This window comes from Nocardiopsis sp. iso_186, from assembly GCF_056173365.1.
Map to the genome: position 1 here is coordinate 4,821,519 of NZ_CM149670.1, position 115,343 is coordinate 4,936,861.

At 69.2% G+C, this 115,343-nt stretch carries 63 protein-coding genes and 1 pseudogene (2 of these 64 cut by a window edge); 38 read left to right on the forward strand and 26 right to left on the reverse strand.

The features are described 5' to 3' along the window. The 3 genes from AC0VYP_RS21065 to AC0VYP_RS21075 all read left to right on the forward strand — a co-directional run. Positions 1–45,055, forward strand: the 3' portion of a protein-coding gene (locus tag AC0VYP_RS21065; protein WP_475471420.1) for an ADP-ribosyltransferase. It extends 7,832 nt beyond the left edge of the window; the window shows 45,055 of its 52,887 coding nt (coding positions 7,833–52,887); its start codon lies off the left edge, out of view; it ends in the stop codon at positions 45,053–45,055. 442 nt (positions 45,056–45,497) lie between these two features. Continuing rightward, a complete protein-coding gene (locus tag AC0VYP_RS21070) occupies positions 45,498–47,075 on the forward strand; it encodes a hypothetical protein (protein WP_475471421.1) in 1,578 nt (525 codons plus the stop codon). A gap of 91 nt (positions 47,076–47,166) precedes the next feature. After that, positions 47,167–50,478 (forward strand): right-handed parallel beta-helix repeat-containing protein, encoded by a 3,312-nt coding sequence (locus tag AC0VYP_RS21075; protein ID WP_475471422.1) that lies wholly within the window; start codon positions 47,167–47,169, stop codon positions 50,476–50,478. 6 nt (positions 50,479–50,484) lie between these two features. Here the strand turns inward: AC0VYP_RS21075 and AC0VYP_RS21080 are convergent, their stop codons facing one another. From AC0VYP_RS21080 to AC0VYP_RS21120, 9 genes are all read right to left on the reverse strand, one after another. After that, complete coding sequence (locus AC0VYP_RS21080) at positions 50,485–51,111, reverse strand: hypothetical protein (RefSeq protein WP_475471424.1); 627 nt, start codon at positions 51,109–51,111, stop codon at positions 50,485–50,487. Positions 51,112–51,288: 177 nt separating this feature from the next. Further along, positions 51,289–51,993 (reverse strand): hypothetical protein, encoded by a 705-nt coding sequence (locus AC0VYP_RS21085; RefSeq protein WP_475471426.1) that lies wholly within the window; start codon positions 51,991–51,993, stop codon positions 51,289–51,291. 33 nt (positions 51,994–52,026) lie between these two features. Continuing rightward, a complete protein-coding gene (locus tag AC0VYP_RS21090) occupies positions 52,027–53,436 on the reverse strand; it encodes a hypothetical protein (RefSeq protein ID WP_475471428.1) in 1,410 nt (469 codons plus the stop codon). Between the two features lie 588 nt (positions 53,437–54,024). After that, positions 54,025–54,687: a hypothetical protein gene (locus AC0VYP_RS21095; RefSeq protein WP_475471429.1), complete on the reverse strand. Its 663-nt coding sequence runs from the start codon at positions 54,685–54,687 to the stop codon at positions 54,025–54,027. A 75-nt stretch (positions 54,688–54,762) separates the two neighbouring features. Further along, complete coding sequence (locus AC0VYP_RS21100; protein ID WP_285758729.1) at positions 54,763–55,368, reverse strand: response regulator transcription factor; 606 nt, start codon at positions 55,366–55,368, stop codon at positions 54,763–54,765. Continuing rightward, complete coding sequence (locus AC0VYP_RS21105; RefSeq protein ID WP_285758727.1) at positions 55,365–56,564, reverse strand: sensor histidine kinase; 1,200 nt, start codon at positions 56,562–56,564, stop codon at positions 55,365–55,367. Before AC0VYP_RS21105 ends, AC0VYP_RS21100 begins: the two co-directional genes overlap by 4 nt. A 16-nt stretch (positions 56,565–56,580) precedes the next feature. Continuing rightward, positions 56,581–57,474, reverse strand: coding sequence for a lysostaphin resistance A-like protein (locus tag AC0VYP_RS21110; protein ID WP_475471431.1), 894 nt, complete (start codon positions 57,472–57,474; stop codon positions 56,581–56,583). A gap of 288 nt (positions 57,475–57,762) precedes the next feature. Continuing rightward, positions 57,763–58,563 carry an SDR family oxidoreductase gene (locus tag AC0VYP_RS21115; RefSeq protein WP_475471433.1) on the reverse strand — a complete coding sequence of 267 codons (801 nt, stop codon included), beginning with the start codon at positions 58,561–58,563 and terminating at the stop codon, positions 57,763–57,765. Between the two features lie 210 nt (positions 58,564–58,773). Continuing rightward, complete coding sequence (locus AC0VYP_RS21120) at positions 58,774–59,766, reverse strand: NADPH:quinone oxidoreductase family protein (protein WP_475471434.1); 993 nt, start codon at positions 59,764–59,766, stop codon at positions 58,774–58,776. A gap of 140 nt (positions 59,767–59,906) precedes the next feature. Between AC0VYP_RS21120 and AC0VYP_RS21125 the strand changes: the two genes are divergently transcribed. Next, positions 59,907–61,532 (forward strand): peptide chain release factor 3, encoded by a 1,626-nt coding sequence (locus tag AC0VYP_RS21125; protein ID WP_285758720.1) that lies wholly within the window; start codon positions 59,907–59,909, stop codon positions 61,530–61,532. Positions 61,533–61,584: 52 nt separating this feature from the next. On the opposite strand, the gene AC0VYP_RS21130 is transcribed toward AC0VYP_RS21125, so the two are convergent. Then, the gene (locus tag AC0VYP_RS21130; protein WP_475471437.1) at positions 61,585–62,391 is read right to left on the reverse strand and encodes a dioxygenase family protein; all 807 of its coding nucleotides are present in this window, start codon (positions 62,389–62,391) and stop codon (positions 61,585–61,587) included. Positions 62,392–62,995: 604 nt separating this feature from the next. Here AC0VYP_RS21130 and AC0VYP_RS21135 point away from each other — a divergent pair. Then, positions 62,996–63,973 carry an AAA family ATPase gene (locus AC0VYP_RS21135; RefSeq protein WP_475471439.1) on the forward strand — a complete coding sequence of 326 codons (978 nt, stop codon included), beginning with the start codon at positions 62,996–62,998 and terminating at the stop codon, positions 63,971–63,973. Positions 63,974–64,292: 319 nt separating this feature from the next. Here AC0VYP_RS21135 and AC0VYP_RS21140 read toward each other — a convergent pair whose 3' ends face one another. Beyond that, positions 64,293–64,460 carry a hypothetical protein gene (locus AC0VYP_RS21140; RefSeq protein ID WP_475471441.1) on the reverse strand — a complete coding sequence of 56 codons (168 nt, stop codon included), beginning with the start codon at positions 64,458–64,460 and terminating at the stop codon, positions 64,293–64,295. On the opposite strand from AC0VYP_RS21140, the pseudogene AC0VYP_RS21145 reads away from it, so the two are divergent. Both AC0VYP_RS21145 and AC0VYP_RS21150 read left to right on the forward strand, forming a co-directional pair. After that, positions 64,450–65,619, forward strand: a pseudogene (locus AC0VYP_RS21145) (S8 family peptidase); the annotation flags it as partial. The gene AC0VYP_RS21140 and the pseudogene AC0VYP_RS21145 overlap by 11 nt on opposite strands. Positions 65,620–65,674: 55 nt before the next feature. After that, positions 65,675–66,529, forward strand: coding sequence for a S8 family serine peptidase (locus AC0VYP_RS21150; protein WP_475471443.1), 855 nt, complete (start codon positions 65,675–65,677; stop codon positions 66,527–66,529). A 55-nt stretch (positions 66,530–66,584) separates the two neighbouring features. On the opposite strand, the gene AC0VYP_RS21155 is transcribed toward AC0VYP_RS21150, so the two are convergent. Continuing rightward, complete coding sequence (locus AC0VYP_RS21155) at positions 66,585–67,493, reverse strand: universal stress protein (RefSeq protein ID WP_475471445.1); 909 nt, start codon at positions 67,491–67,493, stop codon at positions 66,585–66,587. Positions 67,494–67,803: 310 nt separating this feature from the next. On the opposite strand from AC0VYP_RS21155, the gene lysX reads away from it, so the two are divergent. Next, the gene (gene lysX, locus AC0VYP_RS21160) at positions 67,804–71,127 is read left to right on the forward strand and encodes a bifunctional lysylphosphatidylglycerol synthetase/lysine--tRNA ligase LysX (protein WP_475474323.1); all 3,324 of its coding nucleotides are present in this window, start codon (positions 67,804–67,806) and stop codon (positions 71,125–71,127) included. A 5-nt stretch (positions 71,128–71,132) separates the two neighbouring features. Beyond that, positions 71,133–71,849, forward strand: coding sequence for a DUF998 domain-containing protein (locus AC0VYP_RS21165; protein ID WP_475471447.1), 717 nt, complete (start codon positions 71,133–71,135; stop codon positions 71,847–71,849). A gap of 111 nt (positions 71,850–71,960) precedes the next feature. Here AC0VYP_RS21165 and AC0VYP_RS21170 read toward each other — a convergent pair whose 3' ends face one another. After that, positions 71,961–72,338 (reverse strand): hypothetical protein, encoded by a 378-nt coding sequence (locus tag AC0VYP_RS21170; protein WP_475471449.1) that lies wholly within the window; start codon positions 72,336–72,338, stop codon positions 71,961–71,963. Between the two features lie 1,088 nt (positions 72,339–73,426). On the opposite strand from AC0VYP_RS21170, the gene AC0VYP_RS21175 reads away from it, so the two are divergent. Both AC0VYP_RS21175 and AC0VYP_RS21180 read left to right on the forward strand, forming a co-directional pair. Continuing rightward, entirely contained in the window at positions 73,427–73,579 is a 153-nt protein-coding gene (locus AC0VYP_RS21175) for a hypothetical protein (RefSeq protein WP_475471451.1), read from the forward strand. A gap of 157 nt (positions 73,580–73,736) precedes the next feature. Further along, a complete protein-coding gene (locus AC0VYP_RS21180) occupies positions 73,737–74,225 on the forward strand; it encodes an acyl-CoA thioesterase (RefSeq protein ID WP_475471452.1) in 489 nt (162 codons plus the stop codon). A gap of 98 nt (positions 74,226–74,323) precedes the next feature. Here the strand turns inward: AC0VYP_RS21180 and AC0VYP_RS21185 are convergent, their stop codons facing one another. Then, positions 74,324–76,420 (reverse strand): HelD family protein, encoded by a 2,097-nt coding sequence (locus AC0VYP_RS21185; protein WP_475471454.1) that lies wholly within the window; start codon positions 76,418–76,420, stop codon positions 74,324–74,326. Between the two features lie 401 nt (positions 76,421–76,821). On the opposite strand from AC0VYP_RS21185, the gene AC0VYP_RS21190 reads away from it, so the two are divergent. From AC0VYP_RS21190 to AC0VYP_RS21205, 4 genes are all read left to right on the forward strand, one after another. Continuing rightward, the gene (locus AC0VYP_RS21190) at positions 76,822–77,544 is read left to right on the forward strand and encodes an MIP/aquaporin family protein (protein WP_475471456.1); all 723 of its coding nucleotides are present in this window, start codon (positions 76,822–76,824) and stop codon (positions 77,542–77,544) included. A 117-nt stretch (positions 77,545–77,661) separates the two neighbouring features. Then, positions 77,662–78,027 carry a hypothetical protein gene (locus AC0VYP_RS21195; protein WP_475471458.1) on the forward strand — a complete coding sequence of 122 codons (366 nt, stop codon included), beginning with the start codon at positions 77,662–77,664 and terminating at the stop codon, positions 78,025–78,027. Continuing rightward, positions 78,020–78,427 carry a hypothetical protein gene (locus tag AC0VYP_RS21200; protein WP_475471460.1) on the forward strand — a complete coding sequence of 136 codons (408 nt, stop codon included), beginning with the start codon at positions 78,020–78,022 and terminating at the stop codon, positions 78,425–78,427. Before AC0VYP_RS21195 ends, AC0VYP_RS21200 begins: the two co-directional genes overlap by 8 nt. A gap of 74 nt (positions 78,428–78,501) precedes the next feature. Further along, positions 78,502–79,350: a sulfurtransferase gene (locus tag AC0VYP_RS21205; protein ID WP_475471461.1), complete on the forward strand. Its 849-nt coding sequence runs from the start codon at positions 78,502–78,504 to the stop codon at positions 79,348–79,350. A 376-nt stretch (positions 79,351–79,726) separates the two neighbouring features. Here the strand turns inward: AC0VYP_RS21205 and AC0VYP_RS21210 are convergent, their stop codons facing one another. The 5 genes from AC0VYP_RS21210 to AC0VYP_RS21230 all read right to left on the reverse strand — a co-directional run bounded on the left by AC0VYP_RS21210 (position 79,727) and on the right by AC0VYP_RS21230 (position 83,584). Beyond that, the gene (locus tag AC0VYP_RS21210) at positions 79,727–80,887 is read right to left on the reverse strand and encodes a methyltransferase domain-containing protein (protein WP_475471463.1); all 1,161 of its coding nucleotides are present in this window, start codon (positions 80,885–80,887) and stop codon (positions 79,727–79,729) included. Further along, positions 80,884–81,024, reverse strand: a complete 141-nt coding sequence (locus AC0VYP_RS21215; RefSeq protein ID WP_285758700.1) for a hypothetical protein — start codon at positions 81,022–81,024, stop codon at positions 80,884–80,886. Before AC0VYP_RS21215 ends, AC0VYP_RS21210 begins: the two co-directional genes overlap by 4 nt. Before the next feature lie 485 nt (positions 81,025–81,509). Then, positions 81,510–82,238, reverse strand: coding sequence for a GntR family transcriptional regulator (locus AC0VYP_RS21220; RefSeq protein ID WP_475471465.1), 729 nt, complete (start codon positions 82,236–82,238; stop codon positions 81,510–81,512). A 279-nt stretch (positions 82,239–82,517) separates the two neighbouring features. Beyond that, positions 82,518–82,739, reverse strand: coding sequence for a DUF397 domain-containing protein (locus AC0VYP_RS21225; RefSeq protein WP_475471467.1), 222 nt, complete (start codon positions 82,737–82,739; stop codon positions 82,518–82,520). A gap of 2 nt (positions 82,740–82,741) precedes the next feature. Next, a complete protein-coding gene (locus AC0VYP_RS21230) occupies positions 82,742–83,584 on the reverse strand; it encodes a helix-turn-helix domain-containing protein (RefSeq protein WP_475471469.1) in 843 nt (280 codons plus the stop codon). Between the two features lie 484 nt (positions 83,585–84,068). Here AC0VYP_RS21230 and AC0VYP_RS21235 point away from each other — a divergent pair, with 484 nt between their 5' ends. The 4 genes from AC0VYP_RS21235 (at position 84,069) to AC0VYP_RS21250 (ending at position 86,199) form a co-directional block, all read left to right on the forward strand. Then, positions 84,069–85,007: an ATP-binding protein gene (locus AC0VYP_RS21235; RefSeq protein WP_475471471.1), complete on the forward strand. Its 939-nt coding sequence runs from the start codon at positions 84,069–84,071 to the stop codon at positions 85,005–85,007. Positions 85,008–85,012: 5 nt separating this feature from the next. Then, on the forward strand, positions 85,013–85,276 hold the full coding sequence (locus tag AC0VYP_RS21240) for a hypothetical protein (protein WP_475471473.1): 264 nt from the start codon (positions 85,013–85,015) through the stop codon (positions 85,274–85,276). Positions 85,277–85,409: 133 nt separating this feature from the next. Continuing rightward, a complete protein-coding gene (locus AC0VYP_RS21245; protein WP_475471475.1) occupies positions 85,410–85,682 on the forward strand; it encodes a BldC family transcriptional regulator in 273 nt (90 codons plus the stop codon). Next, positions 85,672–86,199 carry a Scr1 family TA system antitoxin-like transcriptional regulator gene (locus tag AC0VYP_RS21250; protein WP_475471477.1) on the forward strand — a complete coding sequence of 176 codons (528 nt, stop codon included), beginning with the start codon at positions 85,672–85,674 and terminating at the stop codon, positions 86,197–86,199. Before AC0VYP_RS21245 ends, AC0VYP_RS21250 begins: the two co-directional genes overlap by 11 nt. Before the next feature lie 180 nt (positions 86,200–86,379). Here the strand turns inward: AC0VYP_RS21250 and AC0VYP_RS21255 are convergent, their stop codons facing one another. Next, a complete protein-coding gene (locus AC0VYP_RS21255; protein WP_475471479.1) occupies positions 86,380–87,012 on the reverse strand; it encodes a hypothetical protein in 633 nt (210 codons plus the stop codon). 235 nt (positions 87,013–87,247) lie between these two features. Here AC0VYP_RS21255 and AC0VYP_RS21260 point away from each other — a divergent pair, with 235 nt between their 5' ends. The 4 genes from AC0VYP_RS21260 to AC0VYP_RS21275 all read left to right on the forward strand — a co-directional run bounded on the left by AC0VYP_RS21260 (position 87,248) and on the right by AC0VYP_RS21275 (position 92,939). Beyond that, positions 87,248–87,913 (forward strand): response regulator transcription factor, encoded by a 666-nt coding sequence (locus AC0VYP_RS21260; RefSeq protein ID WP_475471481.1) that lies wholly within the window; start codon positions 87,248–87,250, stop codon positions 87,911–87,913. After that, positions 87,910–89,148 carry a sensor histidine kinase gene (locus AC0VYP_RS21265; RefSeq protein WP_475471483.1) on the forward strand — a complete coding sequence of 413 codons (1,239 nt, stop codon included), beginning with the start codon at positions 87,910–87,912 and terminating at the stop codon, positions 89,146–89,148. Before AC0VYP_RS21260 ends, AC0VYP_RS21265 begins: the two co-directional genes overlap by 4 nt. 399 nt (positions 89,149–89,547) lie before the next feature. Further along, positions 89,548–91,278 (forward strand): S1C family serine protease, encoded by a 1,731-nt coding sequence (locus AC0VYP_RS21270; protein WP_475471485.1) that lies wholly within the window; start codon positions 89,548–89,550, stop codon positions 91,276–91,278. Between the two features lie 446 nt (positions 91,279–91,724). Further along, the gene (locus AC0VYP_RS21275; RefSeq protein WP_475471487.1) at positions 91,725–92,939 is read left to right on the forward strand and encodes a glycosyltransferase; all 1,215 of its coding nucleotides are present in this window, start codon (positions 91,725–91,727) and stop codon (positions 92,937–92,939) included. 92 nt (positions 92,940–93,031) lie between these two features. Here the strand turns inward: AC0VYP_RS21275 and AC0VYP_RS21280 are convergent, their stop codons facing one another. Beyond that, complete coding sequence (locus tag AC0VYP_RS21280) at positions 93,032–93,748, reverse strand: lysostaphin resistance A-like protein (RefSeq protein WP_475471488.1); 717 nt, start codon at positions 93,746–93,748, stop codon at positions 93,032–93,034. Positions 93,749–94,305: 557 nt separating this feature from the next. Here AC0VYP_RS21280 and AC0VYP_RS21285 point away from each other — a divergent pair. Continuing rightward, positions 94,306–94,782, forward strand: a complete 477-nt coding sequence (locus AC0VYP_RS21285) for a hypothetical protein (RefSeq protein ID WP_475471490.1) — start codon at positions 94,306–94,308, stop codon at positions 94,780–94,782. 4 nt (positions 94,783–94,786) lie between these two features. Next, complete coding sequence (locus AC0VYP_RS21290; protein ID WP_475471492.1) at positions 94,787–95,119, forward strand: winged helix-turn-helix domain-containing protein; 333 nt, start codon at positions 94,787–94,789, stop codon at positions 95,117–95,119. Positions 95,120–95,354: 235 nt separating this feature from the next. On the opposite strand, the gene AC0VYP_RS21295 is transcribed toward AC0VYP_RS21290, so the two are convergent. Together AC0VYP_RS21295 and AC0VYP_RS21300 are read right to left on the reverse strand one after the other, a co-directional pair. After that, positions 95,355–96,305 (reverse strand): DMT family transporter, encoded by a 951-nt coding sequence (locus AC0VYP_RS21295; RefSeq protein WP_285758682.1) that lies wholly within the window; start codon positions 96,303–96,305, stop codon positions 95,355–95,357. Between the two features lie 353 nt (positions 96,306–96,658). Continuing rightward, positions 96,659–97,102: a MarR family winged helix-turn-helix transcriptional regulator gene (locus AC0VYP_RS21300; protein ID WP_475471494.1), complete on the reverse strand. Its 444-nt coding sequence runs from the start codon at positions 97,100–97,102 to the stop codon at positions 96,659–96,661. A 221-nt stretch (positions 97,103–97,323) separates the two neighbouring features. Between AC0VYP_RS21300 and AC0VYP_RS21305 the strand changes: the two genes are divergently transcribed. The 6 genes from AC0VYP_RS21305 to mnhG are packed head-to-tail and all read left to right on the forward strand — an operon-like array spanning position 97,324 to position 103,994. Further along, a complete protein-coding gene (locus AC0VYP_RS21305) occupies positions 97,324–100,272 on the forward strand; it encodes a Na+/H+ antiporter subunit A (protein WP_475474325.1) in 2,949 nt (982 codons plus the stop codon). Next, positions 100,269–101,084 carry a Na(+)/H(+) antiporter subunit C gene (locus AC0VYP_RS21310; protein WP_475471496.1) on the forward strand — a complete coding sequence of 272 codons (816 nt, stop codon included), beginning with the start codon at positions 100,269–100,271 and terminating at the stop codon, positions 101,082–101,084. Before AC0VYP_RS21305 ends, AC0VYP_RS21310 begins: the two co-directional genes overlap by 4 nt. Further along, positions 101,085–102,749 carry a Na+/H+ antiporter subunit D gene (locus tag AC0VYP_RS21315; RefSeq protein ID WP_285758678.1) on the forward strand — a complete coding sequence of 555 codons (1,665 nt, stop codon included), beginning with the start codon at positions 101,085–101,087 and terminating at the stop codon, positions 102,747–102,749. A gap of 29 nt (positions 102,750–102,778) precedes the next feature. Next, on the forward strand, positions 102,779–103,324 hold the full coding sequence (locus AC0VYP_RS21320; RefSeq protein WP_475471498.1) for a Na+/H+ antiporter subunit E: 546 nt from the start codon (positions 102,779–102,781) through the stop codon (positions 103,322–103,324). Further along, positions 103,321–103,581 (forward strand): monovalent cation/H+ antiporter complex subunit F, encoded by a 261-nt coding sequence (locus AC0VYP_RS21325; protein ID WP_475471500.1) that lies wholly within the window; start codon positions 103,321–103,323, stop codon positions 103,579–103,581. Before AC0VYP_RS21320 ends, AC0VYP_RS21325 begins: the two co-directional genes overlap by 4 nt. Positions 103,582–103,616: 35 nt before the next feature. Further along, positions 103,617–103,994 (forward strand): monovalent cation/H(+) antiporter subunit G, encoded by a 378-nt coding sequence (mnhG, locus tag AC0VYP_RS21330; RefSeq protein WP_285758674.1) that lies wholly within the window; start codon positions 103,617–103,619, stop codon positions 103,992–103,994. Here mnhG and AC0VYP_RS21335 read toward each other — a convergent pair. Both AC0VYP_RS21335 and AC0VYP_RS21340 read right to left on the reverse strand, forming a co-directional pair. Next, positions 103,981–105,399 carry a HAMP domain-containing sensor histidine kinase gene (locus tag AC0VYP_RS21335; protein ID WP_475471502.1) on the reverse strand — a complete coding sequence of 473 codons (1,419 nt, stop codon included), beginning with the start codon at positions 105,397–105,399 and terminating at the stop codon, positions 103,981–103,983. The genes mnhG and AC0VYP_RS21335 overlap by 14 nt on opposite strands. Further along, a complete protein-coding gene (locus AC0VYP_RS21340) occupies positions 105,396–106,094 on the reverse strand; it encodes a response regulator transcription factor (protein WP_475471503.1) in 699 nt (232 codons plus the stop codon). Before AC0VYP_RS21340 ends, AC0VYP_RS21335 begins: the two co-directional genes overlap by 4 nt. A gap of 262 nt (positions 106,095–106,356) precedes the next feature. Between AC0VYP_RS21340 and AC0VYP_RS21345 the strand changes: the two genes are divergently transcribed. Further along, complete coding sequence (locus tag AC0VYP_RS21345; RefSeq protein WP_475471505.1) at positions 106,357–106,776, forward strand: hypothetical protein; 420 nt, start codon at positions 106,357–106,359, stop codon at positions 106,774–106,776. A 25-nt stretch (positions 106,777–106,801) separates the two neighbouring features. On the opposite strand, the gene AC0VYP_RS21350 is transcribed toward AC0VYP_RS21345, so the two are convergent. Then, a complete protein-coding gene (locus tag AC0VYP_RS21350; RefSeq protein WP_285758669.1) occupies positions 106,802–107,758 on the reverse strand; it encodes an HpcH/HpaI aldolase/citrate lyase family protein in 957 nt (318 codons plus the stop codon). Between the two features lie 119 nt (positions 107,759–107,877). On the opposite strand from AC0VYP_RS21350, the gene AC0VYP_RS21355 reads away from it, so the two are divergent. The 6 genes from AC0VYP_RS21355 to AC0VYP_RS21380 all read left to right on the forward strand — a co-directional run. Beyond that, complete coding sequence (locus AC0VYP_RS21355; protein ID WP_475471507.1) at positions 107,878–110,226, forward strand: molybdopterin-dependent oxidoreductase; 2,349 nt, start codon at positions 107,878–107,880, stop codon at positions 110,224–110,226. Positions 110,227–110,508: 282 nt separating this feature from the next. Beyond that, positions 110,509–110,778: a hypothetical protein gene (locus AC0VYP_RS21360; RefSeq protein WP_285758666.1), complete on the forward strand. Its 270-nt coding sequence runs from the start codon at positions 110,509–110,511 to the stop codon at positions 110,776–110,778. 148 nt (positions 110,779–110,926) lie between these two features. Next, entirely contained in the window at positions 110,927–112,027 is a 1,101-nt protein-coding gene (locus tag AC0VYP_RS21365) for a FecCD family ABC transporter permease (RefSeq protein ID WP_285758664.1), read from the forward strand. Continuing rightward, positions 112,024–113,103: a FecCD family ABC transporter permease gene (locus AC0VYP_RS21370; protein ID WP_475471509.1), complete on the forward strand. Its 1,080-nt coding sequence runs from the start codon at positions 112,024–112,026 to the stop codon at positions 113,101–113,103. Before AC0VYP_RS21365 ends, AC0VYP_RS21370 begins: the two co-directional genes overlap by 4 nt. Positions 113,104–113,137: 34 nt before the next feature. Beyond that, positions 113,138–113,998, forward strand: coding sequence for an ABC transporter ATP-binding protein (locus AC0VYP_RS21375; RefSeq protein WP_285758663.1), 861 nt, complete (start codon positions 113,138–113,140; stop codon positions 113,996–113,998). A gap of 238 nt (positions 113,999–114,236) precedes the next feature. Beyond that, positions 114,237–115,343 carry the 5' portion of an aminotransferase class I/II-fold pyridoxal phosphate-dependent enzyme gene (locus AC0VYP_RS21380; RefSeq protein ID WP_285758662.1) on the forward strand. The gene runs 207 nt beyond the window's last position, so only the first 1,107 of its 1,314 coding nucleotides appear in the window; the start codon lies at positions 114,237–114,239; its stop codon lies beyond the right edge, outside the window.

Below are 115,343 nucleotides of genomic sequence, written 5' to 3' on the forward strand. Positions count from 1 at the left end.
GCGTCTCCTGGCCCGCTCCCGCCACACCATCGACGCCCTGCACCGGCAGGTCGAACGCGCCGGAGAAGAAATCACGGAACTGGTGTTCGTCAACGGCGGATTCGACTCCCCCGCCTACCAGGACCTGCTCACCCGGCAAGCCGACCTGAACCAGCAGATCCAACGCGACACCGACGCCTACGAACGCGCGGCACGCGAGCTGGCCCAGGACATGAGGACCGAACGCTCCCCCGCCCTGCCGGTGCAGCCCATGTCCTCCCTGGGGTGGATGCACCCCGAGCTGCGCCCTCTGGCGATGAACGACTTCAACGCCGCGGTCCGGCTCAACGACCGCGCCGCCGAATACCGCACCTGGGCCGCCAACGCCACCGCCACCGGCTTCCCCCGAGAAGCCGCCTGGCTCACCGACCGCGCCCGACAACTTCAGGAACGAGCCCAGGACCTGCGCGACCGGGTCGGCCAGAGCAACCCCTACCAGTTGCACCCCGACCAAGAGGAAGCTCTGGGAATCGCCCGAAACCTGCGGATTCCCGGTCGCGCCTTCCCCGGCCTCGGGGAACCTCCGGTCCTGGCCCCCAACGCGGTCCACGACGCCTACCAGCAAGCCATGCAAGCCGGCCGCAACGCCTCGGTGATCCAGGCCCTGGCAGACGCCGCGCAAACCCCCGGGTTCGCCCTCCCACGAAACACCGACCTCGACGCCCAAGACCTCCCCGACATCGCCCAGGACGCACGGGAAACAGCCCGCGACATGGCCCAGACCTACCTGGTCGAAGCCATGGCCCACACCCGCCGCCAAAACGACACCCTCCACGTCCCCGGCTCCACCGGCCCCTCACGCACCCCCCGCAACACCCGCGACCGCACCCTGCAAGCCATCGACCAGCTCACCGAGCAGAACCGCTCCCACGCGCTGCGTCTGGCCCAAGTCCTCAACATCAACACCGACTCCACCACCTCGCTGCCCACACCGCCCCCCGGTCACGACTCCCCCCAGATCCGCGCGGCCCACGAACGCGCCCTGCAAGCCGACCGCGAGGCCTCCACCATCGAGCGCCTGGCCCAGCACGCCCGCGGACACGGAGACCCCGGCCTCCAAGCCGAGGCACAACCACTGGACAACCTCGCCACCACCCTGCGCAACAACGCCGCGATCGCCTACATCACCGGCGTCATGACCAGTGCGAACCAACGCGCCACGGACCTCGAGGCGCAAAGCCGCCTCGCCGAAGCCCGCCAGCATCGCCACACCCAGACCCAGGCCGCACTCGCCTTGGCCCGGGTAATGGGCATCGACTACCGCCGGCCCGATCATCTCGCCCACCCCCCCACGCGCGACGCCCCGCAGGAACTGCGCTGGGCCTTCGACGAAGCGGTGGAAAACGACCAGCGGGCCTCCACTATCCGTGCGCTCTCCAACAAGGTGGAAACAGAGAACGTCCTGCCCGGCCTGAACAACCACACAGCCGGAATCGACCACATTCTGGACACTCTGGACCAAAACGCCACACAGGACTACAACCGTTACCTGCGACAAATAGCCTCGAACGCCCTCGGCCTCGGCGACGCCATGAACCTGGACTCCACATCGCCCCGGCGAGAGGACTCCGACGAAGACATGGACGACTCGGGCTCCGACGAGGACATGTCCGATGCCCCCGCACCGGCACCGGACGGCGTTACCCGGGTCCACCTCACCCAACTCCCCGACCTCGGCCCCACCCCCACACCGGGTATCGACCCCACCGCCCCCGCCACCACCGGCCGTTCCCCCATCGAGGCAGCGCAGCGCGAGGTGGCCGCAGCCAACCTCGCCGTGGTCCGCTACGAAACCACCCTGGAAAACACCCGCATCGACCGCGGCCTCTTCTACACCGACCTGGGCTACCTCGGCTCCATGGTCGTAGCCGCACAACTACGCCTGGACGCCGCCCACGCACAAACCCGCCTCGCCCACGCAGAAACCCTCGACGCCCGCGACGACACCCCCCTCGCACAAAACCGCGCCACAACCATCACCGAACGCGCGGCCGCAGAAACCCGCACCGCACAAAACGACCTCGACACCGCACATACCGCCTACCGACAAGAAGGCGGCACCTACACCCCCGACAACACCCCCACCACCACACTCATCCCCACACCCAGCCGAACCACCGACACCACACCCGCCCAAACCACCAGCGGGGAAACCACCAATAGCCAGACCACCGGGGACACCACCACCCCCCAACCGGCCACCCACACCGGCGCCAACGACCTCCACGTCAACATGGCCGGAACCCCCGACCCCAACGACACCTACTGGACCAACCCCGCCTACTACGACACCAACTACTACGACACCGACACCCTCAACCTCGCCTCACCTAGCAGCGAGAACTACAACCTCCCCTCCTTCCTCACCCGCGCTGAGGAAACAACCACCCCCTACAGCCCCACCCCCCAATACAGCACCACCCAATACAGCACCACCCAATACAGCACCACCCAATACACCGGTCTGAACCAGGCCATGGACTGGACGACCCCCGCCACCAGCTCCACCCCCACGTACACGACCTGGCCTCCGTCCAGCACCGACTTCGGCAGCAACCCCACCGGCACCTACCTCACCCAACCTGGCCCCAGCGCCCTCCGCTCCACCTACATCAGCCCCGATCCCAGTGCCACCATCCAACAACTCAAAAACACCACCCCCATCCTCAGCAGCACCAAAAGCCAAACAGTCCAAAAAATCCTCGACGCCTATAAAAACGGAACCCTCACCCAGCTCGCCCAAGACACCACTTTCCAGCCACGAGTCAACCTCTATGGAATCGGAGCAACAAGACAACTTCTCAACTTCGACGACAAAAACGCGTTCCTCAATCAAGTTAGGGATTCGTGGGACGCCCAACGCGTGAATAACCCCGAACTCAACGCCCCCCCGCCCACCCCCGCTGCCAGCATCACCAGCCAGGAACTCAAAAACGCCGCACCAATCCTCAAAAGCACCAGCGACCACACCGCCCAGATCATTTTCGACGCCTACAAGAACAGGACCCTCACTCAACTCGCCCAAAACAAAACCTTCAAACCACGAGTCGATCTCGACGGAACTGGAGCAAAAAAACAACTTCAAAGCTCCACCGATAAAGCACGATTCCTCAATCAGATCGCAACCGCCTGGTACGGGCAACGCGCGAACAACCCCGGATTCGACGTCCCCCCGCCTGCCCCCGCTGCCACGCTCTCCAGCACTACCAAGACTTCCAGAACCTCCGGCGCCTCCAGCACCACCAGAACTTCCAGAACCTCCGGTGCTTCCAGCACGACCAGCACCACCATTCAACAACTCAAAAGCGCCACCCCCATCCTCAGAAACACCCAAAGCCAAACAGTCCAAAAAATCCTCGACGCCTACCGGAACCGCACCCTCACTCAGCTCGCCAAAGACAGGAGTTTCGAACCAAGCGCCGAACTCGATAGAAGAAACAGCAAAAAAACACTCAGAAACTTTACTGAGAAAAAAGCTTTCCTCGACCGAGTCGAGGCCTTTTGGAATGCCCAACGTTCCAGGGACGCCGCGCTCGACGCCCTCCTCTCGCCGGACACCGGGGAAAGCTCCGCCACCTACGCCGGGCCGTCCATCTACACCGCGCTCACCCACACCGGCCCCACCCCGACCCCGGGTATCGACCCCACCGCCCCCGCCACCGCCGGCCGTTCCCCCATCGAGGCAGCGCAGCGCGAGGTGGCCGCAGCCAACCTCGCCGTGGTCCGCTACGAAACCACCCTGGAAAACACCCGCATCGACCGCGGCCTCTTCTACACCGACCTGGGCTACCTCGGCTCCATGGTCGTAGCCGCACAACTACGCCTGGACGCCGCCCACGCACAAACCCGCCTCGCCCACGCAGAAACCCTCGACGCCCGCGACGACACCCCCCTCGCACAAAACCGCGCCACAACCATCACCGAACGCGCGGCCGCAGAAACCCGCACCGCACAAAACGACCTCGACACCGCACATACCGCCTACCGACAAGAAGGCGGCACCTACACCCCCGACAACACCCCCACCACCACACTCATCCCCACACCCACACCCACACCCGGCCAGACCACCACCAGGGACGCCCTCTCTCCCGAAGCGGCCACCCACCCAGGCGCCAACGACCTCCACGTCAACATGGCCGGAACCCCCGACCCCAACGACATGGACATCGACTGGTCCGACCCCGCCCAAAGCACCTACGGCTACCCCGACTACTACGACCTCGACACCCTCGACCTCGCCTCACCCACCAACGACAACCTCGCCGGCCCCTCCTTCCTCACCGACGACCCCGGCCCCACCACCGACTTCACGCCCATCAACCCCGAGCCCTCCACCGATCCCGCCCCCACGGCCCTCTCCACGGACTCACCCCAGGCCATGGACACCGACGACATGTCCTGGCTCACCACCCACGCCATGGACACCGACCAATCCATGGACTGGGACACCTTCGCCACCGACTTCGGCATCGACCCCACCCTCACCACCACCGACACCGCCTGGGCCACCCACGCCACCGGCACCGGCTTCACCACCCTCAACCCCCGCGACACCGACCCCACCGAAAACGAAGCCACCCCCGACAACCTCTACGCCCTCTCCGACTCCTCCGACGACGAGGCCGCCGCCCCCACCCCGCGCCCCGACAAGGGCAAAACCCGCGCCACCCAACCCCCCTTCACCGCACCACCCCACCCCTTCACCCCCACCGAAACCACCGCCCTCACCCAAAACAGCTTCACCCTGACCCCCAACCGCCCCACCGACCTCGACACCGCCTGGGCCCTCTACCAACACCACCACCAAGGCCACACCCCCCACACCCTCGCCACCACCCACCGCCTCACCCTGCCAAAACAAAACCTCGACACCTTCCACTGGACGACCACCCCCAACCCCACCTACGGCGACAAACGCGCCTGGCTCGAAGAAACCTTCACCACCTGGGAAAACAACCCCACCACCCGAGCCATCCTCACCACCCACGGCGCCAACCCCGACCACCGCACCACCACCCCCAACGCACCCCCCCACCTCACCACCACCCAAGCCCACCAACTCCTCCACGCAGCCACCGACCACAACCCCACCCTCACCCAGGTCTACGACGCCTGGCACACCCGCACCCACACCACCAAACCAGGCACCCGACTCACCCGCGCACTCCTCACCACCTGGACCAACAACCCCACCACCAACCACATCCTCACCACCACCAACCCCAACCCCGAAAACACCCTCCGAACCCACCGCCCCCGAACCCAGGCCCCAACCAACCCCTCACCCGACAAAGCCCTCAACTTTAAAATAAAGCAAATAAAAAACTTCACCCCAATTCTCAAAGAATTTGGCAACCAAAGCGTCAATAGGATTCTTAGCGCCTACCAAAATAATACTCTCAATCAACTCGCCAACGATAGTACATTCCACTCAGGCAACGTTCCTGGCGACAAAAAACAATACTTTGAGAGCTACGAGAGCAAGGTAAAATTTCTCCACGAGATTGCCACTGACTGGAATAAACAACGCACCACTAATTCTATCCTCAGAACAATACTCCCCAACTCCGCGACACCCCCCGTACTGAACAACACTTCCGAACTCTCGACATCTTCAAATCACAAAATAAAACAACTTAAAAATTCCGCACCAATCCTCGAAAAAATCAGCAACCGGTCTATCGAAAATATTCTTGACTCCTACCAGAGAAACACTCTGAAAGAACTGGTCAAAAACAAAAAATTCCACCCAAAGATTGACCTTTACAACACTGGACACAGAAAGGAAATCCTTAACACCAAGGACAGGACCACACTCCTCCACCAGGTCGCCGTCAACTGGAACGCCCAACGCGCCAGCGATCCCGCACTCCAAGCCATCCTCCCCTCCCCCGCCACGCCTCCTAAGCCCGATCCTGAAACCGAACGCCTCAAAAGCGCCACTTCAATCCTCAGGGGTTCTGGCGAACAAGTTGTTAAAATAATTCTTGACGCCTACCGCAACAACACCCTCGCTCAACTCGCCGAAGACTCGAATTTTCAGCCGAGAACCGGAATCGACGAAACAGGAAACAAAAAACGCCTCGCCGAGCGCACCGAAAAAGCAGCATTCCTCCACCAGGTCGCCACCGCCTGGAACACCCAACGCCAAACCAACACCGCACTCAAAATCATTCTCCCCACCCCTGCGAAACCCCCTGCGCTCGACGCCCTCCTCTCGCCGGACACCGGGGAAAGCTCCGCCACCTATGCCGGGCCGTCCATCTACACCGCGCTCACCCACACCGGCCCCACCCTGACCCCGGGTATCGACCCCGCCACCACCGGCCGCTCCCCCATCGAGGCAGCGCAGCGCGAGGTGGCCGCAGCCAACCTCGCCGTGGTCCGCTACGAAACCACCCTGGAAAACACCCGCATCGACCGCGGCCTCTTCTACACCGACCTGGGCTACCTCGGCTCCAAAGTCGTAGCCGCACAACTACGCCTGGACGCCGCCCACGCACAAACCCGCCTCGCCCACGCAGAAACCCTCGACGCCCACAACGACACCCCCCTCGCACAAAACCGCGCCACAACAATCACCAAACGCGCGGCCGCAGAAACCCGCACCGCCCAAAACGACCTCGACACCGCACACACCGCCTACCGACAAGAAGGCGGCACCTACACCCCCGACAACACCCCCACCACCACACTCATCCCCACACCCACACCCACACCCGCACCCGCACCCGCACCCGCACCCGGCCAGACCACCACCAACGGGGAAACCACCAACCAGACCGCTACGAGGGACGCCCTCTCTCCCCAACCGGCCACCCACCCAGACGCCAACGACCTCCACGTCAACATGGCCGGAACCCCCGACCCCAACGACATGGACATCGACTGGTCCGACCCCGCCCAAAGCACCTACGGCTACCCCGACTACTACGACACCGACACCCTCGACCTCGCCTCACCCACCAACGACAACCTCGCCGGCCCCTCCTTCCTCACCGACGACCCCGGCCCCACCACCGACTACACCCCTATCGACCCCGCACTCACCACCGACTACACCCACGCCATGGACACCGACGACATGTCCTGGCTCACCCCCGACGACTCCATGGACTGGGCCACCCTCGCCCACGACATCACCACCGACCTCAACACCGGCTTCGACCCCGGCTTCGGCATCGACCCCACCCTCACCACCACCGACACCTCCTGGGCCACCCACGCCACCGGCACCGGCTTCAACCCCACCGACACCTACCTCGCCCCCACCACACTCACCACCCACGACACCACCGACGGCTCACCCCGCGACGAAGCCACCCCCGACAACCTCTACGCCCTCTCCGACTCCTCCGACGACGAGGCCGCCGCCCCCACCCCGCGCCCCGACAAGGGCAAAACCCGCGCCACCCAACCCCCCTTCACCGCACCACCCCACCCCTTCACCCCCACCGAAACCACCGCCCTCACCCAAAACAGCTTCACCCTGACCCCCAACCGCCCCACCGACCTCGACACCGCCTGGGCCCTCTACCAACACCACCACCAAGGCCACACCCCCCACACCCTCGCCACCACCCACCGCCTCACCCTGCCAAAACAAAACCTCGACACCTTCCACTGGACGACCACCCCCAACCCCACCTACGGCGACAAACGCGCCTGGCTCGAAGAAACCTTCACCACCTGGGAAAACAACCCCACCACCCGAGCCATCCTCACCACCCACGGCGCCAACCCCGACCACCGCACCACCACCCCCAACGCACCCCCCCACCTCACCACCACCCAAGCCCACCAACTCCTCCACGCAGCCACCGACCACAACCCCACCCTCACCCAGGTCTACGACGCCTGGCACACCCGCACCCACACCACCAAACCAGGCACCCGACTCACCCGCGCACTCCTCACCACCTGGACCAACAACCCCACCACCAACCACATCCTCACCACCACTTACATCGGCCCCAACCTCGGAAACACCCCCCTCACCCAAGCCCAAACCGGCCCCGCCACAATCCCCGAAAACATTTCCAAATTCCAACAACTCAAAAACGCCGCACCCATCCTCAAATACTCCACCGACCAAACCATCCAGACCATCCTCGACGCCTACCACGACAACACACTCCCCCAACTCGCAAAAAACAGAAAATTCCAACCGAGAGCCGACCTCCACGGCAAAAGAAAAAAACGACTCAACAGCTCCGACGACAAAACCGCGTTCCTCAAACAGGTCGCCGCCGCCTGGAACACCCAACGCGATACCGACCCCCAAATCAACACCCTCCTCCCCATCTCCACCGAACTCCCCGAAACCACTTCCGGACTCCAACAACTCAAAAACGCCGCACCCATCCTCAAGGGAGTTACCGACCAAACCATCCAGACCATCCTCGACGCCTACCGCGACAACACACTCCCCCAACTCGCAAAAAACACGAAATTCCAACCGAGAGCCGACCTCCACGGCACCGGAAAAAACAAAAGACTCCAAAACTCCGACGACAAAACCGCGTTCTTCGCAAAGGTCGCCGCCGCCTGGAACACCCAACGCGATACCGACCCCCAAATCAACACCCTCCTCCCCATCTCCACCGAACTCCCCGAAACCACTTCCGGACTCCAACAACTCAAAAACGCCGCACCCATCCTCAAGAGAGTTACCGACCAAACCATCCAGACCATCCTCGACGCCTACCGCGACAACACACTCCCCCAACTCGCAAAAAACAGAAAATTCCAACCGAGAGCCGACCTCCACGGCACCGGCAAAAAACTACTCAACAGCTCCGACGACAAAACCGCGTTCCTCAACCAGGTCAAGGCTTCGTGGAACACCCAACGTTCCAGGGACGCCGCGTTCAACGCCCTCTTCTCGCAGGGCACCGGGGAAAACCCCACCCACAACCAAGCCGGCGGCCCCTCCATCTACACCGTGTTCACGCAGACCGGCGGAACCCTCCAAACACCCCCCGCGCCGGACCCGGCCCCGCTGGAACAAGCCCGCCAGGACGCCGCACAGGCACACGCCGACCTTTTCCGCCACGAAACCGCACTCCACGAACAGCGCGTCCGCAACAACTGGCCCGAAACCCACCCCCAGGTACAGGCCGGCCTCCTGGAAACCGCACGACTGCAACGCATCGCCAACCAGGCCGACGCCGCCCTGCACACCGCATCCCAGACACACACCACCAACGCCGAACCCGACTCGGCGATCCAGGCAGCGCAGAACACCCCCACCCTCCACGTCAACATGGTGCGGACCGACCAGGACGACACCGAAGGCTCCCTGCCCCCCGAGCAGGAAGCAGCGTTCACGTCCCGTTTCACCGAGGCCCGGACAGCGGCTGACTCCCTCAACCAGCGGATCGCCCGGGCGGACAGCGCCCGCGCCACCGCTGAAACCACCGTGGGACAGCGAGAGGTCGCCGCGAGGAGCGCCCAGGACGCGACGGCTGGGACAACGAACCGGCTCACGGCGGCCGAGGAAGCGGTCACCGCCGCCCGCCACCACCGGGACGCCACCGCCAAGCGCCGTGACGAGGCGGTGGAGAAGGAGAACGAGGCCCGCGACGACCAGGAGACGTTCGCGGACCGCGCACGGCGGGCCGAGGAGTCCGCGCGGCTGCGGGTCACCGAGCGGCAGGACACGCTGGCCACCGCGCGCGCCCAGGTCTCCACCCGGGAAAGCGAACTCGCCGCCACCGAGGACCGGCTCGCCGCCGCCGAGGACCGGCTCATCGCCCGGCGGACCGAACGCACCGAGGCGGTCCAGCGCGCGAACGAACGCGCGAACCGCACCGCTGACTCGGGCAACCGCAGGAACCGGAGCGGCAGGAGCGAGCGCGGTAGCCGGGAACCCGGCCTGGCCGACGCCTACGACAGGCTGTGGGACGCCAGCACCCGGTTGACAGAGGCCCGGGGAGAGGTCCGAGCCGCCACCGACCGGCTCGCCGAGGCCAACCGCGAAGCGGCCACCGCGCAGACGCGGCTCCAGCGGGAGGAGCGCCGGGTCGCCGACATCTCCGCGCGCGAGCAGCGCGGCCGCGATCGGGTGCAGGAGGAGCTCGACCGGGCGCGGAACACGGCCGAACGCGCCGCACGCGACCACGCGCGCGCCCAGGCCCACCTGGTGGCCCGGGAGCTGGAGCAGCAGGACGCCGCACGCGAGGACCAGCAGGCGTACTCCAGGGCCTACCAGGAGACGGTGCTCCACCAGCAGGCCGTCGTGAAGGCCGCCGAACTCCGCGCGCAGACCGCCGAACTCCTGCGCGACCGCACCGCGGCGCGGGAGGAAGCCCTCCGCATCCGCGCCGAACACGAGGCCGCCAAGGCGACGGCCCTGGAGAACGCCCGCGACGTCGCCGGAATCCGGGCGGAAGCGGCCCGCCGGCAGGCCGAGGCCGCCGAACGGGCACCGGTGCCCGAGGGGGAGGAGGCCGCCCGCGCCCAACGGGTCGAGGACCTGCGCAACGCGGCCGAGACCGCCAGACAGAAAGCCGTAGACCTGCGCGAACGCGCGGAAGAAGCGCGCGGGGAAGCCGCGTCCGCCCAGGAACTGGTGACCCGGCTCCAGCAAGAACTGATCGACCGCCGCGAGGCGGCCGCCCGGGCCACCGCCGAGCACCTCACCGCGAGGCAGGAGTACGACGGTCGGTCCGAGGAGCGGAACCGGGCGCAGAATGGACTGGCCGCGCGCCAGGCGGCCATCATCGCGGAGCACCAGCAGACCCAGCGCGACGAGGAGGCCGCGGACCAGCTGTTGGAGTCGCTGGGCATCGACCCCTCGGACGCGGACGCCGCCGCCGTCAACTCCGGGGCCTACCCGCGCCGCCTCGACCACATCCTGGGCAGTGAACTGCTGGAACACCAGCGTGTCCTGCTGCGCCCGGAGGGTGACGGCACCCGGGGCTTCGACCACGTGCTCGACCACGTCGCGGCCGGCCTGCCCGACGGTGCCCGCGAGACGTTCCGCACCGAGTTCAGGAAGAACCCGTACCCGTTCTTCGGCAAGCGCGGCAAGGCCATCCGCATCGGAGACCAGACCGCGACCCTCCGGTTGTCCTCCGACGAGAACCACTGGGTGCGGACCGGCAGCCTGCCCTCCTCCGGCCGCTCCACACCGGACCTGTTCAACAGCGACACCGTCGGACAAAAAACGTCGCACTCCGAGACGATGGGGGAGAAGACCAGCCGGAGCCTCGGCGGATCGGTCTACATCAACCCGCTGCTGGTCGAGGGGGACGGCGGCGTCCGGATCGGCCCGGCCATCGTCCCGATGGCGCAGATCTCGACCAACCAGCCCTCGGCCGGCGAGACCGTCAAACAGGACACCGCCGGCAAGAGCGACGCCGTCGTCGGCGGGCGGGCAGTGGGCTACGGCACCGACCTGCGCATCACCCTGACCGTGCACGACGACCAGCCGGACAACGTCCAGGCCGGTGACGACCAGGCCGCCGCGCTGGACGACGTGACGACCGCGGTCGTCCCCGACGGCCTGGCCATGACCGTGGAACTGGGCGACCGCGACTCCGCGGCCCCCGACCGGATCCTGCTGCGCGATCCCTTCGACCCCGAGGCCAGGCCGGAGGCCGGAACCGAGTTCGCCACCGGCAACCCGGGAATGCGCCTGGGCGGCGGGCACCCGGCCAGTGTCGGCGACATCCGGCACGGCCGACGGGGCACGCGGGGCGCACGGCTCGCCGACTGGGTGGTGGACCACCTGAACCAGCCGCGCCCCCGGACGCGGTTCGAACGGTTCAAGGACGCGGTGATCCCCGGTTTCCTGCGCGGCCCCCGGACCGACCCCCGCCACTCCGAGGCGACCCGCGAACTGCTGTCCGAGGAATCGGTGCGCGACCACCTCCCCACCATGACCAGGGGCCCCGTCCACCTGGAACTCCGGGACGACACCGGGCATCCGCGCGTGGCCAAGATGTGGTCGGTGCCCACCGAACTGAACCGGCTGCCCGACGCCCCCGCGAAACTCGACCTGCAGAACACCGCCACCTCCACCAAGGAGGTCAACTCCAGCTACCTGCGCAGCAGGTCGTGGGCCCTCGGGCTGGGCAGCGGACTGATCGTCCAGCTGGTGAACAACATCTTCCGGCTGGACATCCCCACCTTCGACTACCGCTACGACAACAGGCTGACGACCGGGGACGGGCGTACCAGCGGCGGCACGGCCGGCAAGATCACCCAAACGGGCGACACCGCGATGTACCACGTCAACCGAACCTTCTACCTCCAGTTCGACGGCGAGGACACCCCGCACCGCTTCACCGGCGACGCCGTGGAGATCCTGGGGGTCAACGACGCGCGCCTGCTCGCCTCCCCCGACGCCGACCGGGGCGACGCCCTGGCCCGACCCGACCACACCCCCGCCTACCCCCACCTGGGCCCCGACCGCCCCGACCACTTCGGCGGGACCCCGATCCGCGGCATCACCTGGGCGGACGGAAGCCAGTACGACACACCCGCCGCCGACGGCGACGGGCAGGCCCCCGCGCCCCGCACCCTCTTCGAGGCCTACGCCCAGCAGGTGCTCGACGGGATCGCCCGCAAGTACCCGGGCATGGTGGTGCCCGACCTCTCCCGCGCGTACGCCGACTACGCGCTGCGCCCCGACGGCTCCTCCCGCGAGGACGCGCTCTTCACCCGGGAGAAGCGCTTCCAGCGCGACCACTCGGTGGCGCTGTACAACACGGCCAAGGTCTTGGAGCAGATCTCCGAGGCGAACCTGATGAGACGCCCCACCGACTGGATCAACGACGGCATCGACATCGACCTGATCGACACCGCCCTGGTCAACCCCGACGTGAGCAACCTGAACCGGCGCGACCCCGGCAAGGAGGGGTGGATCACCCCGGAGACGGTCACCGTCCGGTTGACGGCGACCCCCCGTGACCGGGAGTTCGGCGGGACGGTCACCAAGAACCACGTCTCCACCACGGGAGCCGACGCCACTGGGCGGCGGCGTATCGAGGAACGCGAGAGCGCCCACTCCTGGACCGCCCGGGTGCGTGCCGTCTTCCGCGACCTGGAACACCAGGACCCGCGCACCATGGCCCGTTTCCAGGCGGGCGGCGGCGTGCAGGCCCAGTACAAGACCGTGTCCACCACCGGCCTGGAGACCGGGGTCAAGGACATCACCGAGGCCGCGTTCGCCGACAAGGGCGACACCGACGTCTGGCGTTACGGCCTGGACCTGCACGCCGAGATGGGCAAGTTCCGCAAGACCGACGACCTCGGCCCCGACGCGCGGGCCGAGGCAGCCGGAAAGCGCACCGGGTACGACGGCCACCGGGTGGACCTGCTCACCGACGCAGCCGGCAACCCCGTGCGGTTCCAGGGGCGCATGGAGATCGAGAGCCCCGCCAACGACCACCCCGAACCCGGGACCCCGCCGCGCGCGCAGAGCCCCGACCAGGAGCAGGGGACGTCACTGGACCTCACCCCCGCCCAGGTCAGGAACATCATCGCCGGCGAGCACCCCCCGGTCGCCGACGCCCGCCAGCCGGAGGCCGCGGCGCTGGACACCATCCCCACCTTCACCGAGGGGATCAGCACCCGGGCCGGCGACTCCACGCTGCGCCAGCGCCTCCACACCATCCTGGACAGCGCACCCGGCCTCCAGCGCTTCCTCAAGAGCCGGGCCGGGCACGGGTTCTACCCGACCCACTACTCCAACGAGGGCCTGAGCGCCAACTCGGCGAAGCTGTTCTCCGCACCAGGGCACCGGTCGCGCAACTGGATGCGCGACTTCATGCACAGCGGCCGGCACACCACCGCCCTGCACGCCGAACGCACCGGGGTCGTCTTCCACGACCCGCGCACCGACTCCACCCTCAAGACCACCTCGGGGCACAGCACCACCGTCTCCATCAGCCAGGGGACGAGCAGGACGCGGGGCATCGAGGGCGAACTGCGCGGGGTCGGCAACCCCAACCCCTCCATCCAGGAGCTCAAGGACGCCCAGAGCGACAGCGACCCCAACAAGGGCAAGCTCCGGACCACCCAGGCGAACCGCCCGGCACCCCAACTGGTCTGGAACTTCCTGAGCAAGGCGTGGACCACGGGGACCTCGGCCCCGCGGAACGCGGCCTTCACCAGCAAGACCAGTTTCACCCCGCAGGGCGGGGTCCGGCCCTACACCGCCGACCTGCTCCTGACGCAGTCCGCGGAGATCCGCCGCGACCTGGACCTGGCGGTGAACGTCCCCCGCGCACCCAGGAGCGGGGACTACCGGGGCCTGCAGACCACCATCGAGAACGCCGAGTTCGGCTACGCCCCGCTGCACTCCCTCTACCACCAGGGCCTGGTCAACGACCGTTACCACAACGACAGGGTCGGCCCCCAGGACAACCCCCGGCTCGACGCCCGGAACTACCGGGTGCGCCCCGGGTTCGAGGGCCAGGGCCAGCACCTGGGGACCTCTCCCCGGGTCCCCGACGCCCTCGGCGGGAGCGCACCCGGCACCCCGCCGTCGGCCGGCGGCCGACTGGCCGACCGGCTCCGCCGGGACAACTACGTGCTGACCGGCCGCAGCCGCGAAGCGCTCCTGCGCGAGATCAGCGCCCACCTGACCACGCGCGGCACCCCGACCTCGGTTCCCATCCGACTGGAGGCCCAGACGAGCCGCCTGTCCTCACGGGCCGAACTGCGCAACCAGACGCGCGAGGGCTCGGTGACGGTGGAGACCGTCCGCGGCCCCGCCCGGGTGGTCCAGCTGGGCGGCAAGGCGCTCACCGAGCACGAGAACTCCCTCAGCGCGTCCTCGGGCACCACGAACAGCTCCACCACGACCACCGGCACCCGCGCCGAGATCATGCCGATGATCCCCACCCCCACCCCCGGGAGAGGGCGGCCCAAGGACCTCCCCGACGAACTCGACCCGAACCGCTTCACCAGCGTCGGGCCGGCTCCCGGCGTCAACGCGTCCTCGTCCGAGACGACCGCCCTGACGGAGAGCGAGACGTCCTCCCCGTCGTGGACCACGGAGCTGACCGGGCCCTACGGCATCGTCGAGACCCCGGCGCACATCCGGCTGACCGTGGAGTACGGCAGGCACCGCTTCACCGTCGAGGGCGACCACTCCACCGTCAAGGAAGCCTTCTTCTCCGGCTACCTCGTCCCCGACTCCGACACCGCGGCCATCCCCGACGCCCCCGCGCCCCAACGGCACGACGCCCCCGCGCGACTCGACGGAGCCGTCCGCGCGTGGCGGGAGGGCGTGCTGGGGGAGGCGGAGCCGCCTCCCGCCGCGCACATCGCCCCCCTCACCGTCCAGGACGGCGGCCGCCGAGTCCTGGACGCCTCCTACGCCGCCCTGGCCACCGCGAACGGTTGGCGCCACACCGGACCGCTCACACCCGCTGCCGTCGCCTCCGCCAAAGCCTTCCTGGTGGACAAGGCCAAGCTCGACCCCGCCAACGACCCCGTCGCCTCCGGTGTCAACGAGGACTCGCTGAAGGTCCTCCTCGTGGACGCGGCCTCCGGCGACGGCAGCTCCATGGTCAACGCCGGGCGCACCAAGTGGACCCTCGGCGCGTTCCCCGACACCCGCCGCGCCACCGTCATCGACGTCGCGGTGGACTCCGCCCTGCGCGACTCGACCAGCCCCAGCACCAGCCGGTCCGAGAACACCACCCGGTCCTCCGCCGTAGGGGCCTCCTTGCCGGTACGCCCGGCCGGGTGGATCGGCGACCCGCCGAGCAGCACCCCCGAGCACGGTGTCGCCCTGGGCGGCCACGTCGGGCCGACCACCGAGGCCTCCACCTCGGCCGGACGCACCGACGAGCGCACCGACAGCGCGCCCACCGACTCCCGGGCGTCCGGCTCCAAGCGCTCCTACCTGGTATCGGTGCCCACCACATGGGCGGTCGCCGCCGAGCGCCCGCACCGCGAGGTCGCCGGGATGGGCCGGGCCACCGGGCACGGGATGGCCACGGCGGAGTCGTTCGTGACCTCGTGGATCAGCGAGGACGACGCGCGCTCCCTCGGCCTCCTCGACGGCGAGCGGACCGACGCCGAGGCGTGGGACAGGGTCGCCACGGCCCAGGAGGAACTGGCCGAGGCGGAGAAGGCCTACTACGAGGAGCGCGCCCGGTTGGTGCCGCTCGTCGCCGAACTCGCCGCCGCCCCCGACAGCCGGCGGGCGCGTGAGGACTACGACCTCCAGGAGGCCGTCTTCACCGACGCGCGAACGGACTTCGAGGAGAAGTTCGCCGCGTGGCACGACGCCCACGAACGGGCCCGCAACGGTTTCCCCGGCACCGGGACCGACCAGGGGCCGGGCACCGGGACCGACCAGGGGCCGGGCACCGGGACCGACCAGGGGCCGGGCACCGGGACCGACCAGGGGCCGGGCACCGGCCGGGGGCGAACCGGCAGGCCCCCCCTGCCCTCCATCCCGGAGTCCTCGACGGCCCCCGTCGCCTCCCGTGCCGAGGCGGACGCCCCGTCCCCGGACGCCCCCGCATCTCCGGCCTCCCCCGAGAGCACGGACAGGGCCTCCGAAGCCGAAAACAGTCTGTGGTCCGCACTGTCCGCACTGGAAAACGAAAGCGGGTTCACGCCCCCTCGGTACGTCTCCCTCGTCAGGGAGAACATCCCTGGAACCATTTCAATGGACGAGGTACTCGGATATCTCGAGAACTACTACCAGCTCCACCAAAGGAACCGTTCATTCGATTCCGTTTTCGACTCGCCCGCTGAGGAACAATCCACGCTCGCGCTGACCGACCACCTGCGCGAAAACGGCGCACTGCGCCCTGTCCTGGAATCGTTTATCTCTCAATTCGGGCACCGGAGACCACTCACGGAACAGGCATGGGACTCCCTGGTCAACCCCGCCCGCAATTCCGCACCGATTCCCGATCGGCTTCTCACCGCATTCGGCAGTGAACCCGGTCAGGTAAAGAGATTCACAGTGGGGGACGACTCCACCTCCTTCGGGGCCTCCATACGACAGCTTGAGGCGAACCCGGGTTCCCCAGAGAAGACGCGGCATCCGCGTCTGGAGTGGAACCGCACCACCACCACGGACAACGGCCGTACCGTTGACGCGGTCGAGGTGGTGCTGCGTCTTCGACGCCGGCTCCCCTGGTCCTCCGAGGCCGAGTCCGTGGCGAAAGCCGAGCAGGCCCTCGTGCGTTCCTTCGAAGACACCATCAACAAGGGCCGCACCGTCACCGACTCCCACGGCACGACCCATAACCTGCCGTACACGTTGCGCGACGCGGCTCCCAACGACCAACGACAGCCGCTGGGGCCCTCCCCGGTCCTGCGTCTGCGGGTGGAGATCACCGACCCGGGCCCCGACGGCCCGCCGGCACACGCCGACCTGGAATGGAGCCGTGTTCCGCACCGGTTCGGCGCACAAACCCACGAGGACGCCGCACCCGAGATCCTCGCCTGGTTCGGGCTGACCGAATCCGGGGAGTCCCAACTCGCCCGAGAACTCGACCAGGAGCGCAAGGAACAGGACCGGAAAGCCCGGGACAACGGGAGGCAGGGCACGGAAGGCGACCGGACGGAGCGGACCGGCAGCCGACGGACCCCGCCACCGGCACGGGTCACCCCGGTCTCGCTGGCCCGGCTGTCCGAGCTGACCGCGGGCCTTTCGAGTCCTCCTGCCCCTGTGCACTCCGATCTCGTCACGGTCGGGCAGTGGGAGGGCAACCGCAGCACCGTGCCGGTGACCACGATCGGGGTGGACAGGACATCAGGGACGTCCGGCGTCAACGTCTCCTTCCGCGACCCCAAGCGGACCACCGTGGTGGCGCGGCCCCTCGACACGGAACTGAAGAAGGACGACGAGGTTCCCGTCACGATTCCCGGGCAACCTGGTGAAGGTTCGGAGGGTTTCTACCCCGCGAGGCTCGAGACGTACGCGAACTCCACCAGCATCGACGTACAGCTCGTCCCTGTCTCCCCGGCCCGGACCGCTACGGGTGGGGGGGGCACGCAAAACCCGGCGACGGCGCCTCCCACGCACGTGGCGGAGGTGACGATGCGTCTGCGCTTCGACACCGACAAGCTCGCCAAGGCCGCCACCGCCTTGTCCACGAAGGCGAACAAGAAGGCGCCGAATCCCGCGGACGTCCAGCAATACGTCGCCGAGCAAAGCCGCCAAGCCCTGGCGAAGACTCAGCAGGCCCTCGACACGGTCGTCAACTTCCGGCACCGCCTGTCGAACGCGGACGGCACGCCCGGCCCGCAGCTGCACTTCCGCGTCCTGGACGCCGACACCGACACCGGGGCCACGCGCGGAGGAGTCACCTGGCTCCCGTCCGACGCGAAGGGGGGAGTCCCTCGGAGCAACTCCGGCAACTGGGCGGTGGACGCGACAGCCGGGGTGCTGGCCCACGAAGCCCTGCACCGGGCATTCGGGTTCGTCAACAACTACCGGGAGAGCGCCAAGGACCTGGCCGGCGGCAGCGTGTTCCGCACCCGGGCCGGTTCCTCACGCGTGGACGGGGCCCGCAACAACATCATGGGCGGCGGGGCGAACACTCCCGTCTACGGCCTGCGCAAGCACCACCTCGACGTAATCGGAAACCTCCTTCGCCCCGCCCTGGAGCGTCCGGTGGACGGCGTCGGCGGCCCCATGCCCTACACCGCCCCCCACCGCATCGCCGACCTCACCGTGAACGAGCTGGGCAGTCTCCTCGACGGACTCGACATCCACGGGAACGGGGACGCCCCACGGAGCGCGGCCTCGATTCTCACCACGTACCTGGGCAAGGTGTTCAGCGGTCTCACCGTCCCCGTTGACGCCGCCGGGTGGGACCCCGCCTCCGCCCTCACCGCCTACTACGACCACCACGTCCGCGGCCAAAGCCTGACCCACGTCAGCGAAGGATCCAACCCCAGCCGCGACCACACCCCCGCACAACGCGAAACCGCGCTCACCACCATCTGGAACACCTGGCACAACGCCGGACTGCTCCAACCCGCCCTCGACCGACTCACCACCCTGGGCATCACCACCGACCCAACCGGATCGACCGCCACCGCACCGACGACGCAGGCGCCGGCACCGGCACCGGCACCGTTCAGGACCGACTCCGACCCCGGGCAGGACTCCCCAGCCCCCGCCCCCAGCCCGAACGACGACACCAGCGACCCCGACGCCATGAACGTCAACTGGTCCGACCCCGACACCATCACCTACGGCGACCCCGCCTACTACGACCTCGACACCCTCGACCTCGCCTCACCCACCAACGACGACCTCCCCCTGCCCTCCTTCCTCACCGACGACCCCGGCCCCACCACCGACTACACCCACGCCATGGACACCGACGACATGTCCTGGCTCACCCCCGACGACTCCATGGACTGGGCCACCCTCGCCCACGACATCACCACCGACCTCAACACCGGCTTCGACCCCGGCTTCGGCATCGACCCCACCCTCACCACCACCGACACCGCCTGGGCCACCTTCGCCACCGGCACCGGCTTCAACCCCACCGACACCTACCTCACCCACCCCGCCCCCACCACACTCACCACCCACGACACCACCACCCCCGAACCAACCACCAACCCCACCAACGACACCCTCTCCGACTCCTCCGATAACGAGGCCGCCGCCCCCACCCCGCGCCCCGACAAGGGCAAAACCCGCGCCACCCAACCCCTCTACACCGCACCACCCCACCCCTTCACCCCCCAAGAAACCGCCGCCCTCACCCACAACAGCTTCACCCTGCCCCCCAACACCCCCACCGACCTCGACACCGCCTGGGCCCTCTACCAACACCACCACCAAGGCCACACCCCCCACACCCTCACCAACCACAACTTCCACCCACCAAAACAAAACCTCGACACCCTCCACTGGACGGCCACCCCCAACCCCACCTACGGCGACAAACGCGCCTGGCTCGAAGAAACCTTCACCACCTGGGAAAACAACCCCACCACCCGAACCATCCTCACCACCCACGGCGCCAACCCCGACCACCGCACCACCACACCCGACGCACCCCCCCACCTCACCACCACCCAAGCCCACCAACTCCTCGACGCAGCCACCGACCACAACCCCACCCCCGCCCAGGTCTACGACGCCTGGCACACCTACACCCACACCACCAACCCAGGCACCCGCCTCACCCGCGCACTCCTCACCACCTGGGAAAACAACCCCCACACCCAAACCATCCTCACCACTTCCAGCACAGAAACCCCGAGCACCCTCAATCCTGCCAAAATCCGACAACTCAAAAACTCCACACCCCTCCTAAAACACGTCACCGAAAAGCCCATCCAGAAAATCTTCAACGCTTACAAAAACAACACCCTCAAGCAACTCGCCGAAGACCAGACCTTCTACCCGATAGTCGATCCCGAAGGAAACGGAAACAAAAAACGACTCACCACAACCGGCGAGAAAACCGCGTTCCTCGACAAGGTCACAGCAGACTGGCGCGGCAACCCCACCCTCCGCACCCTCCTCCCAACTCCCAGCACAGAAACCCCGACCGCCCCCAGCACAGAAACCCCGACCGCCCTCAATCCCGCCCAGATCAAACAACTCAAAAACGCCGCTCCCATCCTCAAACACGTCGCCGACAGAACCATCCAAAAAATCTTCGACGCCCACAAAAACGGCGCCCTCCTACAACTCGCCAAAGTTAAAAATTTTCAACCGAGAGCCGACCTCGAAGGAAACGGAAACCAAAAATCACTTCAAAGCTCCGCCGAGAAAACCACATTCCTCGAAAAGATCGCAAAAGACTGGCACGCCGCCCCTGGACTCCGCCCCCTCCTCCCCACTCCCAGCACAGAAACCCCGACCGCCCTCAATCCCGCCCAGATCAAACAACTCAAAAACGCTGCTCCCATCCTCAAAAAAACCAGCAGTCAAATAGTTCAGAGAATCTTCGACGCCTACCAAACTAAAACTTTCCAAAGACTCTCTCAAAGCAAAAATTTCTACCCGAACGCCATCCTCGACAACACCGGAAAAAGCAGACAACTCAGAAAATACGAAGATAAAGAAATCTTCTTCGCCCAGGTCAAGGGTTCGTGGGATGCCCAACGTTCCAGGGACTCCGCGTTCAACGCCCTCTTCTCGTCGAACACCGGGGAAAGCTCCGCCACCTACGCCGGGCCGTCCATCTACACCGCGCTCACCCACACCGGCCCCACCCCCACCCCGGGTATCGACCCCGCCACCACCGGCCGTTCCCCCATCGAGGCAGCGCAGCGCGAGGTGGCCGCAGCCAACTTCGCCGTGGTCCGCTACGAAACCACCCTGGAAAACACCCGCATCGACCGCGGCCTCTTCTACACCGACCTGGGCTACCTCGGCTCCATGGTCGTAGCCGCACAACTACGCCTGGACGCCGCCCACGCACAAACCCGCCTCGCCCACGCAGAAACCCTCGACGCCCACAACGACACCCCCCTCGCACAAAACCGCGCCAAAACAATCACCGAACGCGCGGCCGCAGAAACCCGCACCGCCCAAAACGACCTCGACACCGCACACACCGCCTACCGACAAGAAGGCGGCACCTACACCCCCGACAACACCCCCACCACCACACTCATCCCCACACCCACACCCACACCCGGCCAGACCACCGACACCACACCCGCCCAAACCACCAGCGGGGAAACCACCAACAGCCAGACCACCGGGGACACCACCACCCCCGACCACGACGCCATCGTCCGAACCTGGCGCGACGACCCGACCAACCAGGTCAACCTCTCCCTGACCGACGCCGACACCGACCGCCCCCTGACAGTGTGGAACGCCCCGCCCGAACCGTGGAGCCCACCGCACGGCGCCCAGGGAATGCGCTCCGGACGGGCCCCCTTCTCCGGGACCGAGGGCAACGCGTGGCTGCGGGACGACTTCCCCGTTCCACCGCTGACGAACGACCAGACCGCGTACGTCCGGTGGTACCGGGCCGAGGGCAGCGACTTAGTGAACAAGGCCCTGCAAAATCCGCCTGCTTCCCCGACCCGGTCGCTTGCCACAGCCGTACGCGCCATCGACTCGGCCATCGCCGCCTCCTCCCTGCCGGAGCCGGCCGTCCTCTACCGGGGATACAACCCCGACTTCGCGGCCCGTCTCGGCGTGAGCGTCAACGACGAGCAGGGCATGCTCGGCCTCGTCGGCAGGACGCACACCGAACCCGGCTACATGTCCGCGTCAACACGCGTGGACCCCACCTACACCAACCGCCGTATCTACACGGTCCTGCGCGTCCCCGAGGGCTACCCGGCGCTCAACGCCGAAAAGACCGTCCGCAACGGCCAGGACGAGCAGGAGGTGTTGGGCAAGCGCGACTACACCATCCTGTTCCACTCCGTCAGCAGGCGCCCCGACCCCTACGGGATGAAGTCCTGGCTGATCGAGGCGGAGATCGTCCCCAACCACTGGACCAAGCCGGACGGCTGGCGGCCCGACCCGTACGGGCTCACCATGGACGAGCACGGCAATATGCGGGCCGACTCGGGCCCGGCCGGTCCGTTCGACCTGACGGTCTACACGGCCCGGATCGAGCAGTCCCTCCCGGTTGACGGAACACCGACCCAGACGTCGGCCGAGCGTCCCGTCACCCCGGTGGAGGAGGCCCGTTCGCGGGTGGCGGCCGCCCAGGCACGGGCGATGCGCTACGAGACCGATCTCGAAAACTTCCGCAACAACTTCGCGATCTCCCCCGACGATCCGGCTTACCTCGGGTCCCGGGCCGTTGCCGCGCAACTGCGCCTGGACGCCGCTTACGCGGAGGCCGACCTCGCCCGAGCGCGTCTGGACGACGCGCAGGGCAGTGCCACCGGGACCCGGCTCGCGCGCGAAGAGACCGCCCGCGCGCAGATCGAGACCCGTGTCGCCACCACCGACCTCGTCGATGTCCGCCGCGCCTACACGGAGCACGGCGGCACCTGGAGCGACCGGAGCACGCCCGAGCGGCTCCTCCTTCCCTTGCCGACCGAGACCGTTACCGGTGATCACGGCGTGTCCGTGCCGCGGGCCACATCCGATACGCAAGGGATCGACGCTCCGTCCACCAGCGCGGATACGCCTTTCGTCTTCCCGGTCACCATCGAGCAGGACACGGAAAACTTTGTTACCGATTCCGACTTCGAGGGCGAGGATTGGGAAGCACCCTGGCTCCTCCCCGGCCCCGAGAACCCGGACGACTTCTTCAGGGCCCAGGACTCCGTCGGGAACGACGACGCCGGGATCGCTGCCGGGCGGCAGACCGACCTCCACCCGGCCTTCTCCGTGCTCCGCGACGCAGACGCGCTGGTGGGTCGGATCACCGAGGCCCTGTCCCAGGTCTCGACCACTAGTACGGACAGAGCGAGGGACCTTCTCCCGGAACTCGACGGCCTCCTTTCCAGGAACCTCGCAGCAGCGGACACATTCGCGACCCCGTTGGTGAGCCACCGGGACCTGGCGGAAGCCTGGGAGCTGGGCGCGAACGCCCTCCGGGCCTACGCCCACCACCTCGTGGACACCTCCGCGCAGGCCCAGCGGACCGGAACGGAAGACGGGGGATCCGCACCGACCGAGCAGGCGCTCCCGCAGACGTTCCGCGAGTCCGCCCACAGGCTCGCCGAGCTGCTCGGCTACCACGCGACGGAATCAGCTCTGGGCGACCCTCGGCTGAGCACACTTCTCCCCTCCGCGCGCGACGCCCACATCGAGGCTGCTCAGATCTCCCGCGAACTCCACGAACTGGATGCACAACGCGCGGCGCTGACCGCCGTCGGGTTGTCCAACACCCTGTCGGGGCTCGGTGACCGGAACTCCCTGTTCCAGAGGACGACCGACGCCTGGACGGAGGTCAACCGGCTGAGCGCAGCAGTGACCGGTCCCGGTGCCACGCTGGCAACCTCCGGCTCTCAGGTGGACCAGCTGATCTATTCCGCCGATCGGCACCTGTGGGACTCGCAGGAAGCCTTCCAGCAGGCGCGGGTCCACAAGCAGACCCGCACCGACCTCCGGCAGGAACTCACCGACCTCCGGAAGGAACTCGCCGGCCTTTCCACCGTTCGAAGCGGTGAGGAGGGGGCAGTCACGGCCCCCACCCCCGAGGAGCGTTACACGCCCTCGACCGTCCAGGAGACGCGTGAGCGGGCTCGCGCCCTCGACGAAGAGGCACGAGAACTCGCGGACCGCGCCGACAGGGCGTTCGGCGAGGTCATGCAGGCCTCCACACCGTCCGCGCACACCGATCACCTGAGGATGCTCTACCCCCAGCTCCGTGACCAGGTGAGAAGCCTGCGTGCCGAGGCCGCGCTGGAGAACGCCCGTGCCGACGCCATGGAGCGCGCGCTGGACGAACGGCCGACGACACCGATTCCCTCCTCGGCAGAACGGGAGGACAGGCTCCGGGAGCGGATCAGGGAGGAAACCCAGAAGGCAAAGGAACTGCGCGACGAGGCCAAGCGCCTTGCGGAGAAGAGCGAAGCGGACCGTAGAAAGGCGCAGAAAACGCGGGACGCGATGGCCGACAACGTCAGGCGACTGGCGGAGGCAGCCGGCATCGACTCCGGCGACCACACCGCCATCCGTTCGCTCTGGGAGCAGCAGAGCGACCTCCTCGACGTTCTAGTGGAACAGCAGAGGTACTGGACGGAACAGATGTTCGCCGTCAACGACACCGCGGGCCAGCCGGAGGCCCTCGGCCAATGGCGCACCCACGTCGTCCAGGAGAACCTGGGGTTCGTGGAGGGCAGGATCCACGCGAGCCGAGGAGCCATGGATGCCTATGCCCAGGTAATGGCGCACTCCCTGTTCACCGGTACCGCTCCGGGAACCCTTGGGCTGCACGCCATGGGGGATCATTACCCTCCGGCGGTCCTTGACGGTTCCCTCGACCCGGTTACGGGGCTGCCGGTTCGGCTGCCCGACCCGCCCCCCCTCTACAGCGCCGCTCCGCCGGTTGCGCCCGAAACGCCCGACACCACCGAAACGCCCGACACCACCGAAACGTCTGACCCTCCGCGTCCCCCCGGCTACATCGAGTTTCCCACCCTGGGCGCGATGGAACGGCGCGGCGTGGATCTGGCCCGTATCCGCCACGAGATCGAGGCCCTGCGCGCAAAGATCGGAAACACCGACGAAACCGACGAAGCAGCACCCATCACCCTCCGCGACGGGATCGCCACCCGGCCGGCCCCGCCGGAGAAACTGCTCGAACGGCAGTGGGAGAGGTACCGCCACGCGGCCCGCCAGCGCGCAGAGGTACTCGGCACCACGCCTCCCCCAGCCGGACACTTGGGGCTTCCTCCGTTCTTGAACAGTCTTCCCGAGAAGGAGCGGCTGGCCGTCCTGGACCACCGGGCCTTCGCCGACGCACGCCGCCACCAGGTGGTGGAACTCAGGTCCTGGGCGGAGGACTCCCGCACGACCGGTTTCTTCAACGAGGCCGACTGGCTGACCACGGAGGCCGACCGGGTCGAGCAGGAAGGGGCACAGATCGAGCGGGAGCACCGCACCGCGAACCTGATCCGCTCCTTCACCGACCAGGCGGAGCTGGAAAGGCGAGCCGACGAATTGGAGGCGCGCCCCGCCGCTTCCCCCGAGCAGGTCCAGGAGACACAGGAGGCCCAACGGAAATCCGAGGAACGCAAAGATCACTTCTGGCAGTACGCCATGGAACTGGCCGACCTCCTCGGTCTGAGCTCCCCGGCCATCCCGGAAGCGATCGTCCGGATCCGCCCGCGCGAGGGCACCTCGGACGGTATCCGCGTCCGCTACCAGGGGATGGAGCAGAACTTCCGCGAGCTGGAAGCGTTCGCCGGGTTGTCCAGGCAAGGGAGGGAACAGGGTTTCCTCAGCACCGAGCAGGCGGACGCCTTCGACCGGATGCTGCGAGGGGCCACCGCGAACCAGAGGTTTTTCGCCAATCAGTACCTGGCGGACGCGCTCACCGACCTGCGGACGCAGTTGTCCGTCGCGCATACCGCGATGGCGGACCCCCAGCTGTCCGACCGTCTCTTCCAGGACTACCGGTCCTTCGCCGCCGAGACCGCCCGCTACCTCGATGCGGCGCCCAGCGGCCAGACGCACCTGCCGCCCGGTCCGCGGCCGGCGGGAGACGCGCCGCAGCAGGCTCACGGACTTCACCTCGACGCCGTTCGCCTGTCCGAGGAAGCAGCACTCGTCGAGGGCCTGAACCAGACCGCCGCCGGTGGCTCACTGCTGCTCTCCGGCGAAGGGTCCCTGCTCCCCGACGCCGCCTCGACAGCCCGCGACCTCGCCGAACAGGCCGTCCTGGACTACACCCGGATCACCGCGCCGAACGGCGACGGTACCGGAACGGATGTCCCCGGGCGTCGGGCGGCCATGACCCGTGTCGGTGCCTGGGCCGCAGCGCTCGACTCGCAGGCGCAGACGCTGAACACCCGTTCCAGGGAGGCCCTCGCTCAAGGAGCGTCCCAACAGGGCCGACTGTTCAACTTTCAGGCGCTACAGGCGACGAACGACGCCCCTCGGTACTGGGACCTCTACCGCTACGAGGGCCTGGGGCTGGCCCCTCTCCTGGGGATCGAGCCCCGAAGCGAAGGCGTCACCGGTCTCGGTCCGGAGCCCGGGAACGACGTTCCGGGAACCGTCCGGGCCGCGTACGACAACGCCCGTGTCGCGGACTCCACCGCCGACGTCTTCATGCAGCTCGCCGACGATGCGAGGAGCGCGGAGAGCCCGCTCTCCGGCGAAGGCGAACGGCTCGCGAACATGGCCCGGCTTCTGGAGCAGACGGCCCAGGCCCAGACGAACTCGTACCGGGAACTGGCCACCGGCGTCTCCGACGCGCTCGCCGACCTGCGTGACCACCAGACCCGCACCGAAGAGGCGGCGGAGCGCGGAGAGGACCGCGGAAACGACTTCGGCTACCGGCAGTCGGCGCGATCGCTCGCCCGTCTTTTGTCCCTCGACCCTGTCAACTCCGCGCTCCTCCCCCACCCCCCGGCCTTCGCGCCCTTCGACGGTCTCGACGACAGTCGTCGTGACGCCGAACAGAGCCGCGAGGAAGCGGCACTGCTGACCGCCCTCGCCGACCACGTTCGCGGCACGACGGTCCTCTCCTCCCACGAGGCAGAGTTCCTGGACGGCGCCGTCCGGGAGGCCCGCCAGGCCGCCGAGGAGACGGCACGGGAGCACGCCGGACTCGAGGCCCAGGTCAACATGGGCCAGAACGAGTCGATCGACCTCGTGCGGCACCGGGCACGCCTGGACTACGACCGCACCCGGATAGCCGTGCTCGGACACCACGCCGACCAATTGCGACAGGTCGGTGAGGAGGCGGAACAGCAGGGCTACGGACCCCTGGCAGCCCTGCTCGACGATGAAGTCCAGCAGGTCGAGGACCATACAGAGCGGTTGTGGACGGACTACCGACGCGAAGCGCTCGAACTCGCACGGACGCTGAACGTCACCCCGGTCCCCGCCCTGCTCCCCAGCCCCGCTCCCGCACCGGAAGGCCCCCCTGCCCTGCGGGAGAGCCACACGGGCGTGACCCGTTCCGTGGAGGAGGCGGCACTGCTGGAGGGGCTCGCCTCCGCAGCCCGCGAGGATGGCTCCCGGCTCGCCAACGAGGCCGACCAGCTGGAAGCCGCAGCGAGCACCTCCCGCCAGATCGCCGAGACGACCGCCCGCGACCATGCCGCCCTGGAGGCCAGGACGGCCGTGCGGGGCCGGGACGACGACGGAGCGCGCCGAGAAGGGGCCTACCTCGCCCACGACCGCACCCGGGCCGCCGAGCTGGAGGCCCTCGCCCAGCGACTGCGCGACCAGACGCACGGTACGGACGGCTCGGGCGCGCCGTCACGCCTGGAGCACCTCGCGGAACAGACAGCGGCGCAGATGCGGCACTCCTACCGCTCCCTGGTGCTGGACCTGGCACGCACCCACCGGATCGCCGGCGATCCCACCGCGGTCCGGGACATCCCCGATCCCTCCCAAAGCGCGTCCGAGAGTGTGACGGCAGCCTACGAGCGCGCCAGGAACACCGCCGGGGAGGCCTCCACCATCGAGGCGGTGGCCGAGGCAGTCCGCGACGGCGAACTCCCCTTCGCCGAGGAAACGGGCGCGATCGGCGACCTCGCCGCCCGCGCCCGGACCGAGGCAGAGGAGGCACTACAGGCCTACACCGAGGCCGCGCAGAGCGAGGAAGGCGGCCGACAAGGCACCGAGCCCCCTCAAGGCGGAGAAGAAGGACAGCAGAACCACGACGTCCAGGTCATGACCCTCCGCACTGAGGAAGGGGGTCATCAGCACACCGCGCCCGCGGCCCCGGACTCGACCGCGTTCGACCGGGCCCGCAGCGACGCCGGCCGGGCACACTACGACCTCGTCCGCCACGAGACGGACCTCCGGGACCAGCGCGCCCGAAACGGCTGGCCCGACACCCATCCCGAGATCCAGTCCGGCCTGGAGGAAGCCGCACGGCTGCGCTTGGTGGCCGCCGAGGCCGACACGGCCCTCGACGCCGCCAGGCAGGAGTACATCGCCGCCGGCGGACATCCCGACCTGCCCAACGCTCCGACCGCGCCCCTCTCCATGGACGGTGCCGTCCGTTCACCGCTCGTCTTCCCGGTCCACATCGACCAGGGGGCGGACGCGACCTCATCGGAGTCCTCCGACGACGACCAGGGAGCGGAGCCCGAGTGGGGTCTGGGCTCCGACTCCGACTCCGAGGACGGCCTGCCGCGACTGACCGGGCTGCCCTCTGGTTTCCACACCACTGACCAGATCTTGTTCGACTCGGAGGCCTCCGACGACGGCAGCGGCACGGAACCGCGCGCCGCCCTTCCGGTGGCAGACGCGTCGGCAATCACGAACCTCCCCCCCGCCTTCGCGGAGCTCGTCCGGGCAGACCGGCTGATCGGCGAGATCACGGCCGCCCTGTCCACGGGGCAACAGAACGCGCAGCCGCGCTCCCGGGAGCTCCTGGACCGGATCGACTCGGTCCTCAACCACGGCCGCCCCTTCGCGGACGACTTCGAGGCCTCGTCGGAGAGCGACCAGGGCTTGGCGCACGTCTGGGAACTGGGGGCGAAGACCCTCCTGTCCTACGCCCATCACCTCGTGGACACCTCCTCCTCGAACCTCGCCCAAGCCTCCGGTCAGGACGACGGTGTCTTCGGAAGCACCGGGCGTCCCCTTCCCGGAGAGTTCCACGACCGGCTCCGGGAACTCACCAGCGCTTTGCGGATCGACGAGTCCATGCCCCTCGTCGGAAGCGACCTCGCACACAGCTCGGCCTACTCCGAATCCCAGACCGTCCACCGCACGGCGGCCGAGGCCAACCACGCGTTCCACGAAATGAACGCGCGGCGTGCCGCCCTTCTGTTCCTCGGCCTTCCACGCACCGCTCTCGCTCTCGACAGTGCCGTACACGACCTCCGCGAAGAAGGTCGGCAAAGTCGAGCGCTTCTCAGGGAGCGGATCAACGACTTCATCGAGAACAGCACGCTTCTCCGGACCCTCAACGAAAAGGTCCGGAGCCTGCGCGCCGAATCGGACAAACGCCTGTTCGAGGCCCGGGAACAGCTCCAAGAGGCGCGAGAGCACAAACGGAAGGCGAAGGAGCGCAGGGCGGAACTCGCCGAACTGAACGAGAGCGGGGAAAGCACCGAGACGCCTCCGACCCAAGCCGATCGCGACTACTACACCCGTTCCATCGCGGAGATCCGCAGCCGCATCTCCGGTGCCGAGCCACTGGCCCAGCAACGCGAGAACGACGCCGACGCCCTGCTCGACCAGATCCAGGACGCCCAGAAGCAACGGGCCGTGGCACGCGACGCCCGCGAACACGACCGGGCCGCGCTCAACGCCCTGGAGGCCCGCAAACAAGCACTGGTCAACCAGGCGATGGTCGCCGATGGACGGGAGCGGCAGCACCAAAACAACGCCGACGCCCTGCTCGACCAGATCCAGAACACCCGGGAACGAGCGGACCGGCCGCAGCGCGCCCCCGACGACGTCTCTCCGGAGGACGAGTACACGCGGACACTTGATCGGGCGCTGGAAGCCAACCGGCTGGCCCGGCAGCACAGAGCAGAGGCCGAGGCGCTGTCCGGCCGGATCCAGGACGCCCGGGAAAGAGCGGGCCGGTCACAGCGCGTCTTCGACCACGCCCAGTCCGCACTCGACCGGGTGGAGGAGGACTACGCACGCACACGCGACCAGGCGCGTTCCCTTCGAAACGCCGTAAAACTCGACAATGCCCGTGAACAGGCCCTCAAGGATGAATGGGCGGGCCGCCTGGATAGAGAGGTCTTCTCCCACGACGAAATCGTTACCTACCTGAACAAAGAGATCGAGCTGGAGAAGAAGGAAGAACAACGGTCCCGCAAAGACTCCCGGAAGAGCCATAGAACAGGAAAACGGCTACAGAGTGAGGCACTCGAACTCGCGTCGTCCGGGCCCCCGAACCAAATGGTGGCGCGTCTGAGCGGCCGGCCCGAGCAGACCGAACAGGACACCCAGACCGAACAGGACGCCCGGATCGAGCAGGGGCAGATGCTCCGGACGATGTGGGAACGAGAGAACGCGCTTCTCGACGCGCTGGTCGAACGCTACTCCTACGGGATGGACCAGCGCGGGGACCTCATGAACGACGAGGAGCTGCCCGAGGCCGTTCAGCAGTGGCTGCTCACGACTGCCGACAGGGACCTCGAGGTTCTCGACGCCCGGATCATGCTGAGCCAGGCAACGCTCGCCCTGTACGAACAGGCGGCCGAATACAGCCTGTCCCCGGTCGCCGAAACAGACACCCTGGGACTGCACGACACCGGTGAGCAGTATCCACCGCTCCTGCCGGAGGGGAGCTTTGCTCCCTTCACCGAGACCCCGATCCGTTTCCCCGAACCGCACCCGATCTACGAGGCCGCACCGCCTCCTTACATCGGCGAGCCCCCGGCGCCCCCGGCATACCAAGCAGCGAAAACACCGGAGCAACGGGGACGCTTCCTTGCAGGTGTCCGTCGCCGGATCGACGACCTCCGCTCACAGACCGAGAAGACCGCCGCCGAGGTCCGAACCCTCGACGAGTCCGCTCCTGAGTACCGGACCGCCCGTCAGGAACTGGACACGCGGCTGGCCCGGTTGAGGGACGAGTCGGCCCAGCAGTGGAACCACTACCGGTACGGCGCCCGCGAACAGGCCCAGGCACTGGGCACCACTCCCTCCCTCCGTCCGGCCCCCGAGTTCCCCGAGGCGTTCGAGTCGCTGCCGCCCAAGCAACGGCTGGCCACCATGGACTTCATCCAGGACGGGGCACGCTCGGACAACCGCGCGGCCGAACTGCGGTCGTGGGCCAAGGACGCGCGGACCACCGGCTTCCCGCACGAGGCACAATGGCTCACCGCCGAAGCCGAACGCGTCTCCCAGGAAAGGGAGGAGGCCGCGCGGACGCACTACACGACCAGCCTCGAACGCGACTACGCGGACCAGGTGGAGCTGAGCGCACAGGCCGACCGGTTGCTGGATTCGGACTCCGACTCCCCTGACTCCGAGGCACTGGCCAGGCAGGCAACGGAGCGGGCCGACGACCGCCAGCAGCACTTCGTGGCGCACGCCCTGGAGTTCGCCACGTTCCTCGGTCTGGACGACCCGAGCCACGCGATCATGGTCCTCGGGGAGCGGCCGCCGTCCTTTGCCCGTTCCTTCGCACGCCTCACATACGACGACGCCAAGGACGCCATCAACAATGCCGCGGCGCTCGACGCGCTCTCGGAAAACCTCCGTGGCGACGGACGGCTCTCAGCGGAGACACTGGGGGCACTTGAGCGGAACGCCTCGAAGGAAAGAAAAGACGCGCAACAGGATCTCCTGACGTACCTCAAGGAAATCCTGGACCACCCTGGCAAGCAGACGGCCTCTTCCGGCCACGCGGACGAGTACCGGCCCCTGGTGTTGAACGCCGCCCGCTACCTGGAGGTCACCCGGGACACGACCGCCCTCCTGCCCGCAACGGGGCCCGAACCCGCTCCCAGGGCGCACCGGGACGTCCGCAACGGCTACCGGAAGACCGTGCGCGCCGTTGACGAGGCGGCCCTGCTCAGCGGCTTGGAGAACGAGATCTCCGCCGGCCGGGTCCACCTTCCCGGTCAACAAGAGACGATCGGCGAACTGGCCCAGACCGCCCGGGAGACCGCGGAGGCACAAGCGCTCGAATACTTCCTCATCGTGAGTGGGACCAGCGGTCTGGACCACGCCGAGGCGGGGATGAACCGTACCGCCGTCCGCGCCACCGAACTCCGCGCGGAGGAACAGCGGCTGCGCAGGGAAGCGGACGAGGTGCTCTCCGGCAAGGACGTCGCCCTGTCCTCGGACCTCGCCCGGCAGGAGGCCCTCACCCGGCGAGCGGACAACGCCGCCGCCGCGTCCGGGAAACGATGGGACAAGTACGCATCACTCGCGCTCTCTCTGGCCGACACGCTCGAGATCGAGGCGGACCGCTCCCTGGAGACTCCCGACTGGGACGCCTCAGCATGGGTCCGCGACGCCTACGACAGGGCGAAGGGCGGGTACCACCGCTCTGCCCTGCTGTCGGCCCTTGCCAGGACAGCCGCCGAGGACGACGACTTCCCCTTCCCGGGGGAGACCGCACACATCGCCGAGGCGGCTCGGCACGCACGCGATCGAGCCGACGACTCCATCACGGTCTACCGCTCGGGTGCCTCCATGGCCAGGAACCGCGTCCGTGCCGAGAAGGCCGAGAGCCGCGGCGATGAAGAGGCGGTGGAGACGGCAAACACCCGGTACCACAAAGAAGCGCTCAGACTCGCGCGTGCCCTGCACCTCTCCCCGTCGCCGGAACTCCGCCCGAACCTCGAACGACCAGCCGAAGGCGACGACCAGGCCGTCGATGCCTACCGAGAGGTCATGCGGGAAAGCGAGGAAGCCGCGCTGCTCACCGCACTCGCGTCCTCCGCGCGCGAGGGGGCGTTCGTGTTCCCCGACGAGGCGAAACACATCGACGGCTTGGCTTACCAAGCCCTGTGGACGGCCGAGGACACCGCAAGGGAATATGTGATCCGGACGGCTCGGGACCTCCCCGAGAACGAGTACGAGCCGCCCGGACTGGTGCGATTCAGCACGTTCCTGCCCCACACCCGCACCAGGGCAGACGAACTCAACCTCACCGCCGAGCGCCTGAGGGAGTTGCGTCTCCGCTCCGGTGGCCGGAAGTCATACGAGGCCGAGATCGAGAACGCCGAAAACCTCGCCAGTGAACTGCGGGAAGAGTACCGGGAGCAAGCGGTGCGGCTCGCGGAGGAACTGGCGGTCACCCCCTCAGGTCTTTACCGTCCCCGCCCACTTCCTGTCGTCAGTGAGGCAGACCAAGGGCTCAGGGAGAAGTACGAGGCCGCCGTCAACGCGCAGAAGGCCGCGAAGCTGCTGACCGGTCTTTCCCAGGCGCTTTCCCCCTCCAACGCCAACAGGCCGGCCCTGTTCGCCGCGGAGTCCGAAACGATCGCCGCCCTCTCCACCACGGTCCGCAAGGAAGCCGAAGGAAAGGCTCAGGAGTACAACGAACTGGTCGAGCGGCCGGCGGCGCACCGCGACAACGACGTCCAGGTGCACACCGTGCTCACCGAAACCGGGAGGACCACCGGGACGTCCCCCGTTCCCGCCCCCGCCTCTCTGGAACAGGCGCGGCAGGACTCCGGACAGGCACACGCGGATTTGCTCCGTCACGAGACCCACCTCCAGGATCAGCGCGTCCGCAACGGCTGGCCCGAGACCCACCCCGTGGTTCAGGCAGGCCTGCTGGAGACCGCGCGACTGCGCCAGGCCGCAGCCGAGGCGGACTCCGTCCTGGACACCGTGTCACGGGAGTACACCGCGGCTGGCACCGAGCCCACGAGTACGCATCTCGGTGCCAATGACTTCCGTGTCAACATGGCCCGCACCCCCGACCCCGACGACATGGGCATCGACTGGACCAACCCCGCCGACTTCGCCTACGACGACCCCACCTACTACGACCTCGACACCCTCGACCTCGCCTCACCCACCAACGACGACCTCGTCGGACCCTCCTTCCTCACCGACGACCCCGGCCCCTCCACCGCCTTGGCCCCCGCCAACCCCGACCACACCACTGACGACACCCAGGCCATGGACACCGCCGACATGTCCTGGCTCAACGCAGACCAGTCCATGGGCTGGGCCACCCTCGAAGACTCCATGGACTGGGATGCCCTAGCCACCGAATTGGGCACCGGCTTCGGCATCGACCCCACCCTCACCACCATCGACCCCACCTGGGCGACCCTCGCCACCGACACCTACCTCACCCACCCCGCCCCCACCACACTCACCACCCACCACACCCACGAACCAACCACCACCCCCCAACCCGCCGCCCAAATACCGACCTCCCTGATCTCGCTACTGAAAGACACCACCCCCCTCCTCGAACAATCCTCCGACCACACCATCCAAAGAATCCTCGACGCCTACCGAAACAACACCCTCGGACAACTCGCAAAAGAAACGAGCTTCCGACCAAGTGCCGACCTCGACGGCAACGGCAAAAAACGATTGGAAAATTCCGCCGGCAGAAACAAATTCCTCAACCAGGTCGTCACCGCCTGGAACGACCAACGCGCCACCAACCCCCAACTCGACGCCCTCCTCCCGACCACAACAGAACCCCCAGCCCTCCATGCAACAAATGAGTCCATACCACTGCTAAGGGACACCAGCCCTCTCCTCGAACAATCCTCCGACCGCACCATCCAAATGGTCCTGGACGCCTACCGAAACAACACCCTCACCCAACTCGCAAAAGAAACGAGCTTCCGACCAAGTGCCGACCTCGACGGCAACGGCAAAAAACGACTCGAAAAAACCAAAGAAAAAACCGAATTCCTTGACCAGATCACCACTGCCTGGAACACACAACGCGCCACCAATCCCGAACTCGCCACGCTCCTCTCAACCACAAAAGAACCCCCAAGTACCACCCTCCTCTCAGTCAACGAAATCTCGCTCCTGGGAGACAGGACCCCAATCCTCAAATACACATCCGACCGCACCATCCAAACCATCCTCGACGCCTACCGAAACAACACCCTCGGACAACTCGCGAACAAAAAGAACTTCATACCGACCGCAGACATCGGAAGCGGCAAAACCCGACTAATAAAAATCAAAGAAAAAACCGAATTCCTCAAAGAGGTTGCCGGTTCCTGGAGCGCTCAACGCGCCACCAATCCCGATCTCAGCGCCCTCCTCACGCCGAATACCGAGGAAAGCTCCACCCGAAACCCGGAACTCGAAACCCTCCCCAGCAGCAGTCCAGTCACCACGGACCTCACGCCACTCAAAAACGCCGCCCCTATTATCAAAAAGGCCTCCAACCGCACCATCCAAACCATCCTCGACGCCTACCGAAACAACACCTTCGGACAACTCGCGAACAAAAAGGACTTCATACCGAGCGCAGACATCGGAAACGGCAAAAAACAACTCAAAGGCTCCACAGAAAAAACCGTTTTTCTCACCCAGGTCGCCGCTGCCTGGGACAGCCGACGCGCCACCGACCCCGCGTTCGACGCCCTCCTTTCACCGAACGCCGGGGAAAGCTCCACCCGCAACCAGACCGGACCGCGGATCTACACCGCGCTCACCCACACCACCGCTCCTGAGACCGGACCGGGTATCGCCTCACCGAAGGACTCCGGCACGCCGGCGAACACCGCCGAAACCGCAGGGGGACTCGAAGCCGACGGATTCCGGACCACGGGACTGGCTTCCGTTCCACAGAGTGCTCGGGAAGCCATCACCGCGCCGCTTCTGATGGACACCGGCTCCCTCCTCTCGGCGGACCAGGCGTTCGCGCTGCTCGGCGCCTACTACGACCACCACGCGCGCGGCCTCGGCATGGACACCGTCACCGACCGGGCTCCGGAACGGGAAGCGGCTCTGGACGCCTACACCGCCCACTGGCGCGAGGGCGGCGCGCTGCGCACCGCCCTGGAGCGGCTCTTCGCCACACCGGACACCGGCCTCACCCCACCCAAGAACGAACAGGAATGGCGGGCCCTCACCCACCCCACCACCCAGACCGCCATGGTCCTTCCCCCGTTCACCACCTGGTTCGGTGGCGCGCCGGGCGCGGGCGGCCCCTTCTCACTGACGGTGGGCGATGGGGAGAGCGCACTGTCGATCAGGATGCGCCCCACGTTGGAGGGTCACCCGGTTCGTCCACGGATGGAGTGGAACCGGATCTCCGGCGAGGGGCGCCCCGACACGGTGGAGGTCGTCCTCAGGATCGCCCGGGACACTTCCGACGGCGGCCGTCCGACGAGCCGTGAAGAGGAACGTGCTCTGATCGAGGCGTTGGAGAACGAGGTCAACGACGGGCGTACCGTGACCGACCCTTCCGGTGCCGAGCACCACTGGCCCCACACACTGCGCGACGGCTCCGAACTCCGGCTGCGCGTGGAAATCGTTGACGCCGACCACGACCCGGCTCGGGTGCACGCGGTCCTGAAGGGGCTGACCGCTCCCGTGGACCAGGCGCTTTCCCAGGATCACCTCGTCCTCGAGGTCCTGTCGTGGTTCGGGCTGACCGAGTCCTCCCGGTCTCTGGAAAGGTACCTTTCCAGAGCCCAGGTGGAACAGGGGGCCCTTCTCCTGCCGGAGGTCACCGAGGTGTCGCTCGCGCGACTGTCCGCCCTTGTCGGCGGACGCTCCGACGCTCCCGCCACGGTCCACACCGGTTTGGCGACCACCGGACTGTGGGAACACAACCGGCACACGGTCCCCGTCACGACTTTGGGAGCCGATTCCTCAGGGGTCCAACCAACTGTGGGGCGCGAAACGCGTCGCACCACCCTTGCGGGCAGGGCTCTCTACGGTCCGATCACGGGCAAGATCAATGAAATCACTTATCCGGACGGCAAGCGCAGCTATTTCTTTGCCGGGAAGACGGAGGCCCGAGGCTCCGACAAACTGTTCGAGGCACGGCGGGTACCGATCGACTGGGGGAAGAACGGCGGGGCCCCCTCCGCAGGGCTGCCCACCCATGTCCTGGAGGTGACGGTTCGGGTCAACTTCGACCGGGGCGAAATCCCCGACAGCGAGGTTGACCAGGCGGCACTGGCCTTCCGTGAACGGCTCGACAAGAACTTCAACAACCGTTACCGGTTGACGAACCCCGATGGGACTCCCGGGGACCAGCTGCACTTCCGTTTCGAGGACGCCGGGGACTCCGACGTTGACGGCCCGGTCCACAGCGAGGTCGCCTGGGTCCCCGACAACGCGGACGGATCCGTTCCTCGCGCCAACTCCGGCAACTGGCCCATCAGCTCGGCGCCAGAGGTCCACCTTCACGAGTTCACCCACCTCATGGGCTTCCCGGACACCTATGAGGAGGCCCCGCAGGACGTACAGGACGGCAGCGTCTTCCGCGCTCGCCGCGACCTCTCCGGCGTGGACAACTCTCCCTCCAGCATCATGAACGGCCCGCGTTCTCCGTTCGCGTCGTTGAGCCAACGCCAGCTGGACTGGTTCAGCGAGGTGCTCCGGCCGGCCGTGGAGCGACCGGTCATGGAGACCGAGACCGGCCCCAGGCCCTACACGCCTCCCGTGCGGTTCGCCGACCTCCCCCAACACACCTTGAACGACATCGAGGACCTTCTCCACGAAACCCCCCTCCGCTTCGGCTGGGACTACCCTCACACCGCTCCGGGGGGAAGCCTGCTCGACATTTTCGGCGCCTACTACGACCACCACGTGCGGGGACGCGGCTTCGAGCAGGTGAGCGAGGATTTCGCCCTCCTGAGGCGAGACGAATCCCCGAACCTGCAAAAAGTGTGGGAGCTGTGGCACCGGCCTCCGTCGAAACAGTTGGCCGTTGCTCTGCGGAGCCTTGAGGACGCGGGGGTCGAGTTCCCCCCAGGCGGGCCGGAGGCGCTGCTGCGCCGCCACCCGAGCCTCCCCGACCCCCGCCCGACGAGCGTGGTCGAGGCGCCTTCCCGGACTCCGAACGACCTCGCCCGGGAACAGAAGGAGGCCATCGCGACGGCCCTCATCCACCCCCGGGCCGATGCGCTCCTCCCAACACCAACCCCCGACAAGAAGCTCAATGCCTACTACGAGGCGCTGAGCGCCTACTACGACCACCACGTCCGGGGCCTGAGCATGAGCGAAGCGGCACTGGGCTACACCGTCAACACGGGCTCTGCGACGAAGCCGGACGGGTGGGACGGTCCCTTCCCCGAACTGTCGGGCGACACCGGTCGGGTCCTCGAGAGCCACTGGGCCTTCTGGCAGCACCACGGCATTACCGACTCCGTCATGGACGTCCTGCGCGACCACGGCCTACCCACCGACCGCGCGTGGCGCCCGAGCGATCTCACCCAGGACGACAAGACCGCCATCGCCGGGCTACTCGCCCCCACCTGGAACACCGCCGCACTCGGGACCGCCCCGGACACCGCGTTCGCGATCTTCGACGCCTACCACCAACACCAGGTCCACTCCCGCTCCATCACCGGCATCACCACCCAGGTCAACGACCTCGCCCGACAGCACGGCGGCACCGGACTCCCCGGCCACACCTCCCGCCAACAACAACAGGCACTGGTTGACCTCTGGCGCACCTGGCACGAGACCGGGACGACGCGCCGACTGGCCGACGCCCTGGACCGGACCGGCGCCCCCGCCCCCGAACGCGGCTGGACAGCCGCACTGGACCGCGCACCCTCCCAGGTCCCCACCGCCCCGCCCTCCGACGACCTGCTCACCACCCTTGGCCTGCCCGCCGAGTCGCGCGCCGCCATCACGGCCGCGCTCACCGACGGAGCCCCCAACCCCGCCGCGGCCTACGCCCTGTTCACCGCGTACTACGACCACCACGCCACCGGAATCGACTCAACCACCCTCACCCGCCGCCACGCCCGCCACCTGCCCGGGGCAACACTCCAACAGAAACAAGCCGCCCTCACCGCCCAATGGGACGCTTGGCGCGACAACGGCGCCCTCGCCACCGCGCTCGGCGCCCTCGCCACGGCCGACCTTCCCGCGCTGCGCGACACCCTGCCCGGCCTCATCGCCGCGAACCGGTCCGACTCGGACTCCGACGAGTCCATGTCCGACGCCCCCGCACCCTTCGAGTCGGACCGGCGGGAAACCCCCTCAGGGGAGCAGCCCGAGACGGCAGGTGCCCCGCGGCCGACCGACGAATCCGGCCGGGTCACCTCCGATCCGCAGGTGCCGACCGGCTGGCCACAAACCAAGCCCGGCCTGACGAAGACGATCTCCCCATCGCAATTCGCCTCGCTGATCACGAACCACGTCCCCGGGGGCATGTCCATCACCGCGGCGGCCGACCACCTGGTCCGCTACTACGAGGTGCACCACGGCAACAAGTCCTTCGACACCGTCTTCTCGTCGAGGGAGGAGGAAAACCTGACGCTCGCCCTCACCGACCGCCTGCGCGATGCCGGTGACCTGCGGTCCGCCCTGGAATGGGTCATGAAGAGCAAGCAGCTCGCCGCCCCCGACAGCCCGCAGGCGTGGGACGCCCTGATCAATCCGACGAAGAACACGGCGGTGGTCCCGGACCGCCTCCTTCTCCAGGCCTTCGACAGCACCCCCGGGCAGAGCATCGGGATCGCCATCGACGACGGTTCCGCTGCCCTGCACGCGGTGCTGACCCAGCGCCAGGGCGACGCCTCCCCCATCTACCCCCGTGTCGAGTGGAACCGCATCCCCGGTGGTTTCCACGGCACCGACACGATCGAGGTCGTGATCCGGTTGCGCCGCTCTCCGGCGACCGGCCAACTGGACGCCGCGATGGTCTCCCGGGCCGAGCAGAGGCTCGTGCGCTCGATGGAGGAGGTCGTCAACGGGGGCCGCACCGTCACCGACTCCCACGGCGAAACCCACACCCTGCCCTACACCCTGCGCGACGCCGCCACCAACGCCCAGCAAAGCCCACTCGGCCCCAACCCCGTACTGCGCCTGCGCGTGGAGGTCGTTGACCCCGGTGTCAACGTCTTCTCGGTTCACGCGGACCTGAACTGGTTGCCTTCCTCCGGGGTTTCCACCGCTACCCCCGGCCTCGCGACCGGCGTCCCCGACTTCCTTTCCTGGTTCGGCCTCACCGAGTCCGGCGAGTCCCAGCTCGCCCGCGAGCAGAAGAGCGAGAACGGCACCGGCCAACACAACCCCACGACGGCCCAGCCCCCCGCGCGGGTCACCCCGGTGTCGCTGGCCCGGCTGTCCGAGATCACCGCCGGACGCCCCAGCCTTCCCGCGCCTGTGCACACCAACCTGGTCCGCGCGAACCGCTGGTCGGACAATCGGGCCTCAACGCCCGTGACCACCATCGGTGTGAACAGGGACACCAATGCCTCAGGCATCGACGTCTCCTTCCGCGAGCCGAGACGCGGAACCACGATCGCGCGACCGGCGGACCCCACCGCCACGGGCGAGCGCACCGTGACGGTGCCCGGCCATCCCGATGGAGCAGACCAGCCCTTCCGTCCTCCGTCCATCCGGGCCTACGGCAACTCCACCCAGGTCGAGGTGCGGGTCGTGCCCATCACGCCCGCCGCCGGGACGACGGGGTCCGCCACCGACGCGGGCACGGCCGGGACCGCGGCGCCCACCCACGCGGCCGAGGTCACCTGGCGCGTCGCCTTCGACACCGGCAAGCTCAAGCAGGCGTTCACTACCTCCTACATCAAGGAGCACAACGACTTCCCGAGCGACGACGACGTCAGGGCACACGTTGACGCCAAGACGAAGGACGCCCTGGCCCGACTGCGAAAAGACATCGACACGGTCGTCAACTTCCGGCACCGCCTGTCGAACGCGGACGGCACGCCCGGCCCGCAGCTGCATTTCCGGCTGGAGGACGCCGCCGATTCGCCCGACGGGGACCCCGTGCACGGCACCGTCGTCTGGCTGCCCACCGGTGCCGACGGCACGGTCCCCCGAAGCAGTTCGGGGAGCTGGGCGGTGGAGGCGAACGCCGGGACTCTCCTGCACGAGTTCCTGCACCGGGCCGCCGGGCTGCCCGACAACTACGGGGAGAACGTCAATGACCAGGCAGGGGGCAGTGTCTTCCGTACCCGGGCCAGTTCCTCACGGGTGGACGGCGCACGCGACAACGTCATGAACGCCGCCGCGCTGTCCCCCATCTACGGCCTGCGCCAGCACCACCTCGACCGCATCGCCGCCCTGCTGCGCCCCGCCCTGGAGCGCCCCGCAGAGGGCGCCGGCGGCCCCATGCCCTACACCGCCCCCCACCGCATCGCGGACCTCACCCCGGACCAGCTCGGCACGGTCACCGCCGACCTCACCGTCCCCGTTGATGCCTCCGGGTGGGACTCCGCCTCCGCTCTCACCGCCTACTACGACCACCACGTCCGCGGCCAAAGCCTGACCCACGTCAGCGAAGGATCCAACCCCAGCCGCGACCACACCCCCGCACAACGCGAAACCGCGCTCACCACCATCTGGAACACCTGGCACAACGCCGGACTGCTCCAACCCGCCCTCGACCGACTCACCACCCTGGGCATCACCACCGACCCAACCGGATCGACCGCCACCGCACCGACGACGCAGGCGCCGGCACCGGCACCGGCACCGTTCAGGACCGACTCCGACCCCGGGCAGGACTCCCCAGCCCCCGCGCCCAGCCCGAACGACGACACCAGCGACCCCGACGCCATGAACGTCAACTGGTCCGACCCCGACACCATCGCCTACAACGACCCCGCCTACTACGACCTCGACACCCTCGACCTCGCCTCACCCACCAACGACGACCTCCCCCTGCCCTCCTTCCTCACCGACGACCCCGGCCCCACCACCGACTACACCCCCATCGACCCCGCACTCACCACCGACCACACCCACGCCATGGACACCGACGACATGTCCTGGCTCACCCCCGACGACTCCATGGACTGGGCCACCCTCGCCCACGACATCACCACCGACCTCAACACCGACCTCAACACCGACCTCAACACCGACTTCGACCCCGGCTTCGACCCCGGCTTCGGCATCGACCCCACCCTCACCACCACCGACACCGCCTGGGCCACCCACGCCACCGGCACCGGCTTCAACCCCTACCTCACCCACCCCGCCCCCACCACACTCACCACCCACGACACCACCGGCGACTCACCCCGCGACGAAGCCTCCTCCGACTCCTCCGACGACGTCTACGCCCCCTCCGACGCCCTCTCCGACTCCTCCGACGACGAGGCCGCCGGTCAAACCCCGCGCCCCGACAAGGGCAAGAACCGCGCCACCCAACCCCTCTACACCGCACCACCCCACCCCTTCACCCCCACCGAAACCGCCGCCCTCACCCACAACAGCTTCACCCTGACCCCCAACCGCCCCACCGACCTCGACACCGCCTGGGCCCTCTACCAACACCACCACCAAGGCCACACCCCCCACACCCTCGCCACCACCCACCGCCTCACCCTGCCAAAACAAAACCTCGACACTTTCAGGTGGACGGCCACCCCCAACCCCACCTACGGCGACAAACGCGCCTGGCTCGAAGAAACCTTCACCACCTGGGAAAACAACCCCACCACCCGAGCCATCCTCACCACCCACGGCGCCAACCCCGACCACCGCACCACCACACCCGACGCACCCCCCCACCTCACCACCACCCAAGCCCACCAACTCCTCGACGCAGCCACCGACCACAACCCCACCCTCACCCAGGTCTACGACGCCTGGCACACCCACACCCACGGACGCCAAGGCACCCAACTCACCCGCGCACTCCTCACCACCTGGGAAAACAACCCCACAGTCTCCGGCCTCCTCACCACTGAGATACAACGACTCAAAAACGCCACCCCCCTCCTCAGGGACATCAGCGTTCTAACCGTCCAAAAAATCCTCGACGCCTACCGAGGAAACACCCTCGACCAACTCACTAGAAACAAAAACTTCCACCCGAAAGTCAACCTCAATGAAACCGGAAAAATAAAACGACTCGAAAACCTTGCCGATAAAGCCTCATTCCTCGAACAGGTCATCACCGCCTGGAACACCCAGCGCCAAACCAGCCCCGAACTCTTTACATCCCTCCAGAACATCTCCATCGCGACCCCCAATCCAAACCCAGAAATCCAACAACTCAAAAACGCCGCACCCATACTCAAGGATTCCAACAGCCAAACCATCCAGAGAATCCTCGATTCCTACCGCGACAACAACCTCACCCAACTCGCCAAAGAAAAAAACTTCCACCCGAAAGTCAACCTCAACAGAACCGGAAACAGAGAAGAACTCCAAAGCTTCACCAATAAAGCCTCATTCCTCGAACAGGTAGCCACCGCCTGGAACAACCAACGCCAAACCAACCCCGCACTCGCCGCCCTTCTCCCAGAACCAGCAACAATCCCCAATTTCCAAAAACTCAAAGACGCCGCACCCATCCTCAAGGATTCCAGCGGCGAAATTATCGAAAAAATCCTCGACGCCTACCTCAATAAAACCATCCAACAACTCGCCAAAAACACGAACTTCCGACCACAGGTTGACTTCAACGGCACCAGAAACAAAAAACAGCTTACAATTATCGCCGATAAAGCCTCATTCCTCGAACAGGTCACCACTGCCTGGGACACCCAACGCCGGACCAACCCCGAACTTTTCGCTTCCCCCAACCAGGAATCCCCCGAAGCCATCAGGTCCGACCAAGAAGAAATTCAAAAACTCAAGAAAAACATCTCCACCTTCAAGGAAACCACCCCGCTCCTCAAGAATTCTAGTAGTCGAACCATCCAGAAAATTCTTGACGCCTACCGAAACAACACCCTCGACCAACTCGCAGAAAAAACGAACTTCTATCCACGAGTTGACCTCGACGGCAGCGGAACCAGAAGCCAAATCCGAAGGTCCGCCGATAAATACTTCTTCCTCACCCAAGTCAGGGATTCGTGGGACGCCCAACGCCAAACCGATCCCGAACTCGACGCCCTCCTCACCCCGCCCGCAAACACCGACGGCACATCCCGGCCCGCCCCCGAGGGCTCCATGGAGTGGAGCGCCACCGCAACCGACACCGGGTTCGGCCCAGTCTCCATGGACACCAGCACGGACACTGGCCTACCGGAGCCCAACACCGACTTCGGCACCGACGCCCCGATCAGCCCCGGATCCGCAGTCATCAACCCCGAAGTTGACACTCGCGCCGCAACCCCCAGCCCGATCCCCGAAATACAGCAACTCAAAAACGCCGCACCCATCCTCGAAAACTCCAGCAACCAAACCATCAACAAAATCTTCGACGCCTACCGAAACAACACCATCGACCAACTCTCAAGAGACACGAGCTTCAACCCGAGCATCAACCTCGATGGAGACAGAAAAAAACTCAGAAGCCAAGAAAAGAAATTCGAACTCCTTCATCAGGTCGTTACTGAATGGAACAACCAACGCCAAACCAACGACGCACTCAAAAACCTCCTCCCCACCCCAGCCGCACTCCCCACCAACCCCAAACCCGACCCCAAGTCCAAGCCCGACCCCAAGTCCAAGCCCGACCCCAAGTCCAAAGAAGCCGCCATTCAGAAATTCAAAAACTCCACACCAATCCTCAAACACGTTTCCACAAATCTTGTCAAAAAAATAATCCAACATCACAGTAATGGTGAAATTGAAAAGCTGGTAGAAAACAGAAGCTACAACCCGGTGATACCCAATGGGGAAAATGGCAAAAAAAATATCGTCAGCTTCCCCGAGAAAAGAGATTTCTTCAATCGAGTAATCGACGCCTGGAACGCCCAGCGCGCCGCCGATCCAGCGCTCGACGACCTTCTCCCGCCGCCCCCAGGGGGCGAGTCCAGCCACACCACCGTCCACCGGCAGAACCCCCCGGCACCCGCCCCCGCTCCGACGACGCAGGCCCCGAGCACCCCGGAGCCGCCGCGCAGCATCAACGACTTGTTCCGGGACGCGCTGCTGGGCGATCCGAACGACGGAACGACCTAGGCGAGAACGGTGTGACCGAGGACACGTCCCGGGCTCCGCGCGCCGTGCGCGTCGGCGAGCCCCTGTCCCGACCGGTCCCCGGACTGCCCGGGCATGTGGTGGACGGCTGTTCCCCGACCGGAGGGCCCACGACCTTCCGCAAGTGGGGGCGGATAGTCGAGAATGGTAGAAAGGGTGCGGCAGAAACAGGGAAAGACGCATCCGCTCCGGAGGCACCTCACCGGACGCGGCGGCCCTCTCCCGCCTGTTGACGCCCTTCAGAGCTTGTGGAAATGACGCCCAGCCGGTCGGACGGCCGCCGCCGTCCACCGCCGGCGCGGCCAGCGACACGGCCCGCCCCCGCGGGAAACCCCCACCCGCACCCGTGCAGCGCCAGGTTCCCCCCGGCCCCGCTCCCCCGCGCGGTCAGATCCGCCGAGGGTTTTGGAAAGGACGCCCGTCAATGACCGAGAAGTTCGAGGGTGCGCAGAAGAAGACGGCGCCCGAAGCGGACGCGGCCCCCGCCGCCCGCGACACGAGCCTCCCCGACGTCCCGCGCCCGGTGGCCGCGGACGCCGCGTCCTCCACCGACGCGGCCACGGCGGCCGAGGCCATCGCGCGCCCCCGCGCCTTCGACTCCGTGGGTGCCACGACCGGCGCACCACTGGAGGCCGTTGACCCCACCGCGCGGCTGGGCCGCCCCGGCGCCCCCGTGCTCGCGGGCGCGGCCATCGCCGGACTGATCCTGGTCGCCGCGCCCTTCGCGGTCTCGGCCGGCACCCAGGACGTGTCGTTGGAGACCGTCCCCTTGAGCGCGGGCAGCCTGGCGGACGGCGCGGACGGCTCCGCGGTCACCCAGGCCGGCCTGGACGCCGGCTCCGGTGACCGGCGCCAGGCGGCCTCCGGCGACGACGCGGGCTCCGGTGGCGGCGGGGGCGTCAACGACGCGCCGGAGGACACCTCGGCGGGGTACGTGCCGGAGGCCAAGAAGGAGGAGAGCGGGGGCTCCGGGCCCCTCGGCGCCTCCCCCTCCCCCGGGGAAGACGGCGGGGAGTCCGGCGGCGGGGCTGGAGCCCCGTCCGAGGAGGGCACCCGTGGCGGTTCGGTCGCCTCCTCCGGCGGGGAGCGGGAAACCGGCGGGGGCGCCGACGAGAAGGCGCCGGAGGCGTCGATGAAGGGCGAGGACGCCCCCGGGATCATCGACTCCCTGCCCGGCGTCGGCGGGGCGCAGGCCCCCAGCGGGGACGCGGCGCCGCCCGCCGAGAAGGGCGCCAAGGCCGCCGCCGCACCGGCCGAGGACGAGGAGGCCGCCGAACCCGAAGGGCGGATGAACGCGTTCTCGGCGGCGGTCCCCTCCGAGGAGCCGTCCGGGGAGCCCTCACCGGAGGGCGACGCGGAACCCTCCCCCGAGGCGTCCCCGGACGCGTCCGAAAGGGAGGCCGCCGACGCCTCCGCGTCGCCCGAACCGTCGGACGCCCCCTCTCCGTCCCCCTCCGCCTCCCCCTCGGAGTCCGGCCCCGCCTACTCCGAGGTCGCCGGCCCCGGCTGCGCCGAGGACGGCCCCACCTCCTACGGCCGCACCGGCATGTGGGAGGAGGGCGAGGGCTTCGCCTCCTGGGCCACCCGCGACGCGAACACCGACGCGGAGGGCTGCTACGGCACCTACGACGCCATCCCCGTCTCGGGCGACCCCGAACGCGGCGACGGCCAGTTCGCGCACTGGACCTTCACCCCCGGCACGGCGGGCGCCTCGTGCGAGCTTCTGGTGTACGTGCCCGACGACGAGAGCCCGCTGTGGGTCGGGGAAGCGGAGGCCAAGTACCAGATCTTCCCCGGTGACCGGCCCGAGGGCGACTCCGTGGGCATCTTCGGCATCGGCCAGTCGGAGGTGCGCGGCGGCTGGGTGAAGGTCGTCGGACTCGTCTCTCCCGCCGAGAGTTTCACCGTCCAGCTCACCAACATCGGCGAAAATACTCTCGCCGACCAGGAGGGCAGGAGTTCCCACGTCGCGGCCGGAGCCATCAGGGCGACGTGCGACTGATCCCGGAATCCCCCGTCCGGAGCGGGCCCAACACCCCGTACCATCGCGCACAGGGCCGCCCGGGGCCCGGAATCGAGAAGAGGAAGACCAGATGGCCAGGCAACTCCTGACGGTAGCCCCGGACGGGCACACGACGATCGGAGCGGCGCTGGCCGCGGCGGAGAGCGGCGCCATCATCACCATCGCTCCAGGCCGCTACGAGGAGAGCCTGATGCTGCTCAAGGTCGTCACGCTGATGGCGCGGGACGGCCGGGGCAGCGTGGAGATCACGGCGGAGTCGGGCAGCGCGGTGATCTCGGGCGCGGAGGCGGTGAAGCTGTCCGGCCTGGTGCTGCGCGGCCGCGACGAGGAGCGGCCCGCCGTGGACATCCCCGCCGGACAGGTGGAGATGGCCGACTGCGAGGTGGACGGCTCGGCCTGGACGGCCGTCGTGGTGCGCGAGACCGGCGCGCTGGCGATGCGCGAGAGCCGCGTCACCTGCTCGGCCGGGGCGGGCGTGGTCATCACCACCGCCGAGACCAGCATCATCGAGGACTGCGTGATCGAGGACGTCGAGACCAGCGCGCTGGTCATCGGCGACCGGGGGCGGCCCACGGTGCGCTCCTGCGTGTTCCGCGACGTGCGCGGCAACGGGGTGTTCGCCAGCGGCCAGGCGTCCGGCCTCATCGAGGACTGCGACATCTCCGGGTGCGCCAAACCCGCCATCGCGTTGGAGGACGACTCCTCCACCGCCCTGCGCGACGTCCGGGTGCACGACTGCCCCGACGACGGCCTGGTGGTGTCCAGCCGCAGCCGCGTGGAGGTCGAGGACTGCCGCTTCGACGACCTGGGCGGGCGCGGCGTCGCCGTGCACAACGGTTCGGACCCCCAGATGCGCCGGGTCCGGGTGGCCCGCCCCAAGGGCGTGGGCATCCACGTGTGGAACAAGGCCCGGGGACTGTTCACCGACTGCGAGGTCGAGGACGCCGGGAGCGACGGCGTGCGCGCCGAGGACCGGGCGGCGACGTCCTTCATCGGGCTGACCGTGCGCGGCGGCAAGGGCGTGAGCGTGCTCGGCGGCAGCACCACCGAGTTCGACCGGGGGCTGGTCACCGGCACCGACGGCCCCGGGTTCGCCATCGAGGCCAGCAGCCCGTTCCTGCGGGGCATCGCCGTCACCGACACCCGCGGCCAGGGCGTGCGCTTCCGCAAGGGCGGCCAGGGCCGCCTGGAGAACGTCACGGTGGAGCGGACCGGCAAGAGCGCCGTGCAGGTGGACGAGCGCTCCCGGCCGCTGCTGACGGGGGTGCAGATCCGCGAGAGCCGCGACACCGGGATCACCGTGAGCGCGGAGGCGCGGGCCGACCTCCGCGACTGCGACATCTCCGAGTGCACCGGCGACGGGGTCGCCGTCCACAACGGCGGCGAGGCGTCGCTGCTGCGCACCCGGGTCTACAACGGGCGGCGCAACGGTGTGCTCGTGGCAGCCGGCGCGCGCTCCACCCTGCGCCGGTGCGAGGTCTTCGCCAACGCGGGTGACGGCGTCCTCGTGCACAGTACCGAGGACGTCCTGCTGGAGGACTGCTCGGTGCGCGAGAACGGGCGGGCCGGGCTGCGCCAGACCGTGCGCAGCGAGCGGGTCCGCGCCAACGACCTCCTGAGCAGCGGCAACGGCGTACCGGACTCCTACGGCGAGGACGCCGCCGGGGACTCAGCGCAGCTTCCGCCGCTTCCTTCGGGCGAGGCCGGCGGGCAGGACGAGGAGGAGCCCGAGGGTCCCTTGGCCGAGCTGGACGCGCTGGTGGGGCTGGCCAACGTCAAGCACGAGGTCAAGACGCTCATCAACCGCAACCAGATGGCCAAGCGGCGCGCGGAGATGGGACTGCCCACGCCGCCGATGAGCCGCCACCTGGTCTTCGGCGGGCCGCCCGGTACCGGTAAGACGACGGTCGCCCGCCTCTACGGCCGCATCCTGGCCGAGCTGGACGTGCTGCGGTACGGCCACGTGGTCGAGGTTGCGCGGGTGGACCTGGTGTCGCAGTACGTGGGCGGGACCGCGATCAAGACCACCGAGGTGTTCGAGCGCGCCAAGGGCGGCGTGCTGTTCGTCAACGAGGCCTACACCCTCTCGGGGGGCCAGGAGGGCGGCGGCAGCGGCCCCGACTTCGGCCGGGAGGCCATCGACACCCTCGTGAAGCTGATGGAGGACCACCGCGACGACGTCGTGGTGATCGTCGCCGGCTACACCGACGAGATGCAGGGCTTCCTCGCGGCCAACCCCGGTATGGCCTCGCGGTTCAGCCGGACGGTGGAGTTCCCCAACTACGAGGTTGACGAACTGGTGCAGATCGTCGAGAACATGTGCGGCACCCACCAGTACGAGCTGGTGGACGAGACGAAGGCCGCGCTGCGCACGGTCTTCGAGGGGATGCACCGGGGCGCCACGTTCGGCAACGGCCGCAGCGCGCGCAAACTGTTCGAGGAGATGATCGACCGGCAGGCGTACCGGCTGGGCGGCGACCCGCCGGACAACGCGGCCGACTTCACCCGGCTGCTCCCGGTGGACCTCGGGGTGGAGGTGTCGGAGTCGGAGAAGGCCGGCGAGAGCGTCGACGAACTCGCCCAGCTGCGCGCCGAACTGGACTCCCTGACCGGGCTGAGCGAGGTCAAGGAGACCGTCAACGACCTCGCCAACCTGCTGCTCATGTCCAACCAGCGCAAGGCCATGGGCATGCCGGTGACCTCCATGAGCCACCACCTGGTCTTCACCGGTGCCCCCGGTACCGGTAAGACGACGGTCGCGCGGTTGTACGGCCAGTTGCTGCGCACCCTCGGCGTGCTGCCGTCGGGCCAGGTCATCGAGGCGGCGCGCTCGGACCTGGTGGGACGCTACATCGGCCACACCGCGCAGATGACCACGGAGGTGTTCGAGCGCGCCAAGGGCGGCGTGCTGTTCATCGACGAGGCCTACACCCTGACCCCCCGGGGCGGCAGCGGACAGGACTTCGGCCAGGAGGCCGTGGACACCCTGCTCAAGCTGATGGAGGACCACCGCGACGAGGTGGCGGTGATCGTCGCCGGCTACACCGACGAGATGGCCCGGTTCATGGACTCCAACCCCGGTCTGTCCTCGCGGTTCAGCCACCGGGTGGAGTTCCACAACTACAGCGACGCGGAACTGGTCAGCATCATCGACGGCATGGCGCGCGGCTCCGGCTACGAGTGCGGTCCGGCGACCCTGGAGGCCCTGGCCGAGCACTTCTCGGCGGTCCCGCGCGGCTCGTCCTTCGGCAACGCGCGCTACGCCCGCCAGGTGCTGGAGCGCATGATCACCAGGCAGGCCGGACGCCTGGTGAAGATGGGCGGAGACATCGGCCGGGAGGACTTCAGCACGCTGCTGCCCGAGGACATCCCGCCGCTCTGACCCGGTTCAGGCCGCCCGGCGCTCCAGCGAGGTGCGGCGCCAGTAGAGCAGTCCCGCCGCCGCGGCCACGAGGAGGGCGAGCGCCGCGGCGGCGCAGACGGCTTTGAGCAGCGGGGCGGGCAGGCCGGTCAGGCCGGTGTCCCGGACGGCGGTGTCGGCGGCCGTGGCGGCCGGGAGCAGGTTGGCGTCGCTGGCGCACACGATCGGCGCGGGGTCGGCGGCCAGGCCCGCGCAGGCGGTCACGGCCACCCGCCAGACGTCGGAACCGGTCTCGTTCATGAGCGCGGCGACGGTGCGCACCGCCTCCTCGCCCGGTTCGAGGGAGAGCTGCCAGGTGACGGCACCGCCGTGGACCTGCCCGCCCTCCCCCGGTCTGCGGAACTCCAGTTCCGGCGGGCCGGTCTGGGCGAGGGTGATGCCCTCGACAGCCCGCTCGCCGTCGTTGCGCAGGGTGAGGGTGTAGTCGGTCTCCTCCCCCGGCTCGATGCGGTCGCGGGAGTCGGTGAGGGAGATGGCCAGGGCCGGGAGGTCGGCGGGGTCGTGGTCGTCGGCGAGAGCGGGGACGGGGGGCAGAAGTGCCGCGGTGACGGCCGAGACCGCCACTCCCCGGGCAATACTCCTGGGTACAGCCATTGCACTCCTTTTCCCGACAGGACGACGCGAACGAGAAGATAGTAACTGAGTGCAATTAGACTGTCACGCCGAGCCACGAAACTTCAAGGTTCGGGTAGCGTCGGGCAAAGCGCGGCCCCCTTCGCGACGAACACGAAGGGGGCCGTTGCCCACCTCCCGCAGGAGGTGGGCCGATCGCTAGAGCTGGACCTGTCGCGTGGGACGACGCGCGGCGAAGACCGTCACCGCGCCGATCCCGGTGATCATGGCCGCACCGATCATGAAACCGGTGAGGTTGACACCGGTGACCGGGAGCTGCTCGTCGGCCTTGTCGCCCTTGGCGCCGGTGGTACCGGTCTGGCCGCCGTCGCCGGAGCCGCCGGAGCCGCCGCTGTTCCCGGCCGGAGCCGCTCCACCACCGGGCCTGGTGTCGCCACCGTCGCCACCACCGGTGTTACCGCCACCACCGGTGCTGCCACCGCCACCGCCACCGTTGCCGCCACCGCCGGGGGTACCGGGACCGGGGGTCTCGCCACCGCCGCCGTTACCCGGAGGGGTGGTGGGCGGGGTCGTGGGCGGGTCCACCGGGGGGTCCACCGGAGGGTCAACGGGCGGGTCCACCGGGGGGTCCACCGGAGGGTCAACGGGCGGGTCCACCGGGGGGTCGATGGGCGGGTCAACGGGCGGGTCAACCGGGGGGTCGATGGGCGGGTCAACCTCGTCCAACAGCGGGACGACGGCCGCGGGAAGCGTGACCGCCGCTTCCTGCGCCTCCTGGGCGAGGGCGTCCTCGACCGGTGCTTCCGGCGCGACAGCGCCGTCAGCGAGCGCAGGGGTCGCCGTGAAGCCGAAGGCAAGGATGCCAGCGGCCGTCACGCCGAGAGCACGTGCTGTGTAGGACATGCGTCTCCTCACTAGAAACAAAGGACAAAAGGGTTAATCAGGGGGAAGTGCGTAAAGGCCGTTGTTGCCGTCAACGACGACGGCGCGGCCGTCGAGCAGCCCCCACGGACGGGCCGCGTTCGGTTCCATCTCCTCGGGCAGTGCGTCGGCTCCCACGGCCACCTGCTCGCCGTCGAGCTCGCCGTAGAGGACGTCCCCGGCCGCACTCAACGGCTTGAAGCCGCTGAGCACCCGCGTCTCCCGACTGTCCGGGTCGAGCAGGACGGACCCGTACGCCGCGACACCCGCCCCCTCGATCAGGTGGGCGTCCGCGAGTTCTTCGACCGCGATCGAAGCGGAGGCGACGACCGAGCCGTCCCTGGGGTCGTGGAACCCCAGGAGGACACGGTCGGCGGCCGGGTCCTTCCACCGCACGACGACGTGGTTCTCCGATGCCGTGAGCATCCGGCCCTCGTCCTCGGCTCCCTCGGGGGCGTCCGCCTCGACCTCGGTGGACGCCCCCTCGCCGGGAACCCAGAACCAGCGGGCGCCCGCCGCCGCCATCAGGACCTCGGAGCCGTGCGCGAGCATGGCCCCGGCCCCCTCCGGCACATCGACCTCGACCAGCTCGTCGTCCTGCGGCAGCAGCACGCCGTCGTCGGTGGTGACGAGTGGCGCGCTACCGCCGAAGGTGACCTGGGCACCCGAAGCGAGCGGATACTCCACGGGGTCTCCCCCGCCGGTGGGCCAGAGCCAGAACGACGAAGGACCCACGACGACGACCCGGGGGCCGTCCGGTCCTTCGCCGAACCTCAACAGGCCCTTGATCTCGCTGACGGGGAGAGGCAGTTCCCCCGACCACGACTGCTCACCGGAACCGTCAACGAGGGCGAGGCGTTCGTCGAGGGTGATGATCGCCGCGCTCCCCCCGTCCGGCGCGACGGCCGGCCGGGTCCCCGGGGCAAGGGGGATCCGCCAGTCCGCGGTGGAGGCGAAGCCGGCGGGCGGCGAACGCCCGTCCAGCAGCACCGGTCCTTCTCCGCCGTCCTGCGCCACCGTCTGACCGGGCAGGAGACCGATGACCACGACCACGCCGACCGCGACCAGCCCGATGGCCACCAGGCCGCCGATGACGGCCAGCGCGACCTTGGCACCGCCCTTCCCGCTCCGCGCGGGTTTGGGCTTGGGCTGCGGGAGCGGCGAGGTTTCGGTCAGGCCCCGCACGACCCCTCCCGGAGCCGCCTCCAGGCGAAGCACCCCGAAGTCGTCCCGCGCCTCGATGAGCACGGGGCGACCGATGTGCGTGGCGTAGCCCGCGGCGAGGTCGAGGGCGATCCGGCGGGTCTCCTTCGCGCCCTCCCCCCGCACGGTCTGGGGCCGTCCCTCGATGGTGACCACCGCGCTGAGCTCGTCGGAGGCGATGACGACGGTGACCCGGTCGCCCGGCTGGGCGGACTGCGTCATGACACCTCCAGGCGACGGGCCGGGCGCGACACCGGCGAGGACGCACGCCGGCCGCCTCGGGACACGGGGCGAGGCGCGGACACTGTGATCATCACCGGCGTGAACCCGTTCGGGTACGGTTCGTGTCCGCCGTTGAGGCCCGGAAATCGCGTTGCGGGCCGATCGCGGACGGGGGGTGGAGAGAAGGAGGGGCGCAGGAGTTCCCCTTGATAGTGACGATCATACTGATTCTCGATTCTCCCTGCCCAGCCGTAAGAAACCAGGTTCCGGACGGCACCACTACTGGTTCCGGACCACCCGGTTGGTCGATGGTCGGGCCCGGGCACGCCTGATGAGCTGTGCCGACACCGAGGGCACAGTACCGGTGAAAGGGCACCCCGTGGCGATCCGCGACCGATTCCGTTATCCCCTCGTGCCCGACCAGCCACCGCATTGGCCACATTCGGCCGCTTGGATATTCGCGGTAAACCGGACCGTAACTCGGCGAGTTCGCTGGTCAACGAAGGAAACACCGGACGTCGCCCCCGGAACGTGCCCGGAAAAACCGGGGCGACCGGTGGAACCGGACTCCAATCAACCGATCCGCCGTCACCCCTGCCCGACGGAGTCGAGCAGCCAGTTGTACCGCAGGCGCAGCGCGCGCTCCGCGCCGGCCAGCGTGATCCCGAGCCCGAGCGTGACGTTGAGCCATGCGGGCAGGTCAACGGGTGAGGTGAAGGTGCCGAAACGCTGGGCCACGGGCGGCAGCAGGAAGGCCGCTTCGACAAGCTGGGGAAGTACGAGGGCCAGGGAGACGACGGCCAGGGCCAGGGAGGAGAAGCCGACCCAGCGGCTCAGCACGGGGTGCTCACGGTCGAAGCGCGCGCGGCGCCCCTCGCCGGACCTCGGGTCCGGGACGAGTCGGTACTCGGTCCCCTCGACGGTGACGTAGTGGCAGCGCTTGAGGCCGAATGTCAACTCCTCCACCTCGATCGTGCCGCCCCGGACGGGGAAGGCCGCGGGGAGCACGGACTCGGCGTGGTGTCTGCCGTCGAGGTACAGGTGGGCCCTGCCCTTGCCGTCCTCGGACAGGAACCGCTGCCCGTGGTCAACGTCAACGGCATAGACGACCAGTCGGCCGTCGTCACCCTCCGACGAGAGGTAGAACAGGGCACGGGAGAGCGGCTGCCACCGACGGAAGCGTTTCAGGGGGCGCCCGTCACCGGGTTCGACCCGCCGAGCGGCCCGACGCCGCCGCCATTCCTCGAACATCGCGGACTCCTTGTCATCGTGGGGAACGACTCGCCTGTATCGGGGCCGGTCCGGTCTCCAGGCCACCGGACCGGTTCAGATCCAGCCGTGCTCGGCGGCGACGCGCGCGGCCTCGTGCCGGTTCGAGGTGTCGAGCTTGGCGATGGCTGCCGCGAGGTGGTTGCGCACGGTCCCCCGGGAGAGCGAGACGCGCCGGGCGATCTCCTCGACGGGCGCGCCGTCGCGCGCCAGGGCGAGGACGTCGGCCTCGCGCGGGCTGAGCGGGGAGTCCCCCGCGCTGATCGCCTCGGCCGCTAGCTCGGGGTCAACGTAGCGCCCTCCGTCCGCGACGCTGCGCACGACCCGGGCGAACGTGCGGGAGGAGACGGTTTTGGGCAGGAAACCGCGCACGCCCGCGGCGAGGGCCGACTTCAGGTAGCCGGGGCGACCGTGCGAGGTGACGATGACGCAGCGGCAGTCCGGGAGTTCCACCGCGAGCCGCCGGGCCACCTCGATGCCGTCGGGCCCGGGCAGTTGCAGGTCGAGCAGGGCCACGTCGGGACGGACCCGCAGGGCCGTCGCCAGTGCCTCGTCGCCCGACGCGGCCCTGCCGACGACCTCGAAGTCGTCCTCCAGGTCGAGCAGTCCGGCGACGGCGTCGCGGATGAGGTGTTCGTCGTCGGCGACGAGGATGCGCGTCATGCGGGGTCTCCCTCCGGGGACGGGACGGTGGCGTCGAGCAGGAACCAGGTGCCGTCGCGGCGCGTGGTGAGGCGACCGCCCAGCGCACGGATCCGCTCGGACATCGAGCGCAGCCCCATTCCCCCGCCGACGGCAGCCGCGTGCGCGTCGAACCCGTCGGTCCGCGCGGAGCCCGCGGGAGCGGCCCCGTCGTTGGCGATGCTGAGGAGCACCTCCCCGTCCTCGTCGGCGGTCGCGAGGGTGACCCGGGTCGCCGCCGAGTGGCGCAGCACGTTGGTGACGCCCTCGCGCACGACCCACGCGAGCGCCTGCGCGCACTCCTCCGGCACGGGGTCCCCGGTCACCGTGCAGCGGATGCCGGCGGACTCCAGCAGTGATCGCGCACCCGACACCTCACCCTCCCAGGTCGTGCGGAGCTCGCCGCGCACAACCCGGCGGACTTCGGTCCCGGCCTCATCGGCGAGGCGCCGGACCTCGGTGATCTCGGCCGCGGCCCGCTCGCCGTGGCCGCGCCCGACCAGTTCCGACGCCAACGAACTCTTGACCGCGATCGTCGCCAGGGTCCGGCCGAACACGTCGTGGAGGTCGCGGGAGATGCGCAGGCGTTCGTTCGCGAGCGCGAGTTCGGCCCGGGTCTCGTGCGCGGCCTGCAGCTCGCGCAGCACCCGCAGCATCCAGGCGCTCGACCAGCAGAGCCACAGGATGATGGTGGTCAGGACCACGGCGGACAGCAGGAGGACGAGGTCGGCGAAGCCGATGAGCGGGACGGTGAGGACGAGGGTCACCGCGTTGAGCAGCAGTGCCCGGCGCGCGTGGAGGGCGGGGACGAAGCTCGCGGCCGCCGAACCGGTCGCCGCGGCGACCGTTAGGCCCATCGCGGGGTGGGAAAGCATGGAGGCCACGACCGTGAAGGCGGCGAGGACCAGCAGCCACACGACGACACCGGCGAGGGGAAGACGCCGTGCGCGCCCGACGAGGGTGTCGATGCTCCACTTGGTGACGAGGACGTTCCCGGTGACGAGGAGGAGGCAGAGCACGACCGCCGCGACCGACACGGCGAGGGCCGCCCCGGTGAGCCGGTCCGCCTCGGCGGCGCTCCGGAGGAGGGTGCCGACCGGCATCGAGACGGCCAGGTAGGCGGACCAGCGCGCGTAGGTCTCGAACTTGCGGGCGCCGACCGGTGGTGAGTCGCTCATGACCGCCATTGTCGCGTCACCCCCGCACCGACTGCGGGCCCGAGGGGGTCAGGACCGGTCCCGTCCGGCGCGTGCGCAGCCACACCACCGCCGTGATCGCGACGACGGCGGCGCAGAGGACGAGCACGGCGGGCGACCCGTCCCCAGCCGACCGCTCGAAAATGGAGTCGAAGTCGGAGTGCATGACGATGTCGAAGAGGAAGAGGAACGTGTTGTTCAGCGCGTGCACGACGATCGCGATCTCGATCCCGCCGGTGCGCCAGGTGATGAGGGCCAGGCTGACGGCGGACGTGAAGTACCAGAGGTTCAGCCACGGGTCGGTCGAGAGGTGGATGACCATGAACACCAGGCTGGAGACCAGGACGCCGGAGGCCAGTCCCGCACGCGGGCCCCGGCCCCAGCTCCCGGCGACGCGGAGGACGAGCCCGCGCAGGCCGTACTCCTCCCCGGCCGACTGCAAGGGCGCCAGCAGGACGGTGAAGACGAACATGGCGGCCAGGCCCGCTGACGACCAGTACGCCTGCTCCTTGGGCACGAGGAGGCTCAGGACGACCGAGGCGATCAGCCAGACGGGGCCGATGAACATGACCGCCCGCCCGAACACATCGAACCTGAAGCGCGACACCACGGAGTGCAGTGAGGCCGCGCGGACGCCGTAGAGCCACCGCTGGATGGCCATGCTCCACGGGATGAGCAGGGCGATCGAGGACAAGGTGGCGGCGTGGAACAGCGGCGTGTACACGGGGCCGCTCCCCGCTGGCGCGGTGGTGGCCGACCGCGTGTCGATGAAGGCGGCGGCCTCGGAGAGGACGACGCCGAAGACGAACAGGCCGGCCAGGAGGAGCACGATCGCGAGGATGCCGCGCCCGATCCGGCGCTTCTCCCCCGCGAGCACACGGTGGTACTCCACGCCCGGCGGCACCGGCCGCGGGCCGCGGCGGCGCCGGGGCGGTACCGCGGGGCCGTCCGGGGAGGTCGGGGAGGTCCGCACCGCTCCGGGGTCCGCTGGCGGGGTCGGGGGCGAAGGGAAACGGTCGTCGTTGAGGTGCATGTCTCGACGCTAATCCGGCACAGGGCCATTACAGAGTGTCGCCGATCATGGGTTTTCTCCGCGTCCCGCACGGGTCGGGCATGACATCTGTCATGCCCGACGGGGCCCTCGCCGCCTCCCGGCCGACGTCTACAACGGTCGTGGCGGTCAGGGTGCAGAGGGCCGTGCGGCGCGCAGTTCCCGCCAGGCCCTGCGCATGCCCGAGAGCCAGCGGTCGCGGTCGCCCGCACGGTGCTGCTCCATGACCGCGGCCTGCGGCTGGGGCAGGATCAGGAAACGGCCCTCCGCCAGCGCCAGAACCGCGGACTCCGCGACGTCCTCGGGCTCGATGTACGCCCCGCCGAGCCGGGTCGCGGCGGCGGGCCCGTCCTGGGCGGTCATGGCGGTGTTGACTCCCATGGGGCACAGGCAGGAGACGTCGAGGCCGTCGTCGCCGTAACGGACGGCCAGCCATTCGGCGAAGGCGACCGCGGCGTGCTTGGTGACCGAGTAGGCGGCGGAGTCAACGTTGGTGAGCAGCCCCGCCGCCGAGGCGGTGATCATGATGTGGCCGCCGCCGCGCCCCACCATTCGGGGCACCAAGATCCGGGCGACGTGCAACGTGGCCCGGACGTGGACGCGCCAGGAGACCTCCCAGTCGGCGTCCCCGCCCAACTCCTCGCCCCGCGCGACACCGGCGTTGGCGCACCACAGGTCGATGGGGGCGGTCTTCTCGACCTCCTCGACGACCGCGGCCACCGCGGCGGCGTCGGTGACGTCCAGGGTGATGCCGTGGGCCCGCTCGCCCAACCGGGCGGCGGCATCTGCGGCCTGTCCGCCATCGCGGTCGGCGAGCACCACCCGGGCGGCTCCCCCGCGCAGGAGGCGATCGGCGAGTGCGTACCCGATACCGCCGGCACCACCGGTGACGACAACGGTGCGGCCGGCCACGTCGAAGGGGCGTCCCATGCGGGGTCTCCAGTTCTTCATGTCTTGCAGGGGGTTGAACGTTCTTCAGGGGGTGGGAACGGGTGGTCTTCCCAGGGCTTCCGGGCGATGACGGTTCCCGTGGTCACCCATGACCGCACGCCCGGGCGCGTTCGGGCGGCCGCGCAGGCGGTGGTGGGGTGGAAGCAGGTCTTTTCCGACCGCCGGGCGGCGATCGCAGCCCCCAGGGGGTCATCCCGCGACGACCAACCGCCCGATCGTCGTCCCGTCGGCCAGCCGCTGAAGCGCCTCGGGGACCTCCCCGAGAGCGAGCGTCTCGCTGACCACCGGCGTGATCTGGCCGCGCGCCGCGAGGTCGGTGAGCTGTTCGTGGCATTCCCGCACCAGGGCGGGCGCACGGCGGACGTAGAGCCCCCAGTGCAGTCCGAGCAGCGAGTAGTTCTTGAGCAGGACGTGGTTGAGTGCGGGCGCGGGAATGGTGCCGCCGGCGAAGCCGACCACCACGACGCGCCCCTCGAAGGCCACGCACTTGGTGGAGCGGGTGAAGGCGTCGCCCCCAACGGGGTCGAAGACGACGTCGGCGCCGCGCCCCCCGGTGACCTCCTTGACCACCGGAACGAAGTCCTGGGTGTGCCGGTCCACGACCACGTCGGCGCCCAGCGCGCGGGCATGGTCCGTCTTCGCAGCACCGCCCACGACGCCGATCACCCGGGCGCCGGCGGCCTTGGCCAACTGGACCGCCGCACCGCCCACGCCCCCGGCCGCCGCGTGCACCAGGACGGTCTCCCCTGCGCGCAGCTCCGCTCGGCGGTGCAGTGCGAACCACCCGGTCTGATAGCCGATGAACAGTGTGGACGCCTGGGCGTCGGAGAGCGTTCCCGGGGCGGGCAGGACCTCGGCGGCGGTCATCAGCGCGTATTCGGCGAACCCGCCGTGGGGCAGCACCGGCGAGCCGATCACCCGGTCGCCGACCGCGATCCCCGGGATGTCCGGGACCCCCTCGCCGACCGCGACGACCTCGCCGCACACCTCGACGCCCGGGGTGAAGGGCAGCGGGGGCCTCTCCTGGTAGTGGCCGCGGCACAGCAGCGCGTCGGGAAAGTTCAGTGCCGCCGCGCTCACCCGGACGAGCAGCCGGCCGGGGCCCGGCTCGGGGCGCTCGACCTCCTCGGCCCTCAGGACGGTGCCGGGCTCGCCCGGTTCGTGGACCCGCAACGCTTTCACCGCTTGCCTCCGACACAGAGAGCGCGATACCGACCGGTCGGTAATGAGTGAAGCGTCTGCCCGCTGTTTCCGTCAAGGCCGGGGGCCGTGCGGCGTTGAGGTAGATTTCGAGGGGCAATTCAGCGACGAGACGAGTACCGGTGACTGTGGCAGCGCATACCTCGACCAGCAAACTTCCCGAAGCGGTCGGCGAGGCTGCCCGGCGGCGCACGTTCGCGGTGATCTCCCACCCCGACGCGGGCAAGTCCACCCTGACCGAGGCGCTGGCGCTGCACGCGGCCGCCATCACCTCCGCGGGCGCGGTGCACGGCAAGGGCGACCGCAAGGGCGTCACCTCCGACTGGATGGAGATGGAGCAGGCGCGCGGGATCTCCATCACCTCCGCGGCGCTGCGCATCGACTACGACGACTGCGTCCTGAACCTTCTGGACACCCCCGGCCACGCCGACTTCTCCGAGGACACCTACCGGGTCCTGGCCGCCGTGGACGCGGCCATCATGCTGCTGGACTCCGCCAAGGGCCTGGAGCCGCAGACCCTCAAACTGTTCGACGTGGCCCGCAACCAGGGCATCCCGGTCATCACCTTCGTGAACAAGTGGGACCGCCCCGGGCGGGAGCCCCTCGAACTCCTCGACGAGATCGAGCAGCGCATCGGCCTGCGCCCCACCCCGTTGAACTGGCCGGTGGGCATCGCCGGTGACTTCCGCGGCCTCATCGACCGCGTGGAGGGCGGCTACACCAAGATGCGCCGCACCCCCGGCGGCGCGACCCGCGCCGAGGAGGAGCGTCTCTCCGACGACCAGGCCGAGCAGGTCGAGGGCGAGACCTGGACGCAGGCCCTGGAGGAGATCGAGCTCCTGGGCGAGATCGGCGCCGACTTCGACGAGGAGTCCTTCCTCGCCGGGAAGTCCTCGCCCGTGCTGTTCGGCGCGGCGCTGACCAACTTCGGCGTGGCGCAGTTGCTGCGCACGCTGGTGGACCTCGCGCCGGCGCCCAAGCCGCGCTCCGACGCCGAGGGGACCCCCCGGCCGATCGAGGCGCCCTTCTCCGGTCTGGTCTTCAAGATGCAGGCCAACATGGACAAGCAGCACCGCGACCGGATGGCGTTCGTACGGGTGTGCTCGGGCCGCTTCGACCGCGGCATGGTCCTCACCCACGCCGCCTCGGGCCGCCCCTTCGCCACCAAGTACACCCAGGCGGTGTTCGGCTCGGAGCGGCACACCATCGACACCGCCTTCGCCGGTGACGTGATCGCGCTGGTCAACGCGCACGCCCTGAGCGTGGGCGACACCCTGTACGAGGGCAAGCCGGTGCACTTCCCGCCGATCCCCAGCTTCGCCCCCGAGCACTTCATGGTTGCGCGCGCCCTGGACGCCGGGCGCTACAAGCAGTTCCGGCGCGGCATCGAGCAGCTGGACTCCGAGGGCGTGGTGCAGGTCCTGGTCTCCGACGTGCGCGGCGAACAGGCTCCCGTCCTCGCGGCGGTGGGCCCCCTCCAGTTCGACGTGGTCAAACACCGGATGGAGCACGAGTTCCGCGCGCCGATCGAACTCTCGCCGCTGGACTACGCGGTGGCGCGCCGCACCGACGCCGCCTCCGCACCGATCCTGCACGGGCTCTCCGGCGCCGAGGTCCTCACCCGGCGCTCCGACGACGAGCTGCTGGTCCTGGTGCACAACAAGTGGCGCCTCAAGGTCATCCAGCGCGACCAGCCGGACCTCGTCATGGAGGCGCTGCTGGCCGGCGGCGTGGAGGACTCGGCCTGACGCGTGGTGGCGCCGTGCCGGGCCCCCGCGGCCGGCCCGGCGCCACCACGGGTCAGCCGAACTGGAAGGCGCGTTTGGCCAGCCCGTACCAGAACCCGTCGATGACGGTACTGGCGGTCTCGGTGGTGGTGCTGCCGGCCCCCAGGGACACGAACAGTGGGGCGAGGTGCTCGCTGCGCGGGTGGGCGATGTCCGCGGCCGGAGCCTTGACCCGCCAGTCGAGCAGGGCGTTGACGTCACCGCTGTGCGCGGCCCGGCCGGCCCAGTCGTCGAACTCCACCGACCAGGACGGCGGCTGGTAACCGGGCCCCTGGCTCATGTCCACGCAGGACAGGTTGTGGGTGAGGAAGCCGCTGCCCATGATCAGCACCCCCTCGTCGCGCAAGGGGGCGAGGCGCCGGCCGACCTCGAACAGGTCGCGCGGATCCAGGGTGGGCATCGAGATCTGGAGCACCGGAACGTCGGCGTCGGGGTACATCTGCTTGAGCGGGACGTAGGCGCCGTGGTCCAGCCCGCGCCCGGGGTCCTCGGCGACCGGGATCGCGGAGCCGCCCAGCAGCGCGCGCACCGAGGCCGCGAGGGCCGGGGCGCCCGGTGCCGGATAGGTGACTTCGTAGTAGCGCCGGGGAAAGCCCCAGAAGTCGTAGACCAGCGGGACCGTACTGGTGGCGCCCAGGGTGACGGGGGCGGCCTCCCAGTGGGCGGACACGATGAGCACGGCCGTGGGCCGGGGCAGGTCGGCTGACCACCCGGCCAGTTGGCCGGTCCACAGCGCGTCGTCGGCCAGCGGCGGGGCCCCGTGGCCGAAGTACAGCACGGGCATCCGGTCGGTCCCGGTCCGCGGATCGGCGTCGGTCATGACCCCTCCTTCACCGCTCCCGCACGGAGCACCAGAAGTCTATCTAGAAAAAATCTTCCCAAGAAGATAGTAGACGATGCGGAACGGAGCGCCAACAGGTGAAAACCCCTGCCGGACAGAGACGCAAAGGCCTCTCTCGACACGAAGGACTGCGCACAGGGCCTTCCCGTCGCACGACGGGAACCTCGGGCCACGAGGAACACAGGACCCAGGACCCACAAGGAAGCAGGCCCGATGTGCGGCACGGATACGCGCGAACCACTCCGCCTCCCGCTCCGGAACCAAGCCGCTTCGAGTCAGATGTGACGGATCTTCCGAAGCATCGCCCGCCACATCGAACTGCCGATACCGTTAAGCTCTGCGAACGGAGCAGGATTCGGTCTGGATTTTTTTACAAAAATTGGCGTCCTCAAATGGTCTCCACCTCAGCGAACGCTCCCACTGCACAACCGGAAAGTGCCAACCCGATCCCGCATGGGCAAGGGTTACAAAAGAAGACATCAGTAAAACTTCGAACGCCCTCTGTCGCACGGCCAGCGGGTCGATACTTTGGGTGATGGCTTGACGTCCGCACCAACACCCTGCGAACAGCGAGGAGGATGCCATGTCCGCAACCGCAGACCACGTCAGAGCCCTCGTGCGAGCGCACGCAAAAAACGATGACCAGGGTTTCTACTCCGTGGCTCTCCAGGTTGCGGCGAAAGCCGCCCGCCAAGGCCACACCCGTTTCGCTTCAGACCTGCGCGAACTGATCGACGACGCCCGCTCCGTCTCACCGTCACGCGGTTCAACCCCCACTCCGGTGATCAAGCCCAAGGGCGAACTGGCAGACCTTGTCACGGCCGAGTACCCGGAGATCCAGCTCAAGGACATGACACTGTCCCAGGCTGTCCGCTCCCGACTGGAGCGTGTGCTTCGCGAGCAACGACAACGAGAGCGCCTGGAAAGTTTCGGCTTCGAACCGACGCACCGGCTCCTTCTCGTCGGTCCACCTGGCACCGGGAAGAGCATGACCGCCGCAGTTCTCGCGAAAGAGCTGCGCCTGCCGTTGTTCACGATCCGCCTCGACGGCCTGATCAGCCGCTTCATGGGCGAGACCTCAGCCAAACTACGGGTCATCTTCGATGCCACGGTTGAAACACGCGCCGTCTACCTGTTCGATGAGTTCGATGCGCTTGGCGGAGAACGCGGCGCCGGCAACGACGTGGGTGAAGCGCGAAGAATTCTGAATACTTTTCTACTTTTTCTCGACGAGACACGACCGGAAAGTCTCGTCATTGCCGCCACAAACCATGCGCAGCTTCTGGATCAGGCACTTTTCCGCCGATTTGATGCGGTCATCGCCTACGATCGTCCTAATGCCGAACAGGCCGTGGAGGTGGTCCGCGGCCGGGTGGCGGTGATGGACACCTCGACCGTCAACTGGGAAGAACTGCATGGCCATGTAGGCGACCTCAGCCATGCGGAACTGGTCCGCGCTGCGGAGACCGCAGCGAAATACGCGATCCTCAGCGATTCCGAGTCCATCACCGACATCGACCTGATCACGGCCTTGGACGAAAGGCGCATGGCCCGCGCATGACAGAAAACCCTGCTGGGAGAATTCGCCGGGCGAATCTCCCGCACCTCGTCGTACCCGAGCACGGCCGAGACATCGACTACCGGGCGTCGGGCGGTGGGCGCGGGAATGAAATCAGGCCGGTGGACCGAGTCGGCCATTCCCGTGGCCTCCGGGAAGCGCTCGTCCACGCCGAGCAGGTGTCCCGCACCCGAAAAACCGACACCCCTCCTGAAATCCGGGACGACGGAATCGTCCTGACCGTCGAGGGGTGGACAGACGAAACCGCTTACCAACTCGCGGTGGACAGTGTGGCTGCGAACGGCGGGAAAGTGCTTACCGTTCACCCCTCGCACCAGGGCAGACCTGAACACGCTGTGGTCTGGCTGCCGCCCCACGCGATCGCGTCCTTTTTCAGGAAACTGGACGAGTTCTCCACACAGAACACGAAGTCGGGAAAACCGAAGAACGCGAAACTGGTCGCCAATATCCAGCGATTGATGATCTCCACTCTCGATCATCTCTGGGCAGAAGACGATCCTTTTTCCCAAGACGACGAAACACGCTGGTGGGAGGTCTGGCTGCTTCGGCGCTCCGCCGATCACCACCCGCTGGACTCGCTGCGCGTCGCAGCCCGCCGGTACGGCTGGGAGCTCGGCCGTGGTGGTCTTCAGATCCACGACCACGTCATCGCCAACGTCCGCACGACTGCGGCTGGTCTCGCTCGAATCCTGACCACGGACGCGTCACTGGCCGAACTGCACCGGCCCAGCGAAATCCACGAGATCTTCGGAGCGAACGCTCCACTTCAAAGAGAGCTGACGCAGGACCTGGCGGGCAATTTGCTCCCGCCGGATGAACAGGCCCCGGCGGTCTGCCTCCTGGACACCGGCATCATCCGTCACCCGTTGTTGAGTCCTTTCCTGGCGCAACCGGCCCTCACGGCCCTCTCGGGCACTACTCCCGACGATCAGCAGAGAATGGGCCATCACGGCACGCGGATGGCCGGTCTGGCGCTGTTCGGTACCGGGCTGGCCAGTGCCCTCCTCACCCCTCAGGCACCGGTCGTCCGTACCCGCCTGGAGTCGGTCAAGGTCATCGACCCGGAACAGGCAACCGAACCTCCGCTACGGGGTGCGGTGACCGCTGAGGGCACCGCACAGGCCGAGATCGATTCTCCGGAACGAAAACGCGTCTTCTCTCTTGCGATCACCGACCTGGAGAGCCCTTCAACTCGTGGGCGCCCCACTTCGTGGTCGGCGTCAATCGACGCGCTCGCGTTCGGGACCGGTGTCGTCCACAGCGACGACGGGATAGAACTGCTGGGCGCCCCCGATCCGGCTGCGGCCCGGCTCTATGTCGTCTCAGCGGGCAACATCAACGCCGGCGAGTACCAGAACTGGAAAAGCGACTACCTGGGAATCGGCGCCACCTCGATCGTGGAAGACCCCGCGCAGGCATGGAACGCCTTGACCGTCGGCGCATACACAGAACTGATGGGTGACCCGGAAGCGCCGCTTCTGAAGGGTTACCACCCGATCGCCCCCGCAGGAGAACTCTCGCCGTTCAGTAGGACCTCGGTGGGTTTCGCCAACCCCTGGCCAAACAAACCGGACATCGTTCTCGAAGGCGGCAATCTTGTTCGGAGCGCGAATTTCTCGGAGGTCTACGACCACGAGTCGATGAGCCTTGTCACCACCGGCCCCCCCGCCCAGTCTTCTCCATATGGCGAATGCCACCAGCGCGGCCACCGCACAGGCGTCGCGCCTCGGAGCGCTCGTGTGGGAACGCTACCCGTCCTTGTGGCCGGAGACCGTTCGCGGCCTTCTCGTACACGCCGCCGAGTGGACCGACCCGATGCTCGCCAAGTTCAAAGGGGCGAGGAGAAAAACCGACCGCCACCGACTGCTCCGACAGTACGGGTGGGGGGTGCCAACAGAGACCGCCGTCCTCAACAGCGCCCGAAACTCGGCCACGATGATGGTCGAGGACGAGTTTCGTCCATTCGGAAAGCGCGAAAAATCTTCCGGATTCTCGGTGCGAGCGTTCCGTTTGCACGAACTTCCCTGGCCCAGGGAAGAACTCGAGGCGCTGGGGCCGGTAGACGTCAGCATGAAAGTGACGCTTTCCTATTTCGTGGAGCCCAACCCCTCGAATCGGGGCTGGCAAGGACGCTATCGCTACCCTTCACACCGGTTGAGCTTCGACGTCCAGCTTCCCACCGAAGACGTGGGAGCGTTCTCCCTGCGTCTGAGCAAAGAAGCGGAAGACGAAGAGCGACAAAGCAGAACCGAGAGTTCCTCGCCTTCGGACAAACGTTGGCTCATCGGAAAGAAAGCACGCAACAGAGGATCGATCAGTTCCGACATCTGGTTCGGGAGTGCTGCCGCTCTCTCGGCCTCCGGGGCTATCGGGGTGGTCCCGGTCGGCGGGTGGTGGAAGGACACCAAGCTCAGCGACCGGCCTACCCGGCCGGTGCGGTATTCACTGCTGGTCTCGCTGACGACTCCGGATACGGAGACGGACATCTACACACCGATCGCCAACCGGATCAGCGTTCCCGTTCAGGTCCGGACATGACCCCCCAGCGGGAGGACAGCGCCCGAACTGGTAGTCCTGTTCCCGCTCGCTCCGGTCAGTGCACAACCGCCACCGGGCCGTGGGCGCCGTGGAGGACCGACTGGCTCACCGAGCCCAGGAGCAGGCCGGCGAAACCGCCGCGGCCGCGCGATCCGACGACGATCAGATCGGCGGGCGTCGCCGCCTCCAGCAGGGCCACGACCGGGTGCGCACGGACGACACGGGCGTTGACCGCCACCTGCGGGTAGCGCTCGCGCAGGTTGACGATCCCGTCGGCCAGTGTCTCGCGGGCGCTGCCGGCGACGGCGTCGTCGTCGAAGATCTCCGCGGGCACCGGCCCCATGGTCATGGCGAACGCGGTGATCGGCTGCCAGGCACACACCGCGACCAGTTCCGCCCCGCGCTCGGCCGCCTGGGCGAAGGCGAACTCGGCGGCGCGCCGCCCCTTGTCCGAGCCATCCACCCCCACGACGATGCGTCCCCGCGCACCGCGCACCGCCTCATGCTTGTTGGGCAGGACCACCACCGGAAGCGGGGAGCGCGCGGCGAGTTCGACGCTCACCGACCCGCCGAACGCAGCGGCGAGGCTGCCGCGCCCCCGCGACCCGACGACGACGAGGGCCGAACCGGGCTCGTCGGCGACTTCGAGCAGGGCGTCGGCCGCGGGCCGGGAGACGAGCCTCGTGGCCACGTCGAGTTCGGGGTACAGCCGCAGGATCCAGTCGCGAGCGTAGGCGAGTAGGGCTTCGGCGTCCTTGACCCGTGGGGAGTCGGTCGCGGCCCCCCGGGAACGGAGCAGCTCCGCGAAGGGGCCGTTGACGTCGGGCACCTCGACGGCGGCCACGATGTGCAGCCCCATACCCAGGAACCGGGCCTCCTGGGCCGACCACTCCAGGGCATACCTGCTGGAGTCGGAGCCGTCCACCCCGACGATCACCCTGCGCACCTCGGCCATGTCACTCATCCGTACCGCTCCACTCCCGCTCACCGACCAACCTCGGCACCACTCACGTGGCGCCCCTGGTCGTATACCCGATGCCCGAGGATTCAGCCGCAAGCCCGACGTCGCGCCGCCCGCAAGGAGAGAGGATCGTGGTGGGGGACGACGCGGCGGTGCGGTGCCCCGATCGCACCCGCCGCACTCAGTAGGTTACGAAGGGCAAACCAATGACAACTGGGGGTAACGGTTGAGTGCCACGGTCACCACCAACGCGACCGAACGACGGCGCCCGGGGCGTCCCCGGCGCCCCGGCGGCCCCTCCCCGTGGCACCGGATGCGCGGCAGGATTCCCACGGTCCTCTCCTGGGCCCTGACCCTCATCGCGGTCGTCTGCGCGCTGCGCGCCCTGTTCCTGCCGTTGCGCGACGCCACCGGCCGGGTGGCCGAGGTCATTGAGGTCGTGTTCATCCCGGCCCCGGCGAACCTGGCCTACGCGATGTTCCTGGCGCTGCTGGCCGGCGCCCTCGCCATGCGCAAACGCCCCGCCTACCGCATCGCGGTGGCCTACACGGCGCTCGTCGTGATCGTGGACTACGCGGTGCTGCTCGGCCTGTACCTCGTCCCCGCGGGCGAACACGAGACCCGGCTGCTGCTGTGGCTCATCGTCCCGAACGCGGTGATCATGACCGTGCTGCTGGTGGTGCTGGTCCTGGCGCGCGACGAGTTCCGCGCGAAGGTGCAGCCGGCCTCCATGCCCAAGGCGCTGGGGGTGCTCGTCCTCGGGCTGGGGGCGTCGGCACTGATCGGCTGGGGGCTGGTCACCATGGCCCCGGGCACGTTGACCGATCCCACCGACCGCGCGCTATGGTCGCTGGAGAAGACGCTGGGCGGCGCGTTCCAGCTCACGGTCGGACGCCCGGGCCACGCCCCCACCTGGGTGAACTTCACGATCGGCCTCATGGGCGCGCTCTCGCTGCTGGCCGCGCTCCTGGTGATGTTCCGTTCCCAACGGGCGAAGGCCGAGTTGAGCCCGACCGACGAGGCACACGTGCGCCGGCTCCTCGACGCGCACGGCGACCGCGACTCACTGGGCTACTTCGCCACCCGCCGCGACAAGAGCGTGGTCTTCTCGCCGAGCGGCAAGGCCGCGGTGACCTACCGGGTCGTGGCCGGGGTGAGTATGGCCAGCGCGGACCCCATCGGCGACCCCGAGGCGTGGGGCGGCGCGATCTCGGCGTGGCTGCGCGAAGCCGAGGCGTACGCCTGGACGCCGGCGGTGACGGGGGCCGGCGAGGAGGGTGCTACGGCGTACGCGCGCGCCGGACTCAAGGTGCTCCAACTCGGCGACGAAGCGGTGCTGGACGTCGGCACCTTCACCGTGGAGGGCCGGGCGATGCGCGTGGTGCGCCAGGCCGCCAACCGGGTCGAGCGCGCCGGGTACACCTTCCGGGTCCGCCGCCACCGCGACATCGACGCGGCGGAGATGGAACGCATCATCGACCGGGTGGACGCCTGGCGCGACACCGAGACCGAACGCGGCTTCTCCATGGCCCTGGGCCGGCTGGGCGACAACGCCGACGGCCGGTGCGTGCTGGCCGAGGCGCTGGGGCCCGACGGCGAGGTGGCGGGGCTGCTGTCGTTCGTGCCGTGGGGCCCGTCGGGGCTGTCCCTGGACCTGATGCGGCGCGACCGCGCGGCCGACAACGGCCTGATGGAGTTCATGGTCGCCTCATTGATGCGCCAGGCCGGCCGGTTGGGCGTGCAGCGGGTCTCGCTGAACTTCGCGGTGTTCCGGTCCGTCTTCGAGGAGGGCGCGCGGCTCGGCGCGGGACCGGTCCTGCGCGCGTGGCGCGGTCTGCTGCTGTTCCTGTCGCGCTGGTGGCAGCTGGAGGCGCTGTACCGCTCCAACGTGAAGTACCGGCCCTGGTGGAACCCCCGTTACCTGTGCTTCGGCGAGACCCGCGATCTGGCCCGGGTCGCGCTGTCGGCGGGGATCGCGGAGGGGTTCGTGACCCCGCCGAGCCTGCTGTCGCTGTTCAACCGGGGGGACGTCCACTCCTCGATCGCCGCCGAGCGCTCGGCGCCCGCCGCGCTGCCCGAGCAGGACGCCCCGGTGCGCGGGGCGGCGCCACAGGACGGGCAGGGCGAAACGCGGGACCCCGCGCACGGCACGCTTCCGGAACAGGTGCGGGTGCGCATCGCCAAGGCCGACGCCATGCGCGCCGGGGGCACCGACCCCTACCCGGTGGGGTTCGCGCCGGACCGGACCTGCGCGGAGCTGGCAGCAGCCCACGCCGGGACCGCTGCGGACACCGTCACCGACGACACGGCGTCGATCGCGGGCCGGGTCCTGCTGGTGCGCGACCACGGCGGCGTGTGCTTCGCGACCGTCCAGGACTGGTCGGGGCGGCTCCAGGTGATGCTCACCGAGAAGGCGACCGGGGCCGCCGGGCTCGCACGGTGGCGGCGCGAAGTGGACATCGGCGACCTCGTGGGAGTCACCGGCCCGGTGGCGACCTCGCGCGGCGGCGAACTCTCGGTGCTGGCCGCGGAGTGGACGATGACGGCCAAGTGCCTGCGTCCGCTGCCCGACAAACACCTGGGCATCGGCGACCCCGAGACCCGGGTGCGGCGCCGTTACCTGGACCTGGCGGTCAGCCCCGATGCCCGCGCACTGCTGCGGGCGCGCAGCGCCGTGGTGCGGAGCCTGCGCGAGAGCCTGACGGGGCGGGGTTTCACGGAGGTGGAGACGCCGATCCTGCAACCCGTGCACGGCGGCGCCAACGCCCGCCCCTTCACCACCCACATCAACGCCTACGACATGGACCTGTACCTGCGCATCGCGCCGGAACTGTTTTTGAAGCGGCTGTGCGTGGGGGGCATGGACCGGGTGTTCGAACTGGGGCGCACCTTCCGCAACGAGGGGGTGTCGGTGCGGCACAACCCGGAGTTCACGATGCTGGAGGCCTACCACGCCTACGCCGACTACCACGACATGCGCCGGCTCACCCAGGAGCTCGTCCAGACGGCGGCGGTGGCCGCGAACGGCAGCGCGGTGATCCGGCGCCGTCGCGACGACGGGACGGTCGAGGACGTGGACGTCTCCGGGGAATGGCCCGCGATCCCCGTCAACACCGCGATCTCCGACGCGGTGGGGGCGGAGGTCGGCCCCGACGTTCCGGTCACCGAGTTGGAGCGCATCGCGCGCGGGCACGGAATCGCCCTGCACCCCGGCTGGGGGCACGGGGAGATCACCCTGGAACTCTACGAGCGCCTGGTGGAGAGCGTGACGACCCGGCCGACCTTCTACCTGGACTTCCCCACGAGCGTCTCCCCGCTCACCCGCCAGCACCGGGGGGACCCGCGCCTGGCGGAGAAATGGGATCTGGTGGCCTACGGAACGGAACTGGGCACCGCCTACACGGAGCTGACCGACCCGGTGGAGCAGCGTCGGCGGCTGACCGAGCAGTCGTTGGCCGCCGCGGCAGGCGACCCCGAGGCGATGGAGTTGGACGAGGACTTCCTGACCGCTCTGGAGTACGCGATGGCGCCCACCGGCGGGCTGGGGATCGGCGTGGACCGGGTGGTCATGCTCATCACCGGCCGCAGCATCCGGGAGACGCTGCCGTTCCCGCTGGTCAAACCGGGTCCCCGATGATCGGCGTGGGAAAGGTCCCCGCCAACGGGGAACATGCGGTGCGGGCGGTGGGCCGGGCGTCGGCGCTGATCGCGGCCGGGTGCTATTCGCTGTGGCTGCTGGAGTTCGGCCTGGCGACGGGACTGAGCCCGACGTTGAGCTTCGTCAGCGAACTGTCGGCCGCCGATCAGCCCTACGCCGGGCTGTTCTCCGCCGCCGACCGCGCGGCCGGGGTGCTGGCGGCGCTGGCAGCGGTGTGCGGGGTCCTCACCGGGGAGCGGGGATGCTGGCACCTGGTGGCGTGGCTGGGACTGGCGGGGTTCGGGCTGGCCACCGCCGCCGACTCGTTCCTGCCCATGGACTGCGCCGTCTCCGCGGACGCCGTGTGCGCGTCGGCCGAGACCGCCGGCGCCCTGTCGGCGGTGCACACCTGGCACGCGGTCAGCAGCAGCCTTGCCGGGACGATGGCGCTGGTGGGAGCGGCCGGAATGGCCATCGCGCTGCGTCCTTCGGGCGGACCCCGGTTCCTGGTGGCGGCGGCCGTGTTCGGGGTGCAGGCGGTCGCGATGATCGTCGTCCTGCTGTTGCTCGCCGTCGGCGCGGGCCAGCCGGTGGAGGGCTTCGGTGTCGCCCAGCGCGTGCAGATCGTCGGGGTGGCGGCCTGGCTGGTGTGCGTGGTCTGTCTTCCGGGGGTGTGGGGCGGCGGGGCCTCCAGCACCGGAGGCGGACCGGTCCCCGGGTGACACCTGGCGGTTGGAGCCCGGACACCAGCGCGGGGCGGGTGAACGACGGGGGCCGAACACGACCGGCCCCGCCGCAGGCGCGGCGGGGCCGGTCCTTCACGGCCGGGAACCCTAGTAGACCTGCGGGGTGAACTGGGGGGAGGCGAAGGTCCCACCGGTGGAGAACTGCATGCTCCGACCGGAGGGGATGTGGTACGAAGTGCTGTTCTTGGACAGGCCGCCGGAGTTGAACCTGGTGATCTTCACGTAGAAGGACTCGCCGCCGTTGGTGCTGATGCTGTTGCACTGGCCCGGATTGGTCACGTACGTGGAGAACCCTCCGCGACCGGGGAAATGCGCGGTGGCGGAATAGTCGCCGGCGACGTTGCACAGGCGGAAGGTGCCGGCGGCCGAGGCGGGGGCTGCACCGCCCACAGCCACGACAAGGGACATCAGCAGTCCCACGGCCATCGAGAAGGCGACGGACTTGCTTCGCGCGAAAGCAGACATGCGGCTCCTGGTCAATGACGGGGCGCGGAATCCGGGGGCACGGGGAGAACGCACCGTTAAGGGGTATTGACGCAGTGCAGTCAACCACACCCGGAGGGCGACCACCAGGGGCCCGTGTGGCTTTCTTTCTGCTTGTTTTTACTTTCATTTGTCTTTGCAGCACTCTTCTGTTGTATTAGCTGTTCAGAGGGCTTTCCGAGCGGATCAAGCAGGCCGGAAAGACATTCGATAAATGCAAGGGGCGACGCCCGGTGAGCAGTTCAGGGCCGCAACTCGGCCGTGAGCGGCCCCGTCCCTCGACCAAGGCCGGCGCACCCACGGGCTCCCCCGCCCCGGGGATACCGGTAGTGGCCTCGACACGGTTCCCGTCACTCCTTGAGGGCCTGGATCGCACGTGCCAGGGACACCGCGGTGTCCCTCGTGAACGACCATGAGCTTCACCCCGTCGGGAACGCCGCGCCTCGCAGCGGCCTGAGCGCCTGCGAAGCCGAGGACGCCCGAGAGGCCCACCCCGTGCACCCGGCACGAGGCCGCGGACCAGGCCGTACCGCGCTGCCGTGCAACCCGCGCCGGGAAACCGTCCGCTGTCGAACCCGGTTCTGCCGGGGCAACCGGGGCGGACGCCCCGACGTCCGGGCAGGTCGCCTAATGGATGGGACGGACGTTCGAGTGTCCGTTCGGTGGCATTTTCCGCAACGCGTCGGTCCGCCGCTCGGGCGGACACGCAACCGCCCGAGGGCGAAGCGCTCCCCCGCCCGCGCCGAGTGCTCCTGCTCGCGGAACCGGTTCTTTGCACCCTTGACTCAGCGCCGGCGGAACTCCCCGTGGGCGAACGCCCCTCGCGGACGCTTCGATCAACCCCAAAACGCGTTGCGGGAAACGGCTGGCCACCCGCCGACGGGAGCGCCCTCCCACTGTCCCCACACGCCAGTGCTGTCGCGAGCGAACCGCATTTCCCCCGGCATCTACTTGCCTTGGAAGCAAGTGATCGTGTACTTTCCTCATGGAAACATTGTGAAAGCATGGAAAGAGCAAAATCCTACGGGGCACTCGCCCTCCCGAAGGACAACCGCGAAGGAATTCTCGCCATGCAGACGCAACCCACTCCGGCCACGGTGGCGGGAGCGGCCATACGCACCTTGGGCGCGCCCTACCCCATCGGTGTCGCCGTAGTCGTGGTGGGCAGCCCCTGTGACGCAGGACGCTCAACCGCGCGTGACCCGCAAGGCATAACGCCGTGACCGGGAACGGCGGCCCCGACCACAAGCGGGGAAGGAGCACGCCGACAAGCGCACAGGGATCACCCCTGAGACCGGCCGCACAGCACTGCGCGGGCCTCCTCCTGCCAGGCGAAGGCCATCCGGTACCCCCGCCCCACCGTTGACAGAAAGGCATCACGTGACCACCCTCGAGGCAACCCCGCTCGGCACCGAATCGGAGTTCGGTCGTGTGCAGCCGGTTGACGTCCACTTCGAGGACCTCGACTCAACTGGTTTCCTGCACAACTCCCGCTACGCGCTCCTGTTGGAGCACGCCGTCACCGCGCACTGGACCGAGTTGGGATGGCACCGCGACCCCGCACGGTCCAGCTTCCCCCGTGACTCGGTTCTGGCGGTACGCTCCTTCGAGATCACCTACCACTTCCCCGTCACCGACACCGGCAAGGTGGGGGTCCACTTCTGGATCGAGCGGATCGGACGCTCCAGCTGCACCTACGGCTTCCGGGTGGTCTCACTCGACGGCGCGATCATCCACGCCGAAGGCACCCGCGTCCAGATCAACCTCGACCCCGAGACACTCACCCCCGCCACCCTCAGCGACGAGATGCGCGCCGCCGCGCAGCCGTTGATGCACTCCTCAGCACAGCCGGCCACAAATGCCGGCTAGATCGTAAACGCCTCGGCGCGGTGCCCGCACCGAACGCGGACCGGTGGGGCCTCCCCGGTGGACAGCCGTTCCCGGCCCGCTCGTCCGGGCGGCCCGGGTCAGCGGCCCAGCTCCTCCGGCAGGGGCTCGGCGTGCACAACGGTCAGGCTGGACACCGCGCGGGTCAGGACGACGTAGAGCCGGTGCAGCCCCCGGGACTCCGCGGCGACGATGCGGGCGGGCTCGGCCACCACCACCGCGTCGAACTCCAGGCCCTTGGCCAGGGTCGCGGGCACGCAGACCAGGCGCTCGGCCTCCATGGCGTCCTCGCTCTCCCCCAGGACGGCCGCTGCCAGGCCCGCTGCGGCCAGCGCGTCGCGCAGGGCCGGGACGTCGGCGTCGGCGGCGATCAGACCGACCGAGCCCTCCTCCCCGAGCGCGGCGGCGCACGCCTCGACCACCGCACCGGTCAGGGCCTCCGGTGCGACCTCGCTGCGGGTGAGCGCCCCCGGGGCCTGGCGCACCGCGACCGGGGCGCCCAGGGCGGGGGCGATGGCGGGCAGCAACCGCGCGGCGAAGTCGATGATCTGGGCGGGGACGCGGTAGCCGCGGTCCAGGACCGCGATGCGGGCATCGGGCTTGCCGAGATGGCCCAGCATCGTCGCCCAGTCGCCGGCCGCACCCGGGGCGGTGCCCTGGGCGACGTCGCCCAGGACGGTCACCGACCCGGTGGCCACCCGCCGCCCCAGCGAACGGCACTGCATGGGGGTGAGGTCCTGGGCCTCGTCCACGACGACGTGGCCCAGCGCGACGGGCCGCTCGATCAGGTCGGCCGCCTCGTCGATGAGCGCGAGGTCGGCGACCGACCAGCGCGCCGACTTCGCTCCGCGCGGCCTCCCCGGAAGTGTGAGGGCCGCCCGCTCCTCGGGCGTGAGGACGCCGTCGGCGGCGCGCGCCAGACGCTCGGGGTCGGTGAGCAGGCCCAGCACCAGCTTGACCGGGTCGGCCTTGGGCCACATCGCCACGACGGCGGCGCGGACCTCCTTGGTGCGGCGCACCTGGTCCTGGGTGCGGTCGTCGCACGCCTCCCCCGCCTCCTCCATCCGGGTCAGGACCGCGTGCGCCAGGCGGTGCGCCAGCAGGTCGCGGCCCGACCCGTAGGCGACGCCGCGTTCGCGCAGCTCGGCCAGGATCGCCGACAGTTCCTCGGGGTGCACGCGCCAGCGGCGCGATCCGCGCTGCACGACCAGCGCGTCGGCCGGCTCGCGCGGCAGGGACCAGAGGTCGCGGCGGATCACCTCGGCCATGCGCGCGTCGCCCTTGAGCCGCGCGACGTCGGGTTCCTCGGTGCGGCGCACCGGGACGTGGCCGAGCAGGTCCTCGACCGTGGTCTGGCGGACGTCGAGCTCGCCCAGCGCGGGCAGGACGTTGCGGATGTAGGAGAGGAAGGACCGGTTGGGGCCGACGATGGACACCCCGGTGCGGGCCAGGCGCTTGCGCTCGGCGTAGAGGAGGTAGGCGACGCGGTGCAGGCCGACCGCGGTCTTGCCGGTTCCCGGAGCCCCCTGCACGCACAGCGACCGCTCCAGCGGGGCGCGCACGAGGTCGTCCTGCTCGGGTTGGATGGTGGCGACGATGTCGCGCATCGGGCCGGAGCGGGGGCGTTCGATCTCCTGGGCGAGCAGGCGTCCGCCCGCGTCGGCGGCGGAGGGGCCCACCAGCGGCTCGTCCTCGAACGCGGTGAGTTCGGCGAGGCCGGAGAAACCGTAGCGGCGGCGCAGCCGCGCGCCCATCGGGTCGGCGGGGGTGGCCCGGTAGAAGGCGATGGAGATGGGAGCCCGCCAGTCGAGGACCATGGGCGTCCCGGCGCTGTCGTGGACGTGGCGGCGGCCGATGTAGACGCGGTCGGCGTCGGAGGTCCGAGCGGCGGTGCGGCCTTCCCGGGGGTCGGTCTCGAAGACCGCGCCGGGGGCGTAGTCGAGGCGGCCGAAGAACAGCGGGACGTCGGGGAGGTCCACGAGCTCTTCGGCGCGTTTGGCGCGTGCGCGGCGCAGGACCTCGTTGGTGACCTTGTCCCCGACGACGTCACCGAGGGAGGTGGCGGTCTCGACGACGTCGGCGCGCATCCGGCGCAGGGCCTCCCGGGAGGCGGCGAGGTGGTCGCGCTCGGCCTGGATCTCGGGGTCGAGGGCAGGGGGGAGCCGGGTGTCGGTCATGGCGTAGCGGGCCTCTGCTGGTCGGCGGGAACGGGCGGTGGCGGCGGTGCGTGGGTCCCGCCCCGGTTCGTGTGCAGAGTGCCCGGTTCGTTCCGATCCTCAGCGCGCAGGTGAATGCCGCCAAAACGAAGGACCGATCCTATTGCACCCTCCACCCGGGGGACAACCTGGCACTTCGCCCCCGCCGGACGGGCCCTTTCACGCTTCGAAGCCGTGGACGACCCAGCAGACGCCATCGGTCTGATTTGCGGATTTCTGTCCTGGAATCGCCAGAAAAACCATCCTCAACCGCACCGATGAATTACTTTGTTGACTTTAGGGACAGAAAGAAATCAAGGTAATAAACCGGAACGGTCGCGGGTAGGCACTGCATAGTCGCACACGGTGATATCCGGAGGTTCATGGTGACAACCGCAACGATCTTCGTCGGTGAGTTCTTCGGAACGGCGATCCTCGTCCTGTTCGGCTGCGGGGTCGTGGCCGGCGTGACGCTCAGCAGATCCAAGTCGCAGAACGCCGGATGGGTGGCCATCGCGTTCGGCTGGGGCCTGGGGGTGATGTCCGGCGCCTACATCGCGCTGCCGCTGTCGGGCGCGCACCTCAACCCGGCGGTGACCCTGGGCCTCGCGCTGGACACCGGCGAGTGGGCGAAGGTCCCGGTCTACATCGTGGCGCAGATCCTCGGCGCGATCGTGGGCGCGGCGCTGGTCTGGTTGACCTATCTCGGGCAGTTCGGCAACACCGAAGGCCCCTACCTGGGCATCTTCTCCACCGCGCCGGAGGTGCGCAACCCGGCGCAGAACATGGTCACCGAGATCATCGCGACGTTCGCGCTGGTCTTCGTGATCGTGGCCACCGGCCAGAACGAAGGGCTCACACTCTCGGGTACCGGGGTGCTGATCGTCGCACTGCTGGTGGTGGGCATCGGCCTGTCCCTGGGCGGACCCACCGGTTATGCCATCAACCCGGCCCGTGACCTGGGCCCGCGCCTGGCGCACGCCTTCCTGCCCATCCGGGGCAAGGGCGGCTCCGACTGGGGCTACTCCTGGATCCCGATCGCCGGACCGGTCATCGGCGGCCTGCTCGGCGGCGGGGTGGGGTCGGCCGTCTACGCGATGATCTAGGGCCCCGCACCCCGGATACGCCGCGCCCCCGGCAGGGACTACGCTGCGTAGGAGTCCAGGGCGGGCCTGGCGCAACGAACCGAGGCGGAGCGGACGAGGGCATGCGCGGAGCGAGTCGTGGTTGACGCCCTGACCACCATCATCGAACTGGTCTCGCTGGCCATGGCCGGCTGGTTCCTGGTGTCGGTCTTTCGCGGCCAACCCATGGTGGTGCCGCACCTGATCGGCCTCGCGGTGCTGGAGGTCCTCCTGCTCGCCCAGCTCGCGGTGTCGGTGACCCTGCTGGTTGACGGCCAGCGACCCGCCGAGACCGCCACCTTCCTCAGCTACCTCGTCACCGTCGTGCTGTTCCCCCCGGCCTGCGCCGCGTGGGGGTTCATGGAGCGCAGCAAGTGGGGGCCGGCGGTCATCGCATTCGCCTGCCTCATCCTGCCGGTCATGATGGTGCGACTCGAACAGATCTGGAACCCTCCCGTTGTCTGACGCCGAGTCGGCCGGGCGCACCGGCCCGGGACGCCTGCTGGTCGCGGTCTACGCGCTGTTCGCGGTGGCGGCCACCGGGCGCTCCACCGTGCAGATCCTCACCAAGTTCGACGAGGCCCCGCTGGCCTACACGCTCTCGGCGGTGGCCGCTGTGATCTACATCGTCGCCACGATCGGCATCGCGCGCGCAGGGCGGGCCTCCTACTGGGTGGCGGTGGCCTGCTGCGCGGTGGAGTTCGCGGGTGTCGTGGGCGTCGGGGCCCTCACGCTGTTGATCCCCGAGGCGTTCCCGCACGACACCGTGTGGTCGGCGTTCGGCAAGGGCTACGGGTTCGTGCCGCTGGTCCTCCCGGTCCTGGGGCTGCTGTGGCTGCGCCGGGTACGCCCCCGATCAGCGTGAACGTCCCGTGGAAAGCCCGGGAACACCACGGGGAACCGATCGCGCCGCGCCGGGCCCCGCACTAGCCTGACCGTATGGCGCAACCCGATCACACCCCGTCCCTGCCCGTCGCCGTCTCCCCCGAGTGGCTGGATACGCACTACGACGACGTCCTCGTCGCCGACGTCCGCTGGTACCTGGACGGGCGGTCGGGGCGCGACGCCTACCTCGGCGGACACCTGCCCGGCGCGGTGTTCGTGGACGTTGACGCCGACCTCGCCGCCCCCGCCACCGCCGAGGGCGGCCGGCACCCGCTGCCCGACCCCGACGACTTCGCCGCCACCCTGTCGCGGCTGGGAATCGGCGACGACACCGCCGTGGTCGCCTACGACGACGCCGGGGGTTCCATCGCGGCCCGCCTGGTGTGGATGCTGCGCGCGCTGGGCTCCTCGGCCGCCGTCCTGGACGGGGGCCTGCCCGCCTGGGACGGGCCCATGGACGTGGGCGGCGTGGTGCCGGTGGCGCGTCCGCGCGCCACCAGGGAGTGGCCCGCCGACCGTGTGGCGGACAAGGAGACCGTGGCCGCCCACACGGGCGACGAGCGGCACCTGCTGCTGGACGCCCGGGCACCGGGCCGCTACACCGGCGCGGATCCGGCGGCCGTGGACCCGCGCCCCGGCCACATCCCGGGCGCGCGCAGCGCCGCGTGGCAGGACAACCTGACGTCTGCCGGGCGCTTCGCCTCCCCCGAGGACCTGCGCGCGCGCTTCTCCGCGCTCGGCGCCGACCGGGCCCGGACGGTGACCGCCTACTGCGGTTCGGGTGTGACCGCCTGCCACAACCTGCTGGCGTTGGAGCACGCGGGCTTCGACCGCGCCCGGCTCTACCCGGGCTCCTGGAGCGCGTGGGGGGCCGACGGGTCGCTGCCCGCCGAGACCGGCTGACGGGCAGGGGCCACCGGGGGCGGTGGTCGGGTCAATCACCGCGTGGCCTGCGAACTTGGGCTAGTGGGCGGCCACGCGGTGAGTCTGGGCGAGACGGAGGGTACGGGACCAATGGTCCGCCAGGCGACGGCGATCGGCTGCGCGACGCGCCGGAGGACGCCGGACCGGTCCTCCAGCGCGCCGCCCAACGGACCCGCCCACCATCATCGTCCACACCGGCGAACGATGCCCCGATTTCACCGAAAAAGCCGCCCCGCACGCCAACCGCACCGTTTGTCCCCGGTCGGCGTACGACCGGCCGACCGATACCGCGTACGACGCCGGGCGCGACAAAGCATTCGGGAATCCACGAGGGGCGTGGTCGGGGTGTTTCTCGTCAGGCCACGACGTTTCCCGGCTCGTCCAGCCACACCCGCTGACCGGCCGCCGTCACCGTGACGCCGAAGCGGTCACGGCCCGGACGACCCGCGTCGTTCCACCACGAACACGCGTGCGCGACCTCCGCCCAGAGGTCACGCCGCCCGAACCGGTACGCCTCATACTCGGACGCGTTGGGTTCGTACTCGATTAGCCCCCAGGAACCCGCCCGATCATAGGCGTACACGCTGGCCTCTCCGCTGCCGTCCTTGGCGTCGAAGCGATAGTAGGCCAGGCCCGGCACCAAAACCCCGACGGCCAGGTCCAACCCCGTGTCGTCCAGCGCCAGCGGGGAGGGGTCGAACACCGCCCGATAGGGCTCGACTCCCGGCGCCCTCTCGTCAACGAAGTCCCACAGCCCCCCTTTGGCCGACCGCTGGCCGCGAAGCAGCATGAACGGCGCGTCCCCGAGGAAACGCCCGCACGCGCCACCGTCTCCGACGTCCAGGCGCAACAGCCCGGCCGCGTAATAACTCGTCGCCCATGGAGTCACCACCACGCCGCCCGGCCGCGTCTGCTCGACCCAGGCCCATGGGATCTCACGAGCCGCCACCGTGGCCACCACCCGATCGAAGGGCGCCCGCTCGGGCACCCCCTTCGATCCATCCCCCACCACCAGGTGCGGCCGGTAGCCCAGCGCAGCGAGGTTCGCGCGCCCCTGTTCCGCCAACGCCGGGTCGATCTCCACCGAGGCGACGCGACCAGATCCCAGCCGATGGCACAGCAAAGCGCAGTTAAAACCGGTCGCCGTGCCGATCTCCAACACGCTCTCCCCACCGCTCACTGTGAGCGCGTCCAGCATGCGCGCCATCAGCGAGGGTTGGGACGCCGAACTGGTCGGGTACCGGCCCCTGCCGTCGCCGCCCGCCGGCTCGCCGTCGTTGACTTGGGTGATCAGCGCGTAATCCGAGTACACCCACGAACGCCATTGCGGACTGTCCGAGGACAAAGGCGCACGCCAGGCCGGGTCTTGGGCATCGCGCGGCCAGATCACATCCGGGATGAACCGGTGCCGGGGGACGGCGGCGAAGGCCGCCCGCCACGCCGGATCACCCAGCGCCCCCAAGGACTCCAAGAGCCGAACCAGCGAGTCCGGCCCTTGGGGCGGATCAGCGGTCACCGCGGTTCCTGGCCGTCACCGCTCTGCGGCTCAACCGGTTCGCCGCTCCCGTGCTTGCTGTCGTCCTGGCCGTCGCTCTGCCAGTCCCCGCCCTTCCCACTGTCCTCGGGCTTGTCGTCGTTGCCGTGCCGCCCCATTGCCGACTCCGATTCGTTCAGGGCAAATCCGCTGCCACAACCGTAAGCGCGTGCCCTCGCACCGTCAGCGTTTCCGTCCGGCACCGGTCAAGGTGCCCGCCTCGGGTTTCGACCCGGTAGGACGGATAAGGGCCAGGCGACCGGTCCCGTACACGCACGCACCTCAGGGCGGGACCCGAGGATCAGGCGCCGACCGGGAAAAGAGCGGCGAAGCCCAACGGCTCCGACCCACTTGGCGGACGCAGTCCCCCTGTTCTCCAGCCGAAAAAGCCGCCCTGCACACCACCCGCGCCGCGATCCTGGCAATCCACGACACAACCCGCTGCACCCCAGGCAGCCCCCGCGCGATTCACCCGCGCTGTTTACCCCTCGGGCAGCGTGCGACCGGCCGACCGATACCGCGTACGACCCCGGGCGTGACAAAGCATTCGGGGAATCCACGAGAGGCGTCGCCGTGGTGCTTCGTCAATGCACTTCGCCCCCCCCTATCGCGTGTCCCAGGCGTAGTCGCTGGTGACGGCGTGGTGGGGCGGCAACACGAATTCGTAGTACTGGATGGGTCCGCTCCCGTCGGTCCAGACCGAGGTCCCGGCGAGTACGGCCGAACCCACGGCGATCCGCAAAGCGTCGGCTTCCCGCTGGTCGGCGTAGCGGGCCTCGAAGTAGTCCCGCCCGCCGGTCGCCGTGCGACCGGTTCTCTGCGCGACCAGGTCGAGGACGTTCGTGATGGGGAACGGTTCCAGCAGTTCGGGCACTTCTTTGGTGAAAGCCACCGGCAGCCAGCCCACGGAGAGCCGATAGGGCTTCCCGGCCCGGAAAGTAATCGCTTGGCGGCGCACGACGGTGAGGTTGAGCGCGTCCGCGTTGATACCCAGTGCCGCGCCGACGTTGGGGAGCATGGGCACAATGCCCGCTTCGGTGACGTCTACGAGGTCGCTTCCGGTCGGGTGCGATTTGCGGACCCGTTCCGGTGGTGCGGGGACGGCGCGATGGCCGAGAACAGTCGTCCCCTGTTGGGTGGTGCGCACGAGTCCTTCGCCTCGAAGTTGCCGCACTGCTTTGTGGGCGGTGCCGGGGGAGACGGAGAAGGCTGTGGCGAGGTCGGCCACGGTTGGCAGGCGAGCACCCTCGCCGAGTTCGCCGTTGGCGATCAGTTCGCGGTAGTGGTCTGCGATCTGCGCATAGGGCGGACGCGGCCGGTCGTGTGGTGTCACTTCAACCCTTCCTCGGGCACGTATGCACGCTACGGCAAGGCGTTGTCGGATGGACCGCTTGTTCCCACCTCTATTGTTTCCACAACCTTGTACGACGCTCTACACGGGGCATATATGCGCCGGAATCCTGCTCATCCACAACGAAGAACACCCCACCCGGCTCACTCGCACCGCTTGCCCCTCGGTCGGCGTGCGACTGGCCGATCAGTACCGCATATGACTTCAGACGCGACAAAACCCTCGGAGAACCCCCGAGGGCTGTCGTCACCTGCCGTGCGGCTACAGGTCGAATTCTCCCGCCTTGGCCCCTTCGATGAACTTCCGGAAGTTGCTCAGTGGGGTGAGCACGATCGAGGCGGACGAAGATTCGGGGTCGTCGGCTTCCACGATGCCCACCGTGTCACCGACCCGAGCAATGAACACGCAGTCCCCTTGGCCGCCAGAGAAGCTGGACTTGCGCCAGCTGCCGGCTGCGTGCTCGCGGAAGTCGGTGGTGTCCATCGTCATCCTTTCTCGGCATGCTCACGTGCGACTTTTTCAAGTAGCTTGCGGCTCTGCGCGGTGCCCAAGGCTGCTGTACGCAAGCCGTTGAAACGATTTTGGTAGCTCGTGACAGCTTTGGCGCTGTCCAAGAACAGGGTATCGGTGGGATTTTCGAGGTAGACCGTCGTGAGTGCGTCCGGCTCCACCTCGATGATGACGAACGAGGACAGCTCAAGCCCCTGATGGCCACCCGCAGAATACGGAAGGATCTGAAGCGTCAGCATGTGGTGCTGGGTGGAGAGTTCCAAGAGCTGTTCGAGCTGTTCCCTCATCACTCCGGGCGATCCCAGCTCTTGACGGATCGCCGTCTCGCCCAGGATCGCCACGAGCTTGGGCGCCGATCGCTCCATCCAGTCCGCGTGGCGCGTCATCTTGACCTTCACGAGCTGTTCCACAGCGCTTGGCGAAAGATCAGGGTTCGTCGCGGCGACTACCGCCCGCGAATAGTCCTCGGTTTGAAGCAATCCAGGGATCAGCTGCGCCTGAAAACTCTGAAGCTGTGTCGCTGAGTCTTCCAACCCGATGTAAGTGGCGTAGAACTTGGTGACGTCGTAGGGCTGCCACCAACCGGGCCGACGCGCGACCTCCCGAAGCTCCAGTAGGCGTTCGGTTTCCTCAGGGGAGACGCCGTAGTACTCAAGCAGGCGTTCCAGCGCAAGGAGTCCCGGGACCGAACCGCCTTCCCCGCTGTTCTCCCATCGCGACAGTGAAGACGTCGCCGTACGAACGTCTTTGACGACCTGATTGAACGACCTGTCGCCACGCAGGCGACGAAGTTCTCGTGCGAGCTGCCAGCGGGCCACCGTCGGGCTTCCTTTTGTCATCATGCCCCCATCATGCCGCACCCAACCCCGGTAGATTCCCGTATGGAATATTCGAATGGGACTTGCAAACGGATAGCCCATCCTTGAAACTGTGATTGTCGGCCTACTTCTCGGACTCTTGCTTTGCAATTTGCCCAAGATATGACCAGTTCGAGCGACTTTTCCTGAATCTGAGAAAGAACTGGTGGCATGGTTGCATCACCAAGCCGAGGACGCGGATGGGATTCCCATCTTGAGAGAGGAGTTGGTGCGAGCAACAGGGTGCGAGGGATTCCCTCTAGCGACTCCTAGACACACAGAGGTCCTGTCCGGTCTGTGACCACCGAACAGGACCATCGCCTTAAACCTGGAGAAAGCAGGTTCAAGACTTGATGAACAAGGCTACAGGCAGTGATTGTTCCTGTCTCAAGCGCACGGCCAGGGTCCGCCCCTACGTACGACGCGTGAATGGCGGGGGGTTGTGATGGCGGTGTGCGCGGCGGTGTTTCCTGGCATCCCCGGCAGTGTGGCCGAGGTGCGGCGGTTTGTCGCCGCAGCCCTGGTCACCGACCCCGGAGCGGTTGTTCCCCCCGAGGTGAGTCAGACCGCTGGGTTGTTGGTCAGCGAGCTTGCGACCAACGCCATCACGCACACCCACAGCGGTGATCCCGGATCGTCTTATGGCGTCGAGGTGCGCGTGGACGCGGGCAGGGTGCGGGTGGAGGTGAGAAACCGCCATCCCCACGACGTGCTGGACCGGCCCCGCGTGCGCACGCCTGGAGCGGACGCCGAGCACGGACGCGGACTGTTCCTGGTCGCGGCGATGTCCACCGACTGGGGCGCTATGGCCCACACGCAGGGCGTGTTCTTCACCCTGGAATGGGTCCTCGGAGCACCCGAAACCGAGGCGTCGATCCTGACCCAAGCGCGACCAAGCGAAGAGCGAGGAAGGCATTCGGTGAACCGCCACCGTCCAACGACCGCACCCCACCGAAAAAGGACCCCGCCACGTTTGCTGTCCCTGCTCGCGTTGGCGAGTGTGTTGGTGGTGGCGGCGATGATGCCCGCCCGGCGGATGGGCCGTCACTGCGCCGGTGCCCCCGAAGCCGTGTCGGGTGTGCCCGGGGCGCAGTCCGCACCGATGCGTCAGGCGCGGGTGGTGCCGCGTATCCCGGACTATCCGCGTTTCGCTGAGGTCGCGAAGTCGCATTCGGCTCTGTGGGAGGTGACCTACCGCTACGGAGAGGCCGCGCCTTATACCGCGCGCAACCGCGTCACCGCCCACGTGCTCGCGGTCTCCGACGTGGAGCTTTTGGACCACTGCCTGCACGTCTACGAGCCGCCCTCACCCCTGCGCACCTACACCGCACCCCGCGTACGCACCTACGCCCACGCCCCGGCGCAGTGCCCGCCGGGCCGGTGAACGCGGTGGACACCCCCAACAGTGTTACTGCGGCCCTGGCCCGGGTGCGGTGGGACTTCCCGGCCTGGACCATCACCCACACCCCTGACACCGACCCCCAACGGGCGTGGAGCGCGCACCGGCGCGCACCGTTGACCCGGGCCGAACACGCACACGGGCGCAGGCGTCACCTGCACGCCCCCACCCTCGACGCCCTCCTCACCCAGCTGGGCACCGAACAGCGGGCCCTGGACGACCACCCCGACTCCCCGGACCACCCCGGCCGGTAACCGACCGGACGTCAAGCGGGGGCCGCGCGTCCGCTCACCCCGCACGCGCGGCCCCTCCCTCCCCTCGACCACCAGCTGTGCGCCTGCCGTCCAAGGCGTGTGCCGATTTTGCCCGAACGGACTCCTCACTCTCATGTCTTGCACTGACCCCGCCCCCAGTGGCCCTGACCCGGATACGCCGCTGGAAGGCGTCCACGGCGCCCTGTTGATGAACCACCAGGTCGCCGCGCTGTTCGGGGTGGACGCCTCCACCGTGGCCCGCTGGGGAACCCACGGCCTCATCACCTACGTGAACACCCCCGGCGGAGCACGCCGCTACCCCGCCCACCAGTTCCGCGCGCTTCTGCGCGAGACCCCGCGCACCCACCCCGCACCACTCAGCCAGGACACTCCTGATGGGCGTTGACGTTTCCACCGCCCTGGTCAAACACCAACGCAACCTGGCATTGGACGAACCCCACGGCCACATCCGCGCCTTCGCACCCTCGGTCGTGCCCGCGCCCCTGCAAACCCCCGCCTACGCCCGCACGGTCCTGACCGCTTCGGGGTTGCTGCGGCCTGAGCATGTGGAAGAGGTCGTAGCGATCCGGACCCACCGTCAGCGCCTGTTGATCGACGCCGAACACCCCCGCGCCTACGTGGTGACCGAGACGGCGCTGCGCCGCCCTATCGGTGGGGTGGAGACCATGACCGAACAGCGGGTGCTGCTCCTGGCGTTGGCCGAGTTGGCGCATGTCACCCTGCGTGTCCTGCCCGAGAAGCAGGACCCCCCGGTGATCTGGTCGTGTGGGTTCACCGTCACCGAGAACGCCACCACCGTGGAAGCCATCCCCTTCCCCTTGGCGTTGCCGATCACCGACACCCGCCACTACCTCGCCCACTTCCAGGACCTCTTCCACGCCGCCCACCCCTACCGACTCTGAGCCGGGGTGAGCCGCGAGAAACAGGCCGGTCTCCCCCGGCGCGGGAGCCCTCGAACCGGGAACGGCCGTCACCGGTCCACGCCCGACCGACCGGTGGCCCGTGCGGCGGAGGTCATCTCCGCCGCACGGGCCACCGGGAAAGGGTGATTCCTCAGGAAGTCGCCGCGACCACGGACCTATCTACTCACCGTCGTCGCCGGACGGCTCGACACCCTCGTCGCCCGCAGGCACCCCCGGCACCGTCGGGCACTCGATCTCGACCGGAGCACTGTCATCCCCGGACTCCTGGGGCAACGTGCACACACCCGGGGCACCCTCGTCGCCCGAAGGCTCGACGCCCTCGTCACCCGACGGCACCCCCGGCACCGTCGGGCACTCGATCTCGACCGGAGCACTGTCATCCCCGGACTCCTGGGGCAACGTGCACACACCCGGGGCACCCTCGTCATCCGACGGCTCGACACCCTCGTCGCCCGACGGCACCCCCGGCACCGTCGGGCACTCGATCTCGACCGGAGCACTGTCATCCCCGGACTCCTGGGGCAACGTGCACACACCCGGGGCACCCTCGTCGCCCGAAGGCTCGACACCCTCGTCACCCGACGGCACGACACCGACGTCACCCGACGGCTCCCACGGCAGCGGCGGGCACTCGATCGGAGCGCCCACCCCGCCACCGGGCCCCTGCACGGGCAACGTGCAGCCGCCCGGTACACCTTCGCCGGGACCGGCCGCGAACGCGGCACCCCCCGCCCCGAAAGCGATGACCAGGCCGGCGGCGAGCGCGGCGGTGCCCCTCAGGACCAAGGACATGGGAATCCCCTTCGTTCGGTATGAACCCGGCACCGGTGGACGATCCACCGGAGCGGCCCCGGCGGAAGCCGTGGCCGGGACCCATTGAGCCGGACGAGGGTTATCGTTGACGTCTGGCCGTAGCCATACATTGACCATACGTAGCGGCGGCAACAATGTGACCGCTTCGGACAGCCGATATCCACGGGCGTCGCGCGAACGGCACCGACGTCCTCACGAAACAGGGGGTAGGCACGTGCGGGTGCTGGTCGTGGAGGACGAGGGGTTCCTCGCCGAGGCGTTGCGGTCCGGTCTCCGCCGCGAGGGCATGGCCGTGGACATCGCCGCCGACGGGGCCTCGGCGTTGGAGAACCTGGCGGTCAACGAGTACGACGTGATGGTGCTCGACCGCGACCTCCCCGGCGTGCACGGGGACGACGTCTGCCGACACGCGGTGGCCAACCGGCCGGACTGCCGGGTCCTGATGCTGACCGCGTCGGGACAACTGTCCGACAAGATCGACGGCCTGCGGCTCGGCTCCGACGACTACCTGGTCAAACCGTTCGATTTCCCGGAACTCGTCGCCCGGCTGCACGCCCTGCGGCGGCGCGGGGCCACGATCCACCCCCCGGTGCTGACCTACGCCGACCTCCGACTCGACCCCGCCCGCCGGGACGCCCGCCGAGGCGACCACTCGCTGCGCCTGACCCGCAAGGAGTTCGCCGTGCTCGAACTGCTCCTGCGCGCCGACGGGGCGGTGCTGAGCGCCGAACGCCTGCTGGAGAAGGCGTGGGACGCCCACGCCGACCCGTTCACCAACGCGGTCCGCATCACCGTCTCCACGCTGCGGCGCAAACTCGGGGCACCGCCGATCCTGCACACCGCCACCGGAGTCGGCTACTACCTCGCCGTCGCCCCGTGAGCGTCGCCGCCGCCCTGGGGCGGAGCCGGCTGTCGGTGCGCCTCCGGCTCACCCTGCTCTACGGGGGCACCGTGCTGGTCTGCGGCATCGTGCTGCTGGCCGCCGTGTACGCCCTGATGCGCTACCTCCCGATCTACGAGCTGCCCACCGAGGGCCGCCTGATGACGGCGATCCCCGCCGGCGCCGAGCACGTCCCCGCCGACACCCTGCACCCGACGCGCGTGACCATCGCCGGCAAAGACGACATCCTGGCGGCTCTGCTCCAGGTGTCGGGGGTGGCCATCACCGGGTTGGCCCTGGTCGCGTTCCTGCTCGGCTGGATCATCGCCGGGCGCATCCTCACCCCCGTCCACCGGATCACCCGGGCCGCGCGCGCCATGGCGGGCGACACCCTGCACAAACGGATCCGCCTCGACGGCCCCCCGGACGAATTCACCGAACTCGCCGACAGCATCGACATGATGCTCGACCGGCTGCACGCGAGCTTCCAGGCCCAGCGGCGCTTCGCCGCCAACGCCTCGCACGAGCTGCGCACCCCGCTGGCGACCACCCGCACCATGCTGCAGGTCGCCGCCGCACACCCAGACGACTACAACCTCGCCTCCCTGGTCCCCAAGCTCCTGGCCACCAACGACCGCAGCATCGCGACCGTCGAGTCCCTGCTCGCCCTGTCCCGGGCCGACCACGGCGTGACCGACGCGCGCCCCGTCAACCTCGCGGCGGTGGCGGCGGGCGCGTTGGAACAGGTGGAGGCGGAAGCCGCCTCCGCCCGGATCGACGTGCGCGACGACTGCGTCCCCGTCCAGGTGGACGGCGACGCGGACCTCCTCCACCACTTGCTGGTCAACCTGCTGCACAACGCCATCCGGCACAACAGCGCCGGTGGAACCGCGCGGCTGACCACGACCCTGCGCGACGGCAACGCGTCGATCACCGTCACCAACACGGGCGAAACCCTGCGGCCGGAGGAGGCCGCCCGGCTGTTCGAGCCGTTTCACCGGGCGCGCGGCCGGACCGGCACCGACGGCCACGGCCTGGGCCTCACCCTCGTGCGGGCCATCGCCGACAGCCACCACGGCAGCGCCACCGCCGTCCCCAACCCCGGTGGAGGTCTCACCGTGGTGGTCCTCCTGCCGCTCGCGGACGGGAAGGACGAGGGGAACGGACCACGCGAGAGTGGCGGACCGGCACTTCTCGCGGCGTCCAGGAGCCGTTACCGGTCCGCCACCGCGTGAGGGGCCGTCAGTCGGGGCTCGGCGGCCCCGGCAAGGTGTCGTCCGCGCGGCCGTTTCGCCACCGCCGCCCCGCCCGCACCGCGATGACTTCGACGGCCGCCCGGAGCCGGGGAGGGGCGCAGGCCCCTCCGACACGAGGACCGGAAGGCTTGTACCGCCACGATCACCGCTTTGATGAACAACCCCGCCCCCACTCCCGCCGGCCGGGCCCCTCCGGTCCGGCAGGCGGCACCGGTCGGCCACCGGCGCAAGGAAGGCCCTGATGACCGGTACTTTGACAAAGCATGGCCGAAACTTCGGACAGCCACTCGAAACCGCGCCTATCCGCCGTCTCACCGCGTTCTAACCTTTTCCGGTGATTCTTGTGGACGTAACGACGAACGCCCGGAGGAATTACAGATGAGCGCAACCGATCACGGTGCGGGCTCCCCCACCGAGGGCCCGGAGAACAATGGGACCCCGCCGGCCGGCACCGATCTCCCCGGCGCGGTCTCCCCGGACGCCGAACGCGACGAACCGGCCGCGGCCCCCGGCTTCGGGGACAGCCGCCCGGCCGACCGCCCCGGACCGGTCGAACAGCCCGGCCCCGTCTCCTCCGAGCCCGCGGGCCCCTGGGCGCAGGCGCCCCGGACCGGCCCGCAGGACCCGGCCCAGTTGACCACCCCCGACCTCGGCCCCGCCTACCCGGGCGAGCACACCGGGTGGAGCGCCCCCGACCAGTCCGCCGCACCGCAGGGACCGCAGCGGTCGTTCATCCCCAACCGCCCCGCACGCGCCGCCGCGTTCGGCTCGGGGCCGCAGGAACCGCACACGACCCAGCAGTACCCGCAGCAGGGGCCGCCCCCCAACGACACGCCGTTCAACGCCTATTCAGCGGGCGGTGGCGGTTTCGGCGCCCCGCCCGCCCCTCCGCACGGCGGATTCCCGCAGGGCCATTTCCCGTCCGGCCCCACCGGGCCGGAGCCCCGGCCCCAGAAGCCGTGGAGCCGCAACCGCCTCCTCGTCGCGGCAGGCGCCACCGCCCTGGTCACCAGCCTGATCGTGGGTCCGGCCGCCGCCGTGATCACCACGCAGGTCCTGACCGGCAACTCCCCGATCAGCTCGCTGGACGGCTCCCCCTCCACCTCCGTCTCCAGCGGGGACGTGAGCAAGGTGGCCAACCAGACACTGCCGAGCGTCGTCTCCATCAACGCCGGGGACGGCAGCGGCAGCGGCGTCGTCATCAGCTCCGACGGCCAGATCCTCACGAACAACCACGTGATCGCGGGCGCCGACAACAACCTGGTCGTGCAGTTCAACGACGGTACCCAGGCCAAGGCGAGCGTCCTGGGCACCGACCCGGTGTCCGACCTCGCCGTCCTCAAGGCCGAAGGGGTCTCCGGGCTGACCCCCGCCTCGTTCGGCGACTCCGACAAGGTGGAGGTGGGCGCGGAGGTCGTGGCCATCGGCTCCCCGCTGGGGCTGTCCGGAACGGTCACCTCGGGTGTGGTCAGCGCGCTGAACCGCCCCGTCAACACCGGAAGCGCCGAGCAGGACCAGGGGCAGCCCGGGGAGGGGTTCCCGTTCGGTCCGCCGGGACAGGGCCAGGAACAGGAGCAGGAATCCCAGCAGCCCTCCACCTCGACCGTCATCGACGCCATCCAGACGGACGCGCCCATCAACCCGGGCAACTCCGGGGGCCCGCTGATGAACCTCAACGGCGAGATCATCGGGATCAACACCGCGATCGCCTCCAACAGCGTCGGAGCGAGCGGCCAGGCCGGTTCGATCGGCCTCGGCTTCGCGATCCCGATCAACCAGGCCAAGCCGATCATCCAGGAACTCATCGAGAACGGTGAGGCGACCTACGCCACCATCGGCGCGACCGTCACCGGCGCGTCCAACGACGCCGCCGGCGCGGAGATCGTGGAGGTCGGGCAGGACGGGGCGGCCGCAAAGGCCGGTCTGAAGGCCGGCGACGTGGTCACCGCGCTGGGCGACCGGACCGTGACCGATCCCAACGTGCTCATCGCGGCGATCCGCTCGCACCGCCCCGGTGACACCGTCACCATCACCTACCAGCGCGGCGGCAACACCGGCGAAGCCGAGGTCACCCTGTCCGGGCAGTCCGCCGAGAGTATCGGCGGCTAGGACCAGGGGCCGGCGTGGTCAGCGGGGAGACGCCGGCCCCTTCCCGGGGCCCGGTGGACGCTTTCAGGGGATGGAGCGGACACCGGGCCCTTCCTCGTGTCCGCGAACGCCGCCTTCGGATCAGCCGCCCCTCCCCCTCCCGGGGGTCGGCGGCCGGAACCGGCCGCCCCCTCCGAAACGGTCGCCGTATCCGCCCTGTGCCTGCCAACGTGCCCGGGCCTGCCGACGCGGTTCTCCGCTCCGGATCGCCGCCGTCCGGGCGTGGGGAGACCCGAAAGTGAGTAGCGCCTCCGGCACAGGCGCCGCGACGGAGGGTATTCTCTCGGCACCACACGGTACGCGGCCGACTCCGCGCCGTTCATCGGCGCGACGCGGCCCACGCACACCGACCCCCACACGATCGTGTGCCGCAGGCCCCGGCCGCGCACACCCGGGAGACCGCAACCATGGCCGTGCCCGCCAGCCGCCCGCTCACCGTCCTGATCGGCACCGACACCTACCCGCCCGACGTCAACGGAGCGGCCTGCTTCACGACGCGGCTGGCCCACGGCCTGGGCGACCGCGGGACACGGGTCCACGTACTGTGCCAGTCCGACAGCGGCCCACCCGTCGTACGGGAGCAGAACGGGGTGACGGTGCACCGGTTGCGGTCGATGCCGTCGCTCGCGCACCAGTCGCTGCGGCTCGCCGTTCCCCTGGGCGGCCGCGGGCACCTGGACCGCCTGCTGGCACGGGTACGGCCGGACGTGATCCACATCCAGAACCACTTCATCGTGGGCCGTCTCCTGCTCGCCGCGGCCCGGCGGCACGGTGTTCCGGTGGTGGCCACCAACCACTTCATGCCGGAGAACCTGTTCAACCACCTGCGCGTCCCGGACCCGTTGCGGCTCGGGGTCGGGTCCTTCGCCTGGCGCGACCTGTTCCGGGTCCTGGGACAGGTCCAGCACGTCACGACCCCGACCCGGACCGCCGCCCGGCTCCTGGCGGACGGAGGCTTCACCCGCCCGGTCGAGGCGTTGTCCTGCGGTATCGACCTCGGCCGGTTCCAACCGGTGGGCGCTCCCGAGGACCGCTCACGGGTCAGGGCGCGGTTCGGGCTGCCCGACCGGCCCAGCACGCTGTTCGTGGGCCGGCTGGACGAGGAGAAGCGGATCGAGGACCTGGTCCGCGCGTTGGCGGACATCACGGTGCCCGACTGCCAGTTGCTGCTGGTGGGCGTGGGTTCGAGGCGCCAGCGCCTCACCCGGCTCGCCGAGGAGTGCGGGGTCAACGAACGTGTGCACTTCCTGGGGTTCGTCTCCGACGAGGAACTACCGCTGGTCTACCACGCGGCGGACGTCTTCGCGATCGCCGGGACCGCCGAGTTGCAGAGCATCGCGACCCTGGAGGCCATGGCCAGCGGACTGCCGGTGGTGGCCGCCGACGCCATGGCGCTGCCGCACCTGGTCACCACCGGAGGCAACGGCTACCTGTACGCGCCGGGCGACCACGCCGAGCTGGCCAAGTACCTGTCGGAACTGCTCGGCTCCCCCGCCCTGGCGGCGGCCATGGGCGCGAAGAGCCGCCGGGCCGCGACCCGGCACGACCACCAGGCCTCCCTGGACCGGTTCGAGGAGATCTACCGGACAGTGGCGGACCGCGAAGGCCCGGCCCCCGCGTAGCCGCCGACAGGTCGCTTCGCGGCCCGTCAGCGCCTCGGGGGAACCGGGCCGCCCGGCGCGCACCGGTCCGGCGGGCCGGTGCGCGTCGCGGGTCACGCCGCCGTCGCCGCCAAGGCCAGGAGCGCGAGGCTGATGCCGTTGTAGACCATGTGCATGACGACCCCGGGCCAGATCGATCCGCTGCGGCGGTAGATCTCGGCGGCGATCAGCCCGACCAGCAGGGACGCGGGCAGGATCTCGTTGATGCCGTGCATGAGCGCGAACACCACGGCGCTGCCCACCACGCCGACCAGGGCGCCGTAGCGCAGCAGCACGGTGGTCACCACACCGCGGAACAGCAGTTCCTCACCGATGGGGGTGAGCACTCCGAGGGTCAGCGTTATCAGGGCCAGCGACATCAGCCCGGCACCGGCCCCGGCGGCGTAGCTGGCCTGGGTGTCAGCGCCCACGTTGACGAAAAGGGTGACCACGTACACGGTCAGGCTCCTGATCACGAGCGCGAGGAGTCCTGCGGCGACGCCGATCAGCAGCCAACGCACGGTGGTGCGGCGCACGCCGAAGGCGTGCCAGGAGCGCAGGCGCACGAGCGCGGCGGCGGCGAAGGCGGCCACTCCGGCGCCGCCGCTGAGCAGGCCGGAGACGATGCCGGCGGTAGGGCCGCTCATGCCCAACCCGTTCAGTACCGGCGGCAGCCCGAACACGAGCAGCGCCATCACCGCCATGCCCACGAGGAGTTCGATCCATCCGGGGCGCCGCGTGTCAGGGGCCGGGCGCGCTTCGTCGCGGGGGGAGGAGTGTAAGTCGTTCACCGGTGGGGCCTTTCTCGGAGCGGTTCTTCACGGCGGATCGCGGGCCGGTCACCTCTCCGGGGAGGCGCCCTGCGATCCGGACGCAACCCTTGTTCCCCCGAAAAACCTCCTTATCCGGAAAAGCTCGGCCGATCGGCATCGTTTCGAACACGGGGGGTGTGAAACCCGACACGGGGGCCGTGACCGGGTTCTGTGTGTCGCGACGGTGCGCGCAACCCCGACTCCCGGACGGGCGAGGCCCTGCACCTCAGGGCCCGTCCAAGCGGTGACGCACGCCCCGACGACAGGCGACCGGCCACGATCGCGGTCGCGGACGCACCCCGACCACCGGAGAACGTGCAGGACGGCACACCCACGCGAACGCCGCGCCGCCCTCCTCCCCGGCCCGCACCCACCACCCCGCCACAAGCGGACTGTATTTTCTTTCAGGCATCTACTTGCCTAAGAGGCAAGCGCTCGTGTACTTTCTTTGTAGGCAACAGCATGAAAATCAGGCAAGCACGGAAACACGCGAGACGCTCGCCCCCCTGAAGGACAACCGCGAGGGAGTTTTCACGATGCAGTCGCACCCCACCCCCGAAGAAGCCGCCAAGGCCCTCAACGAGGTCAACGAGCGCCGCGAGCAGGCCGCGGCCCCCGACGCCCACCCCGCCTGGACGCTGTGGGCCCTGGGAGCCGTGGCCATCGGATACGGCGTCGTCTCCGACCTGCGACCGGACCTGAGCACCCCCCTGCTCTTCGTCCTCGTGGCCGCCGCACTGGCACTGGCCGCCCTCCCCCGCTGGAAGCGCTCCGGTTCGGCCATGGGTTACCAGCGCTCCCCCTCCTCCCACCCCGTGGGCATGTCGGGGCGCGCCCGGATGATGCGGACAGGCGTGATGCTCGCCCTGATGGCCCTGGCCGCGGCCGCGGGGCTGATCATGCGCAGCTTCGACGTGCCCTACCCCACGACCATCGGCATCACCGTCGTCGTGCTGACCATCCCGCTGTGGCGCGGACTGCTCAACCGCGCCGCGCGCGACCCCAAGGCATAACGCCATGACCGACCACGGCGACCTCGACCAGTCGCTGCTCAACCCCACCCGGCTGTCGATCGTCTCGGTACTGGCGGCCAACCACTGGGCGGAGTTCTCCTACGTGCGCGAGGCGGTCAAACTGTCCGACTCGGCACTGTCCAAACAGGTCAGCGCGCTGGACAAACTGGGCTACGTGCAAGCCGAGAAAGGCTACGTCGGCAAACGCCCGCGCACATGGCTCAACCTCACCGACGCCGGCCGCAAGGCACTGTCTGGCCACATCACCGCACTCCAGCACATCGCCGCCCACGCGGGGAACCCCGGGTCGGGCAACAGGCCGGGCAGCGGGGAGTGACCCGCCCCGACAGGACGAACACACCCGCCCCTTCCTCCGCGTCGGGCCCGTGACCGAACCGGTCACGGGCCCGACGGCGGTCGAACAGGGCAGGACCCAGGGGCAATGGAACAGCGCATCGGACATCGACGGGGAGGTCCGCGATCCGCGCCGACGGCTGCAACCGACACACCGAACGGCGTCAACGGTGGGCAGCCGGCCCCACGTGGTCCCGTCCCTCCGCGAAGGGCTCGGATCAGCGGTTGCGCGGGACGTTCCAGTGCTCGATGCCGGGGCCGGCCTGGGCGACGGACGGCAGGTGGAGGTGTTCGCCCTCCAGCGGCGGTCTGGCCGTGGAACCGGCTTTGCCGGCGGATCCGGACGAGCGGGCCAGGACGATCGCCCCGCAGGCCATGACGAGGGCGGACAGCACCGCAACCGCCGATCCGATCGGCCCCGAGGGCAGCGACTCACCGAGCAGCGCCACCCCGATCGCGGCCGCCGCCAGAGGATCGCTGATCAGCAGGACGGCGTAGGCGAGGGCGAAATGGCCGGTGCGGTAGGCGTTCTGCACCATCAGCGCTCCGGACAACCCCAGGACGACCGTGACCAGGGTGAGCGGACGCAGGACGGTGCCGGGGTCGTCGAGCACGCCGACCCCGATGACCCTGGCGAGCGCGGAGGTCACCGCGAACCCCACCCCTCCGGCGAGCGCCAGCGTCCAGGCACGGGTGGTGCGGCCGGTGTGGCGCGCGACGACCAGGCAGGCCAGCATGACGGCGACCGACGCGAACGGCATGGCCGCCAGGACCTTGCCGTTGAGGTCGGGTTCGCCGGCGTGCGCGGGGAGGACCGTCAACAGCGCGACCAAGCCGCCGGTGACGGCCAGGCAGCCCGCGACCTGAGCCGCCGTCAGTCTGCGCTTGTGCAGGAAGGCGGAGAGCACCACGGCGAACAGCAGTCCGCTGATGCCGATGGGCTGGATGACGGTCAGCGGGGCGTGGCACAGCGCCCAGATGTGCGCGGTGACGCCGCAGACGGTGAGCAGTGTTCCCAGAAGCCATCGAGGCGACCGCATCAGGTGGCGCAGCAGCCGGAGCTGGCTGACGCCGACGGCCGGCGCCTTGAGCACGGACCGCTCCTGGAGTGCCGCTCCGCTCGCGATGGCCAGCGCCCCCACGACGGCCACGACGACAGCCCACGTCATGCACCAGCCCCTTAGCCTGAACTACAGCTCGAACTGCGGCGATTGCCTGTCAACCAATGTTCCTGCCCCGGCCCGCACAGCACCTGCCGCCTGCCGGAAACCCCCCGGTCCGACCGCCCCCGCGCTCCGCCGGAGTGCGGTGAAGCACAGAAACGGGGGCAAACCGAGATTACTGCCAGTTGAGCATCACGGTGTCCGCTGCCCAGGTCACCGACCGCTGTAACGCCTGGAAAGCCGCTATCGAAGCGGATGTTTCACAGGAGAGTTCCAGGAAACGGCGAAACGCTGCGTCACTTTCGCTCCGATCGCCGCCACAGACGGATCGGGCAGCGATCCGGACTGGCGGCCAGGGCTCACATGTCGTTGACGACGTCGCGCATCCCGCGCAGGAGTTCCACGAGTGCCGGACGGAGCCGCGGATCGACGGCCGTGAAGATCGCGTGCTGCCGGTCCCTGACGTGGTCGAGGTGCTCGGTCAGCGCCCGGCTGCCCGCCTCCGTGACCGTGATGACGGTGCTGCGCTCGTCGCGGTCGGAGCGGCGCCGGCTGACCATGCCCTTGCGTTCCAGCTGTTGCAGCATCCGGGTGGCCGAGGGGGAGGCGATCCCCGCGGTGTTGGCGATCTCGCCGACCGTGGGGTGCTCCAGCCCGCCGATGACCTCCAGCAGGAGCGCCTGGGAGAGTGTGAGTTCGGGCTCGGTCAGGGCTGTACCGCGACCCCGCGCACGCACCACCGCGCCCATCAGATCGCCCCATGCCTGCGAGAACTCCGCGAAGTCACCACCGGGACGTTCCACTCGACATCCTCACTACGACACTTGACCAATAGGTAGCGTAGACATTAAATAGCTACCGCACATAAACCAACCGTAAACCAGCCCGGCCACTCCATGGATACGGATGTGGCGCTCCGGGGCCAAGGGCGGCCAATGCCCAGGCTGACACCTGGCGAGGCCCCAGCGGGGGCTTCGAACCGGACCACGCACGGTCCACATGAAGGGGGCGCACATTGTTGTGGCTGCTGACCGCACATTTCGTGGCTGCGGCACTGGCCCCTCTGCTGGTCCGGTGGTGGGGACGCAACGCCTTCCTGGCGCTGGCCGCGGTTCCGGCCGTGACCACCGCGTGGGCGCTGGCCCAACTCCCCGGCATCATGGCGGGGACACCGGTCGAACTCACCATCCCATGGGCTCCCGCGTTCTCCCTTGAACTGGCCTTCCGCCTGGATGTCCTCGGGCTGGCGATGACACTGATCGCGGCCGGCATCGGCACGCTGATCCTCGTCTACTGCTCCCGTTACTTCGGCGACGCCGAGCCCGGGCTCGGCCGGTTCGCCGGCGTCTTCACCGCGTTCGCCGGCGCGATGCTGGGCCTGGTCATGGTTGACGACCTGATCCAGCTGTTCGTCTTCTGGGAACTGACCACGGTCTTCTCCTACCTCCTGATCGGCCACTACACCGAGCGCCGCGACAGCAGGCGCGCGGCGTCGATGGCGCTCGTCGTGACCACACTGGGCGGCCTGTCCCTGCTGGTGGGCGTGGTCATGCTCGGTGAGATCGGCGGGACCTACCGCATCTCGCTGCTGGTGGCCGACCCGCCGGGCGGGACCCCGGTCGCGGTGGCCCTGGCGCTGATCCTGGTGGGTGCGCTCTCCAAGTCCGCGATCCTGCCCTTCAGCCTGTGGCTGCCGGCCGCCATGCAGGCACCCACCCCCGTGAGCGGCTACCTGCACGCCGCGGCGATGGTCAAGGCCGGCGTCTACCTGGTGGCCCGCCTGACCCCCGGCTTCGGCGACGTCGCCGTATGGCAGTACACGACGCTGGTCCTGGGCTCGGCGACCATGGTCGCGGCGGGCTGGAAGGCCCTGCGCCAGAACGACCTGAAACTGGTCCTGGCCTACGGAACGGTCAGCCAGCTCGGCTTCCTGACCGCGATCCTGGGCGCGGGCACCAGGGACACGGCGCTGGCGGGGCTGGCCATGCTGTGCGCACACGCGGTCTTCAAAGCCCCCTTGTTCCTCGTGGTCGGCATCATCGACCACAGCACCGGCACCCGCGACCTACGGGAACTCTCCGGCCTGCGCACGAGCATGCCCGTGGTGTTCTGGGCCTCGGTGCTGGCACTGGCCTCCATGGCCGGGCTGCCGCCGATGGCGGGGTTCGTCGCCAAGGAAGCGGTGTTCGCGGCGTTCGAGTACTCGGGCAGCCCGGTGCTGCTGACCGTGCTGGCAGCCCTGGTCATCGGGTCGGTCCTGACCGTCGCCTACAGCCTGCGGTTCCTGTGGGGCGCGTTCTTCGACAAACCCGGGATCGCCCCCACCCCGGTGCACGCCCCCGGCCCCCTCTTCACCGCCCCGGTCGTGCTTCTCAGCGCCCTGGGCCTCCTGGGCGGCCTGACCACACGCTGGATCGACCCGGTTCTGGCCGGATACGCCGACACCGTCGCCTTCAACGCCGGCAACGCACCCGCGCACCTGGCGCTGTGGCACGGCCTCAACTTCGCCCTGCTGCTGTCGGCGCTGTGCGTGGCGGGCGGTCTGGCACTGTTCCACTGGCGGTCGGCGGTGACCTGGGCGGGCAACAGGTTCGCACTCCCCGACCCCGCCGGCACCTACCGGCGGATCGTCTTCCACACGGTCAACTTCGCCACCCAGGTCACCGGCCTCACCCAACGCGGATCGCTGCCCATCTACCTGGGCACGACACTGGTGACCCTGGTCGTGGTCAGCGCCGTCCCGATCATCAACGGCCGACTGTGGCTCATGGAGACACCGGCGGTCAGGTTCTGGGACACCCCCGTCCAGTTGATCCCCGCCGTCATCGTCGTGCTGGCCGCCCTGTGGGTGCTCGTGGTGCGCGGCCGACTGTTCGCGGTGGTCCTCGTAGGAGTCACCGGTTACGGCACAGCCGCGCTGTTCGCCCTCCAGGGCGCCCCCGACCTCGCACTCACCCAGTTCCTGGTCGAGACGGTCAGCCTGGTGGTGTTCGTCCTGGTCCTGCGTCGGCTGCCCACGCGTTTCTCCACTCCGGTCCTGCGCGCCCGGCGGGTGTGGAACCTGCTGATCGGAGCGGCGACCGGCCTCCTGGTGGCCTCCATGGCCTACTTCGCGCTGGCCGGACGCCGGACCGACTCGATCTCGGGCGGCTACCCCGCCGCGGCCGAGGAAGCCGGCGGCCACAACATCGTCAGCGTGCTGCTGGTGGACGTGCGCGCCTGGGACACCATGGGTGAGATCTCGGTCCTGGCCGCGGTGGCGGCGGGCGTGGCCAGTCTGCTGTTCGTACGGCGGCGCACCCGCACGTTGCGGACCGCGGTGGGGCTCAACCCCTTCTCGGTACCGTTGGCCCCGATCCGCGCCTCAGCCGCCGCCGGTCCCCCCGACGACCAATGGCGTCCCCTGGCGCTGCAATCCGCCCTCGGCTCGGTCACGGTGCGCACCGACGAACGTCCGCTGTGGCTGCCCGGCGTGCTGGCAATGGCACAGGAACGCCGTTCGGTGATCTTCGAGGTGATCGCCCGGCTGCTGTTCCCGGTGATCATCCTGCTGTCGGTCTTCCTGCTGATCACCGGACACTCCAGCGTCGGCGGCGGCTTCGCCGGCGGCATCGTGGCCGGGCTCGGGCTGATCGTCCGCTACCTCGCCGGCGGGCGGCACGAACTGTACCTCGCCCTCCGGTTGCAGCCGGGCGTCCTGATCGGACTGGGGCTCGCCATCGCCACCGGCACCGCACTGGCCGGCGCGGTGCTCGGCACCGAGATCCTGGCCGGCGGCGCCTACGACCTGCACCTGCCGTTCATGGAGCCGGTGCACCTGACATCGTCGCTGGCCTTCGACGTCGGGGTCTACCTGCTGGTGATCGGCCTGATCCAGGACATTCTGTACAGCCTCGGCGCGCGGATCGACGAACAGATGGAAAACGACCAGCGGGCCGCGCGCTCGCGGCACAACGAGGAGGTGTCCGCGTGAACGACACTCCGACCGTCCTGCTGGTCATCGTGGTGGGCGTACTGGTCGCCACCGGGGTGACGCTGCTGCTGGAGCGCAGCCTGACCCGCATCCTGCTCGGCGTGATCCTGCTGGGCAACGGGGTCAACCTGATGATCCTGTCCACCGGCGGAGCGGCCGGCGGGCCACCCCTGCTGGGCCTGACCGAGCCCGACGCGATGAGCGACCCGCTGCCGCAGGCGATGATCCTGACCGCGATCGTCATCACCCTGGGCGTGACGGCGTTCCTGCTGGCCATGGCCTACCGGAGCTGGCAGCTCCAGGGCAACGACGAGGTGCAGGACGACGCCGAGGACCGGCGGATCTCCACCGGCGGGGAGCGAGCGGAACTGCGCGCGCGCATCCGCGCCCAGCGCCGGGCGCAGCGGACCGAGATCCGCGACCAGCGCCAGGCGCTCCAGGACCGGATCGAGCGCGAGGACCAACAGGAAGAGGCGGAACGCGCCGCGATCATGGCCAAACTCGCCCAGGCGAAGAAGGACCTGAACGCCTGCGTGGTCAACGAGGCGCGCCCCGAGGACACCAAACAGCGCTGGATCAGCGACAAGAAGCGCAGCGTGCGGGCCACGATCCTGGAGGCCCGTGAACGCGTGCGGGCCCGGCGCGAGGAGCTGGCCGAGCACGTCCGCGCCGACAAGGAGGCGGAGCGCCGTCAGCGCAAGGAGCTGCGCCAGAAGATCCGGTCGCAGAAGCGGCAGCTGCGCTCGCAGATCCGCGCCGAACGCGAACGACTGGCATTGGCCGAGGACAGCGACCTTCAGGGAGCCGACTAGATGACCGACTTCCTGAACACCCTGCTTCCCGGGCTCCTGCACTACCTGGTGCCGCTACCGGTGGTACTGCCCCTCTTCGCAGCGGGCGTGAAGTTCGCGCTCGGTGTGCGCTACCAGCGCCTCAACAGGGCCATCAGCGTCACGGCGCTGACCGCCGTCCTGGTCATCGGTGTCGTCCTGCTGTTCGGCGTTGACGCCTACGGTCCCCAGGTGGTGCAGGTCGGCGGCTGGGAGGCCCCCATCGGGATCACTCTCGTGGCCGACCGGCTGTCGGTGCTGATGGTGACGGTGTCGGCAGCCATCACGCTGTCGGTCCTGGTGTACTCGATCGGCCAGGGCGCCGCCGACCACGAGGAAGCGACCCCGCTGTCGATCTTCTACCCCACGTTCCTGATCCTGGTGGCGGGCGTGTCCAACGCCTTCCTCGCCGGGGACCTGTTCAACATGTACGTGGGCTTCGAGATCCTGCTGACCTCCAGCTACGTACTGCTGACCCAGGGCGGAACGGCGTCGCGCATCCGCGCGGGCTCCACCTACGTCGTGGTGTCGCTGCTGTCCTCGATCATCTTCCTGATCGGGATCGGCCTGGTCTACGCGGCGACCGGAACGGTCAACATGGCCCAGATCGCGGTGCGGATGAGCGAAGTGCCCGTCGGCCTGCAACTGGTCCTCCAGGCGATGCTGCTGGTGGCGTTCGCGATCAAGGCCGCGGTGTTCCCGTTGTCGGCGTGGCTGCCCGACTCCTACCCCACGGCGCCCGCCCCGGTCACCGCGGTGTTCGCGGGGCTGCTCACCAAGGTCGGCGTGTACGCGATCATCCGTACCCAGACCCTGCTCTTCGACAACGACACGTTGAACACGGCGCTGATGTGGGTGGCGCTGGCCACCATGGTCATCGGCATCCTCGGGGCGATGGTGCAGAAGGACATCAAACGCCTGTTGTCGTTCACCCTGGTCAGCCATATCGGCTACATGGTGTTCGGGATCGCGCTGGGCAGCGCGCTCGGCCTGGCCGGGGCGGTGTTCTACGTGGCCCACCACATCACCGTGCAGACGACCCTGTTCCTGGTCACCGGCCTGATCGAACGCAGGGGCGGCAGTACCTCGCTCAACGACCTCAGCGGACTGGCGAAACTGTCGCCGCTGCTGGCCATCCTGTTCTTCGTCCCCGCGATGAACCTGGCCGGAATCCCCCCGCTGTCGGGCTTCCTGGGCAAGCTCGGGCTGATCCAGGCCGGCGTACAGCAGGACACGCCCATCGCCTACCTGCTGGTGGCCGGATCGGTGATCACCAGCCTGCTCACCCTGATGGCGATCTCACGGCTGTGGAACTACGCCTTCTGGCGCTCGCCCGACGACGGCAGGCCCGTGGCGGTGGGTACCCTGCTGGAGAGTTCCGAGGACGATTCCGCGGTCGGACCGTCCTCCCCGGTGAACATCCCCGCGACGACCGTCCGGGCGCCCATCGGCATCGGCGGCAAGGCCGTGGTGACCTCCGACTCCTTCCCCGTGCTGATGCTGGGGGCGACAATAGGACTGGTGGTACTGGGGCTGGGCTTCACGGTGTTCGCCGGCCCCATGGTCGCCTACAGCGAGGCCACCGCCGAGGACCTGCTCGCGCGGTCGCCCTATATCGAAGCGGTCCACCCGGGAGGCGTCCAGTGACCTCGGCAACCAGTCCCCCGCGTCCGCCGATGAGCGTACGGATCGGACAGCGCGTCATCCAGTTGCCCACGCTGGCCGGGCTGCTGATCGCGTGGGTGCTGCTGTTCGGCGAGCTCTCGGTGAACACGGTGGTGTCCGGGTTGCTGGTGGGCCTGCTGGTCATGCTCGCGTTCCCGCTCCCGCCGCTGGACTCGGGCTTTCGCATCCACCCCAGGGCGACCCTGTTCTTCCTGGTGCGGTTCGTCGTGGACATGGCGCAGGCGACGGTACGGGTGCTGGCGACCGCGTTCTCCTTCGGGCGCATACCGCACAGTTCCGTCATCGCGGTACCGCTGCGGACCCAGTCCGACCTGCTGTTCACCCTCACCGCCGTGTGTGTTTCGGTGATTCCCGGCAGTGTGATCGTGGAAGTCCGCTCGGCCACCCACACGCTGTTCGTGCACGTGCTGGGGGCCGGCGCCGAGGACGTGGAACAGGCCCGGGCCGACGTCCTGCGCCTGGAGGAGCGGGTGGTCCGGGCGTTCGGGTCACGCGGGGAGATCGAACGGTTGGCGTTGACGGGGGGCACCTCATGAACTACCTGTGGGTCGCGGTCGCGGTGCTGCTGGGCGCGGCGTCGCTGCTGAGCCTGGCCCGGCTGGTGATCGGACCGACCATCCTGGACCGCGCGCTGTCGGTGGACGTGCTGCTGGCCTCGGCCATCGCCGGGATCGGCTCGTTCGCCGCCTTCAACCGCGACCCCACGGTGCTGCCGACACTGCTGGTGCTGTCGCTGCTGGGTTTCGTGGGGTCGATCAGCATCTCCCGGTTCGTGGCGAAACGGCGCCCGTGAACACACGGGGCGTCCGGCGAGAAGGAGGACGCGTCATGACCGAGGTCCTGGACTGGCTGGCGGTGAGCTGCATCCTCGCGGGCGCCCTGCTGTCGTTCGCCGCGGGCGTGGGCCTGATCCGGTTCCCCGACCTGCTGTCGCGCATGCACACCGCGGCCAAGCCGCAGATCATGGGCCTCGCCCTGATCCTGCTGGGAATCGGCCTGCGGCTCTACCCCGAGCCGCAGATCGGCATCCTGGTGCTCGTCCTGCTGTTCCAGATCTTCACCGTCCCGGTCGCCGCGCACATCGCGGGGCGGGTCTCCTACCGCACCGGACGCACCCGCGAAGATCTGATCGTGGTCGACGAACTCCAGGAACAGCTCGACCGGGACCGCCACGACCCCGCCGGCCACCAGGTCACCGAACGGTAGGCAGCGAGAACCCGATGACGGAGCCGCCGCCCTCGCGGCTCCGGGCGAAGACCGTCCCCCCGTGCGCCTGGGCGATGTCGTGCACCATTGACAGCCCCAGCCCGGAGCCGGGCATACTGCGCGCGGAGGTGGCGCGGTAGAAGCGCTCGAAGACGTGGCCGCTTTCGGCCGGGTCGATCCCGGGGCCGCGGTCGCGGATCTCCACCGTGCCCTCCCGGACGACGATCTCGATCGGGGCCGTGCCCGTGGGATCGAACTTCGCGGAGTTCTCCACCGGGTTGGAAATGGCCCGCTCCAGCGCACCGGGTCGCCCGAACACGGCGCTGGCATCGGCGTTGACGGTCACCTCGCGGCCGGTCCGGCGGCGGCTGCGGGCCGCGACGCGTTCGGCCAACTCGCCCAACACCAGTTCGTGGGGCGCCTCGTCCTCCCGCGTCTCGGTGGCGAGTCCCACCAGTTCGTTGACGAGGTCGGTGAGCTCGCGGGTCTCCCCCTCCAAGTCGTCCAGCAGACGTCCCTGGGCGTCGGGGGAAAGCCGCTCGAAGCGGCGCATGACACTGACGTTGGTGCGCAGGCTGGTCAGCGGGGTACGCAACTCGTGCGAGGCGTTCTGGACAAGGCGCCGCTGCTCCTCCTTGGACGACGCCAACCGTGCCAGCATCGCGTTGAAGGCGTTGCCCAGACGTCCCACCTCGTCCTTGCCGCCGTTGCCCTCGGCAGGCCCGACCCGGTCCAGGCGACCGGTGGAACTGACGTACTCGGCGGCCTCGGTGAGGCGCACCAGGCGCCCGGTGATGCGGCGGGCCACCAGCCATCCCGCGGCGGCGGCGCTCAACAGGACGATCGAGCCGACCAGGAACATCTGGCCGGAGAGCGTCTCCAGCAGGTGCTCGGTGGGGCCGAGCCGCTGGCCGACCTGGATCGCGCCGTTGCGCTGGCCGAAGGAGATGGTGGCGATCCGGTAGGGCTCCCCGTTGACGCGGGCCTCGCGCACCTTGAGCGCGCCGGTCTCGTCATACCCGGCGATCTCCCGGTCCTCCTCGACCACCGGGAGCGGGGCGAGTTCCTGGGGGCCGCTGATGGGGACCACGACCGTGCCGTCCGGGCTGATCAGCTGGAGCGAGAAGCTCGCGGAGTGCACGAGGTTGAACTCGTTGAAACCGCCCGGGGACATGGACGACGCGTGCAGGTTCTTGGAGATCGCGACGACGGTGGTGTCGAACTCCTGCTTGGCGCTGGCGCGGATCAGGGTGGCTGCGGCATTGTAGGCGAGCGAGCCGACGAGGACGATGACGACCGCGGCGACCAGCGCGAAGATCACCGCCAGCCGGGTACCGAGCGTGACCTCGCCGAACTTGGGGAACGACCGGGCCGGGGCCGCCGGCCCGGTCGGGGGGCGGGTCATCGGGGGCGAATGGTGTAGCCGACACCGCGCACGGTCTGGATCAGTGGCGGCGCGTCGTCGGGTTCGAGCTTGCGGCGCAGGTAGCTGATGTAGACGGCGAGGTTCTTGGACTCGGGGCCGAAGTCGTATCCCCAGATTCGGTCGTAGATGGTGGCGTGGTCGAGCACGATCCCGGCGTTGCGGGCGAGCAGTTCCAGCAGGTCGAACTCGGTCTTGGACAACTCGATCTCGCGACCGGCCCGCCACGTCCGGCGGGCACCGGGGTCGATGCGCAGGTCACCGACCTGGATGGGCGGCTCGACGGCTTCGTCGGCGGCGTGCGGCGCGGTGCGGCGCAGCAGCGCGCGCATTCTCGCCAGGAGCTCGTCGAGCTCGAAGGGCTTGGGAAGGTAGTCGTCGGCTCCGGCGTCGAGACCGGCCACCCGATCGGGTGTCTCGACACGCGCGGTCAGCATCAGGATCGGGGTCCGGTCGCCTTCGGCGCGCAGGACCCGGCACACGCCCAAGCCGTCCACTCCCGGCATCATGACGTCGAGGATCAGCAGGTCGGCCGGCGTGGAATGGACTGCGGCCAGGGCCTGCACGCCGTTGACGGCGGTGCGTACCTCGTAGCCCTCCAGTTGGAGGGCCCGTTCCAGGGACTCGCGAATGGCGCGGTCGTCATCGGCGATCAGCACGGTGCGGACGGAGCTCATGGACCTCATCGTGGCGCATCGGGGTTAGCGATCGGTAAGAGGACACGGCACGTGCGGCGAGAGGCCCGACGCCGCCCGGTCCACGCCGGGCGCCTCCCCCTGTCGGGGGGCCGCTCAGCGGCAGGGGGCCGCGTGCTTCCCAGGGCACGGGTGCGCGGTGTGCGCTGCCCCGCAGTGGTACGGGGGAAAGAGGTGTTGCTCCCGGACGGGATCGGGTAGTGGGCGACGGACCACGACGGATTCCCACCACGGAGGTACCACGATGGCTTTTCGAGCCGCCCACCTGCCGCTGCGCCTGATCTCGGGGGCGTTCATCCTGAACTCCGGGCTCGACAAACGCGGCGTCAACCCTGATACCGCGGCCTACCTGCACGGCGAGGCGGCGCGCGCCTACCCGTTCCTCAAGGACGTCCCTCCCGACAAGTTCGTCCGCCTCCTGAGCACCGGCGAGCTCGTGCTGGGGGCGGCGCTGATGCTGCCGGTCGTGCCCAACGCCGTGGCGGGCGCCGGGCTGACCGGTTTCGCCGGGGGCCTGCTGGGCCTGTACTTCACCGACCCCGAGGCCCGCCGGCCCGACGGCATCCGCCCCTCACCGAGCGGGATCGCGCTCGCCAAGGACAGTTGGCTGCTGGCCATCGGCCTGAGCCTGCTCGCCGACGGGTTCTCGTGCCGCAACCACTGAACGGGACGGGATGCTCCTATGGATGTCAGTCGTCCTCGGGGGTGAAGGCGGTCGTGCGGTGGAGTCCGGCCGCACGGCCCTTGGCCGCCACCACGAGCGCCATCTTGCGCGACGCCTCGTCGAGCATCTCCTCGCCGAGCATCACCGCGCCGCGGCGGCGCACGGTCGTGGCGTGCTCGTAGGCGTCCAGGATGAGCTCGGCGTGATCGTAGTCGGCCTGGCCGGGGGCGTAGACCTCGTTGGCCGCCTCGACCTGGCCGGGGTGCAGCACCCACTTGCCGTCGAAGCCCAGGGCCGCGCTGCGGGCGGCCGAGCGGGTGAACGCGTCCACGTCACGGATTTGCAGGTAGGGGCCGTCGATGGCCTGGAGGCCGTTGGCGCGCGCCGCCATCAGGATGCGCATCAGGACGTAGTGGTAGGCGTCTCCGACGTCGTAGCCGGGCGGCTGCTCGCCCACGACCAGCGTCCGCATGTTGATGCTGGCCATGAAGTCCGCCGGCCCGTACACCAGGCTCTCCAACCGGGGCGAGGACGCGGCGATCTCGTCCACCGCGACGAGGCCGCGGGCGTCCTCGATCTGGGCCTCGATCCCGATCCGCCCCGGTTCCAGCCCCACCGACCGCTCGATCTGGGTGAGCAGGGTGTCCAGCCAACGGACCTGGACGGCGTCGGTCACCTTGGGCAGCACCAGGCAGTCCAGGTTCGCGCCCGCGGTCTCCACCACGGTGATGACGTCGCGGTAGGTCCACTGCGTCGTGAGGTCGTTGACCCGGACCGAGCGGATACGGTCCCCCCACCCTCCCTCGTTGAGCGCCGCCGCGACCAGTTCCCGGGCCCGCTCCTTCTCCGAGGCGGCGACCGCGTCCTCCAGGTCGAGGAAGAAGGCGTCCACCGCCAACCCGCGCGCCTTCTCGATGAACCGGGGGTTGGACCCCGGGACAGCGAGCACCGACCGGCGCGACCGCGAAGCGACGGCGTCCATGTGCAACGACTCCCCTGTTCGACGAATGTGCCCCCATCCTGGCAAACACCGGGCGGCGCCGACGCGGTCGGCCGTACATAGGCTTGCGCCCGGAGAACACGCACAGGGAAGCAGGGCCGATGGACAGCGGTACGGGGCCGACAACGGCACATCAGACGAGTTCGCACTGGGGCACCTACGAGGTGCTGGTGCGCGGTGACCGCGTGGTGGGGGCCCGCCCCGACCCCGCGGACCCCGCGCCCTCCCCCCTGGTGGACAACGCGCCCGCCGCACAGCACTCCACCACCCGGGTGGCGCGCCCCGCGGTGCGCAGACGGTGGCTGGAGAACGGGCCCGGCCCCGACCCCCGACGCGGTGACTCCGACGACGCGTACGTGGAGGTCGGCTGGGAGACCGTGCTGGACCTGCTGGCGGGTGAACTGGACCGGGTCCGGCACGCCCACGGCAACGCCGCGATCTACGGGGGCTCCTACGGCTGGGCCAGCGCCGGACGGTTCCACCACGCGCAGAGCCAGTTGCACCGCTTCCTCACCACCATCGGCGGCTACACCCGTTCGGTGGCCACCTACAGCCACGGGGCCCTGGAAGTGCTGTTCCCGCACCTGGTGGGGGCGGCCGGCACGTACGACGTGCTGCGTCGCCCGCCCACGTGGGCGGCGATCGCCGAGCACACCGACCTGCTGGTGACCTTCGGCGGGCTGCGTGCCTCGAACGCGTGGATGGCCTCGGGAGGTCGGGCCACGCACACCGCCGAACCGGGTATGCGTGCGGCGGCGCGCGGCGGGACGTCGATCGTGTCGGTGAGCCCCATCCGCGACGACACCGCCGCGGAACTGGGCGCCGAGTGGCTGTCGGCCGCACCCGGAACAGACACGGCGGTCCTCCTCGCGCTGATCCACGTGCTCGTCGTCGAGGACCTGGCCGACACCGCCTTCCTCGCGCGCTACACCACGGGGTGGGAACGGCTGCGCGGCTACGTCCTGGGCGAGTCCGACGGCGCCGCCAAGACCCCTGAGTGGGCCGGCGCGATCAGCGGTATCGAGGCGGGGACGCTGCGCGACCTGGCGCGTCGGATGGCAGGCGGGCGCACCCTGGTCAACATCGGCTGGTCGGTGCAACGCGCCCGCTACGGCGAACAGCCGCTGTGGGCCGGGCTGGCGTTGGCCGCGTGCCTGGGCCAGATCGGGCTCCCGGGCGGCGGCTTCGCCAGCGGGTACGGCTCGATGGGCAGCTACGGCGGCGGGGCCACGCCGTTGGCGCTTCCGCGGCTGCCGCAGGGCCGCAACCCGGTGGACGCGCTGATCCCGGTGGCCCGCGTCTCGGACATGCTGCTGCACCCGGGCGAGGCGTTCGACTTCGACGGCCGGACGCTGCGCTACCCCGACATCCGCCTGGTGTACTGGGCCGGCGGCAACCCCTTCCACCACCACCAGGACCTGTCCCGGCTGCGGCGCGCCTTCGCCCGCCCCGAGACCGTGGTGGTGCACGAGACGCACTGGACCGCCACCGCCCGCCACGCCGACATCGTGATCCCGGCCACGACCACGCTGGAACGCGACGACTTCACCGCGGGGCAGGGCGACCTCCGGCTCAGGGTGATGCCCAGGGTGGTCCCCGCACACGGCGAGGCGCGCGACGAGTACGAGACGTTCGCGGATCTGGCCGAGCGGCTCGGGCTGCGCGAGGAGTTCACCGAGGGGCGCGGTTCGGCCGAGTGGACGCGGCACCTGTACGAGGGGTGGCGGGCCCGGCAGGAGGCGCACGGTGCGCGGCTGCCGGACTTCGACGTGTTCTGGAAGCAGGGGGGCGTCAACCTCCCGCACCGGGTCGAGGACACCGCCCTGTTCGGCGCGTTTCGCGCCGACCCCGAGGGCGCCGCGCTGGAGACGCCCAGTGGGCGGATCGAACTGTACTCGCGGGAGATCGCCGGGTTCGGGTACGCGGACTGCCCGGGGCACGCCTCCTGGCTCGATCCGCAGGAACGCCCCGGAACGGAGCTCGCCGAGCGGTGGCCGTTGACCCTGATCGCCAACCAGCCGACCGGACGGCTGCACAGCCAGCAGGACATGGGGGCGCACAGCCGCTCGGAGAAGATCGCCGGACGCGCGCCCGTGCGGCTGCACCCCGCGGACGCCGCCGAGCGGGGCATCGCCGCGGGGGACGTGGTCCGCCTGCGCAACGACCGGGGCAGCTGCCTGGCCGGAGCCGTACTCGACGACGCGCTGCGTCCGGGCGTGGTGCAGTTGTCCACCGGAGCGTGGTTCGATCCGTCCGCGGCGGAGGCCACCTGCGTGCACGGCAATCCCAATGTCCTGACCAGCGACGTGGGAACTTCGCTGCTCGGGCACGGCAGCACGGGCCAACTGGCGCTCGTGGAGGTGGAGCGCTTCACCGGCGACCTCCCCCCGGTGCGCGCCTTCGAGCCCCCGCCCCTGCTGACGTCCGCCACCGGCGCCGACCGGTCCTGACCGGGCCGAGGGCTGCGTCGGGGCGGTCCGACGCAGCCCTCGAAACGCCCGGCCGCGTGCGTGACGCACACCTCAACCTCCCTTCCTCCCCGCCGTCTCGGGTACCGGAGAGGCCGGCCGTGCCCCGGCACCGCGCCGGAAGCCGGTCGTCGACCGGCCCCGCGCCCCGACACGGCACGGAGCGCGCAGGCCGGGGCGATCCTCGGGATTCACCGCGGTGGGTGCGGTTGGCGGGTACGCTCCACTGGGATTCCCTGCAACCGGCCGAAGAGTGCGAAGACCATGAACCGCCGACGTTCCGCTCCGAAGAAGAAACTCACCAGCTCATCACTGGTGATCCTGCTGCCCTTGGCTGCCACCGGCTTGACGCTGGCCTCGGTCCTGGTCAACGTGGGAACCGGCGGGTCGATGGTGACCTGGCTGCTCACCGGCACCAGCGCCGTGGTGAGTGCTGCCGCCTGGCTGCTGTGGTGGGTCTCGCGCCCCAAGCGCGGACCACGGCGCCACGGCGCGGCCGGTTCCCCCTCGGCGGACCGGGACGCCTTCGAATAGCCGCCGTCCCCTGATCAGGCGCGGGCGGGACCGACAACAGCAACAGGCATAGGTTAGCCTTGTCTAAGTTTTTGCCGATCCGCTCACGGAGGCCAGCTGTGCACCTACGGTTCCGGCGCGCCCTACCAGCACTTTCGGGTCGCGTTCGATGAGTCTGGAACGGCCGTTGACGGTCTCCCCGGACCGGGCCGACGCCGACGACGCGACGGTCGCACGCAGCGCTCTGGACCAGCGCACCTCGGCGCAGGCCACGACCCATCTGCTGCGCGCCGGCGGGCTGCTGCTGGCGCTGGGCGTGCTCGCGCTGTTCGTGCTGCTGAGCATCGCCGTGGGCGCCAAGTCCATCCCGCCGGGCACCGTGTGGAACGCGCTGCTGCACTACGACGGCAGCTACGACCACGTGGTCGTACGCGAACTGCGACTGCCCCGCACCGTTCTCGGCATCGCGGTCGGCGCCGCGCTGGGCCTGGCCGGCGCACTGATGCAGGCGCTGGTGCGCAACCCGCTCGCCGACCCCGGCATCCTCGGCGTCAACGCGGGCGCGACCACCGCCGTGGTGATCGCCATCTTCGTGTTCGGTCTGACCAGCATGGACGCCTACATCTGGTTCGCCTTCGCCGGCGCAGGGCTGACCGCCGTCCTCGTCTACTTCCTGGGGTCGCGCGGACGGACCGGAGCGACCCCGGTACGGCTGGCACTGGCCGGGACCGCCGTGGCCGCGGTCCTCGTCGGTATCACCAGCGCGATCATCATCACCAACGAGTTCGTCTTCGACCAGATCCGGTTCTGGCAGGTGGGCGCCCTCGTCGGGCGCGACCTCGACGTGCTGGTCAAGGTGGCTCCGTTCCTGATCGGCGGCATGTTCCTCGCACTGTTCCTGGGGCCCGCCCTCAACGCCGTCTCGCTGGGCGAGGACATGGCGGCCGCGTTGGGCGCCAACATCAACCGGACCCGGATCGGCACCGCCCTCTCCGTGGTGCTGCTGTGCGGCGCGGCCACCGCGGCGGCCGGCCCCATCGCCTTCGTGGGCCTTGCCGTCCCGCACGTCGCGCGCCTCGTCACCGGGCCCGACCAACGGTGGGTCCTGCCCTACTCCGCGGTCCTGGCCGCGGCGCTACTCGTCGGCGCGGACACCCTGGGCCGGGTCGTGCTGCCCAACGGGGAGCTGGAAGTGGGCATCATCACCGCGCTGATCGGCGCCCCGATCTTCATCGCACTGGTTCGACGCAAGAGGATGGCCCAGCTGTGACCGCGACGCTCTCCCGTCCGCGCCGACAACGGCGCGAGCCGCGCCCCGACCGGCTGGTCCGGCTCGGCCCGACCATGGCCTTTCGCCTGCGTCCCCGGATCATGGCCGTCTACACGGCCCTGACCGCGGCGATCCTGGCGCTGCTGGCCGGATGCCTGATGGTCGGCGACTACGAGATCGCGCTGCCCAACGTGCTGAACGCGCTGCTGGGGCAAGGCGAACGGCTCGACACCTTCTTCGTTCAGGGGGTCCGACTGCCCAGGGCGCTGACCGCGATCCTCGTGGGCACCGCGCTGGGGGTGGCGGGAGCGGTGTTCCAGAGCCTCTCGCGCAATCCGCTGGGCAGCCCCGACATCATCGGGTTCACCCACGGCGCGACCGTGGGCGCCGTCCTGACCATCCTGGTGCTGGGCGGCGGCGGGGTCGGGATCGCCATGGGCGCGGTGATCGGCGGCGTATCCACCGCCGGGATCGTCTACCTGCTGGCGATGAAGGGCGGCGTGCAGGGCTACCGGCTGATCCTGGTCGGGATCGGCATCAGCGCGATGCTGATGGCGACCACCCACTACCTGATCACCCGCGCCGAGCTCAACGACGCGATGAGCGCCCAGGTCTGGATGCTCGGCAGCCTCACCCTGCGGGACTGGGGCCAGGTGGCGACCGTCGGGATCGGCGTCGCGGTACTGGTCCCGTTCATCCTGTGGCTGGGGCCGCGGCTGCGGCTGATGGAGATGGGCGACGACATCGCGAACGCGCTGGGCGTGTCCACACAGCGCACCCAGGCGATGGCGCTGGTCGCGGCCAGTGCGCTGACCGGGGTCGCGATCGCGGTCTCGGGCCCGATCACGTTCATCGCCCTGGCCGCCCCCCAGCTGGTACGCCGACTGACCAGGGCGAACGGGACATCGCTGTTCGGAGCCGGACTCATGGGTGCGACGCTGCTGTTGGGCAGCGACCTGCTGGCGATGCGGTTGCTCGCGCCGATCCAACTGCCGGTGGGCGTGATCACGGCCATCATCGGCGGCAGCTACCTGGTCTGGCTCCTGTACACGGAATGGCGCGGCGGACGTGCCTGACGACGACGCGACACGCGGACCACGAGGAGAGAACATGTCCCAATCCGAGCGGCTGCGGGGGGAGAACCTGACGCTGGCCTACGACCAGCGGGTCATCTCCGAAGGGTTGGGGATCGCCATCCCGGACAACTCGTTCACCGTCATCGTCGGGCCCAACGCCTGCGGGAAGTCCACGCTGCTGCGCGCGCTGTCGCGGATGCTCAAGCCCTCCACGGGGGCGGTGCACCTGGACGGTCGGGAGATCGGCTCCTACCCCTCCAAGGAGGTCGCACGACGGTTGGGGCTGCTCCCGCAGTCCTCCATCGCCCCCGACGGCATCACCGTCGCCGACCTGGTGGCACGGGGGCGCTATCCGCACCAGAAGTTCCTGAAGCAGTGGTCGCGCTCGGACGAGCTCATCATCACCGAGGCGATGCGCGCCACGCGGGTGGAAGAGCTCGCGGGGCGGATGGTTGACGAACTCTCCGGCGGTCAGCGGCAGCGGGTATGGCTGGCGATGGTCCTGGCGCAGCAGACCCCACTGCTGCTCCTGGACGAGCCGACGACGTTCCTGGACATCGCCCACCAGATGGACGTGCTCGACCTGTGCGCCGAGCTGCACCACGAGCGGGGACACACCCTGGTGGCGGTGCTGCACGACCTCAACCACGCGTGCCGCTACGCCACCCACCTGATCGCGATGAAGGACGGCGCGGTGGTGGCCGAGGGCGATCCCGCGACGGTCGTCACGGCGGAACTCGTCGAAGAGGTCTTCGGCCTGCCGTGTCGGGTGATCGAGGACCCCGAGACCGGGACCCCGCTGATCGTGCCCATCGACCGGCGGGGCACGATCGCCCAGCGCGCCGGACAAAGGGGCACCGGCAGGGAGTCCACGGGGCTGCGTTCACGGGTGTAGCGGTCGCGGGCCGGGAGGCGACGCCTGGAAAACCGTCCCCATGAACGAGGAGGCCCGTTCGGACCGGGCGACGCGGACAGCGCCGACGGCGGACCGACCTTCGTGGCCGCCCCGTCACCACTCGTCCCGACGGGCATCGGGCCGTCGCCCCTGGCTCCGCTCTTCGCCCTCCGGGGCCGATCCGGTGGACGGAACGGGGGCAGCAGTACGGAACCCGCGCCTCCGGCACAATGGGGAGATGGTCATCAGCGGACGCGGATCGCACGAGATCGCCGACAGCGTCGAGAGGTCGATCATCACCGGTGACATGGGGCCCGGTACGGCGCTGCCGCCCATCCGCGACCTCGCCGGCACGCTCCGGGTCAACGCCACCACCGTCGCGACCGCCTACCGGCTCCTGCGCGACCGGGGGCTGGTGGAGACCGCCGGCCGACGCGGCACCCGGGTCCGCGCCCAGCACGCCACCGCCCCCAGGGAGGCGGGACCGCGGCCGGTACGGCCCGGCACGCACGACGCCGCGAGCGGCAACCCCGACCCCCGGCTGCTGCCCGACCTCGGGCCCGCGCTGGCGGCGGTGGCCGCCCGCCGGAGCGGCCGCCACCCCCTCTACGACACCCCGCCGGTGGGGACGGAACTTTTGTCCGTGGCCCGCGAGGTGTTCGGCGCCGACGGCGTTCCCGCCGACGAGGTCACCGTCACCTCCGGGGCACTGGACGCAATCGACCGGCTGCTGCGCTCGGGGGTGCGGCCCGGTGACGCGGTCGCACTGGAGGACCCGGGCTGGCACAGCGAACTGGACCTGGTGGCCTCCCTCGGGTTGAAGCGGCTCGCGGTCGAGGTGGACGACGAGGGAATGCTGCCCGGCGAACTGGCGAAGGTGCTGCGCTCGGGGGCACGCGCGGTCATCGTGACCAACCGGGCGCAGAACCCCGTGGGATCGGTCCTGTCCGCCGAGCGCGCCGCGGCACTCCGGGCGGAACTGGCCGAGCACCAGCAGGTACTGACCATCGAGGACGACCACGGGTTCGGGTTCGTCGCCGAGGCGTTCCACTGCCTGGCGGGGGCGACCAGGCGCTGGGCGGTGGTGCGCACCGCCGCCAAGGGGTACGGCCCCGACCTCCGGTTGGGCCTGGTCGCCGGCGACCCGGTGACGGTGGACCGGATGCGCGCCGGACACCGGTTGGGCCCGGGGTGGGTCAGCCACGTCCTCCAGGAGACGTTCGCGGAACTGTGGCGTTCGCGCGCGGTGGACCCGGTCCGGGTGGACGCGGACTACGCGAAACGGCGCACGGCGCTGATCCGCGCGCTGCGGGAGCACAAAATCCCCGCGTTCGGCCGGTCCGGG

Excerpts from the sequence above, each read along its gene's own strand:
- AC0VYP_RS21100 (WP_285758729.1), bottom strand. The coding sequence starts at position 55,368 with ATGACGCGCATCCTCGTCGCCGACGACGAACACCTCATCCGCGACGCC.
- AC0VYP_RS21190 (WP_475471456.1), top strand. The coding sequence starts at position 76,822 with ATGGTGACAACCGCAACGATCTTCGTCGGTGAGTTCTTCGGAACGGCG.
- AC0VYP_RS21320 (WP_475471498.1), top strand. The coding sequence starts at position 102,779 with ATGAGCGTACGGATCGGACAGCGCGTCATCCAGTTGCCCACGCTGGCC.
- AC0VYP_RS21105 (WP_285758727.1), bottom strand. The coding sequence starts at position 56,564 with ATGAGCGACTCACCACCGGTCGGCGCCCGCAAGTTCGAGACCTACGCG.
- AC0VYP_RS21235 (WP_475471471.1), top strand. The coding sequence starts at position 84,069 with ATGGCGGTGTGCGCGGCGGTGTTTCCTGGCATCCCCGGCAGTGTGGCC.
- AC0VYP_RS21095 (WP_475471429.1), bottom strand. The coding sequence starts at position 54,687 with ATGTTCGAGGAATGGCGGCGGCGTCGGGCCGCTCGGCGGGTCGAACCC.
- AC0VYP_RS21270 (WP_475471485.1), top strand. The coding sequence starts at position 89,548 with ATGAGCGCAACCGATCACGGTGCGGGCTCCCCCACCGAGGGCCCGGAG.
- lysX (WP_475474323.1), top strand. The coding sequence starts at position 67,804 with ATGCGCGGCAGGATTCCCACGGTCCTCTCCTGGGCCCTGACCCTCATC.
- AC0VYP_RS21335 (WP_475471502.1), bottom strand. The coding sequence starts at position 105,399 with ATGACCCGCCCCCCGACCGGGCCGGCGGCCCCGGCCCGGTCGTTCCCC.
- AC0VYP_RS21215 (WP_285758700.1), bottom strand. The coding sequence starts at position 81,024 with ATGGGGCGGCACGGCAACGACGACAAGCCCGAGGACAGTGGGAAGGGC.
- AC0VYP_RS21090 (WP_475471428.1), bottom strand. The coding sequence starts at position 53,436 with ATGACGCAGTCCGCCCAGCCGGGCGACCGGGTCACCGTCGTCATCGCC.
- AC0VYP_RS21360 (WP_285758666.1), top strand. The coding sequence starts at position 110,509 with ATGAACCGCCGACGTTCCGCTCCGAAGAAGAAACTCACCAGCTCATCA.
- AC0VYP_RS21285 (WP_475471490.1), top strand. The coding sequence starts at position 94,306 with ATGCAGTCGCACCCCACCCCCGAAGAAGCCGCCAAGGCCCTCAACGAG.
- AC0VYP_RS21150 (WP_475471443.1), top strand. The coding sequence starts at position 65,675 with ATGGCGAATGCCACCAGCGCGGCCACCGCACAGGCGTCGCGCCTCGGA.
- AC0VYP_RS21365 (WP_285758664.1), top strand. The coding sequence starts at position 110,927 with ATGAGTCTGGAACGGCCGTTGACGGTCTCCCCGGACCGGGCCGACGCC.
- AC0VYP_RS21080 (WP_475471424.1), bottom strand. The coding sequence starts at position 51,111 with ATGGCTGTACCCAGGAGTATTGCCCGGGGAGTGGCGGTCTCGGCCGTC.
- AC0VYP_RS21075 (WP_475471422.1), top strand. The coding sequence starts at position 47,167 with ATGGCCAGGCAACTCCTGACGGTAGCCCCGGACGGGCACACGACGATC.
- AC0VYP_RS21085 (WP_475471426.1), bottom strand. The coding sequence starts at position 51,993 with ATGTCCTACACAGCACGTGCTCTCGGCGTGACGGCCGCTGGCATCCTT.
- AC0VYP_RS21275 (WP_475471487.1), top strand. The coding sequence starts at position 91,725 with ATGGCCGTGCCCGCCAGCCGCCCGCTCACCGTCCTGATCGGCACCGAC.
- AC0VYP_RS21325 (WP_475471500.1), top strand. The coding sequence starts at position 103,321 with ATGAACTACCTGTGGGTCGCGGTCGCGGTGCTGCTGGGCGCGGCGTCG.
- AC0VYP_RS21250 (WP_475471477.1), top strand. The coding sequence starts at position 85,672 with ATGGGCGTTGACGTTTCCACCGCCCTGGTCAAACACCAACGCAACCTG.
- AC0VYP_RS21155 (WP_475471445.1), bottom strand. The coding sequence starts at position 67,493 with ATGAGTGACATGGCCGAGGTGCGCAGGGTGATCGTCGGGGTGGACGGC.
- AC0VYP_RS21295 (WP_285758682.1), bottom strand. The coding sequence starts at position 96,305 with ATGACGTGGGCTGTCGTCGTGGCCGTCGTGGGGGCGCTGGCCATCGCG.
- mnhG (WP_285758674.1), top strand. The coding sequence starts at position 103,617 with ATGACCGAGGTCCTGGACTGGCTGGCGGTGAGCTGCATCCTCGCGGGC.
- AC0VYP_RS21205 (WP_475471461.1), top strand. The coding sequence starts at position 78,502 with ATGGCGCAACCCGATCACACCCCGTCCCTGCCCGTCGCCGTCTCCCCC.
- AC0VYP_RS21130 (WP_475471437.1), bottom strand. The coding sequence starts at position 62,391 with ATGACCGACGCCGATCCGCGGACCGGGACCGACCGGATGCCCGTGCTG.
- AC0VYP_RS21070 (WP_475471421.1), top strand. The coding sequence starts at position 45,498 with ATGACCGAGAAGTTCGAGGGTGCGCAGAAGAAGACGGCGCCCGAAGCG.
- AC0VYP_RS21375 (WP_285758663.1), top strand. The coding sequence starts at position 113,138 with ATGTCCCAATCCGAGCGGCTGCGGGGGGAGAACCTGACGCTGGCCTAC.
- AC0VYP_RS21135 (WP_475471439.1), top strand. The coding sequence starts at position 62,996 with ATGTCCGCAACCGCAGACCACGTCAGAGCCCTCGTGCGAGCGCACGCA.
- AC0VYP_RS21315 (WP_285758678.1), top strand. The coding sequence starts at position 101,085 with ATGACCGACTTCCTGAACACCCTGCTTCCCGGGCTCCTGCACTACCTG.
- AC0VYP_RS21345 (WP_475471505.1), top strand. The coding sequence starts at position 106,357 with ATGGCTTTTCGAGCCGCCCACCTGCCGCTGCGCCTGATCTCGGGGGCG.
- AC0VYP_RS21355 (WP_475471507.1), top strand. The coding sequence starts at position 107,878 with ATGGACAGCGGTACGGGGCCGACAACGGCACATCAGACGAGTTCGCAC.
- AC0VYP_RS21255 (WP_475471479.1), bottom strand. The coding sequence starts at position 87,012 with ATGTCCTTGGTCCTGAGGGGCACCGCCGCGCTCGCCGCCGGCCTGGTC.
- AC0VYP_RS21170 (WP_475471449.1), bottom strand. The coding sequence starts at position 72,338 with ATGTCTGCTTTCGCGCGAAGCAAGTCCGTCGCCTTCTCGATGGCCGTG.
- AC0VYP_RS21225 (WP_475471467.1), bottom strand. The coding sequence starts at position 82,739 with ATGGACACCACCGACTTCCGCGAGCACGCAGCCGGCAGCTGGCGCAAG.
- AC0VYP_RS21115 (WP_475471433.1), bottom strand. The coding sequence starts at position 58,563 with ATGGGACGCCCCTTCGACGTGGCCGGCCGCACCGTTGTCGTCACCGGT.
- AC0VYP_RS21290 (WP_475471492.1), top strand. The coding sequence starts at position 94,787 with ATGACCGACCACGGCGACCTCGACCAGTCGCTGCTCAACCCCACCCGG.
- AC0VYP_RS21245 (WP_475471475.1), top strand. The coding sequence starts at position 85,410 with ATGTCTTGCACTGACCCCGCCCCCAGTGGCCCTGACCCGGATACGCCG.
- AC0VYP_RS21175 (WP_475471451.1), top strand. The coding sequence starts at position 73,427 with ATGCAGACGCAACCCACTCCGGCCACGGTGGCGGGAGCGGCCATACGC.
- AC0VYP_RS21185 (WP_475471454.1), bottom strand. The coding sequence starts at position 76,420 with ATGACCGACACCCGGCTCCCCCCTGCCCTCGACCCCGAGATCCAGGCC.
- AC0VYP_RS21350 (WP_285758669.1), bottom strand. The coding sequence starts at position 107,758 with ATGGACGCCGTCGCTTCGCGGTCGCGCCGGTCGGTGCTCGCTGTCCCG.
- AC0VYP_RS21340 (WP_475471503.1), bottom strand. The coding sequence starts at position 106,094 with ATGAGCTCCGTCCGCACCGTGCTGATCGCCGATGACGACCGCGCCATT.